This is a genomic window from Nocardia sp. CWNU-33, assembly GCF_046764895.1.
Classification (GTDB): Bacteria; Actinomycetota; Actinomycetes; order Mycobacteriales; family Mycobacteriaceae; genus Nocardia.
In genome coordinates this window covers 56,107-171,449 of the sequence record NZ_JBKOQN010000004.1, presented here as the reverse complement: position 1 = coordinate 171,449, position 115,343 = coordinate 56,107, and the positions used below count along the sequence as shown (strand labels likewise).

The following is a 115,343-nucleotide window of genomic DNA, read 5'->3' as shown; positions in this document are numbered from 1 at the left end:
TCGCATCGATGTCGAAAATCGACATCTGCCCGCGGACCACCCGCGCCCATCCCTCGTGACCCGCAGCATCGGATCGCCTTTCACGTGTCGCGGCGAAGTAGAGCATGTCGCTGTCCAAGACCGCGGGCCGCCACACACTGGCTGCCCGGATCGCCAGGTTGTAGGCATCGGTCAGACGCTCGATCCGTGCGGCGTCGATACCGAGGCTGCCCCCCAGGTGCCGTTCGATCAGGTCGGCGGCCTCCTCGGCAGTCGCATCGGGGCTCACGTAATCGACGCCCATGACCGGGCCGAGATTGCTGATCAGTTCTCCGGCCGTGACGGTGCGAAGCGTCGACTCGTCGACACCGCCCACCTCGGCGTCCAACAGTGCCAGTAGCGCAACCTGTTCACCGGCGGCGCGCATCTCGACGGCAATGGCATGGGCGATCGCACCACCCAGTGACCAGCCGAGGAGGTGATAGGGGCCGTGTGGCTGAACCGCGCGAATCTCGTCGAAGTAGCGTTCGGCCATTTCTTCGATCGATGTCGGACCGGGGACCTCACCGCCGATTTGTGGCGCCTGAATGCCGTAGATCGGTCGACCGTCGGAGAGGTACTGGTCGAATGTGCGGTAACACCACGACAGGCCCAAGGCCGGGTGGATACAGAACAGTGGTGCTCGCTCACCGCCGGTCCGGATCGGCAACAACACATCGAAGCCGACATCGGTCCGGTCGAGGGCGGGGCCGGAGCGCATTCCGGATTCGATCCGCTTTGCCAGGTCGGCCGGACAGCGATCCGACAACATCCAGCTGATCGGAACCTCGTAGTCGAGTTCCTTGCGCAACTCGCTCACCACTTGCACCGACTTCAGCGAGTTACCACCCAATGCGTAGAAGTCGTCATCGACGCCCACCCGATCCACACCGAGTACCGTTCCGAAGGCCCGGGCAACCTCCCATTCCAGCCACGACGAGGGCTCCCTGAACTCCCCTACCGCGAGCACCGGCTCCGGTAGCCGCGTGCGGTCCAGCTTGCCCGACGGGCTGAGGGGCACCGTGTCGAGCACCACCATCGTGGTGGGCACCATGTAGTCGGGCAGTTTCGTTGCCGCGTGCACCGAGACCGCTGCGGTGTCGACCGTGGCGCCCGCGGCAGGCACGAGGTAGCCGACGAGGTGGTCCACCGCACCGGTGGAGCGCACCACAGCGATCGCCCGGGCGACGCTGGGGTGCTCGGCAAGTACTGCCTCGATTTCACCGAGTTCGATGCGCAGGCCGCGCAGCTTCACCTGAAAATCGGTGCGGCCCATGTATTCCAATTCGCCGCTCCGGCGCCAGCGCACCAGGTCGCCGGTGCGGTACAGGCGCCGGCCGTCACCGTACGGGTCGGGCACGAACCGTTCCGCGGTGAGGCCCGGACGTGACTGATAGCCGCGCGCGAGCTGGTTGCCCGCCAAGTACAGCTCCCCCGCGACCCCGGGCGGTACCGGATGTAACCGCTTGTCGAGTACGTATGCCCGTGCGTTCCATACCGGTGTGCCCATCTGCATGCTCCCGCTGTCGGCGTCGGTCACCCGATGCGAGGTCGCGCACACGGTGAACTCGGTCGGCCCGTACATATTGTGCAACTCGACCCCGGGCACAATTCGCCGCGCGGCGTCCACCACCTCAGGGCCGAATGCCTCACCACCCACCAGGAGCGTCCGCACCGACTCCAGCGACCCCGCAGGCGTCGCGTCCGCAAATACCGCCAGCATCGACGGCACGAACGCGGTGATCGTGACCCGCTGGGTGGCAATGGTTTCGGCGAGATAAGCCGGGTCGGTATGCCCGTCGGCTCGCGCGATCACCAGCCGCGCCCCCACCGCCAGTGGCGCAAACAGCTCCCACACCGACATGTCGAACGTGGCCGGGGACTTCTGCAGTACGACGTCATTCGGCGTCAGTGCGGAGATTTCGTTGACCCACCGCACCTGGTTGACTACCGAAGAGTGCAATATCGCAACACCTTTCGGTCGCCCGGTGGACCCCGAAGTGAAGAGCAGGTATGCAACGTTGTGCGGTCGTAGCGGTGCGAGCCGATCGGCGTCGGTGACCGGCGCGTCATCGAATCCGGACAGCTCCAGCCCTTCGAGGGACGACAGCTCCAGCACCGGTGCGGCGATCGACAGCATGTACGCGATCCGGTCGGCCGGAAGGTCCGGATCGACCGGCACGTACCCGCCGCCCGCGGCCTGCACCGCGTACGTGGCGGTGACCTGGTCCAGTGAACGCCGCATCCGCAGCGCCACCAACGACTCCGGACCCACTCCGCGGGAGATCAACCACCGCGCCAACCGGTATACGCGAGACGCGAATTCCGCATAGGTCAGCGACTGTTCTCCGACTATTATCGCGGGCCGGTCCGCATGCGCCGCTACGGAGTGGGCGAAGACGGAGACCAGCGTCTCGTCGGGACGGAGCCGGCGATCGGTCGCATTCCACCGCGTCAGAACGGCTTCCCGTTCATCTGCGTCGAGCAGATCCACCTCGTGCACCGGCTGTGCCGAATCGGTCACCAGTGCGCCGAGCAACCGCAGCAGGCGATCGACGATCGTGGTCACCGTTGTCGCGTCGAAGAGGTCGCTCGCGTAGGTCACCGCGCCGCTGATGCCGGCCGCGGCACCGGTGGAGTCGTAGGAATCCGACACCGTGATCTGCAGATCGAACAGTGCGGTGTCGATGTCGGCCGTCACAGCCGACGCCGAGAGCCCCGGAAGTTCGAACTGGGCACTGCCGACGTTCTGGAATGCCAGCATCACCTGGAACAGTGGATGGTGGGCATGCGACCGCACCGGATTCAGCTCCTGCACCAGTCGCTCGAACGGAACATCGGCGTGCGCTAACGCGGCCAGATCGGTCCCGCGCACGTGCTCGAGCAGCTGTGTGAAGGTCATCCCCGGGGTCAACCGGGTCCGCAGCACCAGCGTGTTGACGAACATCCCGACCAGATCGTCGAGTTCGGGTTCGCCGCGTCCCGCATGCGGAGTGCCGATCGCGATATCGTCCGTATCGGCCAGCCGGGCCAGCGTAGCCGCCAGCGCAGCGTGCAAGACCATGAACAGCGTCGCGTTGTGTGCTCGCGCGACCTGCTGCAATCGCGCGTGCAGATCGGCACCGACGGTTATCGGTACGCTCGCGCCCGCGTGGGTCTGTACGGGCGGGCGCGTTCGGTCGGTCGGCAGCTCGAGCAAAACCGGAAGTTCCGCCAATTCGACTGTCCAGTAGTCGATCTGGGCGCGTAGCAGCGAGTCGGGATCGTCTTCGGTCCCCAGCACGGTCCGCTGCCAGATCGCGTAGTCGGCGTACTGCACCGGCAGCGGCGGGCGGCTCGGTATCTCCCCGACCAGGCGTGCCGTGTACGCGGTCATCATGTCCCGTGCCAGCGGGCCGAGCGACGACCCGTCGCAGGAGATGTGATGCACCACTACGGCCAGGATCCACTCGTTCGGCCCGAGCTCGAACAACCGGACCCGCACCGGCGCCTCGACCGTCAGATCGAACACCGTCGAGACGAACGCCGACAACGCTTCGGCCAGTTCATATTCCGTGACCGAGGTCACGGTCACCGGCGCGATCGCCTCGGCGGCGGGAAGGACAACCTGCGACAGCTCGCCCTCACCATACGGGTATACGGTCCGCAGTACCTCGTGCCGGTTCAGCACATCCTCGACGGCCGCGCGCAGCGCGTCGAGATTCAGCTGTCCAGACAGTCGTAGCACGATCGGAATGCCGTAGGCCGCCGAGCCGGGGTCGAGCCGGTTCAGGAACCACATTCGCTGCTGTGCGTACGACAGGGGAATTCGCTGCGGCCGTTGCTGTGCGGTCAGCGCCACCCGACCGGTGTCGACCCGCGATTCGGCGCGCGCGGCCAACCGCGCGACCGTCGGCGCCTCGAAAATCATCGACGCCGGGATGGTCGCGTCGAGGGCGGCACCGATCCGTGCGGCTAGGCGGGTGGCCACCAGGCTGTTGCCACCCAGTTCGAAGAAGTCGTCGTCGGCGCCTATCGGACCATCGATGCCGAGGACGTCGGCGAATACGCCGGCCACTATTTCCTGCACCGGTGACGCCGGGGCCCGGAATCGCTTGGCCTGGACGACGGGTGCGGGCAGGGTCGCGCGGTCGAGTTTTCCATTCGGCAACAGGGGGATCGCGTCCAGGATCATCACCGCGGCGGGTACCAGGTACGACGGCAACACCTCGGCCAACGACGCCCGCAACTGTTCACCCGACAAGCTCACCCCGGCTTCCGGCACCGCGTAGGACACCAACATCACCGCACCGGTGTCCTCCCGCCGCGCCACGGTGACCGCGTATGCGACATCCGCTCGCGCGCTCAACACCGCGTCGATCTCGCCGAGCTCGATACGGTAACCGCGGATCTTCACCTGGGAATCGTTGCGCCCCAGAAATTCCAGGGCACCGTCGGTATTCCAGCGCACCACATCACCCGTGCGATACATGCGACGTCCCGGTTCCCCGAACGGGTGCGCCACGAACCGCGCCGCATTCGTCGCCGCCCTGTTCAGGTACCCGCGCGCCAGCGCAGGACCCGCCAGATACAGCTCTCCGGCCACCCCTATCGGCACCGGCTGCAACCGGGCATCCAAAACCAGCGTCTGTATTCCCGGCAGCGGGGTACCGATCGTCGGCCGGTCGGCCGGTCGCAGCGCACCTGTCGCCGTGGCGGCGATCGTGGCCTCGGTCGGCCCGTACAGCACCTGGAACTTCCTGGCGCCCGCGGTGTCGGTGCCTGCCCATCGGCTCACCAGATCCGCCGGGACCTCCTCACCACCGGACATCACCACCCGCAAGTCGTCCAGCCCGGCCGGATCCACCGAGGCGAGCGCGGCCGGGGTCAGAAACGCGTGGGTGACCCGCTGTACGCGCAAGAGCTCGGCCAGCTCGCCACCGCCGTAGATCCCTGTCGGCGCCACGACCAGTACAGCGGCCCGGCTGACCGCGATCAGGATCTCCATCAGTGCGGCGTCGAACGACGGCGTCGCGAAGTGCAAGACCCTGGACGTGTGCCGAAGCTCGCGGTCGGCGCGCCACCCCGAGACGAAGTCTGCGATGCCGGAATGTGTCATGGCGACGCCCTTCGGCACCCCGGTCGTTCCGGAGGTGAAGATCACGTAGGCGACATCCGAGGCCCGCAGCGGCCGCGGTCGCTCGTCATCACCGATCGGGCCGCTCGCCGCCGCGTCGATCTGCGCGGCGACGGCCGGGTCGTCGAGCACGATCCAGTCCACCGAATCGGGCACCTTGGCACGCGCCGAGGACACCGTAATTCCCAGCGTCGCATCGGAATCCGAGACCATCTGCTCGATCCGGCTCGCGGGATAGCCTGGGTCCACCGGCACGTACGCCGCACCCGTCTTGACCACCGCCCACCACGCGACGACGGATTCCATCGACCGCGCTGCCGCCACCAGGACCGGATGCTCCGGTCCGGCGCCACGGCGGATCAGTACCCTCGCCAGCCGGCTGGACCGCTTGTCCAGCTGTGCATACGACAACGTGACATCCCCCGCGACAACAGCGATACCGTCGCCGTTGTCCCGCACGGCCGAGGCGAACACGTCCGGCAGCAATCCGGAGGGCTCCGGTGCCGCCACGGTATGCGCCCCCACCCGCGATGTGAGCGCCGAGCGCTCGTCGGCTTCCAGCCAGTCGATATCCCCGATCACTACGGCCGGATCGTCGGCGACGGCTTCCAGCACCCGCACCAACCGTCGGATGATCGCCGCCACGGTCGCCTCGTCGAACAGATCCCGCGCATAGGTCATCGTTCCCGAGATGCCCTGCACCACACCGGCATTGCCGAACGAATCGGACAGCGCCAGTTGCAAGTCGAACTGGGTCGCCCCGGTATCAACATCCGCTCGGGCGACCCGGACATCGGGCAGCGCGATATCGACCGTCGACACGTTCTGGAACGCCAGGGCCACCTGGAACAACGGATGCCGCGCCGCCGATCGTTCCGGGCTCAACGCCTCCACGACCCGCTCGAACGGCACGTCCGAGTGCTCGAACGCAAGCAGGTCCGTCTCGCGAGTGCGCATCAGCAACTCGGCGAACGGCTCGCCCATATCCACCCGGGTCCGCAATGCGAGGGTGTTCACGAACATCCCCACCAGATCGTCCAGAGCGGGCTCGCCGCGCCCCGCGACCGGGGTGCCGATCACTACATCATCGCTGCCACCGAGACGCCCCAATACCGTTGCCAGCGCCGCATGCATCACCATGAACAGCGACGACCCGCGCGACCGTGCCAGCGTGAGCAACCGCTCGTGCAGCCTCGCATCGATCTCCACCGGAACCCGGCTTCCCGACAGTGATGCGACGGTCGGGCGTGATCGGTCCGCGGGCAGTTCCAGCCGGTCCGGTGCGTCCGCGAGCGTCGAGCGCCAGAACTCCAGCTGCGTGGACATCAACGACGCCGGATCGTCCTCAGTCCCCAGCATCTGCCGTTGCCACCACGCGAAATCCGCGTACTGCACGGCCAGCGGCTCCCATTCCGGCGCGTGCCCTGCCAGTCGCGCGGTATACGCCGCCATCACGTCACGGGCCAGCGGCCCCATCGACTGACCATCGCCTGCGATGTGATGGACCACCAGCACCAGCAGGAATTCTCCTGTGTCACCGTCGAGCTCGAACAATCCCACTCGCATCGGCACTCCGGCCGTCACATCGAATCCGCGCCGCACGAACTCGCCCACCACATCGGGGACCGAATCCACCGGCACTCGCACCGGCTGCACTGGCACCGCGGGCTCGTCGAGAACGACCTGCCGCGGCTCACCGGAGACTTCCGGATATATCGTTCGCAGTACCTCGTGACGTGCCATCACATCCGCGAGCGCGGCCGCCAGCGCCGCGGTGTCCAGCTGTCCCGACAGCCGCAGCATCACCGGAATGTTGTATGCCGCCGAGTCCGGCTCGAACCGGTTCAGGAACCACATCCGCTGCTGTGCCAGCGACAGCGGCACGGGGTCGGGGTGCACTCCGGGCAGTAGGGGCAACCGGCCCCCACCGCTGAGTGTCCCTGCGAGCGCGGCCAATTCGCCGACGGTCGGCGCCTCGAATACCGATCGCACCGGCACGCGCACGTCCATGGCCGCACCTATGCGCGCCACCACAAGCGAGGCGCTCAGCGAATCGCCGCCCAGCGCGAAGAAGTCGTCGTCGACTCCCACCCGGTCCACGTCGAGTACCTGCTCGAATGTCCGCGCGACCAACTCTTCCAACCCCGGCGATGGCGCCCGGAATTCGCGGGCGACGGCAACGGGTTCGGGCAACCGCTCGCGATCCAGCTTCCCGTTGGCGGTCAGCGGCACCTCGTCCAGCACCACCACCGCGGATGGCACCATGTACCGGGGCAACGCCTCGGCCAGCGCCGCACGCAACTCCTCGCCCGATACCTCCGCCCCGGTCGCGGGCACGACATAGGACACCAGCAGCACCGGTCGCCCCTCATCGCTGCGCGGCACGGTGACGGCGTATGCCACATCCGCACGCGCACCCAGCACCGCGTCGATTTCCCCCAGCTCGATCCTGGTGCCACGCACCTTCACCTGAAAATCGTTGCGACCCAAGAACTCCATCTCACCATCGGCGGTGCGACGCACCACGTCACCGGTCGCGTACATGCGCTGACCCGACTCCCCGAACGGGCATGCGACGAACCGCGCCGCAGTCAACCCCATCCTGGCGATATACCCATTGGCCAGGCCGGGGCCGAACAGGTACAGCTCGCCCGCGACACCGGCCGGCACGGGCCGCAACCAGGTATCCAGGACCACGGCCGCGACCGGGCCGACCGGCCTGCCGATCGTGATCGTGACACCCGGTGCCAGAGCGTCGCCGGAGGTAGCCCAGATAGTGCATTCCGTCGGCCCGTAGACATTGACCATGGCGCGATGTGGCGCCCACCGATCGACCAGTTCCGGCCCGACCGGCTCACCGGCCGCTGCCAGCACGCGCAGCCCGTCGAGACCATCGCACGGGACTGTCGCCAGCGCCGAAGGGGTCACTATGGCATGCGAAATACCTTCTCGCCGAATCAGATTCGCCAGCTCGGGGCCGGCGTAGACATCGGCAGGCGAGACGACGAGCCGACCGCCCGAGCCGTGCGCCATCAACAGCTCGAACACCGAGGCGTCGAAACTGGGCGAGGCGACCTGCAGCACCACCGACGTCGGGTCGACGTCGAGTATTCGCCGCTGGGCCGCGACGATATCGGCCAAGCCGCGATGGCTGACGAGAACGCCCTTGGGCGTTCCGGTCGACCCGGAGGTGTAACTCACGTACGCGGTCTGATCCCGCCGAATCGGCCCGCCGCGTTCGGCATCGCTGATCGGCACGGCAGGAACCGAGTCCATGGCGCCGAGCGTCTGCTCCGCGTCGAGGATCAGCCAGTCGACGCCATCCGGAAGGTGCTTCCTGATGGACGTATCGGTAAGCCCGAGGATGGTTTTCGAGTCCGACAGCAGAAATGCGATGCGGTCCGATGGCAGGGCCGGATCAATCGGTAGGAAGGCGGCGCCCGTCTTGGACACGGCCCACAGTGCCACCGTCGCCGCAAGGGATCGCGGAAGCACAGAGGCGACGACCTGTCCTCGCCGGGCGCCGTGCCGCAGCAGGACCCGAGCCAGACGTGCGGAGCGCTCGTCGAGCTGCCGGTAGGTCATGGCGGCCGTACCACACCGCACGGCGATCGCGTCGAGTTCGGCGGCAGCGGAAGCGGAAGCGGCGAGTATGCGGTCCAACGTGTCCGGAATCGCAGCTTCCGCACCCGAAACCGGCCACGACGGCCCCGGTTCCGCGTCGAGCGGCAGCTCACCCAGCCGCACGTCCGCGTTCGCGGCGATCCGGCACAGCAACTCGACGAAGCGGTCGAGGATGCGGCGCGCCGACGCGGTATCGAATGCACGGTCGTGGAATCGGAGGATGATCCGCAGCCCCTGTGCCTCACCGTCCTCGGACTGCTTCGGTTCCACGACCAGGCTCAGCGGGTACGGCGTCGCGTCCACACCGCTGAGTTCGTCCACCCGCAGGCCCGCCGAATCGACGAGTTCCTGCAGCGCCGTCCGGTCGACCGGGAACGACTGGAAGGCGATCGCGGTGTCGAAGAGTTCGGGCAGTCCGACGCTGCGGTGAATCTCGGGCAGACCGATATGGTGATGCTCCAGCATGCGCGCGTGCCGCGCCTGAATGCCGGTCAGCAACTCGCGTACCGTCATTGTGGGTTCGAGCGGGACTCGCACCGGAACCGTAGTCAGGAACATGCCGAGCGTCTGATCGACCAGCGGCAACTCCGGCGGTCGGCCCGACACCGCGGCGCCGAAGATCACATCGGTCTCACCGGTCAGCACGCGCAGATTCAGGGCCCAGGCCGCGGTGACGGCCGTATTGACAGTGACACCCGCCTGCGCCGCCACTCGACGGAGTTCTCCGAAACGATCCGCCGTCAGCTCGGCCCCGACCTCGGCGGCGGATACCGGGCCCGCCGCGCCGATGTCGCGGGACACCCGGGTGGGTGCGCCGACATCCGAAAAGGCTTGCGCCCATGCCGCTTTGGATGCGGTGCTGTCCTGCCGACCCAGCCAGGACAGATAGTCGCGGTAGGAGGGCGCGGGTTCGGCGGAGTCGATATGCGCGGGAGATCCGTAGTAGTCGAGCAGTTCCCGCATCAGCAGCGGCATCGACCAGCCATCCAGGATCACATGGTGATTCGTGACGAGCAGCCGGAAAGACCCCGCATCGAGACGGATCAGCGTCAAGCGCAGCAGCGGAGGAGCCGACAGGTCGAATCCCGCCGCCGCGTCCGCCGCGGCAATGGATCGCGGGTCGGCGGGGGATTCCGCATCGCCGGCATCGGCGAGATCGATCTCCCGGAACGGGATTTCGGCATGGTCCAGCACGATCTGGCACGGCCCGGCTGCCGTCTCCACAAATGCGGCCCGCAGGATATCGTGCCGGTCGACCACGGCCTGAGCGGCACGTCGCAGGCGCGCACCGTCGACCGCGCCGGAAAGTCCGATCATCGTCTGGACGGTGTAGTTGTCCCCGGCATCCGGGTCGAACATCGAGTGGAAGTGCATCCCGGATTGCGTGGGCGACAACGGCCATACGTCCGACAGGCCGCGGTACTGCCGTTCGAGCCGATCGATGTCGGGTTGTGTGAGCGCGACGAGCGGAAACTCCGAAGCATGATCCGCCGTCGGGATTGTCACCGGAGCCGCTCCGCCGCCCGCCATCGCGGCGAGGGCGGCAACTGTCTTGCCTTCGAATACATCTCGCGGCGTGAACGTGAGCCCGGCGGATCTCGCCAGCGCCACCAGCCGCATCGAGACGATACTGTCCCCGCCGAGCGCGAAGAAGTTGCTATCGGCGGACACCGTATCGAGATGGAGCACATCGGCGAACAGTTGCGCCACGACCTGCTCAGTATGCGTCGACGGCGGCCTGCCGGCTGCGGTGTCGGAGTCGAAGGCGCGCTGCCGCAATGCTTTCCGATCGATCTTTCCCGTGGGGGTGCACGGCATCTCTTCGAGCTGCACGATCGCCGCAGGATTCATATAACGAGGTAGCCTGCCCGCGAGATCGTCGCCGAGTGCCGCCACATCCACGGCAGCGCCCGTCGCGGAGACGACATAGGACACCAGAACCGGTTCGCCGGCAGGCCCTTGCACCGCAACGGTGGCGACGCTCGCCATGTCCGGGTGCCGGGCCAGGTGGGCATCGATTTCCCCCGGCTCGATCCGCAGGCCGTGAATCTTGACCTGTTGATCGCTGCGGCCCAGATATTCCAGTGCCAACCCGGCGCTTCCGCGCACCCAGCGCACGGAATCACCGGTGCGGTAGATCCGCTGGCCGCGGGTGGATCGCGGATCGGCAACGAAGCGCGACGCGGTCACGCCCGGTCGATCGACGTACCCGCGGGCAAGTCCGGGCCCACCGATATAGAGTTCGCCCGCGACACCGACCGGCACCGGTCGCAGCCACGTGTCGAGAACCATCGCGGACGCGCCTCGGATCGGGCCACCGATCGTCACCGGCTCGCCGGGTACGAGGGCATCCGACCCCGTCGCCCAGATCGTGCACTCGGTCGGTCCGTAATGATTCATCAGCCGTCGCCCAGCGCCCCATCGGTTCACGGTGTCCGGCCCGGTCGCTTCACCGACGACCGCGAGCGATGCCAACGACGGCGTCCGGGACGGATCCATGGTGCCCAGCACGGACGGGGTGATGATCGCGTGCGAAACCTGCTGCGACCGAAGCAATTCCTCGAGGTCGGCCCCGCCGTACACCTCCGGTGGCGCCACCACGAGACAGGCGCCACTGCCGTGCGCCAACAGCAACTCCGACAAGCAGGCGTCGAATCCCGGCGACGCGACCTGCAACACCACCGAATCCGTACCCACACCGAAGGCGTCGACTTGCGCCGCGACAAGGTCGGCCAGACCTCGATGGCTGAGGTGGACCGCCTTCGGTTTGCCGGTCGATCCGGATGTATGGATCACGTATGCCGCATTGTCGGCCGACAGCCGGTCGGCCCCGGCCGGGACACCGGACGGACGAGGTAGATCCTCATGAACGTCCGAAGCCGAAGCGTCCAGAATCAACCAGTCGACAGTATCCGGAAGCTGCGGTGCCACAGCGCTGGTCGTCACGCCCAGACTGGTCCGTGAGTCGGACAACAACTCCTCGATCCGCGCGGCGGGATTGCCGGGATCCAACGGCAGGAAGGCGGCGCCTGTTTTCGCCACCGCCCAGATCGCAACGACCAGTTCGACCGAACGGGGAACGGCCAATGCGACGATCGACTCGGCGCGAGCACCATGGCCGACCAGCAGACGAGCGCACCCGTTCGCGCGACGCTCCAGCTCACGATAGGTCCACGTGGTGTCACCGCACCGGACAGCCACGGCATCCGGATACCTCCGCGCGGTCCCCCACAGGATGTCGCGCAGCACGAGCTCCGCGGCCGGCTCTTCGCTGCCGACCGAAAGCAGTTCCGCGCGTTCGGAATCCCAGCAGGAGGAGATCGCGGCGACCTTCTGAGCGGGATCGCTGACGATCTGCGTGAGAAGCAGTTCGAATCGTTCGAGCAGTGTGCGGGCATCGTGTGAATCGAATCGGTCGGTGGCGAATTTCAGCATCACCGAGTAGGTGCCGGGCTCGTCGGCGTCCAGTCGTCCGTCGCGACTCGACCGCGGCGGGCTCACTTGCAAACTCAGCGGATACGGCGTGGCATCGTGTGCGTCGATCTCGACGAGCCGCAATCCGGCGTCGGAGAGATTGCGTGCCAACAGTTCCCGGTCGAGCGGATAGGACTCGAGCACCGTCGCGGTGTCGAACATATCGGTGATACCAGTGGCCCGTTGCAGCTCCGCCAAGCCGATGTGCTGGTGATCCAGCATGGCGGCCTGCTCGGATTGCACGCGGACGAGCAGGTCGCCGACGGTTTCGTCGGGTTCGAGTCGGACTCGGACGGGCAGCGTGTTGACGAGGAGCCCGACCGTACGCTCGATATCCGGAATCTGCGGCGGGCGGTTCGACAACGTGTTGCCGAACACCACGTCCGACCGTCCGGTCAGGACGGCCACCAGCAATGCCCACGCCACCTGCAGGGCCGTGTTGGCAGTGACGCCGTGCGAGCGGCCCAGATCGAGAATCGCAGCGGTGGTCGCGGCGTCCAGGTTCAGGCCGACTTCGCCGGCGTGCATGGTGACGATCCGATCCGGCCCGCTCGTGACCCGCGTCGGACTGTCGATTCCAGCAAGCATCTCCCGCCACGCGGCGGTTGCGGCGTCGCGATCCTGAACCTGTAGCCACTGCAGATACTCTCGATACGAACGAGGGGGCGCGAGCTCGGCGGTATCGCCGTCGGATGTGTACAACGCGAGCAATTCGTGGATCAGCAGGGGCATCGACCAGCCGTCCAGCACGAGGTGGTGGTTGGTGACCAGCAACTGGAACATATCGACGCCGGTGCGCACGAGGTGGAAACGCACCAGCGGCGGGCGGGCCGGGTCGAACGGAGCCGCGGCCGCCGTCGCGAGTCGCCGAAGCGCTTCGGCCTGCCGGCCGGCATCGCTGATATCGGTGATACTCGACTCGGCCCAATCGACCTTGGTGTCGCGCAACACGATCTGACGTGGCCCATCGGCACTTTCGACGAACGCGGTCCGCAGACTGTCGTGCCGGTCGATGAGCACCTGCGCGGCCCGCCGCATCCGCTCCGCATCCACCTGCCCGGCAAACGTCAGCGCCGCCTGCACGATGTAGCCGTCGTCGCCGTCCCGGTCGTAGATCGTGTGGAACAGCAGCCCGGACTGCAGGGCGGTGAGTGGCCACACATCGGTCATCGACGGGTAGTCCCGCAGCCAGTTGTCGACATCGTCCTGCGATACCGCGGTAAGCGGGAAGTCGGAGGGGGTGAAGCCGGGTGTGGTGTCGGATCGGACATGATCGGCAAGTGCCCCCAGAGCTCGAGCCCACAGCCCGGCGAGCTCGTCGACGTCCTGACCTCCCAATACCTGCGAGGCGAACTCCCAGGTCGCGTCGAGTTCGAGCCCGTCGCGGCCTTCCTCGGCGATCGCATTGATATCGAGCACGGCGGACAGCGTCATCCCCGGATCGCTCGTCGCGGTCAGTGCGGTGAATTCGGTCGTCGGCGCCCAGGGCACCGAGCGTTCACCGACACCCACCCGCCCGAGATAGTTGAAACTGATCTGAGGTTCGGGCAGGTCTGCGAGCTCGGCGCTGCCCTGGGAATCGAGGTGACGCAGCATCTGATAGCCGATGCCGTTGCCGGGCACCGCGCGCAGCTGCTCCTTCACCTGCTTTATCGCCAGTCTCGCACTCAGGCCGCCGGCCAGCGCATCATCGAGGTCGATATTCTCCCCTCCGATCCGGACCGGGAAGCGTGTGGTGAACCAGCCCACGGTGGCGCCGAGATCGGCGCCGGGGACGGCCCGCTCCTCGCGGCCGTGCCCTTCCAGCGAGATCAACTCTCCGGCGGCCGCCGCCGAACCACGCCTGCGCCGCCACTCACCGAGTGCCAGTACCAGGGCCGCGAGCAACGGATCGTTGGCACTGCAGTGGAAGCGGTCCGGAATGGTGATGAGAACCGCCTCGGCAACCGCTGCCGGGATGCGCTGATGTACCCGGCCCGCCGTGGCCCCGACGTCTCGATCCGGGACAAGACGGCGCGACCCGATGAGCTGATCGCCTCGCTCGAGCATGTCTTTCCACAGGTCGAGCTCCGCCGACCGCCTGTCCGGCGCCTGCTCGACCAGCCCGTGCACCCACCGCCGGAACGAGGTGGTGACCGGGCCGAAATGCGGTTCGCCGCCGCCGGAAACCTGCGACCAGGCTTGCGCGAGGTCGGCGAGGATGATGCGCCACGACACCGCGTCGACGGCGAGATGGTGGATCACCAGCCACATCAGGTCGGGTCCCGAGCCGTTGCCATCCTGAATCCAGACGGCCTGAATGAGCACACCGTTACTCGGGTCCAATCGATCCGCGGCGTTGTGCAGGTGCCGGTCGACTTCGGCGGCGTCACGCCGATCGAGCCGAACATCGACGAGCGCGGCGTCCGGGTCGACCGCTTCCCGATCGAGTACTTCGACGTACCGATCAACCGAATCACCGCCGCGCAGTGCCGCGCGCAGCATATCGTGGCGGTCCAGCAGGGATCCCAGTACGCGCACAAGGCCCGCTCGATCAACCCCCTCGGGCAGCTGCACGAGCGCGGCCTGCGCAAATCGGTCGTAGTGACCCCGATCGAGCATTGCGCGCATAATCGGTGACAACGGCATCGGCCCTATGCCGCCACCGGGCAACTCGGCCAAACCGGGGGTATCGCCGGCTTCCGTCGCCGTGGCCGCCAGGCCCGCGACGGTCTTGTGCACGAACACATCCTGTGTGGAGAAACTCAGGCCCTCGGCCTTGGCCCGCGCCACCAACCGGATCGACAGAATGCTATCGCCGCCGAGGGCGAAGAAGCTGTCGTCCGCCCCGACTCGAGGCACGCCGAGCACCTCGGTGAACAGCCTTGCGACCGTCTTTTCCCGGGCTGTGGCCGGCGCCCGACCGACCGGCGCGGTCCCGAATTCGGGCTTCGGCAAAGCGCTGCGATCGAGCTTGCCGAAGGCGTTCACCGGGAGGCTGTCCATCCAGAGGATCACCGCCGGGGCCATATGCGGCGGCAGCGAATCGCGGGCGAAGCCTTGGAGTTCGAGCGGATCGATCCGACGGCCGTTGAGCGGGACGACATAGGACACCAGCACGGTCGTGCCGGTGTTGTTCTGCACCGGCACCGTGACGGAAAGGGCCACGTCCTCGTGTGTGGTGAGCACGGAGTCGATTTCACCCGGTTCGATCCGGTATCCGCGGATCTTGACCTGGAAGTCGCTGCGCCCCATCAACTCCAGCGTCAGATCGGCATTGTCGCCGGTCCAGCGCGCGATGTCGCCGGTGCGGTACATCCGATCGCCGGTGCCGCCGTACGGATCGGCGACGAACCGGGCGGCGGTTTCGACGCACAGATGGCTGTATCCACGGGCCAATCCCGGCCCGGCGAGATACAACTCGCCCGCGGCGCCTTTGGGCACCGGTTGGAGCGTTCGGTCCAGCACCATCGCCGAGACGCCACGGATGGGGCCACCGACCGTGTGGGCACGACCGGGTCTCAGCATGGCACCGACGGCGGTCACGGTGGTTTCGGTGGGACCGTATTCGTTGTACATGGACACCGACGGTGTCCACCGCTCGATGACGTGCGGTGGACATACGTCGCCACCGACCACGACCACCCGCAAGTCGGTCGTCGGAGGCGGGTCCACGGTTGCCAGCATCGTGGGCGTCAGCGTCAGGTGGGTCACGTGCTCGTCGGCCAGCAGTTGCGTGAGCGGCTCACCGCCGGTCACCTCAGGCGGCACGATCACCAGCGTGGATCCGTTCGCGAAGCAGGTCAGAAACTGTTCCAGGGAGGCGTCGAAACTGGGTGAGAGGGCATAGGACACGCGGGATGTTGTGTCGATGCCGTACGTGGTGGCGCGGTCGGCAACGAGATTCGCGAGGCCGGTGTGCGTGACCTGGACGCCTTTCGGCGCTCCGGTGGATCCGGAGGTATAGGTGATATAGGCGACGTTGGACGGCCGTAGTGGGCGGACACGGTCATCGTCGGAAATCGGCCCGCTCGCAGCGTCGCATTCCCCCAGCGTTGCGGGGTCGTCGAGAACCACGTGGGGCATCGCCAGCGGGAGCCGCCCGCGCAGGGCGTCGACGGTGATTGCCACAGCTGCGCCGCTGTCGGCGACCATATGTTCTATCCGCTTCGACGGGTACTCGGGGGCCAACTGGACAAACGCGGCCCCGCATTTCGCGACCGCCCAGGTCGCCACGACCGATTCGACCGAGCGTCGCAGCATGATCGCCACCGCCGTGTCCGGCCCACAACCCAGAGCTATCAGATGCCGGGCCAGCTGGGAGGATCTGGTGTCCAGCTCGCCATACGTCATTGTCTGCCCGGCCGAGGTGATTGCGCACGCACTACGATTCCGGCGCACGCTCTCGGTCAGAATCTCCGGAAGTAGCCGTGTTTCGACCCCGCTGGGCCCCCGGACAGGTAGCAGCGCAGACCGTTCCTGTGCTTCGAGCAGCGGCAGTCTGCTGACCGGACATCCCTCTCCCCCGGCGAGGAACTCGTGCAGAAACATGCAGAACCGCCGATGGTGAGCAGCGAGCTCGTCGGGGCTGTAGGCATTCGGGTTCCCTTGGAAGTCGATATGTGTACTGTCTCTGCCCGCGCCCGGGTAGATATTGACGAAAAGGTCGGCGGTAGGGCCTGAGGTGAGGACGTTCAGGCGGCCCGTCGTGTTGCCCAGCACAACCTCGTTCTCGATCATCATGAGGTTCACGGCCGGCCCGAAGGATGCCGCCTCGTCGCGGGCAATCCCCATATCGTGGAATATGTCCTCTTGGCGGTAGCGCTGCCGCCGAAGAGCACTCGTCAACTCGCTTTGCACAGCGGCGATCAGTTCACCGACGCTGCGGCCGGCGACCTGCACTCGCAGCGGGACCACATTTGCCACCATCCCTCCCGAACGGCGCAGCACGGCAGAGTGCCGACCCGAAACCGGCAGACTCAGCAATACTTCATCGCTTCCGGTCATCCGCGCGAGATAAGCGGCGAACGCCGCGACGATGACCGGAGCCACACTCGGGCCGTGCTCGAGCGCGACGCTTTCCAGAAGATGCGCGGTGGCCTCCGGCAGCTCTGTGCTGACCAGCGCCGGATGAATGGTGGGCTTGCCCACGCGACCGGCCAGGCTGACGACGGGAGGTGCGCCTGCCAGGTGCTCCAGCCAGTACTTGCGGTCGTTGTCGAAACGCGCCGAACCCCGGTACGCCAGATCCTGCTCGACGACGTCCCCCAGGTCCTGCGCCGCGCACGGTGCCGCTTCCTCGGACCTCACCCAAGCGTTGTACAACTCGGTTATCCGGTGCAGCATTGTTACCGCAGCAAATCCGTCGAGCGCGATATGGTGCGCGCGCTGGTACCACAGGAAATGGTCCTCGCCGACCTGGAACACAATGCTCGTCATGAGGTCGTCATTCAGCAAGTCCAACGGAGCTGAATAATCCTGAACCATAAGTCTGTGCGCAGTTGCCACCGGATCGGTGTGCCGGCGCAAGTCCACGACCGACACCTGACCTCCACTTTCGTGGACGAACTGACACGGCTCTCCGTCGACCTCGATCAGTCGCATATGTCCGGATCCGAACTCGCGACTGGCGGTTCTGCAGGCCTCGGCAAGCAGTTCCACGTCCAACTCGCCTACGATCTCGACGTATTGGGCCACAGATATCGGCGACGATTCCGCGAGATGCTGGGCAAACCAGATCCCCCGCTGCGCCGCAGTCAGTGGAAGAATGTCGAATGACGGCAGTCGCGTGTCTCCATTACCGTTGGAGCGCGCGCCGGACCCGTTACCAGAATCCGGGTTTCCGGAAGAGCGGAATGAGCTGATTTCCAACCATTTCGATAAGTCCGGGCTGTCACTCTTTTGGCCCATTTCGACCTCCGCTGACATCGTTGCATTCAGGATCTCAGTTATATTGCTGCAAAGTTGCCTGTACCGGCTTGTTGGAATTTTGCAATATGGTAACGATAACCGGATCGTGTGCTCAGGAAGGGATAGTCGTGGCGATCGGCACCCGATCTCGCCGACGATGCGCGGCGTTCTCGTCGGCCGGACGTTTCAGTCATTCGTCCATCGTCCGGTCGCCCGCAGCGCAGAGCCCAGGGACTGAAGCCACAAGTTTAGAGTACGATTCGACATCCGGCCGCAAATATGGTGCAGACACTTGTCGCGCCGTCAAAATGGCTCTATCGTGGTACGATCGGCCATGCGAGCCTGAGAGAGCAGTTCATACCGGTAGAGCAGCAAAGATACAGCTAACGTCCGCCATGATGGGCCGGATTAGGCTATCGACAGTTCCACCGCCCCACAATAGGCCTTGAAATCCCGAACAACTGCGCGACCTGTTTCGAATGCTTCAGCACCAGGTAGACATCGAATCCTGCGGGAGATCCAGGGGCTCCCCACTCGCCAGCGCGACTCCTCGATCAGATGGTTGCTTATGATTAACCGCGCTATGTTTTGGACCGCCTGCGGCACTCCGTAGACTGCGGGATTGCCGAGTCATTACGAGCCGCTGAATTTGCGCTGCGAAATCCCCGTTTACGCCCATGGACGAGCCGGGGACGGTCCGAATTGGGAATAGCTATCTGCAACGGTATTAATTCGCTCGCTCGACAGCGAGCTCGTTATCGAGGGTCTGATCGGCGACGCGCCGTTCCCGCGACAGGATCCGCCGCTCGCCTGCGTCATGCCCGTGCTCCAACGTGGACGTGACGAATTCGGATCCGTTACCGCCGACCTCGTGCCCGGCGCCCGCGATTCGCTCGGGCTGCGCCACTGGCAAGACCGCGCCACGGTGCACGGCGACAGGATTTCGTTCGAGCATCTACCGCCATCGCTGCCACGTCCGCTCCTTGGAGTTCGGCCTCATGTATCACTCGCCTGGCCCAAGGTCCCGAGGCCGCCACGCCCGAACCTCAGGCTGCCACCACACGCGCCATCGGACTGCCCCACACCCACCCCGGCCCCACCAGAAGTGGCGGCTGCCTCTCCCATGGAAATTGGCCGGTTTGCCGCCGATGCGTCCTGCGCTCTTCGACATTTCGGCTGCCTGCTGCTCACCACCGCGGCAGCAACCGTCGTGACACTGGTCATCGTGGCTCGCCGCGATATGCACGACTGGCGCCCTGGCCTTCGCCATCATCCCGGGGCTGGTTGCCGGCCGGAGAAATCTCGTGCCCCCAGTCGGATTCGAACCGACACTTTGCAGATTTTAAGTCTGCTGCCTCTGCCAATTGGGCTATAGGGGCGCCCGGTCAGCGTACCGACTCGTACTGCCGTACCGAAATACTCCTCGGACGGCTGTGCCTGCCACGCTAGGCCGGATGGGCATGCCTGGGCGACGAGTGGCGCATGATGGCGGAGTTCACGGCGTGTCGCCGCCCTCGTGTGCTGCTCGTCGAAGAATTCGCCGGTTCAGTCGGTGGCGTCTGCGGGCTGAGCTGTGCCGGGGGTAGTGCGCAGCACGGAGTGGCGGCGGCCGTAGGCGACGTAGACGAGCAGGCCCAGAGCCATCCAGACCACGAAGCGGAGCCAAGTTTCGACGGAGAGGTTGAGCATCAGCCACGCGCAGGCCAGGACCGCGAGGACGGGGATGAGCGGGACAAGGGGGACTCGGAAGCCACGCGGGAGGTCCGGACGGGTGCGGCGCAGGATGAGCACGCCGATGGCGACGAGCACGAAGGCGAACAAGGTGCCGATATTGACCATCTCTTCGAGGGTGCCGAAGTCGATGAAGCCGGCCAGGATCGCGCAAATGACGCCCACGATGACGGTCAGGCGCACCGGGGTGCCATGTTTACCGGTGTGGGCCAACCTGCGCGGCAACAGCCCGTCGCGGGACATGGCGAACAGGACTCGGGTCTGCCCGAGGTACATCACCATGACAACGGTGGTCAGACCGGCGAGCGCGCCGACGGAGATGATGTTCTTCACCCAGGTCGCGCCGTGGATCGCGAAGGCGGTGGCAAGCGTGGCATTGTCACCGGCGAGGGCGGTGTAAGGGACCATTCCGGTGAGCACGAGGGAGACCGCGACATAGAGCACCGTGACGATCAGCAGTGAACCGAGAATGCCCCGAGGCAAGGATTTTTGCGGGTTCTTCGTTTCCTCGGCGGTGGTCGCGACGACATCGAAGCCGATGAACGCGAAGAACACCAGACTGGCGGCCGCGAGCAAGCCGTACCAGCCGAAGGTGCTGTGGCCCGCGCCGGTGAGGAACGAGAACAGCGACTGGTGCAACCCCTCACCTTCCGCTCCCGGCTGCGACGGCGGAATGTAGGGCTTCAGATTCGAAGAGTCGAAATAGGTGGCACCAACGACCAGCACCAGCGCGACCACACACAATTTGATGGCCACCGCCACTGCGGAAACCCGGGATGAGACCTTCGTTCCGACCGCGAGCAACACCGCGAGAATCGCGATGAGAAGTACTGCGCCCCAATCGAAGGTGATAGGCCCGAGATGCACGACCGGCTGTCGAGACCCCATCACTTCGCCGAGGTATTGCGACCAGCCCTTGGCCACAACGGAAGTCGCGAGCGCGAACTCCAAAATCAAGTCCCAGCCGATGATCCAGGCGACCAGCTCACCAAAGGTTGCGTAGGAGAACGTGTATGCACTGCCGGCTACCGGCACGGTCGAGGCGAACTCTGCGTAACAGAGCGCCGTGAGCCCACAGGCGATCGCGGCGAAGACAAAAGCGAGCGAAACCGACGGCCCGGCAACATTTCCGGCGGTCCGCGCGGTGAGGGTGAAGATACCGGCACCGACGACGACGGCGACACCGAAGACCGTGAGGTCCCAGGCGGTCAGATCCTTGCGTAGCTTGGAGTCCGGCTCGTCGGTGTCTTGGATCGACTGCTCCACGGATTTGGTGCGGAACAGAGCGTTTCGACGATCGGGTCGCGAAGTCGTCACACGGTCTCCTTGTATCGTTGATCTCGAAGGGGTACTCGAGACCTCGCTGAATGCTAGTGAACGCCTTGCATGTGTCGGCTCACCAAGGGTGACAAGGCAACGACTACCAGCCCCGCCAGGATCGCGACCGCGCCGGTGATGCCGAAGTAGGCGAATTCGTGGTCGGCATCGTAGAAGCGGGCCAGCGTGCCCGACATCGAGGTGCCGAGGCCGACCGAGAAGAAGTACAGCGCCATCATCTGGGCGCGGAAGGCTTCGGGAGCCAACTGCGTGGTGACCGAAAGACCGATGGGCGAGAGCAGCAACTCCGAGACGGCGAACGCGGCCATGACAGCAAACACCGCCAGGGCGGGAACCGACTTGCCCTCGGCACTCGAGAACAGCACGAACAGCCAGAATGCCAAGCCCATTCCGATGACGCCCATGGCGAACTTGTGCGGGGTACTCGGCGCTCGGTTGCCGAGTTTGGTCCACATCAACGCGAAAAGCGGTGACAGCAGAATGATCCAGACCGGCTCCACCGAACCGATCCAGCTCGACGGTGCGGTCCAGCCGAAAATGCTCCAGTTCATTCGCTCATCGGAGTACACCGCGAGCACCGTGAAGATCTGCTGGAACAGCGACCAGAACACAGCGTTCGCAATGAACAGCGGAATGAACGCACGGACTCGGCTGCGCTCGACCGTGGACACCTTGGCGCTGGTCAGCATGACGACGAAATAGGCGATCGACGCGACGACGATGACGCCGGTGGTGACCTCCGAAAGGTTGTTCAGATTCACCAGCCCGGTTGCCAGCACTATCGCGACAACGATCGCGGCACCGACGAACAGTGCGGCGATCGGGCGGAGGGCACTGCGCGGCAACGGATTAGGCACCTGCCTGCCCGCAGAGCCGAGGTTGCGGCGGAACACCACGTACTGCGTCAGACCGACCGCCATGCCGACCGCGGCAGCGCCGAACCCATAATGAAACCCCCAGTGCCGTTGCAACAGACCGGTGAGCATCGGGCCGCTGAAGGCGCCGAGGTTGATACCAAGATAGAACAACGTAAAGCCGCCGTCGAAACGCGGATCGCCGGGTTTGTAGAGGGTGCCCAGCAGCGAGGACGCATTGGCCTTCAGCCCGCCGCTTCCGAACGCGACGAGTACGAGGCCGACACCGACACCGACCAGGCCCGGCAACACTCCGAGCGCGACATGTCCAGCCATCACCACTACGCCGCCGTAGAACACGGTGCGTTCCATACCGAGCAGCCGGTCGGCGATCCAGCCGCCGAGCACCGTGGATAGATACACCAGGCCGCCGTAGGCACCGACGATCCCGACGCCGGTGCTCTGCGACAACCCGAGACCGCCCTCGGTCGTCGAGTAGTACAGGTAGTAGCCGAGGATGGTGAGCATCCCGTAGAACGAGAATCGTTCCCATAGCTCGACACCAAAAAGATTGGTCAGTCCAATGGGATGACCGAACAGGGTCCGCCCCTCGACCGGTTGCTCAGTTATGGCTGCGTCGGACATGGTCCGACGATCCCACGCTGGGCGGGAAATATCCGAGATCCGCGAGATCCGTAAGAATGTTTCACTGATCAGGGTTGATGTTCAGGTGATATGGCCGACGATCTGAACAAAACCTCGTATGACCGGATTGTCGGAGCTCATCTGTGCGGGCTCGACACCGTGCGGCGATCGCAGATCGTGGCGAAGGACAGTCATCGATACCACCTGGCCGTCAGCTTGCTCCGCTTGTCGACTCATTAGGCTGGACATCACGGCGATCGGCACTGATCGCGCGTTTTCATCGGCAGCGTCGCCGTGGCGTCCCGGCGGCACACGGTCCAAGAAGGCGGGTACACCGATGATCGAAGCCGAAGTCACCGTGACTGTCGCCCCCGAGCGGGCGTTCGCGGCCCTCGCTGACGGCTGGCTGTATGCGAGCTGGGTAGTCGGCGCGTCGCATATTCGGGAAGTCGATCCCGGCTGGCCCGCAGTCGGCACCCGTATTCACTACAGCCTCGGACTTTGGCCGCTGACCGTGCAGGATGTCACCGAGGTGCGCGCGGTAGACGCACCTCGGATGCTCGACCTGGAGGCGCGGCTGTGGCCGGTAGGCTCGGCGCGCATCCGCTTGGACCTGGATGAGGTCGCGCCGGGTGTGACGCGCATCAGAATGACCGAACACGCCATGAGCGGCCCCGGTCAGCTGCTGCCGAACGCCGTGCAGGGCCTGCTGCTCAAACCGCGCAACCAGGAGTCACTGGGACGACTGTCCGATCTCATCATCGGCAAGTCCCGCGCAGCGACCTGACCGGACCTCAGACGATGGACAGCGCGATGCCGTCGAGGATGTCGTGCTCACTGACGATGAGTTCGGAAATGCCTGCACGCCGGGACAATTCGTCGGCGAGGACCTCGGTGATCACCGCGCCGCCGCCGATGACGTCGACGCGGCCGGGATGCATGGGGCCGAGGGCGGCGCGCTGGTCGTGATTCATGGCGATCAGGCTGTCGCAGACCGCGTGGATCTGATCCGCGTTCAGGCGGGTCAGATGAACTCGCTCGGAGTCGTATTCGGGGAGATCCAGGGCGACGGCGGCGATGGTGGTCATGGTGCCCGCGACGCCGACCCACGTGTGCGCGCTCTCGACGGGAACGCGCGCGAAGGCCTCGGCTAGTCGCTGCGCGGCGAATTCCCTTGCGGCGCTGACCTGGTCGTCCGTCGGCGGGTTGCCAGGCAGACAGCGCTCGGTGATCCGGACACACCCGATGTCGGCCGAAAATGCGGCCTGCACACCGTCACTGTCGCCGAGCACGAGCTCGGTCGAGCCGCCGCCCAGGTCGACGACCACGAAAGGGCCACGCTCACTGGACAATTCGCCGACCGCTCCGGTGAACGACAGCCGCGCCTCCTCGTCACCGGTGATCACCTCGGCCTCTGCGCCGGGCACCACGGTGCCGAGTTCGGCACGGGCCATGTCGAAGAAGTCCTCCCGGTTGGAGGCATCGCGTGTGGCAGAGGTGGCGACCATCCGCACGCGGCTGACGCCGGCCTCGCGCATCAATACCGCGTAGTCGGCCAGCGCGACCCTGGTTCGTTCGATGGCCTCGGGGGCCAGCGAGCCGGACGCGTCGACGCCCTGGCCGAGCCGGACGATGCGCATCTCACGATGCACGTCCGCGAGGCGACCGTCGCCGAGCACGTCGGCGATCAATAGTCGGATCGAATTGGTGCCGCAGTCGACGGCTGCTACTCGGTCACTCATGCTGTGCTCCGTCCACTTCCACCGCGAGGTCCACTCGCCGCGAGGTCCAATTCCGCGCCGATCAGCGCTCGTCCGCCTGCGCCTCGGTCCGTTGGTATGTCGGCCAGTCGGCGGGAATCGCCGTGCCACGCAGACCATTGTCGGCCGCGAGAGCCACCGCCTCATCGCCGAACGGATTGACCCCTGGCCCCTTCGCCAAGGCGTGCGCGATCAGCACATGCAGGCATTTGACCCGCTCCGGCATCCCGCCACCGGTGAAATCGGTGCCGAGGGACTCGATTTCGTTGCGCTCGGCCAGATAACTCTCGTGCGCGGCACGGTAGGCGGCGGCCAATTCCGGGTCGGCAGCGAGCCGGTCGGTCATCTCCCGCATCACACCCGCCGATTCCTGCCTGCTCGCCTCGGCGGTCAGCCTCGGGTCGGTCAGGTAATACAGCGTCGGGAAGGGCGTGCCGTCGGGCAACCGGGGCGCGGTCTTCACTACCGCGGGCAGTCCGTCCGGGGTGCGATAGGCGACGGCGAGCACACCGCGCGGTTCGCGGCCGAGCTGCTTGGCGATGATCTCGAGATCGCGGTCGGTCGGTTCGGTCACCTGGGTCCTTCCGGTTCTGGCGGGGGCGGCGTGGCAGCCGGCGGGCCGGGCGGTGTCGGCGCCACCGGATCGGCCGCGGGGGCCTGCGGTTGGGAGATGCTGCGCCACAGCTCGGTGTACCAGGGGTCGGGCGCCTTGGATTTGGGCGCCGCGGCAGGCTGGGCAGGTGCTTCGATACCCGGCACCTGCACGATGTAGGGCGTTTCACCGGGCATCACCAGCCGCAGCCGGTCCCTGGCCTCGGTCTTGACGTAGGCCGGATCCTGTTGCTGCGCACGGCGATCACGCAACCGGGCCAGATCGGCTTCCAGCTCGGTGCGTTGCTGCGCCAATTGCGCCGCCTCGGCCCGCTGCGTGAAATAGGTGCGCAGCGGCACCGCCAGAGTGAGTGCCAGTGCGCACACCACGATGGCGAGGACTACCGCCTTGCCGGTGGACAGCCCGAGGATGGTGCGCTCATGCCGGTCGTCGTGTGCACCGGCCCGCGCTTCGACCTTCTGTGGCGCTGCTTTATTGTCCGAGTCCGCCCGCTTGCGCGAAGTGCGCGCGGCGGCGGGTCGGGCAGTGGTGTCGGCAGGGCGCGGCCGGACGGCACGCGACGTGCGGCGGTTCCCGCGTCCGGCCGGACTGGTACCACGCGCACGTCGCTCCGTCATACTGCTCCCCTAGTGACTAGCCTTCGAACGCGAACCGCGGGAACGCGACGTCACCCGCATAGCGAGCCGAGTCCCCGAGCGCGTCTTCGATACGCAGCAGCTGGTTGTACTTCGCGACCCGCTCGCTACGCGCCGGTGCACCGGTCTTGATCTGGCCACTGCCGACCGCGACTGCAAGGTCGGCGATGGTGGTGTCCTCGGTCTCGCCGGACCGGTGGCTCATCATGGTCTTGTACCCATTGCGATGCGCCAACTCCACCGCGTCCAAAGTCTCGGTGAGCGTGCCGATCTGGTTGACCTTCACCAGCAGCGCATTGGCCGCGCCCTTGGCGATGCCCTCTTCCAGACGCTCCGGGTTGGTGACGAACAGGTCGTCGCCGACGATCTGGATCTTGTCGCCGATCTCGTCGGTGAGCGCGACCCAGCCGTCCCAGTCGTCCTCCGACAGCGGGTCCTCGATGGAGACCAGCGGGTAGGCGGTGAGCAGTTCCGCGTAGAACTGCGTCATCTCGGCGGCGGTGCGAACACTGCCCTCGAACTTGTAGCCGCTGCCCGAGGTGTAGAACTCGGTGGCCGCGACATCGAGCGCCAGCGCGACATCGGTGCCGAGCTTCAGGCCGGTCTTCGCGATGGCGACGCTGATCAGGTCGAGCGCTTCCTTGGTGCCCGCCACCGATGGCGCGAAGCCACCCTCGTCACCGAGGCCGGTCGACAGGCCCTTCGACTTCAGCACCGACTTGAGCGCGTGGTACACCTCGGTGCCCCAGCGCAGGGACTCCTTGAAGGTGGCCGCGCCGATCGGGGCGACCATGAATTCCTGCACGTCCACGCCGCTGTCGGCGTGCGCGCCACCGTTGAGGATGTTCATCATCGGCACCGGGAGCACGTGCGCGTTCGGGCCACCGAGGTAGCGGAACAGCTCCAGCCCCGAGGATTCGGCGGCGGCGCGGGCCACTGCGAGCGAGACGCCGAGCAGCGCGTTGGCACCGAGGCGCGACTTGTCGGGGGTGCCATCGAGGTCGAGCAGCACCTGGTCGACGGTGCGCTGCTCGACGGCGTCCAAGCCGATGACGGCAGGCGCGATCTCGTCGAGCACACCCTCGACGGCCTTCTGTACGCCCTTGCCGCCGTAGCGCTCGCCGCCGTCACGAAGCTCGACGGCCTCGTGCTCGCCGGTAGAGGCGCCCGAGGGCACTGCTGCCCGGGTCAGGGTGCCGTCGTCGAGGGCGATCTCGACCTCGACAGTGGGGTTGCCGCGAGAATCCAGGATCTCGCGCGCTCCGACCTGTTCGATGATGGCCACGAAAACGACACTCCTTCGGCTGCTGGCACGGTGGATAACACGGGAGAACCGTGCGCCTGCGAGCCTAACGCGCCGCACCCGCTCTGCCACATCGCCCCGGTCGGCGCGCCCTGGATCTGTGCACCCGATCCACCACACCACACCGATCGATACAGCCCGATCCATGCACCCGACCCACCACACACCGCCCGCCGAATTGCCCACCCGGGACCGCCCACGCTGCCGGACACAGCAGCGCCAGGTCTGCCACATCATGGCGGTCGACACGGTCGCACGTGCTGCGCCAGACGTCGGGATCTGCACCGAGTGTTGAGGCGGCCGGATCCCAGGCGAGGGCTTGGATGTAGCAGATGCGCCGGGTCCGAGTGCGGGTTATGCGCGGCGGCCGACGCTGTAGGCGGCGGCGCGGTCGCGAACTGTGAGGAGGTAGGTGTTGGACTGGTTATAGGTGAGCAGTGCGCTTTGCCAACCGCGCTCAGAGGTCAGGTCGCCACCGCTGGCGCAGAGGTAGCGGGCGGCAGTGAGGGCGGCATCGTCGATGTTCTGCGGGTCGATCACACCGTCGCCGTTGGCGTCGACGCCCCAGCGTTTCCAGGTTTCGGGGATGAATTGCAGTGGGCCGAGTGCTCGGTCGTAGACCGGGTCACCGTCGAGCTTGCCGCCGTCGGTGTCACGCACGAGCGCGACGCCGGGGGACCCGTCCAGCGGGATGCCGATGATCGACGGGCGTACGGAGCCGTCAGCGCCGACCCCCGCACCCCGGTGGGTGCCGTGCTTGCTTTCCACACTCGCGATGCCCGCGAGGGTCGTCCACGCGATGCCGCAGTCCGGCCGCGATCGCGTCAGCACCGCCGCCGCATACCCATACGCCTCCAAAGCGATCGACGGTATGCCGAGCCGGTCGGCCTGCTCGTCGGCCCAACCACGCAACTGCACTGCGGTCCGACCCGGCGCATCCAGATCGATCACGGGCAACGCAGTACCGGGCCCGGGCGGAATACCCTCGGGAATCGGGGGCAGATTGCGTTCACCTCCACAACCGGCAAGTACAACGGCCACCATCGCAACGGCCAGAACGCCGGTCATCCTCAGGAGCATCCCTACATCATCCAGATCCGCCGAACCATTCCCGCGAAACCGGAGCACGATCAGTAGAGGAGGAGTTCTCGGATGGCGTTGCGGGTCGAGGAATTCGAGGATTGTGGGGGTGTTGCCGGATTCGACGATTCTGCCGTGGTCGAGGACACGCAGTGGGTGACTGCCAGGGATGTCGTGGGATGAGTAGGGCGGTGTAGTCATCGGAGCGGATGACATAATCCCAGTGATGCATTCTCGCTATTTTTCGCGACTCGCTTAGGTAAGCCTTGCTTAAGGCGCCGAGAGGCGATAGCTTCGCACATCGAATCGTCCCAACCGGCTTTTCGACCCGATGCGAAGAAGGGAACCCCCGGTGAAAAGCGTTCTCGCCGAACGTAAGACGTTTCACCCGCAGGAGATCGAACAACGCGAGCTGCCCACCGCCGCCGGGCGTGCGGTCCGCGAGCTGGCGCAAGAGATATGCACCACACTGGACAGCCGCGCCGGTGGTGCTGCACACATGACGCACACGCTGACCGATCCCGAACTGCTCGCGCAGATCGACGGCCGCGTCAGCGAATTGCCTGCCGACGTGCGCACGGCGATGCGCCCACCCGGCACCACCGCGGGCGCGACCATCGTCAGCAGACTGCCGCTGACCGACCAAGAATTCGGCCCGACCCCGCCCAGCTGGCACGACGCGGCACAGTGGAGCGGCGAAGCAGCCCGTCGCGCAAGCTCTTTCCAGCTCGACATCGTCATGCTGCTGCTGGCCAGGAGCGCGGGCGAACCATTCGGCTGGCACGGTCAGCAGGGTGGTCGCCTTGTCAACAACATCGTCCCGTCGCCCGGCCACGAACACGAACAGTCGGGCGCGAGTAGCAAAACGCTACTCAGCCCACATACCGAAGATGCCTTCCACCCGCAGCGGGCCAACCTGCTGATGCTCGCATCCCTGCGCAATCCGGATCGGGTCGCCACCACCGTCTCCTCGGTGCGCCGCACCGAACTCACCGCGGCGCAACGCACTCTGCTCAGCACGCCCACGCTGCCGATCCTGCCCGACGTGTCCTACGGTTCCGGCCACGAGCGCTACCCGGCGACTCCGTTGCCCACTCTCTGGCACGCCGAATCCACCGGCAACACCACAGATCTGACGCTTCGATACGACCCGGCCTACACCCCGCTCGCCGATGCCGACGCCGAATTCCGCAGTGCCTACGCACACCTCACCGCAGAGCTGGAGCGCGTCTGCGTCACCGCGGCGCTCGCACCCGGTCAGCTGCTGCTGGTCGACAATGACGTCGCCGTGCACGGTCGGGTGCCGTTCACCGCGCGTTACGACGGCACCGATCGATGGCTCAAGCGGGTGAACGTCCGCCTGCCCGAACGACGTCGCCGCGCCGCCGAGGCCGACGAGAATGGCTATGGGCAACAGATCGTCGCCCCGTTCCGCTCGGCTCGCACTGCCCCGCTCGTGACCGGCGGAGCAGTACCGATTCGAGCGGGTGCCGGCCGCGGCCCCGCCTCGGCCGGAGCAGAGCGGGACACAGCCGATGATCGAGCAACCGTTGAACACTCGTGACCGGAGCACACCTCCCGGTGCCGCCCGGCCGGGCACCGAAACCGCGCCGAACCGCGGATTGCGCCAGATCCACGCGGCACCGATGCCCGCGCTCACCGACGAATGGGAGCGGCGGGCATACGACGATCCGAATCTGCTCGGTGATATCGCCTTCGCGGTCGGCGGGCCGTTCCATCTCATGTATCCCCAGCGGGTCGGGCGGAATATCGACCGATTCCATGCCGCGTTCGAGCAGGCGGGCGTCGACGGGGTCGTCTACTACGGAAAGAAGGCCAACAAGGCCGCCTGCGTCGCACGGGTCTGTGCGCAACAGGGTGCTGGTGTCGATGTCTCCAGCATCGGCGAGCTGACTTCCGCACTGGCACAGGGTGTTCGCGGGCACGAATTGATGGTGACCGGCCCGGCCAAATCCGATGACCTGCTGTGGCTCGCGGTCCGGCACGGCGCACTGATCGCGGTGGACAGTCTCGACGAACTCGACCGCCTCGCCACGCTCACCACCGTGGCCGCACCCGCCGAGGTAGTACTTCGCGTGCTGCCCGCCACATCGACGAGCAGATTCGGGATGACCGACGGCGAGCTGGGCGGGGCGCTGTCGCTCATCGGCTCCTCCGGCACCGTCGGCAACGAGTCGATCCGGTTGACGGGTTTCAGTTTCCACCTGTCGGGCTACGACGCCGTCGCGCGCGCGGAGCAGGCGCACGCGCTGATCGACCGGTGCCGGGACGCCCGGACGCTCGGACATCCGGTGACGACCATCTCCATCGGCGGCGGATTCGGCGTCGACTATGTCCCGGCGTCGGCATGGGCCGAGTTCACCGCTGCCGCCGACCCGCGGTGGTTCCATGCGGGCAAGTCCTTCGGTTCGTACTACCCCTACCACTTCCCCGCCCCTGGCCCGGCCATGCTGACCACCATCCTGGACCACCACGGCTTAGCAGGACGCCTGCGCGACAACGGCATCCGCCTCGCCGTCGAACCGGGCCGTGCCCTGCTCGACCACGCGGGCTGCACCGTCTTCCGGGTGCAGGGCAGCAAAACCCGCCACACGGACGGGCAGCCCTACCGCCTGCTCACCGTCGACGGGAGCAGTCTGAGCCTGTCCGAGCAATGGTTCGACAGCGAATACCTTCCGGACCCGATGCTGTGGCCGCCGCAACCCGGTGGCACACCCACACCAACCTGTGTCGGCGCGGCGACCTGCCTGGAATCCGACATGCTCAGCTGGCGGCGCATCCGACTGCCGCGGCCCGCGACGATCGGCGATCTGCTGATCTACCCGAATGCCGCTGGCTACCAAATGGATTCGAACGAGTCGGCTTTTCACGAACTACCCATACCGCCGAAGGCGGTGCTGCACGAAGCACCCGGCGGACGGTTGCGCTGGACGCTCGACGCCGGATAACCGGAACCCATTCACCCTGGCCCCGAACGATGGAGACACCCATGCCGCTCATCACGCGCGTGACGGATCTGATCGGTCGCACCCCTCTGTTCGAACTGGCGACCACTGCGACCGGCACCCGGCTGCTGCTCAAGCTCGAGCAGTTCAACCCGACAGGCGCGGCGAAGATCCGGATGGCGCGTGCGATGGTGCTCGATGCCGAGCGCAGAGGGTTGCTGGCCGGTGGCGGGCACATCATCGAATCCACATCCGGGAATACCGGACTCGGCCTTGCGGTAGTTGCTGCCGAACGTGGGTACCGCTTCACTGCCGTGGTCGATCATCACGCATGTAAGGACAAACTGCGCGCTATGCGGGCAATGGGAGCCGAATTGGTATTCGTCGCCGACGGGGACGACGACAACCTGGCCACCTCGGCACGAGAGGACCTCGCCGAGGCGATGGCCGCCGGACTTTCCGACGCGTATTTCACCGAACAGCACAACAACGACGCCAACGCGGTCGGCTACTACGCGGTGGCCGAGGAATTGCTGAAGGACGTGGCGCGGGTCGACATCCTGCTGTCTGCGGTGGGCACCGGCGGTTCGCTGTTCGGCACCGCGACCCGGCTGCGCCAGCTCGGCTGCACGCCGCGGGTGATCGGTGTCGAGCCGGTCGGTTCCATCGCCTTCGGCGGCCCCGGCGGGCCGTACTGGCAGTCGGGCACTGGCACGCCGCCCGGCGCGAGCATCGGCACCGCCGTCGACTACTCCCTGCTCGATGAGGGCGTGAAGGTGTCCGATACCGCGGCTTTCGCTACCGCCCGCGCGATCGCGGCCAAGCTCGGCCTGATGATCGGCGGCTCCGCGGGCGGCTCCGTGCACGCCGCGCTCACCAGGCTGGCGGAATTCCCGCCCGGCTCAACCGTGGTCACCATCGTCTGTGACGGTGGCGAAAAGTACCTGGACACCGTTTTCGACGACGACTGGATGAACGACCGCGACCTGCTCGACGCCGCCACCGAACGCGAGGTCTGGGAGATGCTGGACCGTTACTCCCCCACCGCCCGACGCGCCCAGCTCGTGGAGGCGCGATGAACGCTCTTTCCCTGCTGAGCGCGCCGCCGGCGGAGGCACCGCGCAGCCTGGCTGAATCGGGCCCGACTCCACCTGAATCGGGCCCAGCTCAGTCCGAACGGCCGGCCCAGCCTCAGCCGAGTCGGGCCCAGCCCTGCTGAATCAGATATGGACGCCGTAGTCGCGCGCGATTCCGGCGAGCCCGGACGCGTAACCCTGGCCGATGGCACGGAACTTCCACTCGTTGCCGTACCGGTACAGCTCACCGAACACCATCGCGGTCTCGGTGGAGGCGTCCTCGGTCAGGTCGTAGCGGGCCAGTTCGGCGCCGGTGTTCTGGTCCACGACCCGGATGAACGCATTGCGGATCTGCCCGAAGGACTGGCCACGCGCGTCGGCATCGTGGATCGAAACGGGGAAGAAGATGTTGGTGATGGTCGGCGGTGTCGCAACCAGGTCGACAACGATCGTCTCGTCGTCGCCCTCGCCCTCACCGGTGAGGTTGTCACCGGTGTGTTCGATGGTGCCCTCGGGCGAGCGGAGGTTGTTGTAGAAAATGAAATGCTGATCCGACAGCACTTTCAGGCTCGGCCCGGTGGCGAGCGCGCTCGCATCGAGGTCGTAGTCGGCCCCGGTGGTGGTGCGGACGTCCCAGCCGAGCCCGACCGTCACCTTGGTGAGGTTCGGTGCCTGCTTGGACAGCGAAACATTTCCGCCTTTGGCCAATGTGACGCTCATGATCCCCTTCCGCTCGGCGCGTTCGCGCCGCCTTTCTCCACAATTATGACTCGGTACCAGAAGTGCTGCGCGGGTTCAGTTCTGGTTTTCTGCCCAGGCACGCAACGTTGTCACGCGGCCTTCCAGCGCACGTAACTCGCTCGCGTCGAGCACCTTACGCTGGATGCCGTCGGCCACCTCGAATGCCGACTGCCGATGATCGTCGATCACCTCGACATCGATCCGAACCGCCACATAATCGGGCGCGCCGGGCAGGTCCTCAGGGATCACCTGCGCCTTGCCCCGCGCACACAATGCGACGTCGCCACCCCCGAGAATCAGCAGCGCGACATCGGCGCGCTCCCGCAGCCGGGCCAGCGAACCGCGATCGGATTTCAGGCTGAGCAGGATGCGCCGGTCACCGGCACGGACCGGCCAGGACACCGGAATCGCATGCGGCGCCGGGTCGGTGGTGACGAGTACCGCGATCGTTTCCTGCGGCCATTCGGGCAACACGTCCAGCACGGGGTGATCATCGGTCGAGTGGTCTTGACGTTGCGCAGGGCTCGCTCCGGCTGCCATCTTCGTCACCTCATGGATCGTCACGCGCGACGGGCTGTGCCGCGCTGATAGCAGTCTAAGGTGCTGTGCCCCTTGTCCGCTGGCCCTGCCACCTTTGTCCGAACTGCTTTCAGCCGACTATTAGGCCGAGGTCAGGACAGCCTTGGCTGAGTCGAGGAGTGCGCAGGCCCAGTCGCGTGCCATGTCCTTGACGCGAACTTCGGACGACGCGTCGTGGCGCGCATGCTCACCCACTTGGGTCGCGCCGCACCAACGGAACTTCTCCGCGATGATCTCGCCGCCGCGGTTGAACGTGTCACCGTAGACGGAATCACCCAGACCGAACACGGCGAAGCGCAGTCCCCTCAGATCGGGACTGCGCGCATCGAGGGCGTCGATGAGAGGTTCCGCTCCGGTCGGCAGATCGCCGTCACCGTAGGTGGAGCACACCAGGACGTGGAAAACCCGAACGTCGAGATCGTCGACATCGAAATCGAACATGTCGTACACCGAGGCATCGTGGGCGGCAGCCATGACGTCCGCGATGCTGTCGGCGGCGGTCTCCGCCGTACCCATCTCGGATCCGAACAGAATGACAACACGCACCGAGATTGCTCCTCTCCGTAGGATATAGTGAGGCTATCCTAACTAGACCGACCGGCTGTTAGGCGGCGCAATGGCATCGACAGGGCAGTGTGTTCGGATTGACGGCAGGTCGCCATGGATGCATCATTTTCTAGCAACGCCCTGTTCATCTGGGGCTTCTCCCTTGTTTTCGCCGGCCGATGATTGTCCGGCCAAGCGTGCTGTTCCCGTTCGCGCTCGCCTCGACTCACTGTGCGCACGCCACAGCACTTCCCACGACGCCATGGCGTCCCGCCGTAAGAGAGGTGAGAACGAATGGTTTACCGATCGTCTGGATATCGTGCCGTCAATACGTTTCTCCTCCGCTACGGCACTGTCCCCAATTTCTGACTGCGGCCGCATCGGACGCGGTACCCCTGTCGACGTTCCCGCGTCGGCGGGCCGACCGCTCGGGTGATGCACCCGGTTCGATGCGGCAGCCGGCGAAGTCCCGACGCGCGGCGTCTGCGGACCTTTCGATATGCGGACAGATGTGGAGACGGAAATGGTGGATATGGGGGCAGTGGATCCAAGGGCCGTGGAGATGGTGCTCCGGCCGACGGCCGGGAATCTGATCGTATCGACGACGCTGATCGACGACCTGGGTTATCTGCGAGCGGAACTCGCGGCAGCAGAGGTGCCGTTCCTGCTCGTGCGCGACTGCGGACATCGGCTCGTGCTCGCTGCCGACGCGGCACACCGAGCGATGCTGCAGCGTGTGATCGCGACCGCGATCACCTCGGGTTTCGCCTGCAAGGAAGTGCAGCACAACGTATTACGGCTCGGCCGCGACGCGGACCCGGCACACCACGTCGAGCTGGAGTTGTGGCAGTACCACGGCGACACTGTCGAATGCCCGCGACCGAACGCCTTGACGCGCATGGTTTTCGACCTCGCCGATGTCGAGCAGACCACGGTGCGCCTGTTCGAACGCGGCTGGCCGACGCTGGTGGACATGTTCGCACCGCAGCCGACCGATGTCGCCTTCGATATCGACATCGTCTTCTCCTGGGTGGACGGCTCCGACCCGGAGTTCCGCGCCCGCCGCGCAGGCATGCTCGCGCAGGTCGTCGTCGGTGAAGGCGACGACGCCGACGCGCGCATCCGGCAGATCGACGAACTGAAATACGCACTGCGGTCGGTGGATAAGAACGCGCCGTGGATCCGGCGCATCTTCATCGCGACCGATTCCGCGGTGCCGGACTGGCTCGGCGCGCACCCGAAGGTGACTGTCGTGCGTGCGGTCGACCACTTCAGCGACACCAGTGGGCTGCCGACCTTCAATTCCCATGCGGTGGAATGCCAGTTGCAGCACATCGAGGGGCTCAGCGAGCACTTCTTGTACTCCAACGACGACATGTTCTTCGCCCGGCCGGTGCGCCCTTCGATGTTCTTTACCCCGGCCGGGGTGAGCCGGTTCATCGAGGCCGGCACCAGGATCGGCCCCGGCCGAAACAACGAGCGCCGCAGCGGTTTCGAGAATGCGGCGCGGGTGAACCGCGAGTTGCTCGCCGCGCGGTTCGGCCATGTCATCACTCGGCATCTCGAGCACACGCCGGTGCCGTTGCGCCGCAGTGTGCTCCTCGAAATGGAGGATGAATTCTCGGGGGATTTCGCGCGGACCCGGACGAGCCGATTCCGGTCTGCTACCGATATTTCGGTGACCAACTCGCTTTATCACTACTACGCGTTGTTCTCCGGACGCGCAGTGCCGCAAGAGTCCGCGCGGATGCGCTACGTCGACACCACGAGCCGGACCGGGCTCACACTGCTCGACGGACTCGCCGCGCATCGCGATGTCGACTTCTTCTGCCTCAACGACGGGAGCTTCCCCGAGATTACCGAAGCCGAACGGGTCCGCGCGGTCTCGGAATTCCTGTCCGGCTATTTCCCCGACCGGGCGCCGTGGGAGCGCGTCAGTACACCGCCTCGTCATCAGATTTCGGAGTCTGCGTCTGGCGCCGCATAACCCGTGGAATGCGGGTGGCGGGCGGGATCACGATGCCCTCGTCCGCCAGCGTGCGCGCGGCTTCCTCGGGCGTCGACGGGGTCCCGACGGTAGGTCCTCGATCGATGGGGACAACCGAATGGACCACCGTGTCGGGGTAGACGTGGACATAGTTGAACGACTGCGCCCCGTCGCGACCACGCAACCCGCCCTCCGCGACCCCGAGATCCTGGCTATAGCAGGTCGCCGACGCCACCGATACCGGGATGCCCGCGAATGTCGCGCTCGTCGAAAAATGCAAATGCCCGGCCAGAATGGCGCGCACATCGCTGCCGTCGAGCACATCGGCGAGCCTGCGCTGATCACGCAGCTCCACGGTGACGGCCAGGTCGATGACGCATGGCACCGGCGGATGATGCATCGCCAGAATCGTGCCGAACGGGGCAGGCTCGGCGAGCACCGACCGCAACCAGGCCAGTTGGCCGTCGGTGATCTCGCCGTAGTGGTGGCCGGGCACCGACGTGTCGAGGGCGACGATGCGCAAACCGTCGACCATGTGCACTCGGTCGAGCGGCGCAGTGGACTCCCGCTCCCCGAGCAATCGTCGGCGCAGCGCTCCCCGATCGTCGTGATTGCCGGTCACCCAGACGATGGGCGCGTGCAATCGTCGCGCGAACGGCTCGACCAGCGCGCGCAACTTGTCGTAGGCGGCGGGCTCACCCTGGTCGGTGAGATCACCGGTGAACACGAGCGCGGTCGGCCGGATATGACTGGCAGCGGCCTGGTCGAGCAGCTGGCGTAACCGCTGTTCAGCGTCGACGGCACCGTACAGTTCGCCGTCGCCTGCGATCAGATGGGTATCGCTGAAATGGAACAACACGTGATTCGGCCGCGGGTGCTCCGCGACTCTGCTCATGGGCACCGGACCGAACGTCCTCCCCGGCGGTTTGCCCGCCATTGGCTTCGGGTTCCACCGCCAGGATAGCGAAGGCCCACTGACGGGTTTCCCGACGCACGGTGACGACATGCTTGCGGGGAGGTGTGGGTTCGGTGACAAAACTGCCGATCAGAAGCGACGTGCGCCGGCCTGGGGCATCGAGGTCATCGGAGAGGTCTCGACACCGCTGCCGTACGTCGAGGCGTGGATGACAGTCGTTTCGCCTGTGTACAGACCGGCGTGGCCGCCGGCGTAGCACGACAACGGGTCGCCTGGTTCCAGTTCATCGACCGATACCAGGGTGCCCGAACCGAGTTGTTCGTAGCTGGTGCGATGCACCTCTGTGCCCGCTCGGTCATAGAACCACGGCGCCAACCCCGAGCAGTCGAAGGTATCCGGGCCCGCGCCGCCGGCGTACTGCGACTCGAGCTCGGAGCGCCCGAGGTCGACGGCGGGCTCATCGATGGTTCGCGGCGCCGCGACCCGAGGGAGCACAGGGGGCCTGCTGCCGGGAACATCTGTCAGGAACGGGAATTCGACGCCCGGCACACCAGCGAGCAGGGACTGCACCGCGGCGGGAAGGCCGGACAGGAACGGGAGTCCAACTCCAGGAATCACACGGAGCCCGACTGCACGAATCACCCGGGGATCGTCGACACCGAGTGCACTTGGGGAAGTGAGTGACTCGAGTCCGGCGGCGTCGATGACACTCTGCGGCTCGGCCCCCGGAATAACGGTGAGCGGCGCGAATTCGAAGCCCGGAACCTCGGTGCGGCCCGGCAACTCGCCGCCGAGCGCATCCATCGGAATCGAGATGCCGTTCAGGGCTTCGATGGCGCCAGAGTCGGGAATCGGAATCGGTTGAGCCGCCGCGGGTGCGGCAGTCAACACCAGACAGCCGATACCCGCGGCGGCTGTGGCAACAGTCCAGCCGGCTGCCGCGTGCGAACGTTTTCGATGAACAGAAATCTTCATACGGTCCTCCGATGCTCACATCGAGGCCCAGATGGTCGAACACGGACTCCATCAAGGCCTCGAAAGGATTTCGAAACACATGTATAGAAAGTCCAGCGGATCCAAGTGAAATCTTGCGGCACAACTCGCCGATTGCGGTATCGACACACCGAATAACTATAACGAAACAATAACGAGCGTTAGAAAACGTGGTTATCTCACAACAAGTCCCGTTCACATAAAGGCCAAAATCACTAACTACCTGCGAGGTTACCGCGAATCGAAGACGGCGCAGCTCGGTCGGATTCGGTTCGACACATGAGTGAACCCACTGTATTTCACGCCGTCGACGACCGATCTCGTTGACCGTCAACCCGATCAGGCAGCCCTGCGGCCGAACCACAGGCTAATCCGCAGCGGACCAATGCTTCCGCCAGTCCGAGACCGATAGCGCAGCCCGTTCGCCACGGCTCGCTTCGGCGGCATCCTCGGCGGCGCGAATCTCGGCTGCGAACGCGAGAGTCGCCTTGCGGAGCCGTTCTTCGGCGCTACCGGGGCCGCCCAGCCGCACCGTGCGAAGGGCATCGGGAACGAGGTCGTCCGGTAGGCCGGCCTTGGCGCTGCGCTCGCAAATCTTTTCGGCGAGGGCGAGGGCGGGCTGCGCCATGGCGATGCCGTCCAGGCAGGAACGCCGGGACTTTTCGCTGGACTTGCGCTCTTCCCACGCTTTTTCCTGGGCCGCGACCTTCTCGGCGACCGTCGCACCGGGGTCGATGGGCGCATCGACGAGGTGCGGGCTGCGATTGACGAGCTTGGCGACCAACGCCGCCGCGACATCGTCGACCGTGAATTCCCCTGCAGCCTCGGCGATCCGGGAGTGGAACAGCACCTGCAGCAGCAGATCGCCGAGTTCCTCCTTGATGGTTTCGACGTCGTTGTGCTGGATGGCGTCGAGGAGTTCGTAGGTTTCCTCGAGCAGGTAGGGACGCAACGAGTCGTGGGTCTGGGTGACCTCCCACCCGCCGAAGTTCCAGAGCCGGTCCATCACCTCCACCGCCTCGGCCAATCCCTCGGCGAGCCTGGCCGTGTCGGAGGCGGTGCCCTCCGATGCCGAGGAGCCGGTCATCGCGACGCCGAAACCTCGGTGGCGACGGTGAGATCGACCGCGCCCTGTGCTTTTCCGTCCAACGCCAGCAGCAAGTCGGCGACGAACTGCAGCAGCACCACGTCACGGACCCGCTCGGCGCCGACACTGTCCTCGACCCTCGGCAGCGGCAGCTGGACCACGCCGCTAGCGGCCCGGTAGCCCGCGCTGGGGTAGATGCGCTTGAGTCGCATCTGCTTGGAGTCCGGCAGGCTCAGCGGCGCAACCTTGAGAGTGGTTCCGGTGACCGCGATTTCGGTGACGCCGTATTCGCGGGCCAGCAGGCGCAGCTTGGCCACCGAGATCAACCGGCCGACCTCGACCGGCAGCGGGCCGTAGCGGTCGACGAGTTCCTCCACCACCAGGGCCAGGGCCGGATCGTCCTGGGCAGCCGCGAGCTTGCGATAGGCCTCCAAGCGGAGGCGATCGCTGGCGATGTAGTCGGGCGGGATATGCGCGTCGACGGGGAGGTCGATGCGCACCTCCTTGATCTCCTCGGTGGTGATCGGCTTGCCGTCCGCGGCGGCGCGGTAGGCCTCCACGGCCTCGCCGACCAGGCGCACGTACAGATCGAAGCCGACGCCCGCGACATGACCGGACTGTTCGGCACCGAGCACGTTTCCTGCGCCACGGATTTCGAGGTCCTTCATGGCCACGGCCATGCCCGCGCCCAGATCGGAGTTCTGCGCGATGGTGGCGAGACGGTCGTAGGCCGTTTCGGTGAGCGGCTTCTCCGGCGGATACAGGAAGTAGGCATAGCCGCGCTCACGGCTGCGCCCGACCCGGCCGCGCAGCTGGTGCAACTGCGAAAGGCCGAGGGAGTCGCCGCGTTCCACGATCAGCGTGTTCGCATTGGAGATGTCGAGCCCCGTCTCGATGATCGTGGTGCAGACCAGCACGTCGAATTCCCGCTCCCAGAAACCCTGCACGGTCCCTTCCAGCGCGTCCTCGTTCATCTGACCGTGCGCGACCGCGACCCTGGCCTCCGGCACCAGATCGCGAATCCGCTTGGCGGCCTTGTCGATCGAGGACACCCGGTTGTGCACATAGAAGACCTGGCCGTCGCGCAGCAGCTCGCGGCGGATGGCGGCGGTGACCTGCTTGTCGTTGTACCCGCCGACATAGGTGAGCACCGGATGGCGCTCCTCGGGCGGAGTGAGGATGGTGGACATCTCGCGAATGCCGGCCAGGCTCATCTCCAGCGTGCGCGGAATCGGCGTCGCGGACATGGTCAGCACATCGACGTGGGTGCGCAGCGCTTTGATGTGCTCCTTGTGCTCGACACCGAAACGCTGTTCCTCGTCGACGACGACCAGGCCGAGGTCCTTCCAGCGCACGCCGGTCTGCAGTAATCGGTGCGTGCCGACCACAATGTCGACACTGCCGTCGGCCAGGCCCTCCAGCACCGCCCGCGACTCGGCCGGATCGGTGAAACGCGACAGCCCCTTCACCGTGACGGGGAAGCCGGCGACGCGTTCGGCGAAGGTCTGCAGATGTTGTTGTGCGAGCAGCGTTGTCGGGACCAGAACCGCGACCTGCTTACCGTCCTGAACTGCCTTGAACGCGGCGCGCACCGCGATCTCGGTCTTGCCATAGCCGACGTCGCCGCACACCACGCGGTCCATCGGGACCGGCTTCTCCATGTCGGCCTTCACCTCGGAGATGGCGGTCATCTGGTCGACGGTCTCGGTAAAGGCGAACGCGTCCTCCATCTCCTTCTGCCACGGACTGTCGGACGCGAACGCATGCCCGGGCGCGGCCTGTCGTGCCGCGTACAACTGCACCAGTTCACCGGCGATCTCGCGAACGGCCTTGCGCGCCTTGCGTTTCGTATTCGCCCAGTCGGAGCCGCCGAGCTTGGACAGGCTCGGCATCTCCCCACCGACGTAGCGGGAGAGCTGATCGAGGGATTCCATCGGCACGAACAGCCGGTCGCCCGGCTGGCCCCGCTTGCCGGGTGCGTATTCGATGACCAGGTACTCGCGGCGCGCTCCGCCGACGGTCCGCTCGATCATCTCTACGAACCGGCCGATGCCGTGCTGGTCGTGCACCACCATGTCGCCCGCGTTCAGCGCAAGCGGGTCGACCTGGTTGCGCCGCTTGGCGGGTAGTCGCTTGCCTTCGCCCGGTGCAGTGACCCGGTTGCCGGTGAGATCCGATTCGGCGACGACAACCAATCCGGCGTCGTCGAGCACCATCCCGTCGTGCAGCGAACCGCACAGCACCCCGACCACACCCGCGGTCGGTTCGGCACCCGCCGCCAGCGCCGCGGCGGGCACCTCGGCGTCGGCGAGTCGCTCCAGAATGCGTTGCGCCGTACCGTGTCCGGCGACGACAATCACGGCACGGCCACCCGTCGCCACGTGCGCACGCATCGACGCGAAGATCGTCGCGACCAGTTCGTCGGAACCGCGCGCCGCGGGACCGGCCAGCACCGGCAACACAACCTCGGCGGGATCGCCGGAGGTGAGCGGGCTCAGGCTCCACCAGGGCAGTCCCTGCGCGTTCGCGCTGTCGTGGATTTCCGGCAGCGCACGGTAGCCCGACGCGGCGAGATCGAGACCATGTGCGCCCAGCGGCGCGTCGCTGCCGAACGAGGCCGCGGTCCAGGAGGCTTCGAGAAATTCCTCGCCGGTGCGCACCAGATCGGCTGCGCGAGTGCGGATCTTCTCCGGATCACACAGCAGCAGATGGGTTCCGTCCGGCAGTACCTCGGTGAGCAGCCGCAGCTCACCGGGCTGCAGCACCGGAAGCAGTGCTTCCATGCCCTCGACCGGGATGCCCTCGGCCAGCTTCTCCAGCATCTCGACCAGCGCGGCATCGGCCGCGTTCTCGACGGCGACCTCGGCGGCGCGATCCCGGACCGCCGCGGTCAGCAGCAGTTCGCGACACGGCGGCGCGACGACGAGGTCTACATCGACGTCGAGCAGCGATCGCTGGTCGGCGACCGCGAACGGCCGCAGCTCGGTGATCTCGTCGCCCCAGAACTCCACGCGCACCGGGTGATCGGCGGTCGGCGGGAAGAGATCGAGGATGCCGCCACGCACCGCGAACTCGCCGCGCTTACCGACCATGTCGACTCTGGTGTAAGCGAATTCGACCAGGCGCGTGAGCAATTCGTCGAAATCCAGTTCGGCGCCGACGCGCAGCACCACCGGCTCGATATCGCCGAGCCCGGCAGCCATCGGCTGCATCAGCGATCGCACCGTGGTCACCACTACACGCAGCGGCTCCGGGAACGTCGGATCCTCCGGATGCGCCAGCCGTCGCAGCACCGAAAGCCTGCGCCCGACGGTGTCCGCCCCCGGCGAGAGCCGCTCGTGCGGCAGCGTCTCCCAGGAGGGGAACTGCGCAACGGCGGGGCCGAGAATCTCCTCGAGCTCGACAGTCAGGTCGTCGGCCTCACGACCGGTCGCGGTCACCACCACCAGCGGCTTGCGCGCCGCGATCGTCGCCGCCACGAACGGCCGCACCGCGGACGGCGCGACCAACTCGACCGGCGACTTCCCGACCAGGTCGGCGACGGTTCGCAGCGCGGCGTCGGCACCGGCCACCGCGGCCAGTCCCGCCAATGGTGGACGATGGGTGGACATGCGGGCTCCTGAGCTCAGGCGGGGTTTAGGACGGCCAACCGAGTCTAGCCACTCCCCCTGACAGGCAACCCGGCCCCACATGGGGACAGGATCTCGACCGAACATTCCATCCTGGCCGACCCGCACAGGTGAGTCCTACGGGCCCGTTCGCGGCCACGCGGCAAAATTACGGCACGTAGCGGCGGAGACGGCGAGCGGCGAACTCACGGAAGTACGACAATTTCTCCGGCGGCACGATCGACGGCAGCAGGAAGAACCACATGCGTTCCATCCGCGCGGCCATCTGATCCATCGAATCGGTGCCGACGGCGATGATGTGCACGCCCGCGGTCATCTCCTGCAGTAGCACCCCGATCACCTCGGGATCGAGCTCGGGCTCCAGATCGCCCTGGGTGATGGCGCGTTCGGAGAGCACGCGGTAGGTGTCGCCCCACGTCTTGGCGATGTTGTCGCCCTGGGCGCCGCGGTAGTCACCGATCTGGTGGGTCAGCTTGAGCATCGCGCCGACCATCGGGTCGTTCATCGATAGGTCCGCGACCACATAGGTGATCCCGATGCACGCTTCGAGCGCGGGCACCCGGGGATCGAAGAAACCCTGGCACGAACTGACCAGGCGCTCGTTGCCCTGGTCGACCACGGCGCGCGCTAGCTCTTCCTTCGAACCGAAGTGAAAGTACAAGGCGCCCTTGGTCACGTTCGACTGCGCGATGATCTCGCTCAGGCTCGCATTCGCATATCCCAAGCGCAGAAAGACATCGGCAGCGCCCGCAAGGACGGAATCGCGGGTGATCTCCGCGCGCGCTTGCCTAGCCATCAGATCCGCCTGTCATCCCTAAAACCAGCCATCCTGAAGTAGACCGACATCACGAACAAGACCGACTTACCGCCCGAACAGCACCCAGAGGATGCGTGAACCGTACCACCAGGTGGGCGCCCGCCAATCAATTCGAGCATTCGATCGGACCTCCGTCGCAATTTGCTGGTTACCAACCCGGTCTTGCACCGAACAATCCCGGTTACCCCAACCGTGTCAATCACCCTTGTCAGTGCGCCATTCCGAGCTCAACTGCGGATCGGCCTCCAGGTTGCTGAGCCCATTCCAGCAGAGGTTCACCAGATGTGCCGCGACAACCTCTTTCGACGGTTTGCGCTCATCCAGCCACCAGGTTGCCGCGGTGGAAACCATGCCGACCAATGCCTGCGCGTACATCGGCGCGAGACTGGTATCGAAGCCTCTGCGCTCGAAATCCCCGGCAAGGAGGTGGGATACCTGATTGACCGCTTCGTTGAGCAGACTCGAGTAACGCCCATCGGTGGTCGTCGCAGGCTGATCGCGGAGCAGGATTCGGAAGCCGTCGGTGCGCTCGTCGATATAGGTCAGCAGCGCGAGCGCGACCTGCTCGAGTCGGATCCGCGACCGGTTCTGGGTCAGCGAGGAGGTGATCATGTCGAGCAGCATCGACATCTCCCGGTCGACGACGACCGCGTACAGACCTTCCTTGCCGCCGAAGTGTTCGTACACCACGGGTTTGGAGACCTGGGCCCGCTGCGCGATCTCCTCGATCGAGGTCGCGTCGTACCCGCGTTCGGCGAACAGTGCGCGACCGATCTCGATCAACTGCTGCCGCCGCTGCGTGCCCGTCATCCGGGGCCGGGGCACGCGAGGCTCACCCGAAGACATCGCTCCCGCCTCCCTTGCGCACGACCATAAGTTGGCAACAACTGTTCCAGACAGCCCCACTGCACCACGAGTCACCCCGGGCAGCGCCGATCGATCGGCACTGCGCCGACGCCGAACCAAACATCCGACGACCGGCAAAAAGACGCCGGGAGACGGGGAGCATTCGCCCGAGAGCGCAACAGTATGCGAGGATCTTCATCGTGCTCGAGCACAGCGGCGGGTTCACCCATCCGCCGGTGTGATAATCCGCCGTAGTGTAATGGCAGCACCTCTGATTTTGGTTCAGATAGTTCAGGTTCGAGTCCTGGCGGCGGAGCTCACCGGCACGATGGCCTATCGTTGGCCCCGCACGTTGGCCAGCACGATGACAGGCAGCCGAGGGAGATCCATGCCACAGCAGACCGCCGTCGTCGTTCTCGCAGCTGGTGCCGGGACGCGGATGCGGTCGAAGACCCCTAAAGTGCTGCATTCGCTCGCCGGTCGAAGCATGCTCGCACACGCGCTGCATGCGGCTAACGAGATCGACCCCGCGTTTCTCATCACCGTGGTTGGACACGACCGCGAACAAGTCGGCGCCGCGGTCGGCGCCGTCGCCGCCGATCTCGGCCGCGAGATCATTACCGCAATCCAAGAACAACAGCTCGGCACCGGACACGCCGTGCAATGCGCGCTGCAGGCGCTGCCCGAAGATTTCACCGGCGACCTGCTCGTCACCTCAGCCGATGTGCCGCTGCTCGACGGGCACACCCTGTCCGCGCTGCTCGATGAGCACCGCAGCTATGCCGAACGCTCCGCGGTCACGGTGCTGACCTTCGTGCCCGACGACCCGAACGGCTACGGCCGCATCGTCCGCAATGCCAACGGTCAGGTCACCGAGATCGTCGAACATGCCGACGCCACACCGGAACAGAGCGCGATCAACGAGGTCAACTCCGGTGTGTACACCTTCGACGCCGCAGTGCTTCGCACCATGATCGGCCGACTGTCCACCGCCAACGCCCAGCATGAGCTGTACCTCACCGATGTGCTGCGATTGGCCCGCGAAGCCGGACATCCGGTGCACGGCGCCCGGCTCATCGACGCGGCGAAGGTCACCGGCGTCAACGATCGGGTGCAGCTGTCGGACGCCGCGCGCACGCTCAACCGCTACATCTTGGAGCGGCATATGCGGGCCGGGGTGACCATCGTCGATCCCGCGACCACCTGGGTCGACGCGAACGTGAAGATCGCGCGGGACGCGGTGATCCGGCCGGGGGTGCAGCTGCTCGGCGGCACCGACATCGGCGAGGACGCCGAGATCGGACCGGACACCACCTTGACCGATGTGGTCGTCGGCGTCGGCGCTCGCGTCGTGCGGACCCACGGCGACCAGGCCATGATCGGCCCGGGCGCGACTATCGGCCCCTTCAGTTACCTGCGACCCGGCACCGTGGTCGGGGAGTCCGGCAAGCTCGGCGCATTCGTCGAAACCAAGAACGCCACGATCGGCGCGCATTCGAAAGTACCGCACCTCACCTATGTCGGCGATGCCACCATCGGCGAACACAGCAACATCGGTGCGTCGAGCGTTTTCGTGAATTACGACGGAGTGAAGAAGCATCACACCACTGTCGGATCGCATGTGCGCACCGGGAGCGACACCATGTTCGTCGCACCGGTCACCGTGGGTGACGGCGCGTATACGGCGGCGGGTACTGTACTGCGCAGAAGCGTTCCACCGGGGGCTCTCGCGGTGTCAGGTGGACCACAGCGCAATATCGAAAACTGGGTCCAGCGGTACCGTCCCGGAACTGCTGCGGCGCACGCGGCGGCGGAAGCCATCGCGGCCAACGAGATGTCGAGTCAGGCAATCGAGCAAAAGGATGGCAAACAGCAGTGACCGCGTCATGGACCGACAATCAGAAGAACCTGATGCTCTTCTCTGGGCGCGCGCATCCTGAGCTGGCCGAGCAGGTCGCCAAAGAGCTCGACGTACACGTCACCCCACAGACCGCGCGCGACTTCGCCAACGGCGAGATCTTCGTCCGCTTCGAGGAGTCGGTCCGCGGATCCGATGCGTTTGTCCTGCAAAGCTTTCCGGCGCCGCTTAACCAGTGGCTCATGGAGCAGCTCATCATGATCGATGCGCTCAAGCGTGGTTCGGCCAAGCGGATCACCGCGGTGCTGCCGTTCTACCCGTACGCCCGCCAGGACAAGAAGCACCGCGGCCGTGAGCCCATCTCCGCCCGCCTGGTTGCCGACCTGCTGAAGACCGCAGGCGCCGACCGCATCATCACCGTCGACCTGCACACCGATCAGATCCAGGGCTTCTTCGACGGGCCCGTCGATCACATGCATGCGCAGCTGCAGCTCGCCGAGTACGTGCGCAACAACTACAGCCTCGAGCACATCACCGTGGTCTCCCCCGACTCCGGTCGCGTGCGCGTCGCCGAGAAGTGGGCCGACTCGCTCGGTGGCTCGCCGCTGGCGTTCATCCACAAGACCCGCGACCCGCTGGTGCCCAACCAGGTCAAGTCCAACCGGGTCGTCGGTGAGGTCGAGGGCCGCACCTGCATCCTGATCGACGACATGATCGACACCGGTGGCACCATCGCGGGCGCGGTCAAGGTCCTCAAGGAAGCCGGCGCGGGCGACGTCGTTATCGCCGCCACGCACGGCGTGCTGAGCGATCCTGCCGCCGAGCGCCTCGCGAACTGCGGTGCCAAAGAGGTCGTCGTCACCAACACGCTGCCGATCAGCGAGGACAAGAAGTTCCCGCAGCTGACCGTCCTCTCCATCGCGCCGCTGCTGGCCCGCACCATCCGTGAGGTCTTCGAAAACGGTTCCGTCACCGGCCTTTTCAACGGCAACGCCTGAGACATTGCCCCGGAAACGGCGGCCGGGACCACGGGTCCCGGCCGCCGTTTCGCGTCGGTGGTCCGCGGCTGCGATTACCGTTCGCCGTGTCGGGTCCCATTTGCAGGATGGGCGCCGGAGGATACTGGTCGTATGGACCGTGAATCGCTGGACACCGACATGGGGGACGACAAGCAGGCGAACGAGATCAGGGAGTACGAGCGCAATATCGAGGATCCACCCGCCGACCTGCTGATTTGTAACCATGAGAACGACGACGCCGGCCGCCTCGGCATCGCCGACGAGCTCGAGCAGGAGTGGACGCCAGACAGTCAGGCCACCGAGGACGCCGAAGCCGACGAACGTCCCGCGGAGGTCGCCGCCATGGTGATCATCGACGATTCCGAGGTATGACACCGTTGCCTGCCGAGTAAAAAGGCCCGACGCGTCCGGGGAATCGGAACGCGTGACCGTGCGAGGGCCGGCTCCACCGTGGTACCCCGCAGAGCGCGACCGGACACACACGAGGAGGGCGTCATGACTACTCCGCAGCATCCCGACAACAATGACAAGCCGGCCGCGCCGACCGGCAGCGCGCCCCGACCGCCCGAAGACGAAGCGCCCCCGGCGCAACCCGGCAGCGCGCCCCAGCCCACTGGCAGCGCGCCCCAGCCCACTGGCGATGCGCCACAGCCCACCGGCGATGCGCCACAGCCGCCGGATGCCGGATCACCGTCGCTCGCCAAAGAGCCTGAGCCGCTGCAACCTTCAGGCACGGAGTGGGCAACCCCCGCGGCCGGCGGGCCGGACAACTACCCGCAGACCGGAGCCCCGCAGGAATCGCGCTACGGCGGGTTCCCCGCCTACACCCAGCAGCCGTATCAGGAGTACGGTGCCGCGCCCCAACGATCCGGCGCTCAGATCTATTCGATCATCGCCTTCGTCTGCGCGGCGCTCTCGCTGCTGTTCTGCCCCATCCTGTTCGGCCCAGCGGGCATCATTCTCGGCGTCATCGGTCGCAACAAGGGCGAATCCCTCGGCAAGGTCGCCGTCATCGTCGCCGCGGTCGCCATGGTCATCGGAATCGTCGTGAGCTACATCGTGCTGGCCGGCGACGCACTCCCCGACCAGAGCTGACCGGGGAACCCACCGGGTAGATTTTTCTCCATGAGCGGATTCGGTGGGTTCCCCCTGGCGGGATTGGACTTCTACGAGGACCTCGCATCAGATACGCATTGTCCAAGAGCTGGTCATCGCACGCTAGGTTGATCTCATGAGCGGATTCACCGGCTTCCCGCTGGCGGCACTCGACCTGTATGAAGATCTCGAGGCCGACAATTCGAAGGCCTTCTGGAATGCGCACAAGGACGTCTACGAACAGTCGGTGAAAGCGCCGATGGTCGCACTCGCCGCGGAACTGGAGCCGGACTTCGGCACCGCGAAGATCTTCCGCCCGTACCGCGACGTCCGCTTCTCGAAGGACAAATCGCCGTACAAGACCGCGCAGGGCGCGGTGGCAGGCGTCGCACCGGGTACCGGGTGGTACGTGCAGATCAGCGCGGCCGGGTTGTTCATCGGCGGCGGCTTCTATTCGGGCTCCCCCGCCCAGGTCGCCCAACTGCGCGCCACCATCGCCGACGAGGTGCGCGGCGCCGAGCTGGAGGCCATCCTCGCGAAGCTGACCAAAGCGGGGTACACGATCGGCGGGGACAAGCTCAAAACCAAGCCGAAAGGCTACGAAGCGGACCATCCCCGCATCGATCTGCTGCGCCACAAATCCCTCACCTGCAGTAAAGAATTCGGCGCACCGCCATGGCTCGACAAGCCTAGGGCCGCGAAGGAGATTCGCGCCGCGTGGGAAGGGATGCGTCCCCTCATCGAATGGCTTGCGGCCGTCGTGGGATGAGCCCGGCTCAGTGCCGGGGCGGCAGCGGGATTCTCGCCAGGTCTTCCGCGACAACGATCGGGCCGGTGAAATGCCGTGCGGCTTCGGCGAAATGCTCGTCAAGATCCCGGTATCGCTGGGAGAAGTGCGTCAGCACGAGCGTGCGCACGCCCGCTGCCGCGGCCACCCTGGCCGCTTGTCCTGCGGTGAGGTGCCCGTACTCCTCGGCGAGGCCGGCATCGGCGTCCAGGAATGTCGCCTCGATCACCAGCATGTCCACCTCGGCGGCCAGCTCGTGGACGCCCGCGCAGAGCCGAGTGTCCATCACGAACGCAAAACTCTGCCCCCTCCGCGGCGCACTGACTTCGGCCAAAGTGATTGTGCGCCCGCCCCATTCGATCGAACCCTGTCGCTGCAACTGCCCGACGATCGGTCCGCGCAGCCCGATGGCACGGAGTCGATCCGGCAGCATACGGACACCGTCGGGTTCGGTGATCCGGTAGCCGAAGGCCTCGACCGGATGCGACAGCGGCACCGTGGCCAGGGTGAAAGGCGCGCCGGAGGCGGCCAACGAGCCCGGCCCGGTGATCGGATGCCTGCGCAGCTCGACCGTGTGATGGAAGGCGGTGGCATTACTGAGCCGATCGAGATACTGCTCGCCGGAGGCGGGGTAGTACACGTCGACCGGATGTGGGACTCGGTCCAGATTGATCCGCTGGATCACCCCGGGCAGGCCGAGGCAGTGGTCGCCGTGGAAGTGGGTCACCGCGATGCGGGTGATATCGGTGACCGAAACCCCCGCGTACGCCATCTGCCGCTGCGTGCCCTCGCCGGGATCGAAGAGCAGGCCCTCCTTGCCCCATCTGAGCAGGTACCCGTTGTGGTTGCGCTGTTTGGTCGGCACCTGGCTCGCGGTGCCGAGGACGACGAGTTCGCGTGGTGACATGGGTGCTCAGAGCGCTGCGACGGCGGCCACGAAACGGTCCAGCTCCTCGAAGCTGACGAAGCAGTGCGGGGAGGCACGGACCACCGACGCCAGACCACGCGCGGTCATATCCAACAGCGTAGAGGAGGCGTGACTGACCGTCACCGTAATTTCTTGTGCCGCAAGATGATCGCGGACCTCGACGGAGTCGATACCGTCGACGGTGAAGGAGACGATGCCGTTGTGCCTGATGCCGATGTCACGGACGGTGACGCCGTCGATCTCCGGCAGCGACTTGCGCAAGTACGCCGCGCGGGCCGCGATGGCGGCGTAGACGTCGTCGGGGCCGAGGTCGAGCAGGTACTGCACGGCGGCGCCCAAGCCGAGGCGGGCCGCGACATCGCATTCCCAGAATTCGAATCGCCTCGCATCGGGGGCGAGGGTGTAGGTGTCGGGCGCCGTCCACCCTGCGCTGTGCAGGTCGAGACGTTGGGGCACCATCGACGTGGCCAATTCCGGGCGCAGGTATAGAAATCCGGTGCCGCGCGGTCCGCGCAGCCACTTGCGGCCGGTCACCGAGAGCGCGTCGACGCCGAGTTCGACCACATCGATCGGGAGCTGCCCTGCGGACTGGCAGGCATCCAGCAACACCAAGGCGCCGACCGTATGCGCGATCCTGGTGGCCTCGGCGGCCGGGTTGACCAGTCCGCCGTTGGTCGGCACGTGCAACAGCGAGACCAGCTTGACGCGCTCGTCCATCATGGCCGCGAGGGCGTCGAGATCGAGCTGGCCACTGCTGTCGCTGGGGATGTGCTGCACGGTTGCCCCGGTCGCCTCCGCGCGCTGTAATGCCGCGATGGCGTTGCTCGCGTAGTCGGCGCCGGAGATCAGGATGCGATCGCCGGGCGAGAGCGGCACCGAGTAGAAGAAATCAGCCCAGGAGCGGGTGGCGCTGTCGCTGAGCGCGATGCTGACCGGGTCGGCGTTGATGAGCCTGCCGATCACGGTTTTCACGCCGGCGAGATCGTCGAGACGTTCGTTTGCTGCACGGTAGCCACCGATCTCGGCTTCGCGACGCAGGTGATCGACGACGGTGTCGGTGACAGTCCGCGGTGGCAGTGACGATCCCGCGCTGTCGAGGAAAACCAACCCGGTTCCCGAACTCGACGAGATGCCTGGAGTGTCGTCCCGTACGCGATGGTCGTCCAGCATGCCGACGACCATATCCGGTCAGGAGTTCGAAATCTTGTCGCTTTTTTGTCGGTCTCGCTCGCTACCCTGGTTTGAGCCGGCGTACGCGGAATGCAACAGGCTGTCGCAGCGATACACCAGCTAAGGCGGACACGAACCCGCCGACCAGGGCGCTCGGACGGACCTACCCGTCCGGCCGCCGACGGACTCATCAGCGGAGGTTGGCATGGCGGTCACGCTGGAACATCCGGAATCGGTCAGCGCCATCCAGGACGGGGATCTGTCCTCGCGGGTCGCGGCCGAGGCCTATGTGGGGGGCGTCTGTTTCAAATTGGGACCACCGACGCTGATCGGCGCCGAACTCGAGTGGCTCACTGTGCAGGGTGAGTGTTCGACGTCAGGCCGATCGGCCGCTCCCCGCCCGCAACTGGCTGCACTCGCAGCTGCTCTCGGACCCTATGCACCGAGGTCCATCGCCCCCGATTCACCGGCGCTCTCACTGCCGGGGGGCAGCCGGGTCACCATCGAACCCGGCGGTCAGATCGAACTCTCCAGCGCCCCGTTCGCCGCTGCCGCGCAGCTGTGCGAGGGATTGCGCATCGACTCCCGGATGTTGCGGGATCTTCTCGAATCACGATCCATCCGCACTGTCTCCGGCGCCGCCGACGCAGACCGCCGCCCCAAACGGGTGTTGCAGCTGCCGCGCTATCGCGCCATGGAGCAGTCCTTCGGCGGTATCGGCCCCTTCGGCAAACTCATGATGTGCAATACCGCCGCCACCCAGGTCAGCGTCGATGCGGGCGCCGATCGCACGGAGGTCACGGCCCGCTGGACGGCGCTGTACACGATCGGTCCCGCACTGCTTGCCGCATTCGCCTGTTCGCCCGCACTGCGTGGTGCGCCAGTGGGCGATTGGGCCTCGCAGCGGATGCGCACCTGGTTGCGACTCGACCACGCGCGCACCCGCCCACCGGTGGAGGCCTGGCCGGATCCGGTTGCCGACTACGGCAGGTGGGCGCTGGACGTGCCGCTGCTGTGCGTGCGCAGGCCGGACCCGGCGCACGATGGCGATGCCGCCGCGAAGGAAGCAGGCGACAACGGGCACGATCCCGGTTGGTCCGCACCGCCGGGGGCTTCGTTCGCCGATTGGCTTTCCGGCGCGCTGGACGACGAGGTGGGTCGCCGCCCTGATATCGGAGATCTCGACTACCACCTGACCACGCTGTTCCCGCCGGTACGCGCGGCGGGGCACCTCGAGGTCCGCTACCTCGACGCCCAGCCCGACGACGACTGGATGGTCCCGATCCATGTGGTCGACGCGCTCATGTCGACCCCTGCCGCGGTGGCCGAGGCGACCGCGGTGGCCGCGCCGCTCGCCGGACAGTGGCTGCACGCGGCGCGATGCGGCCTGGCCGACCCGCAGATCCGGTCGGTAGCTGTCGAGCTGTTGACCCTCGCCGAGGCTTATGCGGCCACACCGGACGCGGCCCGCGAGATCGCCGGAGCGCTCCGGCGATGTCGTGGTGGTCGGACTCCGACCGACGAGGCCGTCGCCGACGGCGCAGGAGGAGGGTCGTGATCACGGTTGCGCGCGTTGGAGTTTCCCACGCGGGCAACCGATTACCCGCCGACGTGCCGACGACACCAACGGCCGCGCGGGGAAAGGTCGCGCGCAGCGGCCGAATCAGCTCGTCGGCCGACCATGACCAACTGTGGAGAGCAGTCTCGTGACCATTCATCACCCGAGCACCGACAACACCGAGACCGAACGGCTCCGGGACCAGATCGCCGAAGTTCTGACCCGGGCGCGCGACCGCACCCTCACCCTCACCGACAGCCTCGACGAGACCGAGCTGATCGCCCAGCATTCCCGGCTGATGAGCCCGCTGGTGTGGGACCTCGCGCACATCGGCAACCAGGAGGAGCTGTGGCTGGTGCGCGATGTCGGCGGACGTGAGCCGGTGCGCGCCGACATCGATGAGCTCTACGACGCCTTCAAGCACGCGCGCGCCAACCGGCCCGAGCTGCCGCTGCTGGACCCGACACAGGCCAGAGGGTATGTCGGCACTGTGCGCGACAGGGTGTGGGAGGTGCTGGACCGCAGCGCATTACGCGGCAGGGAGCTCGTCGACGGCGGTTTTGCCTTCGGCATGATCGCCCAGCACGAGCAACAGCACGACGAGACCATGCTGGCCACCCATCAGCTGCGAACCGGGCCCGCCGTGTTGTCCGCGCCCGCAGCGCCGACGGTGACCACCCCGGTCAGCGGCGAAGTGATCATTCCCGCAGGGGAATTCACCATGGGTACTTCGACCGAGCCGTGGGCCCTGGACAACGAGCGCCCCGCGCACCGAGTGCAGGTGCCCGCCTTTGCCATCGACGCCGCGCCGGTGACCAACGCGCAGTACCTGGCCTTCGTCGGTGACGGCGGCTACGACCGACCCGAGCTCTGGTCGGAGCGCGGCTGGGCGCATCGTCAGCAGGCCGGGCTCGTCGCGCCGCAGTTCTGGGAGCGCGATCCGGCCGGGCAGTGGTGGCGCCGGGTTTTCGGCGTGCCGACACCGCTGCGTCTGCATCAGCCGGTGCTGCACGTGTGCTGGTTCGAGGCCGAGGCCTACGCCAACTGGGCGGGCAAGCGCCTGCCCACCGAAGCCGAATGGGAGAAGGCGGCCCGCGTCGATCCGGCCACCGGGGAGTCGCGCCGCTACCCGTGGGGTAATGCCGAACCCGATTCCAGCACCGCGAATCTCGGGCAGCGGCATCTGGAGCCCGCCGATGTCGGCGCGTACCCGGCGGGTGCGTCCCCGGCCGGCGTGCACCAACTCATCGGTGATGTCTGGGAGTGGACCGCTTCCGGCTTCGATCCGTACCCGGGCTTCCGTGCCTTTCCGTATGCGGAGTACTCGGATGTCTTCTTCGGTGGTGACTATCGAGTGCTGCGCGGCGGGTCGTTCGGCACCGATCCCGTTGCCTGCCGCAGCACTTTCCGTAACTGGGACCATCCGATCCGGCGGCAGATCTTCTCCGGCTTCCGGCTGGCCCGCGACCTTCGACAGGGTGAAGGCGAATGAGCACTACGGCAGCGGCAGGCCACGATCGCCACGGCGGCCGGGATGCAGTGCTCGGCATCGGCTTTCATCGTTGCTACCCGCGAGCCGCCGATGTGTAGGCAGCTCGGTTACCTCGGCCCGCAGGTGCGGGTGGGTGACATGCTCACGCTCGGAACACATTCACTGCGCACCCAGGCGTGGGCGCCGAAGGACATGCGTCGTGGCGGCACGATCAACGCCGACGGGTTCGGTGTCTCCTGGTGGCGCGACGGCGAAGACTCGGTGACGGTCAGCCGCTACCGCAATTCGGCGCCGATCTGGACCGACCCGGCCGTCGAAGAGGTGCTGCCGCAACTGGAATCGTGGGCGGTGCTTGCCGCGGTACGCTCGGCCACCGTCGGCATGCCGATCGAGCGGAGCGCCTGCGCGCCGTTCACCCACGGCCGCTGGGCATTCAGCCACAACGGCATGGTGCCGGATTGGCGGCGCACGCTCGCCGCGGTTGCCGCGGAATTCGACAGCACCGCAACCGAACTCGGCGCCGGGCTGTTCACGCCGACCCGGTTGCTCGAAGCGGAATCGGCCACCGATTCGGCAACGCTCTGGGTGATTCTGCGCGGCCTGCTCGCCACCGGCGCGCCCGACGGCGAGTGGGGGGCCGCGCCCGCCGCACTGAGGCTGCTGGTCTCCGCCGTGCTCGCCCACGCCCCGCAATCGCGGCTGAACTTCCTGCTCGGCGATGGCGCCCAACTGTGGGCGACCACCTGGCATCACTCGCTGTCGGCGCTGGTCACCGATGACTTCGCCATCCTCTCCTCCGAACCGTTCGATGACGACCCCCGCTGGCAGCCGATCCCCGATCGGAGCCTGGTCACCGCACGGCCCGGCGTGCTGTCGGTCGATCCGCTTCCCTCCGCACCCGCGTCACCCGAGAACGACGCGATACCGAAAGGCACTCCGCTATGACTGCACCGACGCTGGAGATCTACCTATCCGACGACGACCTCACCTCGGCGTTGCGGGCGGATGCCAGGCTCGGGCTCACCGCGGACCCGAAGTGGTTGCCACCCAAGTGGTTCTACGACGCCTGCGGCAGCGAACTGTTCGAGCAGATCACCGAACTGCCGGAGTACTACCCGACGCGCACCGAACGCGCATTGCTGCAACAGGTTGTCGGCGAGATCGCGCGCACCGCGCAGGCCGAGGTCCTCGTCGAGTTGGGCGCCGGTTCGGCAGCCAAAACTCGGCTGCTGCTCTCCGCGCTCACCAGCGAGGGGCCGCTGAAGACCTATGTCCCGCAGGATGTCTCGTCCTCGGCGCTGCGCGCGGCCGCCGACGAGATCGCGGCGGAATTCCCCGGTCTCGCCGTCCACGGCGTGGTCAGCGATTTCACCGACACCCTGCACAACCTGCCCGGCGGCGGCCGCCGCATGATCGCCTTCCTCGGTGGCACCATCGGCAATCTCGTCCCGGCCGAACGCGCCGAGTTCCTTGCGAGCATCCACGACGTGCTGGAACCCGGTGAACAACTGCTGCTCGGCGCCGGCCTGGTCATCGACCCCGCCGTCCTCGTCCCCGCCTACGACGATGCCGCAGGGGTCACTGCGGAGTTCAACCGAAATGTCCTGCATGTTCTCAACAACCGGCTCGACGCCGACTTCGAACCCGACAAGTTCGAGCACATTGCCCTCTGGGATGCCGAGAACGAATGGATCGAAATGCGCCTGGAGGCAGTCGAGGACATGACCGTCGGGGTCCGCGCTCTCGACCTGACCGTCGAATTCGCCCGCGGTGAGCAGCTACGCACCGAGATCTCCGCCAAGTTCCGTATCAATGGGCTCGACGCCGAACTGACGGCAGCAGGTTTCCGCACCGAACACGTCTGGACCGACCCGGACAACCGTTTCGCGCTGGTACTCGCAGCCAGAATATGACCGGTTGCCTCTCGTTCAGGCGACGTGCAATTCGATCACCCGGGCGACCAGTGCCCGCACATCGATAGCCGGACCGACCAGTCGAAGGCTGCGGTTGGCTTGCAGCGCCGCGATGCCGTGCAGATTGGTCCACAGCGCAATCGCCCGCTCCCCCGGCGGACCGGAGTCGGTGTCCGCCGGGGTCGCCTCGTGGACGAGCGCGGCGAACCGCCGGAACAGCGGCAGCGTCGTCGAGCGCAGGTTCTCGCCGGAGCCCTCGAGCAGATCGTGGCGGAACATCAGGGTGAACATCTCGGGCCGCAGTCCCGCGAACTCGACATATGCCGCGCCCATGCGCTCCAGGTGCTCGCGTGCCGTCGCCGCACCCGCCTCGACCACATCGAACCATTCGATGAGATCCGCGAAGCCACGGGCGGCGATGGCGGCCAGCAAGGCATTGTGGGTGGGGAAGTGCCTGCGCGGCGCACCGTGTGACACCCCTGCCGCCCTGGTGATCGCGCGCAGCCCGAGCCGGCCCGCGCCGACTTCCTCCAACAGCTCGACACCGGCACCGACCAGCCGTTCCCGCAGTGACTCGTTTCCGACCATGGCGACATTGTCGCAGCGTCGAGTAGACACTGTCTACTCCGTGCTGTAGACAGTGTCTACAAACAACTTTCTCGGAGGCTCTTTTGTGGTACCGGCTGTTCAAGTACGTGTTGCTAGGCCCGCTGTTGCGGTTACTCGGCAGACCCGAAGTGGAAGGGTTGCAGCATGTTCCGAAAGAGGGACCGGTCATCATCGCGGCCAACCACCTGGCCGTGATCGACTCGCTATACCTGGCGCTGGTCATACCGCGGCGAGTCACCTTCCTGGCCAAGCAGGAGTACTTCACCGGCACCGGGGTGAAGGGACGCTTCCAGCGCTGGTTCTTTACCGCGTCAGGCCAGGTGCCGGTGGACCGGACCGGCGGCACCGCGGCCGCGGACGCTCTCGCCGCCGCCACGAAGATCCTGCGGTCGGGCGGCGTCTGGGCGATCCACCCCGAAGGCACCCGCTCCCCCGACGGCCGGATCTACCGCGGCCGAACAGGTGCGCTGCGCGTCGCCATGGCGACGGGCGCTCCGGTGATCCCGGTGGTGTTGTCCGGCACCGACAAGGTGAACCCGCGCGGCAGCCGGTTCTGGCGCTTCGCCAAGGTCCGCATCGATGTGGGCGCACCGCGCTACTACCCGCCGATCGTGCTGCACACCGAGGTGCCCATCGAGCGCGTTCGTGCCGCAACCGATCTGTTGATGCGGGAGCTCGCCGCGCGGTCGGGCCGCCACTACGTCGACCGCTACGCGGCCACCTTCGGCAGCAGGCAGTAGCCGGAATTACCAGAACAGATCGGCCGGCGAATCGAAAAGAGGGTTAACGCCGGGCCGAAATGGCGGGATAGTGGAGACAGGCCGGAAAACGGCTGCAGTGTGCTCGGGCGAGGCGGATCCGGCCACTGCGTTCGTGATGAGGGAGTTGGACGTTGAGCAGGTTCACCGACGAGATGTACGCGACGGCCAACACCTCCACCCACGGGCTTGTCACCGGAGAACCCGACGCCCCGCGACGCCAGACCTGGGGCGAAATCCATCAGATCGCACGCCGCATGGCGGGTGCACTTGCCGAAGCCGGGATCGGACATAGCGACGCCGTCGGCGTGCTCGCCGGCCTGCCAGTCGATATCGCACCCGCATGCCAGGCCATCTGGATGCGGGGCGCGTCGATCACCATGTTGCATCAGCCGACCCCGCGCACCGATCTGATGATGTGGGCTCGTGACACCGAGACCGTGCTCACCATGATCGAGGCGCGGGCCGTGGTGCTCGGCGCTCCCTTCGAGGCCGCGGAGCCGCTGCTGCGCGAGCGCGGCATCACGGTGGTGCGCATCGATCAGCTGCACAACGGCAAGGACACCGATCCGGTGCCCACCACCGAATCCGATATCGCGTTGCAGCAGTTGACTTCCGGGTCGACCGGATCGCCCAAAGCGGTGCAGATCACGCACGGAAACTTCTTCGTCAACGCGTACGCCATGTTCGATCGGGTGAAGTTCCAGCTCGACGACGATGTGATGATCAGCTGGCTGCCCCTGTTCCACGATATGGGCATGGTCGGATTCCTCAGCGTCCCGATGCAATTCGGCGCCGAGGTGGTGTGCGTGACGCCGCTGGACTTCCTGATGCGGCCCCTGCTGTGGGCGGAGCTGATCGACAAATACCGCGGCACCGTCACGGCGGCACCGAATTTCGCGTACTCCCTGCTGGCTCGCCGGCTGAAGCAGGCGGAGGCGGGATCACTCGATCTCAGCAGCGTCCGCTACATGTGGAACGGTGCGGAGCCGGTCGATCCCGACACCATGGACGCGCTTGCCGCGGCCGGACAACGCTTCGGGCTCAACCCGATGGCACTGACCCCCGTCTACGGCATGGCCGAAACCACCCTGGCCGTCTCGGTCCCGGACCCGGGCCACGGCCAGGTGCTCGACATTGTCGACGCCGACCTGCTCGAGGCGCTCGGTAAGGCGGTGCCGGTGCACGACGACCATACGCACCAGGGCAATGTCCGCAGACTGCCGACGCTGGGCTACCTGGTCGACAACCTGGAGGGCCGGGTAGTCGACGCCGAACGCCAGCCGCTGCCGACCCGATCGGTAGGCGTCATCGAATTGCGCGGCCCGGCGGTTACTGCCGGCTATATCACCGTCAACGGCTTCCGCTCCGCACAGGACGACGAGGGCTGGCTCGACACCGGCGACATCGGCTACTTCACCGAAGAGGGCCTTGTCGTGGTCTGTGGCCGCATCAAGGACGTCATCATCATGGGCGGTCGCAATATTTACCCCACCGACATCGAGCGCGCTGCGATGCACGTCACCGGCGTCCGGCCGGGCAATGCGGTCGCCGTCCGTCTCGACGCCGGTGAGAAACGCGAAAGCTTCGCGGTGGTGGTGGAGAGCAACGACCACCAGAACGCCGACGAGGTCAAACGCATCGAACACGAGATCGTGCATGCGGTCTTCACCGAGGTCGGCGTCCGCCCTCGCACCGTCACGGTGCTCGGTCCGGGTGCGCTTCCCAAGACCTCCTCGGGCAAACTCCGCCGCTCCGCCACCGCCATCCACCTGCACTGAACATCAGCATGCACGGCGCAGCGATAAATGCCTGCCACGGCCGTCGTCTCGGCACCGCCCCCACCGAGGTCCTCGCCTTCGGCAAGGGCGAGGACGACCCCCTGACGCGCTATCGCTTTCCCCGCTGATCTGGCGACATGCCTTGTACCCGTAGAGAATTGGTGCCGCGAGCGGGCGTTCAGTGCAGCTGGTTCTGTGCCGTCTCCAGCCCGACGCGCAGCAGTAGCTCGACCGCGTCGGCGGTCTGCTCGACGATCACCGGAACTTCCTTGCGCTCAGGGGCCGAGAACGGCTTGAGCACATAATCCGCAGGATCCTGACGACCGGGCGGACGGCCGATGCCGAACCGAACCCGCAGGTAGTCCTTCGTGGTCAGGGCGCTGGACACGGAGCGAAGACCATTGTGGCCGCCCTCGCCGCCACCGCGCTTGAGTCGCACGGCGCCGAAGGGGAGATCGAGTTCGTCGTGGATGACGATCACCTCGGTGAGCGGCACGGAGAAGAAGCGGGCCAGTGCGGCGACCGGGCGACCGGACAAGTTCATGAACGATCGAGGTTTGGCGATCAGCACCTGACGACCGTCGAGGCGGGCCTGCAGTAGATCCGCGCCCGACTTCTTGTGCACGGCAAAACGGCCGCCGACGCGCTCCGCGAGCACGTCGGCGACCATGAAGCCGACATTGTGCCGGGTGCGCTCGTATTCGGGACCTGGATTACCCAGTCCGACTACGAGCGCGGGCCCGGTCGTGGATTCGGTCATGAAGTAACCGACCCGTTGGAGTTCTTACTCGGCGCTCTCGGCAGCACCCTCGGCGGCAGCCGCAGCGGCCTCCTCGGTCTCCTGCGCGGAGGCCGGGGCGGCGATGATGTTGACGATCAGGGCTTCCGGATCGCCGGCCAGGGTGACGCCGCTCGGCAGCTCGATGCCACCGGCGGTGATCTGGGTGCCCGCCTCGATGCCTTCGATCGACACCTCGATGGACTCGGGGAGCTTGGTGGCGTCGGCCTCGATGGAGAGGGTGGTGCTCTCCTGGGTGATCAGGGTGGCCGAGGCGGCCTCGCCGGTCAGCACGATCTGCACATCGGCGGTGACACGCTCACCGCGCTTGATGATCAGCAGGTCGGCGTGCTCGATGTAACGGCGAATCGGGTGCACGACAACGGATTTGGTCAGCGCGAGCTGCTTCTTGCCGTCGATGACGAGGTTCAGCAGCGCGTTGGTGCCGTGCTCACGCAGGATGGCGGCGAAGTCGCGTGCGTTGAGGGAAAGGTGCTGCGGTTCGGCGGCGTGGCCGTACAGCACGGCGGGGACGTTGCCGGAACGACGGGTGCGGCGGGCGGCGCCCTTGCCGAACTCCGTACGAACGGCGGCTTCGAGAACGTTGGCGTCGGACATGACTGGATCTACTCCCTACGGCTCTTCCGGGCTTGGTCAACAGTGCTCACCAGGGACTGTTTCCGCCCTGGCTCTAAGTTGGTCAACTCGTCGGGCGAAGACCGAACGAGGACGGCCGGAAGCCGAGCCGCGTCGATCACGGTGAGCGCAAAGGTCTGCGGTCACCCTCGCCGAGACAACCCGAACACCATAGCGCAATGGTCATGCGCGAGGTGAATCGGGTGGTTACTGCGCGTCGAGCAATGGTCATACCGGTCGCGTACGCTGGAGCGGTTGCCGATCGGACGTTTGCGAAAGGTTGTTGAAGTTGACCGCCTCCACTGAGGGTGTCGTCGCGCCCACGCCGCGCGGGCTGCCCGCCGAGGTTGCCCGGCGCCGCACCTTCGCGGTGATCTCCCACCCCGACGCGGGCAAGTCGACGCTCACCGAGGCGCTCGCACTGCACGCCAAGATGATCTCCGAAGCGGGCGCGATCCACGGCAAGGCCGGACGCCGCTCGACGGTCTCGGACTGGATGGAGATGGAGAAGGCCCGTGGCATCTCGGTCTCCTCGACCGCGCTGCAGTTCAATTACCGCGCCGCGGGCTCCGATGTCGACAACGTGATCAACCTGGTCGACACCCCCGGTCACTCGGACTTCTCGGAGGACACCTACCGGGTACTCACCGCCGTCGACGCCGCGGTCATGCTCATCGACGCCGCGAAAGGCCTGGAACCACAGACACTGAAGCTCTTCCAGGTGTGCCGCCACCGCGGTATCCCGGTGATCACCGTCATCAACAAGTGGGACCGGCCGGGCCAGGCACCGCTGGAACTGCTCGACGAGATCCACGAACGAATCGGCCTCACGCCTACCCCGCTGTTCCTGCCCGTCGGCATCGCAGGTGACTTCCGCGGCCTGCTGCGCCGCGGTCCCGACGGCGCCGCGGTCGAATATATCCACTTCACCCGCACCGCCGGCGGCGCGACCATCGCGCCGGAGGAATCGCTGACACCGGAATCCGCCGAAGCGCGCGAGGGCGAAGCCTGGACCACGGCCGCCGAGGAGAGCGAATTGCTCTCGGCCACCGGACAGGACCACGATCAGGAACTGTTCCTCGCCGGTCAGACCTCACCGGTCATCTACGCCTCGGCGATGTTGAACTTCGGTGTCCGGCAGCTGCTGGAGGCACTGGTGGCGCTCGCGCCCGCGCCCGGCTCGCGTCCCGATGTGGCGGGTACGGCGCGCACCACCACCGACCCGTTCAGTGCTGTGGTGTTCAAGGTGCAGGCGGGCATGGACGCGGCGCACCGCGACCGGCTGGCGTTCATGCGGATCGTCTCGGGCGAGTTCGAGCGCGGCATGGTGGTCACGCATGCACAGACCGGCAGGCCCTTCGCGACGAAGTACGCGTTGACCGTGTTCGGCCGCGAGCGTTCCACCGTCGACACCGCCTACCCCGGCGACGTGGTCGGCTTGGTCAACGCGACCGCGCTGGCGCCGGGACACACGTTGTTCGTGGACAAGAAAGTGGAGTTCCCGCCGATCCCGTCGTTCGCGCCGGAGCACTTCGCGGTGCTGCGCGCGGAGAGCGCGGGCAAGTACAAGCAGTTCCGCAAGGCCATCGACCAGCTCGACTCCGAGGGCGTGGTGCAGGTACTGCGCAACGACATCCGCGGCGACGCTTCCCCCGTGCTCGCGGCCGTCGGTCCGATGCAGTTCGAGGTGGTCACCGCCAGGATGATGGCAGAATTCAATGTGGAGACCAGGATGGAAAACCTGGCCTACACCTTGGCGCGGCGCACCGACGCCGAGTCGGCGCCCGAGCTGAGCCGTCAGCGCGGGGTGGAGGTCTTCACCCGCAGCGACGGCGCGCTACTTGCGTTGTTCAGCGATAAGTGGCGGCTGCAGTACATCGAGAAGGAACACCCGAGCCTCACGCTGGAACCGCTGGTCGCCGCCGCCGACTGAGTCACCCGGCGTCCGGCTCCCGCCGCAACGGGGTGGTTGGTTCTCGTTCGACCGAGGCGAAGCTGCCGTCTTCCTGGGCGATGAGGCCCCAGCGGCTGGAGGTCAGGCGCAGGCTCGGGAGGTCGCTCAGCGAGAGGACCACCTCATAGGTGCGCTCGTAGCCGGTGTGCGAAATGCGCCAGTTGCCATCGCCGCAGCGCACGTAACTGTCGGTGTAGAACGCCGCGCCGCGCAGCAGCATATTGTGCGCCGGGATGAGCACGGTGTCGGCGAGATACCAAGTACCGGTGGCGGCGTCACCGTCGACGTCGATCTCCGGATGATCGCATCTGTGCTCGGTGATGACGTGCGGACCGAGGGTGTTGCGCATAAAGGCAAGGAACGCATCGCGGGACTCGAACTGCAGGTATTCGCTGTAGGTCGCCGTTGCCTCCGGCACCATGGTGTCGGCGAATTCTTCCCACGATTTGGTGTCGAGGGCGCGCAGGTATCGGAACTTCAACCGGCCGATGGCGGACACAGCATCCTGATCCATACCTCAAACAATCCCATTCGAAGCGGCCGTACTGCGGGATTTGCGAGATTTGTATCAGATTGCTATGACGGGGCCGCCCGATTCGGAAAGCCGGGGGTGTCGAAGATCAACTTCCGATCGTGAAGCAGGTGCGGCAGAAGTCCTCGCCGAACTCGGTCAGACGCAGACTTTTGCGCACGATCTTCGGTGCCCTGCCCGCCTTTTTCAGCGCCGCCTCGACCTCGGGCTGCACTTCCAGCACCATGTAGCGGCTGAGCACCACCGGATCGTCCGAGGTCAGCGTCAGCCCGAGCCGGTTGAGGTTGATCAGATAGGTGCGCGACCGATCGGGGTAGCGGACGCCGGCCTGCTCCGGCACCGAGGTCAGATCACCGGTCACCAGCTCCGAGCCGATGCCCAGCGGCCGATTGGTCCGCACATCGACCGAGGGCTGCGGACCGTTCAACGCCATGAAGCGCAGAATGCGCGCCTCGTCCGGAGCCAGCTCGTCGAGAATGCGGTCGTAGGCCGGATGGACGTCCTCGGAGAAGTAGACATCCGCCGAGCGGGCCAGCAGCGCGTCACCGCGGCGGCGCAGGTCCTCGATGGAGGCCGAATGCAGCGGCGCGCCGAGGCCGATCGCCTGCTGTGCGGCCGGGCCATTGGAAGTCGGCACATAGCTGACGATTTCGCGCACCGAGCCCTCGGTGACACCGAGCGCGCTGCGGGCGATAGACCGCAGTGCATTGCCGGTCCGCTCGGCGATATCGGCCGAGGACTCTCCCTCCAGCGCGGCCTGCGTTATCTCCTTGGTCACCTCGTAGGAGGTGTTCACCGCCCACTGACTACCACGCACCACAGTGCCCGCCGCCAGCCCTGCCGCCCGGAACACACCGCGGATCAGCCGTGCCTCATTGCTGATCTGCCGCTGTTCGACATCCGAGCTGCGCTCGACCGCGCGGGAACCGGCCTGGGCCACGTCCTGTCCGGTCCTGTCGTCTGCCACGTCCTACTCCGATGTATTGCCTAGTGAACGAATACGCCCACAGATTATTGCCCGACAGCGTTCCAGGTATGCCCAACTCGCCAGCCGTGTGGCTTCCGCTCACAACTCCTGCCGTTCACGACCGGCCCCGCGCCGACGCAAACCCCAAGCACCCGTACCTGTGGTGAGTGGGATGTGGTTGGTCGTCATTGTCTCCGCTCCGGATGGGCAGTACGACATTCTGGACATGCACTGTGACTGATGTCTCAGACAATCCGGCGTGGCCCGCCACACTCGATGTTGGCCGCATTCCGTACTTCACAGTAGGGTCCAGTCGCCGACAGGGTGCTACTTTGAGTTCCCGGTGAAGCGGCGATCACCGGTTTATCGGCAGGAGGGTGTCGTGTTAGAGAGTGTGTTCCACCCAACCATTGCGCTGGAACTGATTACGATTCCGCTCTTCACCGGCATCATCGGCTACATCACCAACTGGACCGGTGTCCTGATGCTGTTCCGCCCTATCGCCTTTCACGGCATTCGGTTACCCGGACTGCGTGCGTTATACCCGTACCTGCCCAAGCGAATTCAGGTACTGCCGTTGCTGAGCTACGACGGCCGAATCGGCTGGCAGGGCATCGTGCCGTCGCGTGCGGACAAGATGGCGAGCATTGCCGTCGACAAAGGGCTCGCGAAACTGGGCAGCGTCGCCGACTTCTATCGAGAGATTGAACCGGATGCCCTCGCCGAACATTTGACTACTATCGCGGAAACGCAAATCCACGACATCGTCGAGGAAATCTTGCGCCGCGAACATCCCCAGTTCTGGTACAACCTGCCGACCCAGGTACGCGACATGGTGCACGACCGGGTCCGTCAGCAACTGCCCGAAATCCTGCGCAACCTCACCGACGAACTCGGCGCGAATATCGATCAGCTGCTCGATGTGAAACAGATGGTCATCCGCTACTTCCAGGCCCGGCCGCAGCTGCTCAATCAGCTGTTCCAGGTGCTCGGCGCCAAAGAGTTGCGGTTCATGATCAACTTCGGCTTCTACTTCGGCGCGCCGATGGGCGCCGTGCTCGTCGCGATCCTGCACGTGACCGGATGGTCCACGCTCGCGGTGCTGCCGATCGGCGGCGTCGTCATCGGCTGGGTGGTCAACTGGGTCGGCATCAATATGATCTTCGCGCCCGCCTACCCGAAGTGGTGGTGCCCGTGGCGGCAAGGCCTGCTGATCAAGCGGCAGTCCGAAATCACCGCGGGCTACGCGGAATTGGTCTCCAGCCAGGTCATGACCGTTGCCAATATCGGCGACGAACTCCTCAACGGTCCGCGCTCGGACCGCACGATGCAGATGCTGGAGGACACCCTGCGCCCGGCCGCCGACCGGGCGCTCGGACCGGCGAAGTCGGCGGTCAAGTTCGTGCTCGGCAGCCGCGAGTACAACGCGCTGCAGTCGACGCTCACCGCAGAGGCCATGAACATCGCCCCGATCGCGTTCGCCGATCCGGAGTTCAACGTCCGGCAGGGCAAGCAGATCAACGAGTACATCGCCAAGCAAATGTCCGCCCTATCGCCCACCGATCTGGTCGACATGCTGCGATCGGCGATCAAACAGGACGAATGGCTGCTTTTCCTCCATGGCGGTGTGCTCGGCCTGTTTGCCGGATACGCTCATATCCTGATCTTCGGGACAGGAGTGGCAACAGCATGGTGGTGAGGGAACCCGGTGACGACGGCGACGATATGCAGGCCGTCGAGCCTCTAGAGCCGGCCGCGCCGTCGAAGGAGATCGCGCGACGGCCCGTCACCGAAATCCAGTTTGCGGACGAATCACCAACGCGCGGAAGACAATCCGGCGTGCGCAAGACCGTGCGTGCGGCGACCGGCGTTGCGCGGGTCGCGGTGACCGCAGCCACCGAGGTCGCCGCGTGGAGCTTCGACACCGCACTCGGCGTCGGCGCGACGGTCGTGCGCGGCAGCGTCGCCGGTGTGCCACCACGGGAGGTCCTCGCGGAGGCAGAGGCCGAAGTGCGCGACGCGGTGCGCCGGGCGCTGCGCCTGCCCGCCACGCCGGAGCCGCCCGACCCCGCCGCGCTGCCCACCTTGCGCGAACAGGGCGCCGCGCTGCTGCGATTGTCGGCGAGCACGCAGGGGGAGCACAGCGACAGCCACCCGGCCTTCGCCAGGATGCTGGCGGACCTGACCCCCGACGAGGCACGCATCCTGCGTTTCCTGCACCTCGACGGGCCGCAGCCCTCGATCGATATCCGCACCGGCCGCCCGCGTGGCCTCGGCGCCGAACGAATCATGTCCGGACTCAACCTGATCGGCGAACACGCGGGACTGCGCTTCCCGAACCGCATTCAGCAATACCTGCCCAACCTGCGCAGGCTCGGCCTGATCGAGTTCGTCAAGGAACCGGTCGGCAACGCGAATCGCTACCAGCTCCTCGAAGCACAGTCCCCCGTGCGCGAGGTGCTCAAACGGTCCGGATTCGGCACCAAGGTGCACTACCGCAGCATCGCACTCACCGGCTTCGGCGCCGACTTCGTACAAACCTGCCTACCGGTCGTCGTCCAGGACGGCCGCGCCGCAGGCACCAGCTGACCCACGATCAGACGCCTTCGGCCAGTTCCATCCAACGCTCTTCGGCGGCTTCCTTTTCCGTGACCACCTGCTTGAGCTCCGCGCCGAGCGCGAGCAGCTTGTCCGGCTCCGTCGCGGCCTCTGCCAACGCGGCGTGTAGTCGCTGCTCGCGTTCGTCGAACTTCTCGATGGCCCGTTCGAGCTTGGAGAGTTCCTTGCGTGCGGCGCGCTGAGCCGCGGCGTCGGTCACAGGTGCGGACTTCACCTCGGCGGCGCCCGCGCGAATCGCGACATCGCCCTGCGCGGCGCGCTTCTTCAGGTACTCATCGATGCCGCCGGGCAGGTTGGTGAGTTTGCCGTCGCCGAACAACGCCCAGGTGGAGTCGCAGATGCGCTCGATCAGGTAGCGGTCGTGGCTGATGACGACCAGGGTGCCCGCCCAGTTGTCGAGCAGGTCCTCCAGCTGCTGCAGGGTGTCGATGTCCAGGTCGTTGGTCGGCTCGTCGAGCAGCAGCACGTTGGGCTCGGCCATCAGGATGCGGGTCAGCTGCAGCCTGCGCCGCTCACCACCGGACAGATCCCCGACCGGCGTGCGCTGGCGAGCCGGGGTGAAGCCGAGCCGTTCGGCCAGCTGGCCCGCGGAGATCTCCTTGTCGCCGAGCATGATTCGCTGCGCGACCTGTTGCACGGCTTCCAGCACGCGCATATCGGTCGGCAGATCGTCGAGTTCCTGACGCAGCCAGCCGATCTGCACCGTCTGGCCCTGAATGCGCTTGCCCGCGGCCGGTTCCGTGTCCCCGGCCAGGGTGCGCAGCAGGGTCGTCTTGCCGGATCCGTTCACGCCGACCAGGCCGACCCGCTCCCCCGGCGCGAGACGCCAGGTCAAGTCGCGCACCAACTCCCGGCCGTCCGGGGTGGCGAGAGTGGTGTCCTCCAGCTCGATAACGACCCGTCCGAGACGTTTTCTGGCGAACGCGGCCAGCGAGACGCTGTCGCGCGGCGGCGGCACATCGGCGATCAGCGCCTCGGCCGCCTCCACCCGGTAGCGCGGTTTGGAGGTGCGTGCCTTCGCGCCGCGCCGCAGCCAGGCCAACTCCTTGCGGGCCAGATTGCTGCGTCGCGCTTCGGAGGCGTCGGCCTGCCGTGCACGTTCGGCGCGGGCGAAGATCCAGTCGCCGTAACCGCCCTCATAGCTTTCCACCTTGCCGCCGACGACCTCCCAGGTATTGGTGGCGACGGTGTCGAGGAACCAGCGATCGTGGGTCACGACCACCAGTGCACTGCGGCGGTTGAGCAGATGTTCGGCCAGCCACTGCACACCCTCGACGTCGAGGTGGTTGGTCGGCTCGTCGAGCACGAGCAGATCGAGATCGCGGACCAGCGCGGCGGCCAGGGCAACTCGACGGCGCTCGCCACCGGATAGGTTGTCGATCGAGGTCTCCAGGCCGAGCCCAGCGATCCCGATGCCCTCCATCACCGAGCGGATGCGCGGATTGGCAGCCCATTCGTGTTCGGCGACATCGTCGGTCATCGCGTCGTCGGCCAGCCCGGCCAGCACCACGGAACCGACCGTCGCACCAGGTGGCAGCACCCCGCGCTGGGTCACGACCGCGATTCGCAGACCGCCGACTCGGCTCACCCGGCCACTGTCGGGTGGCTCGAGGCCGGTCAGCACCTCCAACAGGGTGGTCTTGCCGCCGCCGTTGAGGCCGACGACACCGATCCGCTCGCCCGCGTGCACGCCGAGCGACACGGTGTCCAGGAGCGGGGTGATCCCGAAGCTCTTGGAGACCTGTTCGAGGTTGATCAGGTTGGACATAGATCCTTCCGAGTCATGCGCGGGCGGAGTGCTCGCCCCGGAGCAAGCGTACTGTTCCGGCTCTTCGCCTACTCAGGCCATACGAGTGGGCGGGCGAAAAGCGCTGCTCTCTATACGACACTCGCCCGGTACCAGTCGGCAGTCACCGATGCGACGATCCGGTCATGGCCATGACCGCCTTCCAGCCGACGCCGCGCACGGGTTGCGGAACGAACGGCGTTCGTTTACAGTAATCACAACGAACAACGTTCGTTACGAACAATGTTAATCCGAATGGCGCTCTCGAAGTAAAGCCGCAGAATGGGAGCCCCACCTCAGCCCGAGGTGCGAGGGGCGGCACTGTTCAACTACCCCTTACGTGGAGGTTCTCATGCATATCGGTCTCGGCCTGCCCATTTCCGATCCCGCCGCCCTGCTCGACTGGGCCCGCCGCGCCGACGCGGGCCCCTTCTCCACCCTCGGCCTGCTCGACCGGCTCGTGTACGACAACCCGGAACCCCTTGTCGCACTCGGCATGCTCGCAGGCGCGACCAGCCGCATCAAAGTGCAGACCGAGGTGCTCATCGCACCGCTGCGCGAGCCGACGCTGCTCGCCAAACAAGCCGCCACTCTCGACCGCATGTCCGGCGGCCGCCTTGTCCTCGGTCTCGGCGTCGGTGGTCGCGAAGACGATCACATCGCCTCTTGCACCGACATCCGCACCCGCGGCCGCCGCCTGGACGAGCAGATGGAGATCATGCGTCGCCTGTGGTCCGGCCAGGCCTACGGCACCGACTGCGGCCCGGTCGGTCCCACGCCGCTGCGCCCCGAAGGCCCCGAGGTGCTCTTCGGCGGTTTCCAGCCCGCCGCCATCGACCGCGTCGGCCGCTGGGGCGGCGGCTTCCTCGCCGCCGCGGCACCGTCCTGGGCCGGTGGCCTCTTCGATACCGCCCGCCGTTCGTGGACCGAGCACGGCCGCGCCGGTGAGCCCCGCATCGTCGCCCAGGTCAATGTCGCGCTCGGCGCGCCCGACCTGGTCGAGGAAGCCAAGGCTGCCATGGGCGCCTACTACGAATTCAGTGGCCGCGCCGACTACATGGTCGCCGGAATGCTCACCACGCCCGACGAAATCCGCGCCGCCATCAAGCAATTCGACGATCTCGGCGCCGACGAAGTGATGCTCTACTGCTACGGCGGCGACGCCGACCAGGTCGACCGCCTCGCCGACGTCATCGGCTAGTCGCGAGTCGTCAGCGCTTGCCCTGGCCCTCGCCGCTCAATATGCGAGCGCCGGGGACCGGGCCGCTCGCGGTGCGAACACTGCGACAGACACCGGCGCCCGCGAGTTCGGCGGCGACCGCCACGGCGGATTCCGCACTGTCGCAAAGGAAGGCACAGGTGGGGCCGGAGCCGGAGACCAGACCGGCCAGCGCGCCCGCGGTGACACCCGCACGCAGGGTGCGACGCAGCTCCGGTTTCAGCGAAAGCGCCGCGGCTTGCATGTCGTTACCGAGTAGTGGCGCGAGCTGGTTCGGGTCGCCGGAGGCCAACGCCTGCATCAGCTCTTGCGGCTCGCCGAGGCGAGGCGGGACGCCGTGCGCACGCAGGCGATCGAGTTCGCCGAATACCGCGGGGGTGGACAGCCCGCCCTTGGCCAGTGCGAGCACCCAGTGAAAGGTACTGCGGGACAACACCGGAAGCAGCCGCTCGCCGCGGCCGGTGCCCAGCGCGGTGCCACCGTGCAGCGCGAAGGGGACATCACTACCCAGTTCGGCTGCGACCGCGGATAATTCGTCGCGAGTCAGTCCGAGGTCCCATAGCTCGTTCAAGCCGACCAACGCAGCCGCGGCATCCGCGCTACCACCCGCCATACCGCCCGCCACCGGAATGCCTTTGCTGATGGCGATTTCCACCAGTGGGGCCCGGCCGGCCAGGTGCGCGAGCCGGACGGCCGCCTTCCACACCAGGTTGGTGCGGTCGGTCGGCACGTCCGCCGCGCCCTCGCCGGCGACCCGCACCATGAGCGAGGCCGACGGCGAGATCTCGAGATCGTCGCTCAGCGATAGCGCCTGGAACACCGTGGTCAGATCGTGATAGCCGTCCGCGCGCAGGTCGCCGACGCCGAGATGGAGATTCACCTTGGACGGGGCGCGCACGACGACTGGGCTGGGCACAACTGACAACACGGTGGTCAAGCTTAGTGGGCACAGCCGGACAACGTCCGTCCCAAACCTGCGACGGACCGAGCAAAAGCAAGCCACCCGCGCAAGCCCTGGACCGAGCGAAGGCACGGCACCCCCACAAGCCCCGGACCGAGCGAAGGCACGGCACCCCCACAAGCCCCGGACCGAGCGCAGGCACGGCACCCCCACAAGCCCCGGACCGAGCGAAGGCACGGCACCCCCACAAGCCCCGGACCAAGCGGAGGCGAGGTAGCCGCTCATGCGCCGGACCGAGCGGAGGCGAGGTAGCCGCTCATGCGCCGGACCGAGCGGAGGCGAGGTAGCCGCTCATGCGCCGGACCGAGCGGAGGCGAGGTAGCCGCTCGTGCGCCGGACCGAGCGGAGGCGAGGTAGCCGCTCGTGCGCCGGACCGAGCGGAGGCGAGGTAGCCGCTCGTGCGCCGGACCGAGCGGAGGCGAGGTAGCCGCCTATCGGCTGCCTACGACAGGTGCGCGGCTCGCGATGAGCCATGCACCGGATGTGTGCCATTCGGTTACAGGAGGGCGCCTCCGGTGGCATCGATCCATTGACCGGTGACCCAGCGCGAGTCGTCCGAGGCGAGGAACGCCACCACATCCGCGATATCGGCGGGCTGCCCGACGCGCTCGAGCGGAGAGTAGGCGGCCACCATCGCCTCGGCCTGGTCGTTGCGCAACCAGGCCGCATTCATATCGGTGTCGATTATGCCGGGCGCAACTGCGTTCACCGTGATGCCGCGGGCGCCGAGTTGCTTGGCCAGGTTGGCGGTGAAGACGTCGATCGCACCCTTGCTCATCGTGTAAGCGATCAGCTGGGGCATCGCGAAGCCGTGGGTGAGCCCGGTAGAGATATTGATGACGCGGCCGCCGTCGCGCAGTCGCTCGAGGCCGTGCTTCGTGACGAAGAACGGCGCTTTGGCGTTGACCGCGAACACGCGGTCGAAGGCGGCTTCGTCGGTGTCGCCGATGGGCGTGCGGACATCGCCGACACCCGCATTGTTGACAATGATGTCCACGCCGTCGGCGTGCGCGTCGAACGCCGCCCACAGTGCCGCGGCGTCGCCGGGCACACCGAGCTCGGCCCGGATCGCGAACGCGGAGCCGCCCGCCGCTTCGATCGCCGCAACGGTCTCCTTCGCCGCATCTTCGTTCCCGTTGTAGTGCACGGCAACCCGCGCACCGTCCCGTCCCAGCCGTTCGGCGATGGCGCGGCCGATGCCTCGGCTGCCGCCGGTGACCAGTGCCGTCTTGCCTGTGAGTGCACCCATGAGGCGAGTTCCTTTCTCTAGCGATCGCTACAGAAAGGACGTTAGCACATTTTCTAGCGATCGCTATAGAATGATTTCCATGAGCGCACCCACCCGGGGCCGACCCCGTTCCTTCGATCGCGATGCGGCACTGGAGCAGGCGTTGCGACTGTTCTGGGCGCGTGGATACGAAGCAACCTCGATCGGCGACCTGACCGCCGCGATGGGCATCGGAGCGCCGAGTCTGTACGCCGCCTTCGGCGACAAGGCCAAGCTGTTCAACGAGGTGGTGGCAACCTTCGGCACGCGCTACGGCGGATTCGTCGCGCGCGCACTCGCCGAAGAACCGACGGCCGAGGCGACGGTGCGGCGCATCCTGCGCGAGGCGGCGACGGAGTACACCCAGCCCGACTGCCCGCACGGCTGCCTGGTGATGAGCGCCGGACTGAACACCACCAGCACCGAGATCGCCGCCCTGCTGCGCGGCATGCGCAACCGGAACATCGAGGTCTTCACCGCCCGCATCCAGGCGGATATCGACGCGGGAATCCTGCCTGCGGACATCGACGCGGCCATGCTCGCCCGCTACATCGGCACAGTCATGCAGGGCATGTCCCAGGCCGCGCGCGATGGAGCCGCGTCGGCCCAGCTCCAGCAAGTCGCCGAATGGGCCATGCACGGCTGGCCGGGCGCCGCTCCAGCGAACACCAACAGGTCGGCATCGACCGCACGGCGATAGCCGAGCCCCGTGCTCGAACTCCGGCGTTCACCAACACGACGCCACAGCCACAGGAACTATGAGCACGACGCAAACGACTACCCGACGACGCGGCGGCGCGGCCGATCGATCAACACTTGCGCGCAATACCCATGGGGGGTATGTTAATTCGTGTCGGGGATACCCCGGGTCCGTATGATCAACCACGAACGAAGGAGTCGGACATGGCCACCACCACTTACACCGTTACGGGGATGACCTGCGGGCACTGCGTCAGCTCGGTCCGCGAGGAGATCGGCAAGATCGACGGCGTGACCGGTGTCGATGTGGACCTCGCCACCGGCGCGGTCAAGGTCGACAGCACCACCCCGGTCACCGATGCCGATATCGTCGCCGCCGTGGACGAGGCAGGCTACGAGGTCGCCGTCTGATGCAGGACCGGCTGAAGTTCGCCGCGGTCGGCGGCGGGCTCGTCGCGCTGTTGGGCATCGCGCTCGGCATCGGCGCGCTGGTGGGCGGTCCGGCCGAGCAGGCGCCGGACCACAGCGCGATGCCGCACACCGGCCAAGATGCGGCCACCGGGCTGTCGAATGCACAATCCGGCTATGCGATATCCGATGTGACCGCTCCGGCGGAACCGAACCAGGCCGGTTCACTGCAGTTCCGGATCACCGGGCCCGACGGGGCTCCGGTGACCCGATTCACCACCCAACACGACAAGAAGCTGCATCTGATCGTCGTCCGATCCGACACCACCGGGTATCGGCACCTGCATCCGACCATGGACGACGCGGGCACCTGGTCGATCGAGTGGAGTTGGGCGGCCCCGGGCACGTATCGCATATTTGCCGACTTCGTCCCGGAAACCAGCGGCGCCGGGCCGGGTGATCTGGTGCTCAGCCGCACCGTCACCGTCTCGGGAGCGGCCGTGCCGCAACCACTTCCCCCACCGACACGGCGCGCAACGGTGGACGGATATCAGGTGACGTTGGCAGGCGATCTCGGTACCGCGGGCAGCGAATTACGCTTCACCATCGCGCGCGACGGCCTTCCGGTGTCCGATCTGGAGCCGTATCTCGGCGCATACGCACACCTGGTCGCCTTACGCGCCGGCGACCTTGCCTACCTGCATGTGCACCCACAGGGCGAGGTCGGCCGCACCCCTGCGGGTCCCGAGGTGTCCTTCCATGCGCAGGCCCCGAGCGCGGGCGCGTATCGGCTGTATCTGGACTTCGCACACGGCCGATCCGTCCACACCGCGGAGTTCACCGTCGAGGTCGAATCATCCACAGTGCCATCCACATCCGGTAGTCACTCGCATCCGGGTGGCGATCGCTGATGGCCACGCCCGCCGACCAGCGCTCGATCGAGCTGGAGATCGGCGGGATGACCTGCGCATCCTGTGCCGCGCGGATCGAGAAACGGCTCGGAAAAATCGAGGGCGTCACGGCCACCGTCAATTTCGCGACGGAAAAGGCAAAAGTTAGTTATCCACAATCCGTTTCGCCGGAACAGCTGGTCGAGCAGGTACACGCCGCGGGATATACCGCGCACGTTCCCGCGCCGCCCACAACAGAAACCGACCGGTCCGATGAAAGATCCACCGCACTCGATCGACTTCGACAACGACTGCTGATCAGCACCGGGCTTGCGCTGCCGGTGGTCGCGATGGCGATGATCCCCGCGCTGCAATTCGATAACTGGCAATGGCTTTCGCTCGCGCTCGCAGGGCCAGTGGTGTTCTGGGGCGGCGCCGATTTCCATCGGGCCGCGCTGAGCAATGCCAGGCACGGCGCCGCGACCATGGACACCCTGATCTCGGTCGGCACCCTGGCCGCCTTCGGCTGGTCGGTGTACGCGCTGTTCTTCGGTCACGCCGGAATGCCCGGCATGAAGCACTCGTTCAGCCTGGGCATCGAGCGGGCCGATGCGGCGTCCAACGTGTACTTCGAGGTTGCCGCCGGGGTGATCGTCTTCATCCTGGCCGGGCGATATCTGGAAACCCGAGCCAAGGATCGGGCAGGCTCTGCGCTGCGAGCGCTGCTCGAGCTCGGGGCAAAGGACGTTTCCGTGCTGCGCGGCGGCGTCGAAATCCGGGTTTCGGTTGCGGAATTGCGCGTGGACGAGCTGTTTCTCGTCCGCCCCGGCGAGAAGGTCGCCACGGACGGTGTGGTGGTCGAAGGCAATTCGGCCCTCGATCTGAGCCTCCTGACCGGAGAATCACTGCCCGTCGACGTCGGTCCGGGCGATGTCGTGATCGGCGCGACGGTGAACGCGGGCGGGCTACTGACCGTGTGCGCCACCCGAATCGGTGCCGATACCCAACTGGCACAGATGGTCGCACTGGTCGAAGAGGCGCAGAACAGCAAGGCGCCGGTGCAACGACTTGCCGATCGAGTCGCGAGCATTTTCGTCCCGATCGTCTTCGTCATTTCGGCGCTCACGCTGGCAGTGTGGCTGGTCACCGGGGCATCGACAGCAGTGGCGTGCGGCGCGGCCGTGGCGGTACTGATCATCGCCTGCCCCTGCGCGCTCGGCCTGGCCACGCCCACCGCACTCCTCGTCGGCACCGGGCGCGGCGCTCAACTCGGCATCCTGATCAAGGGCCCGCAGGTACTGGAATCGACCCGACGGATCGACACGGTCGTGCTCGACAAGACCGGCACGGTGACCACCGGACGAATGACGTTGGCGGACATCGTCACCACGAACGGCACCGGCGCTGCGGGCATGATCACCTTCGGAGACGAGATCCCGCCCGCGGGCGACCCGCTTGCCGGCCGTGGCGTGTCCGCAGACGAGCTGCTGACCATCGCCGCGGCAGTGGAGTACGGGTCCGAGCATCCGGTAGCGCAGGCGGTCGTCGCCGCCGCGGCCGAACGCAGACTGGTGGTACCCCCCGTGCAGCAGTTCAGCAACCATGGCGGCAAGGGTGTGCAGGGCGTCGTCGACGGTCGTGCGGTGATTGTCGGCCGCAGCGCCCTGCTGGAAGAGTGGTCGATCGCACTGCCCACACCGCTGGCGGCGGCCAAAGCCGCGGCCGAAAGCGCAGGCAATACCGCGATCGCTGTCGCATGGGACGGCGCGGCGCGTGGCGTGCTCGTGGTCACCGATGCGATCAAACCGACCAGCGCCGAGGCTATTACCGAACTCCGCCGCCTCGGAATGACCCCCGTGCTGCTGACCGGTGACAACGCCGCCGCCGCAGGTACCGTCGCCGACCGGGTCGGCATCGACGAGGTGATCGCCGAAGCACTGCCGATCGAGAAGCTGGAAGCAATACGGCGACTACAGAATTCGGGCAGAGTCGTGGCAATGGTCGGCGACGGAGTCAACGATGCCGCCGCGCTCACCGCAGCCGACCTCGGCTTGGCCATGGGCACCGGCACCGACCTCGCCATCGAAGCAGGCGATATCACCCTCGTCCGAGGTGACCTCCGCACCGTCGGTGCGGCCATCCGCCTCTCCCGCGCCACCCTGCGCACCATCAAGGGAAACCTGTTCTGGGCCTTCGGATACAACGTTGCCGCAATCCCCCTCGCCGCGGCCGGGCTCCTCAACCCCATGCTCGCAGGCGCCGCCATGGCCCTGTCCAGCGTCTTCGTCGTCAGCAACAGCCTGCGCCTGCGCTCCTTCCGCTGACCCCGTCGACCAACGCACCGCAACTGGCTTCAAATTCCACGCCGCTCTAATCGAACGCCGAGCAATGCCACAATTCATCGAGGTGAGTCGAATGGCGCCTATCCGTACTGTGCGCAACCGCCATTCGACTCCGCGCAGCTATCGGTGTCGGCGGGATCGGAGCCTACGCCTGATTCGCGAGGCGGACGAAGGCCGCGGTGTCCAGGGTTTCGCCGCGCGCTGTGGGGTCGATACCTGCGGCGACGAGGCGGCGTTCGGCCTCGGCGGGTGATCCCGCCCAGCCGGCAAGTGCCGCGCGAAGTGTCTTGCGGCGCTGGGCGAACGCCGCGTCGATCACGGTGAACACGCGACGGCGGTGTGCTTCGTCCATCGGCCACGGCGCTTCGCGGTAGCGCTCGACCCGCACCAGACCCGAATCGACGCGCGGCACCGGCCAGAAGACCTGGGTGCCGACCGCGCCCGCGCGGCGCACGGCGCCGAAGAAGCCTGCCTTGACGCTCGGCACCCCGTAGGTGCGGTTGCCTGGTTCGGCGGCAAGCCGATCGGCCACCTCGGCCTGCACCATCACCAATGACGTGGTGATGCTCGGCAATTCGGCGAGCAAATGCAGCAGCACGGGCACAGCCACGTTGTACGGCAGGTTCGCGACCAGGGCGGTCGGCACCGCGGGCAGGTCCTGCGCGGTGATTCGTAGTGCGTCGGCCGCGACAACCTGCAAGTGTCCGGCCAACTCCGGGGCCCGATCCGCCACGGTCACCGGCAGGTGCTCGGCGAGCACCGGATCGATCTCGACCGCTACCACCGATGCCACCACGTCCAGCAACGCCAACGTCAGCGACCCGAGACCGGGCCCGACCTCGAGCACCGTGTCCCCGCGCCCGACGCCCGCCGCCGCGACGATGCGCCGCACCGTGTTCGCGTCGTGCACGAAGTTCTGCCCGAGCTGCTTGGTCGGCCGCACACCGAGCCGCTCGGCCAGCGCCCGCACCTCGGCGGGCCCGAGCAGGGCAGCGCTCCCACGAGCGGAAATATCGGGTTCGGACACTGGAAGAACCTACCAACTCCGGCGCCGAGCCGACCTCTTGCCTCGACGCAACCGGTCCAGCAACAACGCGCTACCCGCACATCAGCGCACCACCGACACAACAGCGCACCACCCGGAAATTGGAGCACTGCATCCGAGGCGGCACCGGGAAATGGAACACCACACCCGAGGCAGCACCCCGAAACATCGAACACCACACCCGAAGCAGCACCCGGCCACAGCGCCCTGCACACGCATCAGTCTGCGATGCAGGGGTCCGCGGCGTCCGGAGAACCTGCCGAAGGCAGTCGGCCCGATCAGCAGTCCTCGCCACGGACCGGTGACATCAGGGCTGGGACGGCACCGCGAAGATGCGCGCGAGGAATTCGTCGAGCGCCGTCGACATCTGCTGGTTGAGCTGAGTATGTTTTCTGGTACCGACCACGGCCTGGAAGTCGACGCGATTGGCTACGAACTGGGCGACGAGCGCGGCGTGCAGTGGGGAGGGGACGACGGTGTCGGTCGCATTGAGCAGCAACAGGATCGGCGCGTCGTAGCCGCTGGTCGGCACGGTCATGTAAGCGTCGAGAGCGGCGCGCATCCGCGCGTCCGACAGCGGACGGGCCAGCAGGTCGCCGACGCCGAGACCCCGCACGCGCTCGATGATTTTGCCGGAGCATTCGGTACCGATGCCATCGAGGACGGACCGGCCGAGTGGGGTCAGGTATCCGTTGACATCGATATCGGGACGCGCCGCGCGTAGCCCGGCCAGGATGCTCACATAGAAGCTCATCCAGTCTTCGGTGTGCGGAATCGCCGGGATGGCGGGCCCGGTCAGCAGGAGCAACTTTTCGACGTCGGACTCGGGGTCGATCGCGATGGCGCCGCGGAAGTCGAGGTCAGGGGCGTAGCTCGCCTGAAGGTGTCCGGTGCCGAGCGCGGCCTGCCCGCCCTGGGAGGCGCCGATCACACCCCACGTCCGAGACAGTTCGGGCCGCGCCACGCGCGCCGCGCGAACCAGGTCGATGGTGGCGGTCGCCTCGGTGCCGATTTCCAGGTACGGGTGCGGCCCGGTGTCGAACCGCCCGAGTCCGAGATAGTCGGGCGCCACCACGGCGAACCCCTTCTCGACCGTGCGCCGCATCATCTCGTCTTGTTTGGTGCGGCCGCGCCGGAACGGACTTCCGACGGGGTCGGCCTGACCGCCGCAGCCCGCACCGAGCCCTGAAGTGCCATGGTCGAAGGCCATCACCGGCCATCCTCCCGCGGGCGGCGCACCCGCGGGAACGAAGAGTGCTCCGCTGGCCGGCCGCGGCGCGCCGTCGGAACCGCGCATCCAGTACTCGATCACCGACCCGCCGGACATTCCGTGCCAACCATCCGCCTGCGCGACCGCGGAAATCAACACGCCCGGTTTCGACGCGCCCACCGGCGCACTCGTCACCCCTAGCGCAACTCCAGCAGCGGCCACCGCGGCAATCACGGTCCGCGCGAACGTCCGCGGCAATCGCATCGAACAACTCATCTCGCCAACCCCAACCACCCCAAACTTGGACGAGTGTACAGTTCGGCGCCCCACCGCCAAGGTCTCTGCGGCGAATACTGAGCAATCCCATAAAGATACAGAGATCCTGTAGAAATCCGCGCACGCAACGCTTACTCGGCGAGCCCTTTCCGGCGACCGGGCAACTGATTTCGCAAGCACAGAGGCAATTCACCGGGGCACCCAGGAAAACTCGACCTGGCACCCAACACAGGAGCAGACCGCAACCTCGCAGCACCCAACTCGTGTGGCCCGAATACGCGCAGCGGCGAATCAGCCCCCGATACCGAGGCGGCTGGTGCATGCGGGCCAAGCACCCCAACCCTGACGACCACGCGTGACTTCAGCGATAGCGATCTGCTCTTCCCGGGTCGCCATATCGGCCCGTGGCGCATACTTCAAGCCGCCCTGCCGTTCCCAGGTGCCTTGATCGAACTGAATGCCACCGAAATAACCGTTGCCGGTATCGATCGCCCAATTACCGGTCGATTCACAACGGGCAAGTGCGTCCCAGATCGCACCATCGCGCACCGGCGGCACCTCGGTGCCCGGTTTGGCGCCCTTGCGAACAGTCTTGGGCTGCGCGGTTACCGTGATATTCGAGGCGATCGGCTGCCTGCTCTCTTCCTTACCGTTCACCATGGTGACCGCGAAGGTGACATCCTGCACCCCTGGCGCACCCGGCGTCTCCACCACGGTGCGGCTCATGTTCATCGTCGGGTCTTCGATCACGTTCTCCGGCGGATCCAACGGCAGTGTCTCCGTGCGGTTTTCGATCCGCTTGCGAGTCACCACGATGTGCAGGCCATCGGTCAGCGCTGTGTTCGCGGCAGGCTCGACGGAGTCCTGCTGGATCAGCGGAATGCCTGCCGCAGTGAGGAATTCACCGACCGTCGGTGCGGCGAGCCGAACATCGACCGGCTGCCCGAAGCCGTCGAGCAGCGACACCGAGCGTGGGCTGAACACATTCACCGCCGCACCCTCCAGCGGCAGTTTTTCCTTGCGCGCCGGGGAAACGAAGGTGTCAGCGGGTAGGCGCAGCTGCTCGACGACATCGCCCGCCGTCAATCCGGTGGACCACACCTTTTGTGGTTTGCCGTCCACCGACAGCGTGATTTCCCGCGCCCGGTTCAACATGATCGTCGCGCCGTCGGCAATGGTCGCGGCCCGCGAAGGCTGGACGAGGTCCCGATCGTTCACATCTAATCCGGCAGCCTTCAACACGCCGCCGACATTGCGCGACATGGTGTCCTGCGTCGACATTTCACCGTCGACGACCACCGTCACCGTCTTGCGGTTCACGATCGCCATCGCGGCGCCGACGATCAGCGTCACGAGCAGCGCCGCGACCGCCGCGTACAGCATCGGCGAGCGCGACTGGTTGATCCTCGTGAATGGAGACATGGTCACAGTACGATAACGAAGGGGTCAGAGGTCGACAACCGGGGAATGCGTAGCAGGGGGTTCAGTGATCACGAATTGATATCACCACCGCAGGTAGATCACAAAACGCACCAATAATAGTGACCTAGGACACAACAAAGAGATCAGGGGTCTTAACGCGACCGTGGCTCAGATGCCGTAGATACGACGCGCGTTAGCGGTGGTGATCTCGGCGAACTCCCCCGCATCCTGCTCACGCAGCTCCGCGAGCGCCCGCACCGTGTACGGCAGGCAATACGGTTCGTTCGGCGCACCACGGAACGGATGCGGAGTCAGATATGGCGCGTCGGTCTCCACCAGAATCTGACCATCGGGCACCACCTTGGCGGCTTCCCGCAATTCGTGCGCGTTCTTGAAGCTCACGGTGCCGGAAAAGCTGAGGATGTAGCCCTCGGCGACGCAGGCCAGCGCCATATTGGTGTCGGAGGAGAAGCAATGGAAGATCACCGTCTCCGGCGCGCCCTCGTCGAGCAATACCGTCAGTAGGTCGTGGTCGGCCTCGCGGTTGTGGATCATCAACGGCTTACCCACGCGCTTCGCCAGATCGATATGCCAGCGGAAGCCTTCGATCTGCGTCTCGATATCGGCGCACCCGTCGAGCTTGCCCGGCCAGTAATAATCGAGTCCGGTCTCGCCGATCGCGACAACCCGCCGATCGGCGGCCAGTCGCTCCAACTCGGCTTTCGCCGCATCGTCGAGCGCATTCGCCCGCGTCGGATGTAATGCGACGGCGGCGTACACACGTGCATCCCAATTCGCGGCCTGCACGGCCCACTGCGCGGCGGCAAGATCGTCGGCGACCGTGACCACCTGTCCGACGCCGACCGACGCCGCGCGATCCACGATGACGGCCGTCGATTCGGCATCGGTCGCGCCGCAGGCATCGAGGTGGGTGTGCGCATCCACCAGGGGGGCAAGGGGTTCCGGCAGCGCGGGCGCCGAGCGCTTGTCGCTCATCGGCGCGTCTCGACAGACCGGAGCACGGTGCCACGAGAAACGGCGCGTCCGGACAAGAGCGCCGCCGCATCGCGTCCGGGGATATTCGCGTGAGGGTTGGAAACCACGCGCATTACAGTAGACATCACCATGAGCGCAGCCGAACGCCCCGCCTTCTATGTCACAACGGCCATCGCGTACCCGAACGGTGCGCCGCATATCGGGCACGCCTACGAGTACATCTCGGCGGACGCCATTGCCCGCTTCAAGCGGCTCGACGGGTACGACGTGTTCTTCATGACCGGCACCGACGAGCACGGTCAGAAGGTGCAGCAGACCGCGCTCGCCGAGGGCATCCCGGTGGAGGAGCTCGCGTCGCGCAACTCCGACGTGTTCGAAGCGATGGACAAGACGCTCGACATCTCCTTGGACCGGTTCATCCGCACCACCGATGCGGATCATCAGGTCGCCAGCATCGCGCTGTGGGAGCGGATGCTCGCCAACGGCGACATCTATCTCGGCACCTACTCCGGCTGGTACTCGGTACGCGACGAGGCGTTCTACACCGACGAAGAGACCACGCTGCTGGAGGACGGCACGCGGATCTCCACCGAGTCGAAGACGCCGGTCGAGTGGACCGAGGAATCGAACTACTTCTTCCGGCTGTCGGACTACCAGGACAAGCTGCTCGCGCTCTACGAGGAGCATCCCGAATTCATCGCGCCCGCGACCCGGCGCAACGAGATCGTCAGCTACGTGAAGGCCGGCCTGAAGGATCTGTCCATCTCTCGGACCACCTTCGACTGGGGCGTTCCGGTGCCCGGGCATCCCGATCACGTGATGTATGTGTGGGTGGACGCGCTGACCAACTACATCACCGGCGTCGGCTTCCCGGACACGGAATCCGCCACGTTCCAGCAGTTCTGGCCCGCCGACGTGCACATCATCGGCAAGGACATCTCCCGCTTCCACACGGTGTACTGGCCCGCGTTCCTGATGTCGGCAGGCGTCGCACTGCCGAAACGCGTTTTCGTGCACGGGTTCCTGTACAACAAGGGCGAGAAGATGTCCAAGTCGGTCGGCAATGTCGTCGACCCGCTCGCCTTGGTCGACGCCTTCGGGCTCGACGCCGTGCGTTTCTTCCTGCTGCGTGAAATCTCCTACGGCCAGGACGGCAGCTACAGCCACGAGGCGATCGTCGGCCGGATGAACAGCGACCTCGCCAATGAATTCGGCAACCTGGTGCAGCGCAGCCTGAAGATGGTGGCGAGGGACTGCAACAGCGCGGTGCCGACCCCGGGTGAGTTCACCGACGAGGACCGCGCCCTGCTCGATAGGGCCAATGGCCTGCTCGACCGCTGCCGCATCGAATTCGATTCCCAGCAAATGCATTTGGCGCTGGAAGCGATCTGGCTGACCCTCGGCGAGGCCAATAAGTACTTCTCCGCCCAGGCGCCGTGGACGCTGGCAAAGTCCGGCACCGAGGAGGACCTCGCCCGCGAGGCTACAGTGCTGTACGTGACGCTCGAGGTGCTGCGCATTGTCGCCATCCTGGTGCAGCCGGTGATGCCCGGTTCGGCGGGCAAGATCCTCGACCTGCTCGCACAGCAGAACCGCACCTTCGCCGACATCGCGACGCCGATCGAGGCCGGCGTCCCGCTGCCCGCGCCGGAGGCGGTCTATCCACGCTATGTGGAGCCGAAAACCGAGGCGTAGCAAACAAGTAAGTATGTGCCGGAGCCCCCGGCCTTCAAGAGAAGGTCGGGGGCTCTTGCGTATTCGAGGTCAGCTGGTCCAGCGCTGCCGAAAAACCGGTCGCGCACGGTGGCCGGGGCGGGTCGAGTACGCCATGACCGAAGGCGGCGACTTTCCCGATGCCTTCGCCGACCGGGACGCGGCCGACAGCCTACTTCCAGCGGTCGAGTAGCCGGTTCGCCTCGGCGGCGAGCGCGAACTGCAGGTAGGGCCCGAAGCTTATTCGGGCGACACCCTGGTCGGCGAGCACCGCCTTGTCGGATTCGCCGGGCACCGCGACCATGCTGACCGGGAGCGGCAGTTCGCTCGTCAGGCGGCGCACGTCTGCGTCGGAGTGGCGGCCAACGGGGAACAGCACGTCGGCGCCCGCCGCGGCGGCCAGCTGCAGTCGTGCGATGGCGCGGTCGAGGCGATCGGATTCGTCGCCGTCCTCGCGCAGGAACATGTCGGTGCGGGCGTTGACGACCACATGCACCCCTGCCGCGTCGGCGTACTGACGCAGACCGTGCACGAAGGCCGCGTGCTCTTCGGCGCCGCGCAGCCGACCGCCCTCGCTGTGCACGGTGTCCTCGATATTGAGGCCGATCGCGCCCGCCTCCAACAGCCCCTCGATGAGCTGGGCGGGCTCGAGCCCGTAGCCGGATTCGATATCGACCGACACCGGAACCTCGACGACCTCGGTGATCTGACGGACCCGGGTCAGCAGCTCCGCGAAGGTCATCCCCTCATTGTCGCTGCGGCCGACCGAGTCCGCGACCGGGTGGCTGCCGAGGGTCAGTGCCGAGAAACCCGCGGCCACCGCGAGGTTTGCCGACCACGCGTCCCACACCGTCGGAAAGACGGCGGGATCGCCGGGGCGATGCAGCTCGAGAAATGCCTTGGCCTTGCCTTCCAGTGAGGTCATGCGATCGATTGTGTCAGCCCGCAGCGAAAACCTCATCGAGTGTCACCCGAGAGAACGCGGCGAGCCGCCTCGGATGGCAGAGTCTGTAACGGGAAAAGTACGGCTACGCAAGATGATTGGAGCAAGATGAAGGTCGGCATCGTCGGTGCGGGACACATCGGCGGCGGGATCGCCCGCCAACTGGCCGGAGCCGGGCATGAGCTCATGCTCGCCTTCAGCCGCGACCAGGAGACGCTGAGGGCTCTCGCCGCCTCGATCGGGCCGACCGTCACGGTCGGCACGCCCGCGGAAGCTGTCGCATTCGGCGAGGTGGTGGTGATCTCGGTGCCGTGGCCGGTGCTGCCCGAAGCCTTGCCACAGCTGGGTTCGCTGGCAGGCAAGATCGTCATCGACACCACCAACCAGTTCGGCGCGCCACAGCCACCGGAAGGGCGCACCGCCGCCCAATTCAACGCCGAGCGGATGGCGGGCGCGCGCTACACCAAGTCGTTCAACACCCTCACCGCCGCATTCCAGGCTCAGACGGCGACCAGGACCGGCGACGACCGTATCGTGCAATGGCTTTGCGGCGACGACGCCGAGGCCAAGAGCATCGTCGCCGGGTTGATCACCGACGCGGGCTTCATCCCGATCGACCTCGGCGGCACCGCTGACGCGGCCGTGATGGAAGCCCCGCGCCGCGCCGGCGCGGTCTACGGGGAGGAATACCGCGCAGCCGACGCAATGGCCGTCGTAGACGCAGTCGCCGAGGGCAAACCCATCCCCGCCACCCCCAGCTACCAGTAACCCCGCCCTCCCCTGCGGCAACGGCGTCAGTGAAATGGTGGTTTCGGGCTCGGCTCGGGCCGCCATTTCACTGCGCTCGATGTCGCACCCGACTCGGCCGCACTACTCTGCGTCGTCGCGGCGGGCAGCGAGGACAGCGTCGTAGAGCTCGTTGCGGGAGGCGCCGTTTGCGGTGGCTACTCGGGCACAGGCGTCCTTGAGGCGGAGTCCTTCGGCGGTGAGGGCTTCGACCTCCTCGACCAGATCCGCGGGATCGGCGGATTTGGGTTGCGCACCGGCGACGACCACGGTGATCTCACCGCGCGCGCCGTCGACGGCCCAGGCCGCTACCTCGGCGAGCGTGCCGCGCACCACCTCTTCATAGGTCTTGGTCAGTTCGCGGCAGACCGCGACTCGACGGTCCGGTCCGAGCACCTCGACCGCATCGGCGAGGGAATCGGCCAGCCGGTGCGGCGCTTCGAAGTAGACGCAGGTTCGTGGCTCGGTGATCAAGGTGCGCAACCACTCTCGACGCTGGCCGGACTTTCGTGGCGCAAAACCGTCGAAGCAGAACCGCTCCACCGGCAAGCCGGACAATGCGAGCGCGGTCGTCACCGCGGACGGGCCGGGCAGGCAGGTCACCGGAAGGTTGCGCTCCACGCACGCCGCGACCAGGCGATAGCCGGGGTCGCTGACCGACGGCATACCCGCGTCGGTCACCAGCAGCACCGTCAGCCCGTCCTCGATATCGCCGAGCAATGCCGGGATCTTCGCGGTCTCGACATGGTCGTCGAACCTGACCACCCGTCCGCTGATCTCCACCCCGAGCGCCTTCGCCAGCGCTCGCGTCCGCCGAGTGTCCTCGGCGGCGACGATATCGGCGGACCCGAGCGCGTCGCGCAGTCGCTGCGACGCATCACCGATGTCACCCATCGGCGTCGCACCGAGCACCAGCCTGCCCGCCGCGTTCGCGCCGGTTGCCGCCTCGTCCGTCACCGCACTCCTACCTCGGCCACACATCGGCCTCGTCCAGACAATTGCCCCGGTAGCAGCGTATCGACCGGGGGCCGTCGATCCCGACCACGCCCACCGAAGGCCGGCCATCCGCTGCCGATCCGGAGCATCGAACCGATCGAGACACCCCCGTCGGCAGTCGTACGCACTGTGATTCGCGCGGCGGCATGCTCACCGATGCGCGTCCCCTCCGGGTGCACAGCATACGATCGGGGCGTGACCCAGGTGACCGACCAGCGCGCGACCGCACCAGGGGCCGTACCCTCCTGGTCGAGCCCCGCGCCTCTGCGGCCGTCGCCCGATTTCGGGCCGCTCGACACCGTGCGGGGGTGGGCGGTCACCGTGTTCCTGACCGCGATCGCGGCGGTGACCCGGTTCACCAACCTGGATTACCCGACCGACGCGCACACTCCGGTCTTCGACGAGAAGCACTACGCCCCGCAGGGCTGGCAGATGCTCACCGGCGGCTGGGTCGAGGACAATCCCGGCTACGGGCTGGTGGTGCACCCCCCGGTCGGCAAACAGCTGATCGCGATCGGCGAGTGGATGTTCGGCTACAACGGCTGGGGCTGGCGCTTCACCGCCGCGCTCGCGGGCACCCTGCTGGTTCTGCTGGTCATCCGCATCACGCGGCGGATGACACGATCCACACTGATCGGCGCGATCGCGGGCATCTTGCTGATCGCGGACGGGGTCACCTTCGTCTCCTCGCGCATCGGCATGCTCGACATCTTCATGGCGTTATTCGTCACCGCTGCCTTCGGCTGTCTCATCGTCGACCGCGACGAAGTCAGAGCGCGGATCGCGCGCGTCGACGCCGAGGGCCGCATCGACGCGAGTCCATGGGGTCCGCGCCTCGGGGTGCGCTGGTGGCGATTCGGTGCGGGGGTGATGCTCGGGCTCGCCTGCGCAACCAAGTGGTCCGGCATCTATTTCGTAGTTGCCTTCGGCCTGCTCAGTGTCTGCTTCGACCTGACAGCGCGGCGGGCATACGGTGTGCGCAGCCCCTGGTTCGGCACTGCGCTCCGGGATGTCGGGCCCGCGCTGTACGCGCTGGTGCTCATCCCGCTCGGCCTCTATCTCGCCTCCTACTGGGCGTGGTTCGCCAGCGAGGACGGCGTGTACCGGTATGCGGTCGGCAATCAGGTCGGACGCGGCGGGGCCTTTTCGTGGCTGCCCGATGCGCTGCGCTCGCTGTGGTTCTACAGCGGGGAGACCCTCCGTTTCCACGACGGCCTCACCAACTCGGCCGGTAACCATCACCCCTGGGAGTCCAAGCCGTGGACCTGGCCGATGGGGTTGCGGCCGATGCTCTACTACTACGCCGACAACGGGGTCACCGGCTGCGGCCAAACCCAGTGTGTGAAGGCCGTGATGCTGATCGGCACGCCCGCCATCTGGTGGATCGCGTTCCCGATGCTCGCCTGGGCACTGTGGCGCACGATGGTCCGCCGCGACTGGCGCTACGCCGCGGTGCTCGTCGGCTACGGCGCCGCCCTGCTGCCCTGGTTCTTCACCCTCGATCGGCAGATGTACTACTTCTACGCCGTCGCCCTCGCCCCGTTCCTGGCGATGGGCGTGGCGCTGGTGCTCGGCGACATCCTCGGTCCCGCACGCAGCAGTCCGTTCCGCCGCAGTCCCGCGGGCACCTTCCTGCCCGCGGCACCCAGCGAGCGGCACAGTCTCGGCCTGTTGGCGGTCTGTATCTACCTCGGCTTGGTCATCGCCAACTTCGTCTGGCTCTGGCCGATCCTCACCGGCATGGCGATCACACCCGGCAACTGGCACGCTCATCTCTGGCTGCCCAGCTGGCGTTAGGGCTGCACTCGGCCGACCACGGACCTAACTTTCCAGCGCGGATGTCACGTAGCGCAGGGCAGTTTCGTTGTCCAGACCGAGTCGGCGAATCGCGTTGACGTAGTCGGTGGCGGCCCGGCCCGCCGCATCCTTGGTCGGATCACCGGAGGAGGCGATGAACGAGCCTTGCCTGCCCCGGGTTTCGACGACACCGTCGGCCTCGAGTTCGCGATAGGCGCGAGCGACGGTGTTCGGCGCGAGACCGAGTTCCGCCGCCAGTGCACGAACCGTCGGTATCTTCGTGCCCGCGGTCAGCTCACCCGACCGCACCTGCGCGATGATGCCCATCCGTAGCTGCTCGTAGGGCGGCGCGGGCGAATCATGGGTGATGGTGATGTTGAACATGGCTCGCTCACACGTCATCTCGGGACAGTGGACAGGATAAGCAGCGTGGGCCGCCGCGCCCGGAACCCAGTTCGGAACCCGGGATTCGGAGTACCTCGATGCCCGCGTCGGTCAGCCGGGAGTTGGTCATCTCATTGCGTTCGTAGGCGACGACCACGCCTGGGGCGAGCGCCAGGGTGTTGTTGCCGTCGTCCCACTGCTCACGCTCGGCGGTGACGCCGTCGAGCCCGGTGTCGATGACCCGCATCTTGCTGATGCCCATCGCCTCGGCGGCCGCGGGCAGGAACGGGTCGGGACCGCGCATGCTCACCCCACCACCGTCCCGAACGCCGTAGCCGTCTTCACGGTGAATCGTGAATGCGCACAGCGAGTCCCGCACGGCGGGGTACATCACGATGGCGTCGGTGTCGACCATCGTGCACACCGTGTCCAGGTGCATGGTCGCGCGATTCTGTGCGATCGGCACCACCAGCACGGTGTGCGCGAGACCGTCGTCGAACAGACTGCGCGCCAGTGCTTCCGCCCCGGCGGGTGAGGTCCGCTCGCCGACGCCGACCGCTACGACACCAGGTCCGAGCAGCAGCACGTCGCCGCCCTCGATGGGTGCGGTATGCGATTCGTAGGCGCGGCGCACCCCGAGGAAGCGGGGATGGAAGGCGTAGATGAGGTCGGTGAGCGAGGTCTCGCGTATCCGGGCGGGCAGGGCGAGTGCGGTGATGGCGACGCGCGGCCCGACCCAGAACGAGGAGTCCCTGGTGAACAGCAGATTCGGTAGCGGATCGATGACGAAATCGCCGCCGTGGTGCATCCGGCGCACCAGCGAGGGCGTGTTGGGGCCGAACGGCAGTTCATCGAAGGTCATGCCTGCCATCAGAATGTCGGCCAGTTCGCGCGCAGGCACGCCGCGCAGGTAGGCGGCCAGTTCGTCGGCGAGCCCGTGCCCGAGCCTGCGCGCATCCACGGCCCCCGAGATGCCCTGGATTCGGGCGGCGCCGCTGACGTCGAGGGTGTCGGCGAGCAGGTCGGCGAGCAGCAGCACCTCGACGCCGCGCTCGCGCAGCACGCCGGAGAAGGTGTCGTGTTCCTGCTGGGCCCGCTCCACCCACGGGATGCCGTCGAAGAGCAGTTGATCGTTGTTGCGCGGGGTCAGCCTGCGCAATTCGTCACCGGGCCGGTGCAGCAGCACCGTGCGCAGTGTGCCGACTTCGGACGTGACGGCAAGGCGTCTGCCGGGGTTGCCGGCGACCCCGCGCCCGTTCCCGTCCGGCTCGCCTGCGTGCCCACCCTGCACAGCCTCTGCTCCCATGATCCGACCGTAGTTCGCCGAGGGCTCGAGAGCACGCAATTGGGGTGTGTTCGATTCCTACCCCAGCACACCCTAACCTGAAGTATTGTTTAGGTGGATGGAGGAGTGTTGATGTCGACAACCGATTGGCGAGCAAAGGAACTGACCCCCGGGCAGCTGTCCGAGCGTAGCGGAGTAGCGGTGTCCGCGTTGCACTTCTATGAACGCGAGGGTCTCATCTCGAGCCGTCGTACCAGCGGAAATCAGCGCAGGTACGCGCGCGAGACGCTGCGACGCGTCGCCTTCATCCGTATTTCGCAGCGCGTCGGCATCCCGCTCAGCGACATCCGCGCCGCGCTGGACAAACTACCGGAAGGCCGCACCCCCACCCGGCGTGACTGGGAGACCCTGTCCACCACCTGGCGGACCGACCTCGACGACCGCATCACTCAGCTGACCCGGCTGCGCGACAACCTCACCGGCTGCATCGGCTGCGGGTGCCTGTCGCTCGGCAGCTGCAGGCTGGTCAACGAGCACGATCGGCTCGGCGAGCAGGGACCCGGTGCCCGAGTGCTCGACGTGCAGCTCAACTGCCCGTCGAAGCCAGCAGCCTGCTGAAGCGAGCGCTGACCCTGCGGATGACGAATTCGTAGGGGTAGGCGAATTTCCGCGACCACCAATACCCGAACCGGATATCGAACGAGGTGTAGACCAGGAACCTGTTGCGTTCGATGCCGCGAAGGATCTGCGACGCAACATGTTCCGGCTCCACCGCATGCTTGGTGAACGCGCCGGCCAGCCGACGCACCCGCGGGTCGTCCTTGTCGATGCCGACCAGATCGAAGGACTGCACCAGCGGCGTGTTCACCGCGCCGGGCACCACCAGATGCACCGAAATACCGTGGCGCTCCAAATCGAATCGCAACACCTCGGAGACGCCGCGGATGCCGTACTTGCCCGCGCTGTAGGCGGCATGCCACGGCAGCGCGAGCAGACCCGCCGCCGAGGACACGTTCACCAGCGCCCCGCCCCGGCCCGCCCGCACCATCGGCGGCACGAAGTTCTCGATCACGTGGATCGGGCCCATCAGGTTGACGTCCACCATCTTTCGCCAATGCCGGTGTTCGAGGTTCTCGACGGTGCCCCAGGTCGAGGTGCCGGCAATGTTCATCACGACATCGAGGGTGCCGAACTCCACGTGCACATCCTTCGCGAACTCGGTGACCGCGTCGTAGTCGGTGATGTCCAACGCCCGTGCCAGGAGCACGACACCGCCCGCCGCCCCGATGGCCGACACCGTCTCGTCGAGTCCTTCGGCATTGATATCCGTCAGCACCACCTCGGCGCCGTCCGCCGCGGCAGCGAGCGCACTCGCCCTGCCTATGCCGCTGGCGGCGCCCGTCACCAACACCCTGGCGCCCTGCATCGTCCTACGGCCTGCGCGTCCGCGACCAACCATTCGCACCGGTGAACCCCATCTCCCATAGCCCCGAATCAGTCCTCGCAGGGTACTGTGCGCCGCCTATCGGTCCGCAAGATCATCGGCAATCGCGCCGCAGGCGAAGGCAATCATCGGCCGAGGACCGCGAGCATGCCCGCGACCGCCCGCGGCCAGGTGAATTGCTCGGCCCGGCTGCGCGCGGCCTTCCTGCGTCCCGCGGTCGGCAGTGCCAGCACATCGGTGACCGCTCGGGCGAAATCCGAAGGATGATCGGCGGCCACCGCGCCACACTCCGCGGTGACGATATCGGCCAGCGCGGACGATCGGCTGGCGACGACCGGCGTCCCGGCCGCGAGCGCCTCCAACGCGGCGAGGCCGAAAGTCTCGTGCGGGCCGGGCGCCAGCGAAACGTCCGCGGTGGCCAGCAGTTTCGCCACCATCGACCGATCCGAGATGAACCCGGTGAAATGCACCGCCGGTAACCCGCCCGGCAGCACAGGCAGCGCCTTGGCGCGGCGCTCCAGCGCCTCGCGTCGCGGGCCCTCGCCCGCGACGACCAGCCGCACCTCCAGGCCCGCCTTCCGCAGCGCACCCACCGCCTCGATGCTGCGGTCGACCCGCTTCTCCACCGAGAGCCTGCCGCAGTGCACCAGCAGCGGATGCCCCGGTACGCCGAGATCGGCCCGCAGCGCATGATCACGCCGACGCGGACTGAACAGCTCCAGATCGACACCGAGCGGTACCAGTTCGACATTCGATGCACCGACGCGCAGAAACTCCGCGCGCGCGAACTCCGTGGTGCACACCACGATGTCGTAGTCCGCGGCGGTCCGCCGGTTGGCCACGTCGGCCCAGCGGCGGGCAGCGGGACCCGGCATGACCTGGCCGAGCAACCGATCCAACCGTTCGTGCGAGATCATCACGCTCGCCACCTCGCGCCGCCGCGCCCATCGACCGAATCCGCGCAACGTCAGCCGATCGGACACCTCCAGCACGTCCGGACGTAAGCCGGCCAGCACGTCGGCCACCCGCCGCGGATCTGCCGCCCGGTAGCCGCCGGTCCATGGAATGCCCAAGGCGGGCAAGGTAATCCGCACCGCACCGGTCGGCAGTAGTTCTTCGGCGCGGCGCGGCCCCGGCACGATCAGCACCACCTCGTGTCCTGCTGCCACATAGCCCTCACCGAGGTGATGCAGTGCGGTGCGCAGCCCACCGGACCGCGGGCCGTAGAAGTTCGCCAGCTGCACGATGCGCACTCCGCCGATCGTGCAGCGGATCGGGACCGATGCGCCCAACGGCGCATGAACAGCCGTGAACGAACCGCATAACGGCACAGCCGGACGGATTTCCGTCGCTAGTCGCGCTGGCCGAGCGACGGCGACCCAACCACAGTTGCACCGGACCTCGCGAAGGCAAGGCAGCCGCTTACGGCACTGCCGGACTGAGTCCATCTCTAGTCGCGCTGGCCGAGCGAAGGCGACGCAGCCGCCGTTGCGCCGGGCCGAGTGAAGGCGGCAGCCGTGTGACCAGCTGATTCGCGCAGTGGGTCAGTACTTCGCCGTGCCACGGCCCGCGCGCGGCAAATCGAGGTCCAAGGGGATTCGGCCCATCGCGAGATGTGGCTCGACCTCGTCTGCGGGCATCGGCCGGGCGATCAGAAAGCCTTGCGCCCGATAGCAACCCAAACCGACCAGGGTGCGCGCCGCCACCGGCGTCTCCACGCCCTCCCCGACGACACCGAGGCCGAAGGATCCGGCCAGGCCGATGATGGACTTCACGATCGCGAGGTCGTCGGTGCTCGCGCCGAGGCGCTGCACGAAGCCGCGGTCGATCTTCACCGCGTCGACCGGCAGCGCTTTGAGGTGCGATAAGGAGCTGTAGCCGGTGCCGAAGTCGTCGATGGCGATCTGCACGCCCATCCGCTTGAGTCCACGCAGTGTGACCTGTGTGCGGGCCAGATCCTGTACCACCACATGCTCGGTGATCTCCAGGCACACCGAACTGCCGTCGATGCCGAACAGCCGCAGGATGTCCTCGATGCGCTCCACGAAGTCGAGGCTGACCAGCTGAACCGGCGACACATTGATCCGCATCACCACATTCGCGGCCAGGCCGCGCCGCCGCCATTCCGCGAACTGGGCGCACGCCGACCTGATCACCCAGCGGCCGAGTTCGCCCGCCAGATTGGTTGCCTCCGCGACGCTGACGAACGCACCGGGCGGCAACAGGCCCCGCGTCGGGTGCAGCCAGCGAACCAAAGCCTCCAACGCGACGATCCGTCCGGTGCGCAGGTCGACCTCGGGCTGATAGTGCAGCAGCAGCGAGCCGTCGGACACCGCGCCGCGCAGGTTGAGTTCGACATCGTCCTGCAGTTCGAACTGGGCGCGCATAGCATCGGTGAACACCGCGACGCCATTGCCGCCACCCGACTTGGCCGACAGCAGCGCATGATCGGCCCGGCGCAGGACATCGGCGACTGTGGTCTCCCCCGGGATGCCCACCGCGACACCGACACTCGCACCGCGGCTGACCGACTCGCCGCCGACGGTGACCCGCCGCCCGATGAGCTGCTGGATTCTGGTCGCCTCCAGCTCGGCCGCCACCGCGTCCATCGGTTTGGCAGGCACGATCACGAACTCGTCGCCGCCGAGCCGGGCGATCATGTCGTTCGAGTCCAGGTTCTCACGCAGTCGCGAGGACAGCGTGCGGATGAAATTGTCACCAGCCGTGTGGCCGAGGAAATCGTTGAGCGCCTTGAGTCGATCGAGGTCGAGGAAGAACGCGGCCACCGGGCCGGAACTGCCCGCGTGTAATCGTTCCTCCATGTGCTCGAGCAGCGCACGGCGGTTGGCAAGTCCGGTGAGATCGTCGTGCAGTGCGATGTAGCGCAGCCGCTCCTCGGCGACCACTCGCGCTTGCAGCTGCGCGAACAGCGCGGCAATCGCCTTGAGCACGTTGAGTTCTCTGGTGCTCCAGTCCCGATCGCCCTGTTTGATGAAGCCGAGCACGCCGGTCGATTCACCACGCGAAAGCAGCGGGACAGCGGCCATGGCGACCTCCGGGATCCCCGAGGAACGACGGATCGTCTCTTGATAGTCGGCGGATTCCACGGTCGGGCGCACCACGATCGGCTCGGTGGCGTGTTCGAGCTCGCGGAACACCGAATCCGCGCTCTCGAAGAACACGACCTTCAGCGGATCGGGATCCGGGATGTCACCGCGATGCGGCCACTCCGCGATGAGCACGGTGGCTCTTCGCTCTCGATCGGTGTGTCGCAAATAGCTGAAATCGACGTCGAAGTGCTCGACCAATCTGGCCAGCACCCGCTCACTCGCCGCCACCATCGTCGTGGCGTCGACGCCCATCAACTCGGAGGCGACCTGGGTCACCAATGAGTCGAGCGTTCGCCGAGGCACCTTGTCTCCGATCGTGCTAGCTGCGGTTGCCCGCGCCCGGCACTGGAAGCCGCCTGCTGCGGACCGAGGCTGGCGCCGCATAGCTCAGGCGAAGCACCAATGCCATGATCTCATGCCCAGGCACTCCCAGCAGGTCCAGGAAACGGCCCTGAAGTGACGCTAGTGTATCCGCGAAATCCGTGGAAATCGCGATCAGCTCGTCGGGGTGCCGTGCATACAGGAACACCGGAGAGACCGGTTGCACCGCGAGTCCACGCCGTTGTGCCTCGAGCCAGACGCGCTGCATTCCCGCACCCGCACGGGCATAGTCGGTCAGTCCAGGCCCCGAGGCCCCCTTCTGGTGGTTGAACGTCACCGCGACGAGCGCCGAACTCGACAGCACCCGATCCGCGGTGTGCTCGCCGAGCGCGGCGCCGCCGGACCATTCGCGTAATCGGTCCATCACATCCGCGCGGCGCCCGATCTCGAGCTTCGCGTACTCGTCGGCGGCCAACTCCATACCGCAGACGTCGATTCCGGTGAGCAGATCGTCGCCGGGCCACCGCAGCTCGGCGAACATCTCCTGATGCAGCCGCGGCGTCAAATAACGGATTCGATCCGATTCGCCGAGCAATTCGGCCGCCGTCGCGAGGTCGGCCCGGTCGGTGATGCTGTGCAGCGTTACACCCTCGGTAGCGGCGGCCGCGGCGAGGCCGGCGAGCACACCGCCGGTCAACGGCGCACCCGTGCCGAGCCGCCGGTTGGTCTCGCGGGCCAGTGCGGCCTGATAGTCGCGGGCCAGCAACGCATCGGTGGCCGTACCGAGACGCAGCACCGCGGACAGCGCCGTGGTTTTGCTCTCGAGGAATTCGTGTTCGCCGAGCATGCCGTGTACGGCAGCCGCGGCGCGCGCATTGTGCAGCGCGGCACCGATCGCCACTGCGCTGCCCCGATAGCCGATATCGAGGGCCGCGGAGCGCGGACGGGCGAGATCTATCCGCAGGTCGGGCCCATCGATCCGCAGCGACCACGGCTGGGTGTTACCGCCGGAGGGTGCGCGCTGGGCACATTCGAGCACGCTCAGCAGCGCGGTCCCCGCCGGTGCCGGTTTGCCCGCAACCGCTTCCGGCTCGCACACCAGCTCACCCACCGGCTCCGGCTCGGCCAGCTCGTCGAGACCACGCTCCAGATCGATGCGCGTGCGCCCGGACGAAAGTTTCTGTCCGAGCCCGAGCCTGCGCACCGCCGCGGCCACGATGGCCGCGCCGAGCTGTACATCGCTGCCGAGCTGCGGCCATGTGGTGACCGATTCGTCGATCTCCACCAGACTGGCGGCCATCCGCGCCGACAGCTCTTTCGGATCGAGAATCCGCATGACGTGGGGCGCCTTGTCCCTGGTGGACAGCCCGCGCAGGTCGGCGCCCTCGGTGGTGCCGAGCAGTCCGTGGAACGGCGGGCGGCCCGGCTCCAGGTCGTAGCGTTCGACATCGAGCAGGCCACGATCGCTCGTGTCCATCAGCAGCGGGATGCGATGCCTGCGCGCGCCCTCACGGACGGCGAACTTGATGTCGAGCGAATCGCATTCCTCGATCACGATCGACAGTCCCGTCAGGAATTCGTCGACGGAGTCTTCGTCGATGCCCGCGGTGCGCACCTCGACCGGCAGATAGGGATCGAGCTCGGCGATCCGGCGCGCGGTCACGATCGACTTGTTCACCCCGATGTCGAAGATGCCGCCCGGCACCCGGTTCAGGTTGGACAGCTCGATATCGTCGAAATCGGCAAGGCGCAGCAGGCCACAGCTGCCCTCCATGGCCAGGGTGTAGGCAACCGCATGGCCGACACTCTGCCCGACGACGCCGATTGTCAAGCCCGCCAGGCGTTTCTGCTCGTCCCTGGTGAGCTTGTTGCGATTGCGGTCCAGCCGGATCGCCCGGTAGGTGCGCTCGCCGGGCAGTCCGACCAGGGTGCGCCGCCACGGGTAGTAGACCCACCGGTCCGGATCCGGATCGTCGAGGGTGGGCCGTGACCGCACCTTGGCCAGCTCGCCATGCAGCACATCCCGCAGGTCGATGATGCGGACCTGGGGTGACTTTCGCAGCTGTAGGAGGATCGGGGCGTCGTCCGGGGCGTTTTCATCGAGAATCAGCGGCCTATAGTCCGCGACCGGGCCGGGGTCACCGTTCATACCTGCGCCCGTCCTCCGATCCGTGGTCACCCGCACGGTGCCCACCGTGCGGCTGTGCATGCCAGGCTTCGAGCGCGGCCTGCTCGAGCGCTATCAATGAAGTCTGCAATTTTGTGGCAAATGACCGATATGCCTGGGTGTCCCACCACACGGGGACCGTGTGATAACGGTCGTCCGGATAGGGGACAGACGGTATCCGATCGGCCACTCGCCCACCACTGGAGCGATAGAGTTCCAGGCTGTGCGAGGCGGTGGTGACGAAACCGAAGCGCGCATCGAGCAGCCAGGTCGCATGCACAACACAGCGGGACAGCGCGGCAGTGAGCGCAGACCGGCGCGGCGCATTCCGCGCCACCCACACCGCTTTGACCTCGACGACACCCTCCGGTATCCGCTCGGCAATCATCGTGCGCAGCGCGTCTGCACCGGGTCGCCCGGCCCAGGCGCCGAGCGCGTGCACGTCCTCGACCGCCGAGTACGGCCCCTGCGCCCGCAGGCCCGCGACAACCTCGCCGGAAGGATCCACGGCGGTGCAGAACAATGTTGTCGTACAACCGTTTTCGACTTTGTCGTATTCGAGCGCGTGATCGACATCGTAATGCCGGTAAACCTGCAGCGCACCGCGCAAGTATCGACGCCAGAGCTCGGGATGCGCCTCCGGAGTGGTGACATGAAAGACATATCCGGAATGCATATCCCGAAAGCGCAACACCTCGGCATCGCGTGTGCCCCCTGGGCCGACTGCGATTACTTCGACAGTCATGGTGTTCCCTACTCCGTAGCCACCGCGCCCACGCGCGGTCAATCGAGCCGGTCCAGCTCTCACACCCGACAGCCCGCCGGTCGGGTGAGATTGCCTAGGGAAGTATCCGTCATCCGAAAGGAATTGACCAGACGACCGGTTAATCTTCCGAAAACTAATTTCGGCCCCCGAAATCACCGCAGGTCAGGCCGCACCTTTCGAACGAGGAACATAACGTGGAGACCAGTTGGTACCGAGATAGCTACCTTTCAGCAACTAGACCAGGATCGAGATGAACAGCTCCACAGACTCCGGTCCGTGCCAGATCTCGACCTCTTCGCGGTAGGCGCGAGTGATCTCCGCCGAGGCAGTCGCATCGTCGACCTGCGCCCACACGTCCTCGACCGGATCGTGGTAATCGCCATTCGGCACGAAGCGCGCGTAGACGCCCTTCGGCACCTTGACCAGCACATCACCGACCGGAACCACGTCGGGCGCCGGATATTCGAAGCAGACGACAGCGTTGAAGTTCCCCGCGGGATCCGGCACGTACACGGTGTACATCGGGTGATCGGACCGCTGCTGCTCGCCCGCGCGGTCACGCAGCCGGTCCTTGAGAAACTCGATCAGGTCGCTATTGCTCACCTTGAAGCTCGGCCGCACCCGCGGCACCACCAGGCCTGCGTAGATCGCCTCACCACGCACGACAATCGCATAGGTCATCGCGCATCTACCGCCAGGTAGAGGTCGATCTTGTAGGCGTGCGGGTAACACTCGAAGTCCCCGGTATAGGTGCGTTTGATGTAGTTGTGCTCCTCGGCATAGGCGATCTGCGTCCATAGGTCGGTCATCACCTGCGGGAAGTTACCGACCGAGGAGAACCGGGCATAGGTGCCGCGCGGCAGCCGCGCGACCAAGTGACCGCGGGTGACGTCCTCGAACGACGCGCATTCGTAGCCGACGATCTGGGTGTTGTACGTGCCGAGCTCACCGGTGTAATCGGTGTATGCGCTGGCCAGCGGGCCACCGAGCTCCTGATGTAGCACCGCGGCCCAGGCCGCCTCCAGATCGTGATCACGCAGTTCCCCGAGCGCACGTTTCGGGCTGCGCACTGGCAGCCCGGCAACCCACGTTTCGTCTCGCTCGACGATTTCAAACTGCATGGAAAGACTCTTTCGAGGTGAATCCGGGGGCGATGCCCGCATCCGGTCGGCCAGAAAGGCCATGCTATCAACCCGACCCTCGTGGTCACGATCACATGTCCGGGTCGTTATCCGCAGCTCACGGCCGTACCGACCTGGACACACGTCCTGGATGCAAACTTCTGGTTACGAGAGCTGACCCGCCGCTGATTGTGATTGGGTTTCCTTGTGTGCCACACCATCGCCGAGTTGGACACCGTCGTCGCGGACTGCCGCGCCTGCCCGCGGCTTGTCGCCTGGCGCGAAAGGGTGGCGCGGGAGAAACGCGCCGCCTTTCGCGAGGAAACCTATTGGGGCCGCCCCGTCCCAGGATTCGGCCCGCCCGATGCCCGGCTGCTGATCGTCGGCCTCGCCCCCGCCGCCCACGGCGGCAACCGGACCGGGCGCATGTTCACCGGCGACCGCAGCGGCGACGTCTTGTTCGCCGCTCTGCACGCGGTCGGCCTGGCCAACCAGCCCACTTCCATCCGACGCGACGACGGCCTGCGGCTGACCGGAGTCCGCCTCACCGCGCCCGTGCACTGCGCACCACCGGACAACAAGCCGACGCCGGACGAACGCGACCGGTGCAGTCACTGGCTGCGTACCGAATTGGCATTGCTCGCGCCGACGGTCCGGGCGATCGTCGTGCTCGGAGCGTTCGGCTGGCAGGCGCTGCTGCCCGTGCTCGCCGCGGCCGGGTGGATCGTTCCTCGGCCACGCCCCAAATTCGGCCACAACGCCCGCATCACGCTGGCACCATCCGACGACACTCGCGAACCGTTGCAGCTCTTCGGCTGCTACCACGTCAGCCAGCAGAACACCTTCACCGGGCGACTCACTCCCGCCATGCTCGAAGCAGTCCTCGCCGATGCCGCAACCGCGGCAGGCCTGCCTACAGCTGCCCGGCATTGATCGCGCCTCCTCCTACCGAGCCGAATGGCGGTCGTCCGGAGCCCACAGCGGGAAGTCGCTCAGGACAACGGCTTGCGCAACGTCAACCGAAGCGACAACCGGTGCACGCCGCTGGGCCGATTCACTTGCCTGCGTTGCCGAATGGGCAAGCCGACCAGCATGCGCGCCGACAGCAATGCCAGCCGCAGGTGCCCGGACACGGCCCGCTTGGAGAACGCCACCGACCACACCGTCTCGACAGTGTTCGGGGCAAGGGCGCGATTGCCGAATCGATCCGACAGCCAATCGATGATCACCGGCGCTCCGATGAACTGCAACGGGAGGTGGGTGCTGAGTCGGTCGCGCAGATACCGAACATGCACGCCCGCGGCAACATACCGGTCGACGTGCGCATCGACATCGGCTACCGCGATGACCTCGTCGTACACCCCTTGCAGTACCAGCAATGGCATCGCGGGCGTGCGATCGCCGGGCCGGATGTCGGCCAGGATACGTTGCAGCTCCGGCGCGTCCAGCAGGCCGGCCAGACCGCCGGTGCAATGGTCATCGAGATTGCGGCGCGCGAAGCGGTACAGCAGCGGGAACGTCGTCGTCGACTCGGCGGCCGCCATGAGCCGGAGATAGTCGGCATCCAGCCGGGAGCGCAGCAGCCGGTCCAATTCCGGGTAGGCCCGGCACAGTCCGGCGGTGAAGACCGCGGCAAACCCGGCGAAGAGTCCGCCGTTCATGCGCACGAACGCCGCCGCGGGATCACCGACCGGCGAACCGGCCACCGCGCCGACAATATCGAGCTCCGGTGCGTACTCGCCCGCAAGCTCCGCCGCCCATGCCGTGGCAAGGCCGCCACCCGAATAACCCCACAGCGCAACCGGAGTCGAGGTGCCGAGGCCGAGCGGTTCGAAGGCGAGGGCGGCCCGAATCCCGTCCAGCGCCCGGTACCCGGGCTCGCGAGCGGCACCGAACTGGCCACCGGTCCCCTCGTGGTCGGGCACCGACACCGCCCAGCCGCTGGCCAATGCGCCCGCGATGAGCGGAAGCTCGAGCTGTGGAATGGCACCGGCGGCCCGCGCACCGCGCCGGAGTGCATACGACGGAAGACATTTCGAGGCGACGGCATCGATCGCGCACTGGAAGGAGACCAGCGGGCGAGCTGCCGTAGGATCCGCACCCCACGGCAGCAGTACCGTCGTCACCGCCACCTCGGGTGTGTCATCCAGGTCGCAGGTCCGATACAGCAGCTGCCACGCCGAAATCTTCTGCGCCACTCGACCGAACAGCGCCAACTCGACTTCTCGTGCGCGGACGACGGCGCCCGGCCGCAGCTGCCCGATCATTGCCGGCGGCAGGTAGAACGGATCCTGCTCCGGCAACAACGGCGCAGTGGCGGACGGCGTGTGATCGGGGCGGGTCGCGAACGCGGTCGGGTCGGCGGCGACACTCATCAGGGTTGATCCTTTCGAACGGCACGGCACAACATGTGCCGCGACAGCCGGCGCAGGTCACCGATGAACGAGAGCGCCGCGCCGTCGATGCCGCCGGCTGCCCGTATTCGAGCCTACGAATGCCCGAGAAGGAAAAGAATTGGCAGCGGTCACAATTCGCGCGTCGCGGTTTCTCCTGTCGGTGCAGTGACAGCCTCGTCAGAGACCGCCGCCGCCGCCGAGCATCCAGGGGTTGAACGCGCACTCCAGATCGGGGTGCGCCGCGGGATCGAGTGCGTGCAGCGCAATGGACACCGACCGGGGCGAGTACATCATGGTGAGGTGATCGGACAGATCCTGTTCACACCCGGCCTGCAGCGTGAGGTTGTCCACCGTCGCGTCGGGCCCGGCCCACAGGAACGTCCAGTCGTAGGGATTGGTGACCTCGTCATAGCGAGAACCGACCACGGTGTAGTCGACGCCGGGAACGGTGTCGCCGTGGGCATTCAAGCGGGCATAGAACGGTGAACCGAAAGCCTGCTGAATATTGGAATGCCCGACGATCGGCTCGTAGAAGCCGAGAATATTGACACCGAGATTGTTGATCAGCCTGCCGAGCGTGGCGATGCCCATGAGCGAGGTGCCGTGGTGCGTGGCACCGTAGGTGACGAGTTTGCCCACTTTGCCCTGACCGCCATCGAACTTCAGATACTGATTCGCCACGGTCCCACCCTGCGAATGCCCGACGATGTCGACCTGCTCCGCGCCCGTCGCCGCCAATACACGATCGACGAATTCGCTCAGTTGCTGTGCCGAATCCTCCATCGGCCCAACCCCATAGCGGCCGGGCAGGATCGGGCCGAGCCCGCCGCCCTCCAGGAGAGTGGAACGCCCGAAATTGAAGGCGAACACACAGAATCCGGCGCGTGCCAGGCGCGGAGACATATAGGAGAAGGTGTCGTAGGCGTTGAGCCAAGTCCCGTGCAACAGCACCACCGGCCGGGGATGCTCGGCCGACGGGGTGCAGTTCCAGCGATTCGCGCCCGGCGGCGCCGAATCGGGATGCAGTAATCCGTAACCGAATGCGGCCAGATACGCCGACATCTCGGGTCCCTCACCGAGGACATCGGTGGCCCGGCTCGTCGCCGATCCCGAACCGCTGCCGGTATCGACGATCGCCTGCGGCTGCCTGCCGTCCGCGGCCGGGGTGAGCCCGGCGCTGATGAGCTCCGCGAGAGTCTGTTCCGTCGGCGCGGTCTGTCGGTCCGCGGTAGCCCCGCCGCCGCCGAGCGCCGTCGCGACGGTCACTGCCACGATCACTGCGGCACCGAAGACGGCCCGTCGAGCATTTTGCTTCATTGCAAACATTCCGTTCATTTCCCATCCAGCATCTCCGCGTTCGGGCTGCGGAGCCCGGCCACCAGGTGGCGACGGACCGCGATGCAACCATCGACGAGCGCGAAGACCTCACCGAACGGCGGTTCGAGCAACCGATCCCCATGACCACATACTGTTTCCTGCACCACATTCCGGCTTCGATGTGACTGCGGCCATATTTGTTTCCGCTGCCCAAATCTATGGCCGGCACACCCCCAGCGTCACTGCGCTGCCGAGAAAAGAAACCGCACGGAAACTTGTTGTGTGTGACAAAGTTTCCGTCGACAGGACCGAAGGCTTGCTGCGGTTACTGTCGTTGGAAACAATCGGCTCATGTCCGTCGCTCTCTCACCGGCAAACAGCGAAGCCTCATTGGTCGTTCGGTTGCTGACCAGATGGCCCCAGATCTCCGAGCGCATGCTCGCCGCTGGGCTGGGTGCGACCCCGCCCGCCGCCGATCTGCCCCCTGGGCATTTCACCGCCGAGGTGCTGCCCGCCATCTATGCCTGCGGCCGCGCGGTCCTGCAGGCCATCGGCGAACAGCGCACTTTCAGCAGGGCCGAGGTCGCGACCTTCGTCGCACCGGTGGTCGAGCGGCATGCGGAGGACCGGTTCCCGCTCGCGGTGCTGATCGAGGCCATCCACGGGTCGGCACAATCGGTGCTTGCCGAGGCCGCGGCACTGGCGACACCCGCCGAGACGGCGGATCTGGTGGTCGTCGGCAGCCGCCTGCTCGAGCTGCTGATGCACATCAACATCACCGTGGTCGAAACCTACTCCGAGGTCGAACAGTCGATCTACAACGCCGAGCGCGAGGCCCGTCGCGAATTGTGTTCGGCGCTGCTGCGTGGGCTGCCCGCCGAAGAGCTTGCGGCGCGGGCGGATACCGCGCTCACCGACGGCTACACCGTGCTGGCGATCCATATCCATCAGGACCATCGGCTGCCGCAGGACAGTCGCTCGAGCACCGTCGCGAATCTGCTGACCCGACGCCGGATCCGCGTCCTGCAACGCGCTTTGGACAGCCTCACCGGCACCACCGCGCTCGCCACCTTCGACGGCTCGAACGGCATCGCGTTGCTACCGAACGTCTCCGAGTCCGCCGAGCTCGATCACGAGCAATTCCACCGGCTCGCCATCGGATTGGCCGCACAGTTCGGCACCGGAGTCACCGTGGCCGAATGCCCTTCGGTCGCACGCAAATCCGTCCCGCAGGCCGCGCACGAGGCCACCGAGATCGCGGAACTCGCCCGCCTGCTCGGCAGGCCGACCGGCGTCTATCGGCTCGACGATCTGCTGCTCGAGTTCCAGCTCACCAGACCGGGACCGGCCCGCGCCAGGCTGGCCGAGCGCATTGCTCCGATCCTGCGGAGCCCGCATCTACTGGAGGCACTGGACGCGCATCTGCGCCACGGCTCCGAACGCAAGGTCGCCGCAGCCGAAATCCACGTGCACCCCAACACTTTCACCTACCGACTGCGACGCATCACCGAGCTCACCGGTCTGGATCCCACCGATCCGAACGACTCCCGCGTGCTCGCGGCGGCCCAGACGATCCACCGTCTGTTCCCGGCAGCCGAAATCGGTAGCCACTGAGACGGCGTCCCGCGCTCGGGCGGGGCATCGCCTGGCCGCTCAACAGTCGACGACCGCGACCGCGAGGCCGCCGAGCGAGGTCTCCTTGTATTTGTCCAGCATGTCCGCGCCCGTCGCGCGCATCGTCTGGATGACCTTGTCGAGTGACACGTGGTGCACGCCGTCGCCCCGAATCGCCATGCGGGCCGCGGTGATCGCCTTGACCGCCGCGACACCGTTGCGTTCGATGCACGGAATCTGCACGAGTCCGCCGATCGGATCGCAGGTGAGACCGAGGTTGTGTTCGATGCCGATCTCGGCGGCATTCTCGATCTGTTCGGGTGTGCCGCCGAGCACGGCCGTGAGTCCGGCTGCCGCCATCGCGCAGGCCGAGCCGACCTCGCCCTGGCACCCGACCTCCGCGCCGGAGATCGAGGCGTTCTCCTTGATCAGCTGCCCGATCGCACCCGCGGTCAACAGGAAATCGATCACGCTGTCGTCGTTCGGGCCGGTGACGAACTGCTGAACATAGTGCAGCACAGCGGGAATGATGCCCGCCGCGCCGTTCGTCGGCGCGGTGACGACCCGACCGCCCGCGGCGTTCTCCTCGTTGACGGCCATGGCGTACAGCGTGACCCACTCCATCGCTCGTAGCGGGTCGGTGTCGTCGGCTTCGAGGGTCAATCGTTCGTGCAGCGTTGCCGCACGCCGTCGAACGGCGAGTGCGCCCGGCAGCACACCCGCCGTCGACATCCCCCGCTGGACGCAGTCCTGCATGACCTTCCAGATCTCGAGCAGGTCGGTCCGGATCCGATCCTGACTGCGCCAGGTCATTTCGTTGGCCAGCATCAGCTCACTGATGGACAGCCCGGTAGCGGCGGTGCGGGCAAGCAGCTCCGCGGCCGAGGCGAACGGGTGCCCGACCGTGGTCCTCGTCTCGGCAGGCCGGTCGATCTCGGTTTCGTCCAGCACGAATCCGCCGCCGACGGAGTAGAAGCGACGCTCGACGAGCACCTGACCTTCGGCATCGACGGCGCGGAACATCATGCCGTTGCTGTGGAAGACCGGTCGGATTCGCCAGAGCAGTTCGATGTCCTCGTCGACGGCGAAGCCGATCGGATGCACCCCACCGAGCCGCAGCGCGCCGGTGTCGCGCGCCTCGGACGTGGTGGCGGCCACCACCTCCGGATCGACGGTCTCCGGCCGTTCGCCGGACAACCCGGCGACAATCGCCTCGATGCTGCCGTGCCCGCGCCCGGTCGCGCCGAGCGATCCGTAGAGCTCAACCCGAACACCGGCTGTATTGTGCAGCTGACCATCGGTTTTGAGCTGCTCGATGAACCGGGCGGCCGCGCGCATCGGCCCGACCGTGTGCGAGCTCGACGGCCCGATGCCGACCCGGAACAGGTCGAAAATGCTGACCGTCATGCCCGCCCACGCAGACCGGGATACAGCGGGAACCGATCGACCAGCGCACCGACCCGCTCGCCCAACTCCTCGACCGGCTGCGCCGCGCGCAGCGCCGCGGCAATGATGTCGGCGACCTCGGTGAATGCCGCGGTGTCGAAGCCACGTGCGGCCAGTGCCGGTGTGCCGATCCGCAAACCGGAGCTCACCATCGGCGGTCGCGGGTCGAACGGAACGGCGTTGCGGTTCACGGTGATTCCGATCTCGGCGAGCCGATCCTCCGCCTGCTGGCCGTCGAGCTCGGAGTCGCGTAGGTCGACGAGCACCAGGTGCACGTCGGTACCGCCGCTGACCACGCTGATCCCCGCCGCCCGGCAGTCCGCGGCGAGCAGTCGCTCGGCGAGGATCCGCGCACCCGCGAGCGTGCGTTGCTGGCGATCACGGAACGCCGCTTCACCCGCCATCTTGAAGGCAACGGCCTTGGCCGCTATCACATGCTCCAGCGGCCCGCCCTGCTGTCCGGGGAAGACCGCCGAAGCCAGCTTCTTGCCCAATTCCTCGACGGCGAGGATGAATCCACCGCGTGGCCCGCCGAGGGTCTTATGAGTGGTGGAGGTGACGATGTGCGCGTGCGGCACGGGCGAGGGATGCAGCCCCGCCGCGACCAGCCCGGCGAAGTGCGCCATATCCACCATCAGGTATGCACCGACTTCGTCTGCGATGCGCCGGAATTCGGCGAAGTCGAGGTGCCGCGGATAGGCCGACCAGCCTGCCACGATCAGCTTCGGCCGATGCTGCTGTGCAAGCCGTCGCACCTCGTCCATATCGACGAGATGGTCCTCGGCCCGAACATGGTAGGCCGCAACGTCATAGAGCCGACCGGAGAAATTGATCTTCATGCCATGGGTGAGGTGTCCACCATGATCCAGCGCAAGCCCGAGGATGCCGTCTCCGGGTCGCAACACCGCATGCATCGCCGCGGCGTTGGCCTGAGCTCCCGAGTGCGGCTGGACGTTGACGTATTCCGCGCCGAACAAAGCGCGCAACCGGTCGATCGCGAGTGATTCGATCTCATCGACATGCTCGCACCCGCCGTAATAGCGGCGGCCGGGATAGCCCTCGGCGTATTTGTTGGTGAGCACCGAACCCTGCGCCTGCATCACTGCCAGCGGCGCGTGGTTTTCGGAGGCGATCATTTCCAGACCGCGTTGCTGCCTGTCGATTTCACGGTCGATAAAATGTGCGACGAGCGGATCGAATTCGCGCAGCGACGCGTCGAGCTCGGTTCGGACGGCGGTGTTGCTGTTTCCAGCGACCTGCAAGCGGTCGCCAGCGGTGACAGGTTCGGCCATGAGGAGCCTTTCGTCGACGCATGCGCGTAGGTGGCTCCTCCCGCTCTGTCCAATGGCCTGAGAGTTTCACGCACTGTGTTGGGACACTGCGCGTTTGCCCCGTCGGCGAGTGCGTGCGCACTGCTTTCCAGAGTTGCCTGTGCGCAGCGGTACTGGGCCTGAGAGATTCCCGGGAGGATTTGCTCCTTCGGCTCCCCACGAAAACCCGTGGAGATCTCCCGCTACGCGTCGAACGGCGATTATTCGATTGCACATAGAGCAACTAGTTTCGTAATACGCAACTGGTGCTCCATACGCAACTAAGTATTGGGCCGCCCCCACCCCTTGTCAACAGGAGCACCGATACCGATCGCCCCTGCTCGCGATTCGCACGCGTACGACGACCGCAGCGGGCCCAGATCGCGAGAGAGGGTACGGATGTGGTCAGCCGAGGTACCCCAGACGGCGGCCGATGTCCGCGGCACTCGCGATGGTCAGCTCGGCGGCGCGGGCGAAACGGTCCGGACCAAGGCGGTAGGCGGGACCCGAAACACTCAGTGCCGCAACGATTGCACCGTTGCTGTCGTAAACGGGCGCGGCGACAGCGTTCAGCCCGATCTCCAGTTCCTCGCGCACGCTCGCCCAGCCATTGTTCCTGACCTCGACGAGCTCGGCGGCCAGGTCGGCGACCTTGGTGAGGGTGTTGTCGGTGAACGCCTCGAGCTTGGCGCCGACCCGCTTACGCATCTCGCTCGGCTCGAGACCCGCGAGCAGCACCTTGCCACTGGAGGTGGCGTGCGCCGGGCAGCTCTGCCCCACCCAGGACCGCAGCGCGATCGAGCCGGGTCCCATCGCCTCGACAATATTGATGATCCGATTGCCGTCCAGGACAGCAAGATTAGTCGTCTCACCCGAGGCGATCGCGAGCTCGTTGCACGCACCCTGGCTCTGCCCGACGAGGTCGACCTGCGCACTGGTGGATCCGGCGAGCCGGACGATGGAGAAGCCGAGCCGATACTTGCCGCGCTCCGAGAGCTGTTCGACGTATCCGCGCGATTCCAGCACGGCGACAAGCCGCGAGACGGTAGATTTGTGCACGCCGAGTTCCGCGGCGATCTCCGTGACGCCGGCCTGCCCCAGCTTGGCAATAATCTCCATGACCAGCAGCGCTCGGTCGACGGACTGCACCGCAGCCGTCCGCCCGTTGTCATCGCCGTCTCGAGTTGCCATCTCGAACGCCATTCTAAGTGGTCGTCGCTCCCAAGCTGCCGACACGTCGCTGCACCACGGCGATCTCCCGCAATGCATCGTTGAGCAGGCTGCGATTCAATGGCGAAAGTTCCGACATCGTGATGATGTCGCCGGGACTGTGCCCGGCGGAGAGCTGCTCGACCTGATGGACCATTCGCATGCGCTGCAGCATGACGAAAACCTCGGTGAGGATAGTGGCATCGCGCTCGCGCAGCGCCCCCGCGCTCGCGGCGGCCGCCAACCGCACCGGCGTCGACGCCGTGGTCACGCCCGCCACCAGGCCGCCCCATCGGGCGAGGTTGACGATCGGAGCCAGCGCGTGGCTCTTCAAATCGAATGTCCCGCCGCGCCGGGACAGCACATCCCGCAGCGAGCGCGCCCGCACTCGTCCCGACAATGCGTCGAGCAGCTGCAATCGCAGGGCGTTCGGGTGTTCGGCGCGCATGCTCCGGAAGGCCGCGGGCACCGTATGCAGCGCTTCCTCGCCCCATACGACGCGCCCGTCGATGAGCAGCGAGGACAGGATCAGGCCCCGGTCTTGCAACGGATCCTCGAGCCAGCCCGCGGCCGCCGATGCCCACTGCGAGCGGGAACGGGAAAACTTCGGCCTCGCGGCGATCGCGCCATTGCTGTCCGCAGGCAAGCCACAGGCATCGAGGATGGCGTGCACACGCGCGGCGACCGCGCGCAGTTCCACACTGGCCGAAGACAATTCGTCGGCCCACGACAGCGCGCTGTCGACATCCGACGACGGCATCGCCTCGCGGCGGGCGATACTGCCGAGGGTCAGCCAGGCGAATCCGCCGCCGGTGACTGATTGCAGGCCGCCGGAAAGAGTCGGCCCCGGCGCGTCGCCGATCTCGGCGAGTGCCAGCTCGAGCGCCTTGCGGACCACGGAATCGATGACGACCGACAAGATGCCGCTGGTTGCCGATGCCTTGGTGCCATTGCGAAACAGGTCGACCACGGTGCCGGTGATCTCGCGGGCGGCGCGCTGCAACTGCGTCGCGTCGGCGGCCGCGGCGATCGAACGGCGCAGCACGAAACTCTGCCGGGCCGAGGCCGCGAGCAGGTCGGCGTCCTCGAGCACGCCGAGCACCGCACCGCGCCGTGACAGCACCGGCATATGCCGCAGACCGCATTCGAGCATCTCCATCAACACGGTTTCGGCGGTCAGGTCGGCGGTCACCCGGCGAGCCGGAGCGCTCATCACCCGGGAGATCGGCACCTCGACCGACAACCCGGCCGCGACCACCCTGGTTCGCAGATCGCGATCGGTGAAGATGCCGAATTCGCCCTGCGGCAATCGGATCAGCACATAGGAGACACGCTGTTCGGTCATTCGCACGACGGCATCGCGCACACTGGTCTCCGGCGCGACGAAAACTGCCGCACCGGAGACGAGTTCGCCGACCGGTCGGCTGCCGAGCACCGGCGCCATCGGAGTTCGATCGCCGGACGCCGTCTTCCAGGCCGAGGAAGCGAGGAACGCCAAGCCGTCGGGTTGGGCGAACTGAGCCCGCACCAAGGCTCCGGGCAACCGAATCAGCAGGCTCGATTCGACCGCCCGCGCCACGAAGTCGGCGCTGCCGCCCGTCAGCAGCGGAACGTAGCCGAAGATTCCGCCGGGCTCGACGGCATCGATCGGTGCGCCGTCGCCGCTGCCCTGCAGGGTGACCCGGCCGGTCCACAGCATCCAGATGTCGTCGGGCACCTGGGCCGAATAGTCCATGATCACCGCGCCCGCAGCGAACGCGTGCAGCGAAGAAGCCGCCGCGAGCTGGTCCAGCTCGGGCGGCGTCATCGATTGGAACGGCGCGTGATCGGCGAGAAATGCCGCTAGCTCACCCTCCTTCGGCACCTCGCACTCAGGTTTTCCGTAGGAGGTCCGCGCATTTCTCTGCCATGGTCATGACAGTAATGTTGGGGTTCACCGCGGGCAATTTCGGCATCGCGGAGGCGTCGACGACCCGTAGTCGGGACACGCCCTTCACCCGCAGTTCCGGATCGAGCACCGCCATCGGATCGTCGGCTGCCCCCATCCGCGCGGTGGCCGCCGGGTGGTAGACGGTGTTGTGCGTGGCGCGGATGTAGTCGAGCAGTTCGTCGTCGGTCGTGGCGTCCGGGCCCGGTGCGAGTTCCCTGGCGATCCAGTTCCGCAGCGGTGTCTGCTCGGCGATCTTGCGGGCCAGCCGGACGCCGGCGAGCATGGTGCGTTCGTCGTGTCCTTCCGGATCGGTGAAGTACCTCGGGTCGACCTTGGGGCGGTCCCGGAAGTCGCGGCTGCGCAGCCGGACCGTGCCGCGGGAACGGCCCTGCGTGACATTGGGCGTCAAGCAGAAACCGTTGTCGGTGGTCGGGTAGCCCTTGCGCAGGGTGTTCATGTCGAACGGCACGCTGCCGTAGTGCATCATCACGTCCGGCAGCCGCAAGGTCTCGTTGGTGGTGGCGAACAGTCCGATCTCCCACCATTGCGTCGAAGTGGTGACCATCGGCCGCGCGGCCTCCCAGAACACCAGGCCTTCGACATGGTCGTCCAGGTTCGAACCGACGCCGGGAGCGTCGACCAGCACCGGAACACCGACCTCGCGCAGATGCTCGGCGGGCCCGATCCCGGACAGCATCAACAACTTCGGCGTATCGATGGCTCCAGCGGTGACAATCACCTCGCGCCGGGCCGACACCGTGTCGTACCCGGTGAGATCCGGGCGCTGATACCGCACACCGGTGGCGTTGCGGGCGTCGTCGAACAGGATCTCGCTGACCCAACACCCCGTGCGCACAAAGAGATTGGGCCGCGAGTCGAGCACCGGGTGTAGGTAGGCGTGCGAAGACGACATCCTGATGTTGTCCTCGTCGGAATTGATCTGGAACCAGCCCGCGCCATTGCGCACCGTGGTGCCGCGGTTGAATTCGACCGTCGGCAAGCCGACCAGCGCGGCGGCTTCGAGCACCGCCGCACCGCACGGGTCGACGGGCGGGACGTCGCGCAACCGGACCGGACCGCTGCGGCCGTGCTCCTCGCCCGGCGCGTCATTGTTCTCCACCCGCGCGACATAGGGCAGCACTTCGGCCGCGCTCCAGCCCTTCGCGCCCATCGCGGCCCATTCGTCCAGGCCCTCGGCCGGCGGCCAGAACGCGATACACGAATTGTGCGAGGAACATCCGCCGAGCACCTTCGCTCTTGCGTGGCGCAGAAAGCTGTTGCCACGCTCCTGCGGTTCGACCGGATAGTCCCAGTCGTACCCGGAATCGAGCAGATACATCCACTCCGAGAGCTCGAGGATATTCCGGTCGCCGACGTCGGAGGGTCCCGCCTCCAGCAGGCACACCGACACGTCCGGATCTTCGCTGAGCCGGGCGGCCAGTACACATCCCGCGGTGCCGCCGCCCGCGATCACATAGTCGAATACGTTGTCAGACATCGGAATCCGCCTTCGTCACCACTGCCGCATGGGAGGCAAGGGTCCCGATGCTCTTGCGGCCCTTCGCCCAGTACCAGAGCAGCCCGGCGCCGAGAATCGCACCGATGTAGACGAACGCGCCCCAGGTGTTGTACCAGGGTGTGCCGTACACCGCCTCGCGCGGCCAGGCCAGGTTCACCGCCATCCCGATGCCCCACACGACGGCGACGATATTGACGATCAGGCCCCATCGGCCCATCGAAAAGTAGCCGCCGGCCTGCAGATCCTTCGGCGGCCACTGCCCCTGCAGCCGCTTCTTCAGCATCGGTCCCGTCACCATCAGGTAGGCCAGGTAGATCATGATGATGGCGATCGAGGTCAGCACCGTGAAGATCTTCGGCTGGCCGATATTGATCACCAGGATCAGCGCGGCGAGCACGCCGATCAGCACGGCGGGCACCACCGGGGTCTGGGTCTTCGGGTGCACACGGGCGAGCTTCTCGCCGAAGGGCAGCGCGTTGTCGCGAGCCATGGCGAAGGTCAACCGGATAGCGGCGGTGTGCACGGCCAGCGAACACACCGTCACCGCGACCACGATGCAACACAGGAAGATGGTGCCGAGCGGGCCCCACATCACCTGTTCGACGATGTACTGCAGGCCGCCACTGGAGCTGCCGATCTGCGGGTCGTCGAGATCGGGAGCCGCCATCACCGCGAACACCAGGATCGCGCCGCCGATCACGAACGAGGCGAGAACGGCGCGCAGGATGGCCTTCGGCGCGGTGCGCCGCGGCTCCACCGTCTCCTCACCGAGCGAGCTCGCGGTGTCGAAGCCGTACATCACATAGCCGGAGGCGAGCGAGGCAATCAGGAACGCACCCAGGTAACCGCCCGACTCCCCGGCACCGTAGCCGTGCGTGGAGAAGAACACCTGTGGGCCACGAGTCCAGTTGGCCGCCAAGATGATGGCGATCAATACGGCCGCGATGAGTTCGATGAACACGCCCGCGCTGTTGATCATGGACATGAGCCGGACGCCGAGCGCGTTGACGGCGGTGGTGAACACGATCATTATCGTGCCGAGCACCACGGCATTGGTGGCGTAGTCGTATTGACCGCTGCCGTCACCGATCAGCTGGAAGCCGCTCCACAGTCGTGGCAAGTTCAACTGAAGGGCGAGCACCACCGCGGACAGTGTCACGATCGACGCGGTCAGCATCAGCCAACCCGAGGACCACCCGACGATTCTGCTGCCGAGCGCCTTGGACCAGTTGTACACCGAGCCCGCGACCGGATACTTCGCGGCCAGCTCCATGAAACACAGTGCGACGGCGAGCTGACCGACGAAAACCAAAGGCCACGACCATAGATAGGCGGGACCTGCGGTGCCGAATCCGAAATAGAACAGCTGGAATGTACCGGTGAGAATCGAAATGTAGCTGACGCCTGCCGCGAAGCTGGCGAATTTTCCGATACTCCGGTCGAGGGATTCCTTGTAGCCGAAATCCTCCATCCCATTGTCATCGGACACGCTGTGTTCCTTGACTACCATTGCTACCGTGCCTTTCGCGGTGCTGGCCGGTACGGGCTGTCCGGCCGAGATCGAAACTTGGATCAGACGCCCTTGAACCACTCCGCCGGCTTCGGTGCCGTGTTGTGCCAAATGTGTTTGATTTCCTGATATTCGGCCAATCCGGTCGGGCCGAGTTCGCGTCCGTTGCCGGACTTCTTGAACCCGCCCCATTCCGCGGCCGCGGTGTAATAGCCGAAGTCGTTGAGCCAGACCGTGCCGTGCCGCAGCGCGCGCACCATGCGCTCGCCGCGCGCCGGGTCGGCGGTGCGCACGCCGCCCGCGAGGCCGTACTCGGTGTCGTTGCCGAGCCGAATCGCCTCGGCCTCGGTGCTGAAGCGCTCGACGGTAAGGATCGGGCCGAACGTCTCCTCTTGGACGATCCGCATCGATCGGTCACAGTTGTCGAAGATGGTCGGCAGAAAGAAACTGCCTGCGGCCAGCGCCGGGTCGCTGGGCCGGACGCCGCCGGTCACCAGTTTCGCGCCCTCGGAAATGCCCAGCTCGACGTAGGCTTCCACCTTCGCTCGATGCTGTTCGGAGACCAGGGGGCCGGTCTCGCTGGCCGGATCGAGGCCGTTGCCGACCCGAATCCGCTCGGCCCTGCGGGCCAGTTCGGCGACGAAGTCGTCGGCGATGGATTCCTCGATGATGAGCCGCGTGCCCGCCGAGCAGACCTGGCCGGAATGCAGGAACACCCCGGTCAGTACCTGGTCGACCGAGCTCTCCCAGTCGGCGTCGGCGAACACGATGTGCGGGTTCTTGCCGCCGAGTTCCACCGCGACCTTCGTGACGTGTTGGGCGGCGACCTCGGAGATCGTCCGCCCCGTCGCGAGGCCACCGGTGAACGAGATGAAATCGACGTCCGCGTTGTCGGTCAGTGCCGCGCCGAGCACCGCGCCGCTGCCCTGCACCAGGTTCAGCACCCCCGGCGGCACGCCGGCCTCCTCGGCCAGGCGGGCGAAGGCGATGGTGCTGAGCGGGGTCACCTCGCTGGGTTTGGCGACCATTGTGCAGCCTGCGGCCAGCGCGGGCGCGATCTTCCACGACATCTGCAGCAGCGGATAGTTCCACGGCGCGATCAGCACACACACGCCGATCGGCTCGCGAACCACGCGGCTGATCACCGTCGGATCACCCACGTCGATCAGCCGGTCGGCCTGGATCTCGACCAGTCCCGCGTAATAGCGGAACACCGAAATCACATCGTCGATGTCGATCCGGCTTTCCACCAGCGTCTTGCCGGTGTCGACGGTCTCGAGGCGGGCCAGCTGCTCCTTATCGCGTTCGAGCAGATCCGCGATCCGCAGCAGCAGCGCCGCGCGTTCGGTGACCGGTGTGGCGACCCAGGCCCCGTCATCGAAGGCGGCGCGCGCAGCCGCCACCGCTCTGCGTGCGTCCTCGGGCGTGGCCTCGTCCACCTCGGCCACCACCGAGCCGTCGGCCGGGTTGACGATCTGCCTCGTGCCGCCATCGGAGGCACGCGTCCACGCGCCGTCGATGAGCAGGTCCGGTTCACCGTTCATGTCATGTCACCTCATATCGCCGATGCGGGCGAGCAACCACTCGTGGAATTCCGCAATGTGGTGCTCGGCGGGAACGAGTACCCCGCCGTCCCGGTAGGCACGCGAGGACATCGTGGGCTGGGTTCGCTCACACGCCGCGAAATCCTGTTCATTGACGCGATGGAACAGCTCGACCGAGCGCGACACATCACGACCTGCGGCAACGACGTCACCGGTGTAGAGCCAGTCGCATTCGACGAGGGTCCGGTCCGCGGCCAGCGGATACATCCTATGGAAGATGATGTGATCCGGGACCAAGTTGACGAAGACAGTCGGTCGAATCGTGATCGCGTAATACCTGCGGTCCTGCTCCGCACTGACCCCGGGCAGGCGGTCGAACCCGGCCGAACCGTCGACGGTGAACCCCTCGACCTCCGGACCGAACTCGGCGCCGTGGCCGACGAAGACCTGAGCGGCCAAGCCATCGGCGAACTCGGGCAGCACCTCGGTGAGCTCCGGGTGGATGGTCGCGCAGTGGTAGCACTCCATGAAGTTCTCGACGATGAGCTTCCAATTCGCGGCGACGTCGTAGACCACCCGGCGACCGACCTCCAGGGTGTCGATGTCGTAAGCGTCGATCGCGGTCGCAGTACCGAGCCGTTCGGTGACCGCACCGATCACGTCGGTCTCGAACGACGGCGGATCGTCGGCCAAACAGACCCAGGCATAACCGAGCCATTCCCGCAGCGCGACCGGCACCAGGCCGTAGGCGACCCGGTCGATGTCTTCGCCCGCGGCGTCCTTGAGTGCGGCCATATTGGGTGCGGCGACGAGCTTGCCGTCCAGCCCGTAGGTCCAGGCGTGGTACGGGCAGCGCAGGTTGCGGCGCACCTGCCCCTCGTCCTCGGTGCACAGCATCGCGCCGCGGTGGCGGCAGATATTGAGGAAGGCGCGCAGCGCACCGTCGCGGCCGCGCACCATCAGCACGCTCTCCCTGCCGACCTGGACTTTCTTGAATTGGCCTGGATCGGCAAGGTCGGCGGACCGGACCGCGCAGAACCACATCTTTTCGAAGAGGTGTTCCTGCTCGGCCGCGAAGATCGAATCATCGACGTACCACTTGCCGCCGAGGGTCGGGATCAGCGCCGGGGTCTGCACCGGCATATCCGCGGTAGGCCCACCCGTCTCCCGACCGCCGCCCTCCAAGGAATCGCTACGCGATGCTGTTGTCATAGGTCACCAACCTTTGCGGGTCGAAAAGTGTGATGGGGTGTGCGGTTTTCGCATCGATGGCCAGGTCGGCGAGGATCTCACCGACCACCGGGACGAACTTGAAGCCGTGGCCGGAGAAACCGCACGCGACGGTCACGCGCGCGGTGTCGGGATGGCGCGCGATCACGAAGTGCTGGTCGGGGGTGTTGGAGTACATGCAGGTCGCGGTGTGCACGCAGGGACCGTCCAGTGCGGGAATCAGGTCGGCGACACGGTCGCGCATCTC

The 115,343-nt window shown here is 66.5% G+C and carries 84 protein-coding genes, 2 tRNA genes and 1 riboswitch (2 of these 87 only partly in view); of the genes, 31 read left to right on the top strand and 55 right to left on the bottom strand.

The window, feature by feature from the left end:
• From ACLMAL_RS06665 to ACLMAL_RS06645, 5 genes are all read right to left on the bottom strand, one after another.
• A protein-coding gene (locus ACLMAL_RS06665) for an amino acid adenylation domain-containing protein (protein ID WP_411998269.1) crosses the window boundary here: on the bottom strand, nt 1–18,121 show its 5' portion. Its footprint begins 71 nt before the window's first position; only the first 18,121 of its 18,192 coding nucleotides appear in the window; the start codon lies at nt 18,119–18,121; the stop codon falls past the left edge of the window.
• A 727-nt stretch (nt 18,122–18,848) separates the two neighbouring features.
• Nucleotides 18,849–19,076: a hypothetical protein gene (locus tag ACLMAL_RS06660; protein WP_411998268.1), complete on the bottom strand. Its 228-nt coding sequence runs from the start codon at nt 19,074–19,076 to the stop codon at nt 18,849–18,851.
• A 350-nt stretch (nt 19,077–19,426) separates the two neighbouring features.
• A tRNA-Leu gene (locus ACLMAL_RS06655) sits at nt 19,427–19,500 on the bottom strand.
• Between the two features lie 166 nt (nt 19,501–19,666).
• Complete coding sequence (locus ACLMAL_RS06650) at nt 19,667–21,169, bottom strand: amino acid permease (RefSeq protein WP_411998267.1); 1,503 nt, start codon at nt 21,167–21,169, stop codon at nt 19,667–19,669.
• Between the two features lie 53 nt (nt 21,170–21,222).
• The gene (locus ACLMAL_RS06645) at nt 21,223–22,689 is read right to left on the bottom strand and encodes a peptide MFS transporter (protein WP_411998266.1); all 1,467 of its coding nucleotides are present in this window, start codon (nt 22,687–22,689) and stop codon (nt 21,223–21,225) included.
• Nucleotides 22,690–23,026: 337 nt separating this feature from the next.
• Here ACLMAL_RS06645 and ACLMAL_RS06640 point away from each other — a divergent pair, with 337 nt between their 5' ends.
• Nucleotides 23,027–23,476 carry an SRPBCC family protein gene (locus tag ACLMAL_RS06640; protein ID WP_411998265.1) on the top strand — a complete coding sequence of 150 codons (450 nt, stop codon included), beginning with the start codon at nt 23,027–23,029 and terminating at the stop codon, nt 23,474–23,476.
• 7 nt (nt 23,477–23,483) lie between these two features.
• On the opposite strand, the gene ACLMAL_RS06635 is transcribed toward ACLMAL_RS06640, so the two are convergent.
• From ACLMAL_RS06635 to ACLMAL_RS06615, 5 genes are all read right to left on the bottom strand, one after another.
• Complete coding sequence (locus ACLMAL_RS06635) at nt 23,484–24,431, bottom strand: exopolyphosphatase (RefSeq protein ID WP_411998264.1); 948 nt, start codon at nt 24,429–24,431, stop codon at nt 23,484–23,486.
• Nucleotides 24,432–24,492: 61 nt separating this feature from the next.
• On the bottom strand, nt 24,493–25,023 hold the full coding sequence (locus ACLMAL_RS06630) for a DUF501 domain-containing protein (RefSeq protein WP_328406057.1): 531 nt from the start codon (nt 25,021–25,023) through the stop codon (nt 24,493–24,495).
• Nucleotides 25,020–25,679 carry an FtsB family cell division protein gene (locus ACLMAL_RS06625; protein WP_411998263.1) on the bottom strand — a complete coding sequence of 220 codons (660 nt, stop codon included), beginning with the start codon at nt 25,677–25,679 and terminating at the stop codon, nt 25,020–25,022. The genes ACLMAL_RS06630 and ACLMAL_RS06625 overlap by 4 nt, the downstream gene beginning before the upstream one ends.
• Nucleotides 25,680–25,695: 16 nt before the next feature.
• Nucleotides 25,696–26,982: a phosphopyruvate hydratase gene (gene eno, locus ACLMAL_RS06620; protein WP_328406061.1), complete on the bottom strand. Its 1,287-nt coding sequence runs from the start codon at nt 26,980–26,982 to the stop codon at nt 25,696–25,698.
• 372 nt (nt 26,983–27,354) lie between these two features.
• Complete coding sequence (locus ACLMAL_RS06615) at nt 27,355–28,068, bottom strand: lytic transglycosylase domain-containing protein (protein ID WP_411998262.1); 714 nt, start codon at nt 28,066–28,068, stop codon at nt 27,355–27,357.
• 364 nt (nt 28,069–28,432) lie between these two features.
• Here ACLMAL_RS06615 and ACLMAL_RS06610 point away from each other — a divergent pair, with 364 nt between their 5' ends.
• The 3 genes from ACLMAL_RS06610 to ACLMAL_RS06600 are packed head-to-tail and all read left to right on the top strand — an operon-like array spanning nt 28,433 to nt 32,125.
• Nucleotides 28,433–29,644, top strand: a complete 1,212-nt coding sequence (locus ACLMAL_RS06610) for a TauD/TfdA family dioxygenase (protein ID WP_411998261.1) — start codon at nt 28,433–28,435, stop codon at nt 29,642–29,644.
• Nucleotides 29,616–31,049: a Y4yA family PLP-dependent enzyme gene (locus ACLMAL_RS06605; RefSeq protein ID WP_411998260.1), complete on the top strand. Its 1,434-nt coding sequence runs from the start codon at nt 29,616–29,618 to the stop codon at nt 31,047–31,049. Before ACLMAL_RS06610 ends, ACLMAL_RS06605 begins: the two co-directional genes overlap by 29 nt.
• A 41-nt stretch (nt 31,050–31,090) precedes the next feature.
• Entirely contained in the window at nt 31,091–32,125 is a 1,035-nt protein-coding gene (locus ACLMAL_RS06600) for a PLP-dependent cysteine synthase family protein (RefSeq protein WP_411998259.1), read from the top strand.
• A gap of 141 nt (nt 32,126–32,266) precedes the next feature.
• Here the strand turns inward: ACLMAL_RS06600 and ACLMAL_RS06595 are convergent, their stop codons facing one another.
• From ACLMAL_RS06595 to ACLMAL_RS06585, 3 genes are all read right to left on the bottom strand, one after another.
• Nucleotides 32,267–32,842: a TerD family protein gene (locus tag ACLMAL_RS06595; protein WP_411998258.1), complete on the bottom strand. Its 576-nt coding sequence runs from the start codon at nt 32,840–32,842 to the stop codon at nt 32,267–32,269.
• Nucleotides 32,843–32,917: 75 nt separating this feature from the next.
• Nucleotides 32,918–33,403 carry a hypothetical protein gene (locus ACLMAL_RS06590; RefSeq protein WP_411998257.1) on the bottom strand — a complete coding sequence of 162 codons (486 nt, stop codon included), beginning with the start codon at nt 33,401–33,403 and terminating at the stop codon, nt 32,918–32,920.
• 120 nt (nt 33,404–33,523) lie between these two features.
• Nucleotides 33,524–33,988, bottom strand: a complete 465-nt coding sequence (locus ACLMAL_RS06585) for a flavodoxin domain-containing protein (RefSeq protein WP_411998256.1) — start codon at nt 33,986–33,988, stop codon at nt 33,524–33,526.
• 562 nt (nt 33,989–34,550) lie between these two features.
• On the opposite strand from ACLMAL_RS06585, the gene ACLMAL_RS06580 reads away from it, so the two are divergent.
• Nucleotides 34,551–35,975: a stealth family protein gene (locus tag ACLMAL_RS06580; RefSeq protein WP_411998441.1), complete on the top strand. Its 1,425-nt coding sequence runs from the start codon at nt 34,551–34,553 to the stop codon at nt 35,973–35,975.
• Here ACLMAL_RS06580 and ACLMAL_RS06575 read toward each other — a convergent pair.
• From ACLMAL_RS06575 to ACLMAL_RS06550, 6 genes are all read right to left on the bottom strand, one after another.
• A complete protein-coding gene (locus ACLMAL_RS06575) occupies nt 35,923–36,870 on the bottom strand; it encodes a phosphodiesterase (protein WP_411998255.1) in 948 nt (315 codons plus the stop codon). The genes ACLMAL_RS06580 and ACLMAL_RS06575 overlap by 53 nt on opposite strands.
• Nucleotides 36,871–37,020: 150 nt before the next feature.
• Entirely contained in the window at nt 37,021–37,866 is an 846-nt protein-coding gene (locus ACLMAL_RS06570; RefSeq protein WP_411998254.1) for a C40 family peptidase, read from the bottom strand.
• A 385-nt stretch (nt 37,867–38,251) separates the two neighbouring features.
• Complete coding sequence (locus tag ACLMAL_RS06565; protein ID WP_411998253.1) at nt 38,252–38,971, bottom strand: MazG family protein; 720 nt, start codon at nt 38,969–38,971, stop codon at nt 38,252–38,254.
• Nucleotides 38,968–42,582 carry a transcription-repair coupling factor gene (mfd, locus tag ACLMAL_RS06560; protein WP_411998252.1) on the bottom strand — a complete coding sequence of 1,205 codons (3,615 nt, stop codon included), beginning with the start codon at nt 42,580–42,582 and terminating at the stop codon, nt 38,968–38,970. Before mfd ends, ACLMAL_RS06565 begins: the two co-directional genes overlap by 4 nt.
• 166 nt (nt 42,583–42,748) lie before the next feature.
• Nucleotides 42,749–43,396, bottom strand: coding sequence for a TetR/AcrR family transcriptional regulator (locus ACLMAL_RS06555; protein ID WP_328406083.1), 648 nt, complete (start codon nt 43,394–43,396; stop codon nt 42,749–42,751).
• A gap of 216 nt (nt 43,397–43,612) precedes the next feature.
• Complete coding sequence (locus ACLMAL_RS06550) at nt 43,613–44,227, bottom strand: TetR/AcrR family transcriptional regulator (RefSeq protein ID WP_328413402.1); 615 nt, start codon at nt 44,225–44,227, stop codon at nt 43,613–43,615.
• Between the two features lie 281 nt (nt 44,228–44,508).
• Here ACLMAL_RS06550 and ACLMAL_RS06545 point away from each other — a divergent pair.
• From ACLMAL_RS06545 to ACLMAL_RS06520, 6 genes are all read left to right on the top strand, one after another.
• Nucleotides 44,509–44,579, top strand: a tRNA-Gln gene (locus ACLMAL_RS06545).
• 72 nt (nt 44,580–44,651) lie between these two features.
• Nucleotides 44,652–46,142, top strand: a complete 1,491-nt coding sequence (glmU, locus tag ACLMAL_RS06540) for a bifunctional UDP-N-acetylglucosamine diphosphorylase/glucosamine-1-phosphate N-acetyltransferase GlmU (protein WP_411998251.1) — start codon at nt 44,652–44,654, stop codon at nt 46,140–46,142.
• Nucleotides 46,139–47,119 (top strand): ribose-phosphate diphosphokinase, encoded by a 981-nt coding sequence (locus ACLMAL_RS06535; protein WP_366526999.1) that lies wholly within the window; start codon nt 46,139–46,141, stop codon nt 47,117–47,119. Before glmU ends, ACLMAL_RS06535 begins: the two co-directional genes overlap by 4 nt.
• Nucleotides 47,120–47,251: 132 nt before the next feature.
• Complete coding sequence (locus ACLMAL_RS06530; protein ID WP_411998250.1) at nt 47,252–47,512, top strand: hypothetical protein; 261 nt, start codon at nt 47,252–47,254, stop codon at nt 47,510–47,512.
• Between the two features lie 123 nt (nt 47,513–47,635).
• A complete protein-coding gene (locus tag ACLMAL_RS06525) occupies nt 47,636–48,235 on the top strand; it encodes a hypothetical protein (RefSeq protein WP_411998249.1) in 600 nt (199 codons plus the stop codon).
• 136 nt (nt 48,236–48,371) lie between these two features.
• Nucleotides 48,372–49,004, top strand: a complete 633-nt coding sequence (locus tag ACLMAL_RS06520; protein WP_411998248.1) for a DUF2461 domain-containing protein — start codon at nt 48,372–48,374, stop codon at nt 49,002–49,004.
• A 7-nt stretch (nt 49,005–49,011) separates the two neighbouring features.
• Here the strand turns inward: ACLMAL_RS06520 and ACLMAL_RS06515 are convergent, their stop codons facing one another.
• Both ACLMAL_RS06515 and ACLMAL_RS06510 read right to left on the bottom strand, forming a co-directional pair.
• Nucleotides 49,012–49,929 (bottom strand): ribonuclease Z, encoded by a 918-nt coding sequence (locus ACLMAL_RS06515; protein WP_411998247.1) that lies wholly within the window; start codon nt 49,927–49,929, stop codon nt 49,012–49,014.
• 6 nt (nt 49,930–49,935) lie between these two features.
• The gene (locus ACLMAL_RS06510) at nt 49,936–51,120 is read right to left on the bottom strand and encodes an aminotransferase class V-fold PLP-dependent enzyme (RefSeq protein WP_411998246.1); all 1,185 of its coding nucleotides are present in this window, start codon (nt 51,118–51,120) and stop codon (nt 49,936–49,938) included.
• A gap of 205 nt (nt 51,121–51,325) precedes the next feature.
• On the opposite strand from ACLMAL_RS06510, the gene egtA reads away from it, so the two are divergent.
• The 4 genes from egtA (at nt 51,326) to egtD (ending at nt 56,083) form a co-directional block, all read left to right on the top strand.
• Complete coding sequence (gene egtA / locus ACLMAL_RS06505) at nt 51,326–52,678, top strand: ergothioneine biosynthesis glutamate--cysteine ligase EgtA (RefSeq protein ID WP_411998245.1); 1,353 nt, start codon at nt 51,326–51,328, stop codon at nt 52,676–52,678.
• A 148-nt stretch (nt 52,679–52,826) separates the two neighbouring features.
• Nucleotides 52,827–54,170: an ergothioneine biosynthesis protein EgtB gene (gene egtB / locus ACLMAL_RS06500; RefSeq protein WP_411998244.1), complete on the top strand. Its 1,344-nt coding sequence runs from the start codon at nt 52,827–52,829 to the stop codon at nt 54,168–54,170.
• 90 nt (nt 54,171–54,260) lie between these two features.
• Nucleotides 54,261–55,115, top strand: a complete 855-nt coding sequence (gene egtC / locus ACLMAL_RS06495) for an ergothioneine biosynthesis protein EgtC (protein WP_411998243.1) — start codon at nt 54,261–54,263, stop codon at nt 55,113–55,115.
• On the top strand, nt 55,112–56,083 hold the full coding sequence (egtD, locus tag ACLMAL_RS06490) for an L-histidine N(alpha)-methyltransferase (RefSeq protein WP_411998242.1): 972 nt from the start codon (nt 55,112–55,114) through the stop codon (nt 56,081–56,083). The genes egtC and egtD overlap by 4 nt, the downstream gene beginning before the upstream one ends.
• Before the next feature lie 15 nt (nt 56,084–56,098).
• Here the strand turns inward: egtD and ACLMAL_RS06485 are convergent, their stop codons facing one another.
• On the bottom strand, nt 56,099–56,671 hold the full coding sequence (locus ACLMAL_RS06485; RefSeq protein WP_328406107.1) for a TetR/AcrR family transcriptional regulator: 573 nt from the start codon (nt 56,669–56,671) through the stop codon (nt 56,099–56,101).
• Between the two features lie 83 nt (nt 56,672–56,754).
• Between ACLMAL_RS06485 and ACLMAL_RS06480 the strand changes: the two genes are divergently transcribed.
• Both ACLMAL_RS06480 and ACLMAL_RS06475 read left to right on the top strand, forming a co-directional pair.
• The gene (locus ACLMAL_RS06480; protein ID WP_411998241.1) at nt 56,755–57,432 is read left to right on the top strand and encodes a lysophospholipid acyltransferase family protein; all 678 of its coding nucleotides are present in this window, start codon (nt 56,755–56,757) and stop codon (nt 57,430–57,432) included.
• A 152-nt stretch (nt 57,433–57,584) separates the two neighbouring features.
• Complete coding sequence (locus tag ACLMAL_RS06475) at nt 57,585–59,231, top strand: fatty acyl-AMP ligase (protein WP_411998240.1); 1,647 nt, start codon at nt 57,585–57,587, stop codon at nt 59,229–59,231.
• A 178-nt stretch (nt 59,232–59,409) separates the two neighbouring features.
• Here the strand turns inward: ACLMAL_RS06475 and pth are convergent, their stop codons facing one another.
• Together pth and ACLMAL_RS06465 are read right to left on the bottom strand one after the other, a co-directional pair.
• Nucleotides 59,410–59,991 (bottom strand): aminoacyl-tRNA hydrolase, encoded by a 582-nt coding sequence (pth, locus tag ACLMAL_RS06470; protein ID WP_366526988.1) that lies wholly within the window; start codon nt 59,989–59,991, stop codon nt 59,410–59,412.
• Between the two features lie 24 nt (nt 59,992–60,015).
• Nucleotides 60,016–60,627: a 50S ribosomal protein L25/general stress protein Ctc gene (locus ACLMAL_RS06465; protein ID WP_411998239.1), complete on the bottom strand. Its 612-nt coding sequence runs from the start codon at nt 60,625–60,627 to the stop codon at nt 60,016–60,018.
• A 307-nt stretch (nt 60,628–60,934) separates the two neighbouring features.
• Between ACLMAL_RS06465 and ACLMAL_RS06460 the strand changes: the two genes are divergently transcribed.
• Complete coding sequence (locus ACLMAL_RS06460; RefSeq protein ID WP_411998238.1) at nt 60,935–62,578, top strand: peptide chain release factor 3; 1,644 nt, start codon at nt 60,935–60,937, stop codon at nt 62,576–62,578.
• Nucleotide 62,579: 1 nt separating this feature from the next.
• On the opposite strand, the gene ACLMAL_RS06455 is transcribed toward ACLMAL_RS06460, so the two are convergent.
• Together ACLMAL_RS06455 and ACLMAL_RS06450 are read right to left on the bottom strand one after the other, a co-directional pair.
• Nucleotides 62,580–63,113 (bottom strand): nuclear transport factor 2 family protein, encoded by a 534-nt coding sequence (locus tag ACLMAL_RS06455; RefSeq protein WP_411998237.1) that lies wholly within the window; start codon nt 63,111–63,113, stop codon nt 62,580–62,582.
• A 106-nt stretch (nt 63,114–63,219) separates the two neighbouring features.
• A complete protein-coding gene (locus tag ACLMAL_RS06450) occupies nt 63,220–64,098 on the bottom strand; it encodes an Abi-alpha family protein (RefSeq protein WP_411998236.1) in 879 nt (292 codons plus the stop codon).
• A 382-nt stretch (nt 64,099–64,480) separates the two neighbouring features.
• On the opposite strand from ACLMAL_RS06450, the gene ACLMAL_RS06445 reads away from it, so the two are divergent.
• Together ACLMAL_RS06445 and ACLMAL_RS06440 are read left to right on the top strand one after the other, a co-directional pair.
• Nucleotides 64,481–65,797 (top strand): hypothetical protein, encoded by a 1,317-nt coding sequence (locus ACLMAL_RS06445; RefSeq protein ID WP_411998235.1) that lies wholly within the window; start codon nt 64,481–64,483, stop codon nt 65,795–65,797.
• Nucleotides 65,788–66,687 carry an Abi-alpha family protein gene (locus ACLMAL_RS06440; protein ID WP_411998234.1) on the top strand — a complete coding sequence of 300 codons (900 nt, stop codon included), beginning with the start codon at nt 65,788–65,790 and terminating at the stop codon, nt 66,685–66,687. The genes ACLMAL_RS06445 and ACLMAL_RS06440 overlap by 10 nt, the downstream gene beginning before the upstream one ends.
• Before the next feature lie 7 nt (nt 66,688–66,694).
• Here ACLMAL_RS06440 and ACLMAL_RS06435 read toward each other — a convergent pair whose 3' ends face one another.
• The gene (locus tag ACLMAL_RS06435; protein ID WP_328406126.1) at nt 66,695–68,485 is read right to left on the bottom strand and encodes an ABC-F family ATP-binding cassette domain-containing protein; all 1,791 of its coding nucleotides are present in this window, start codon (nt 68,483–68,485) and stop codon (nt 66,695–66,697) included.
• Between the two features lie 370 nt (nt 68,486–68,855).
• On the opposite strand from ACLMAL_RS06435, the gene ACLMAL_RS06430 reads away from it, so the two are divergent.
• Nucleotides 68,856–69,704 carry an LLM class flavin-dependent oxidoreductase gene (locus ACLMAL_RS06430; RefSeq protein WP_411998233.1) on the top strand — a complete coding sequence of 283 codons (849 nt, stop codon included), beginning with the start codon at nt 68,856–68,858 and terminating at the stop codon, nt 69,702–69,704.
• A 10-nt stretch (nt 69,705–69,714) separates the two neighbouring features.
• Here the strand turns inward: ACLMAL_RS06430 and ACLMAL_RS06425 are convergent, their stop codons facing one another.
• Together ACLMAL_RS06425 and ACLMAL_RS06420 are read right to left on the bottom strand one after the other, a co-directional pair.
• Nucleotides 69,715–70,650, bottom strand: coding sequence for a 4-(cytidine 5'-diphospho)-2-C-methyl-D-erythritol kinase (locus ACLMAL_RS06425; protein WP_411998232.1), 936 nt, complete (start codon nt 70,648–70,650; stop codon nt 69,715–69,717).
• A 529-nt stretch (nt 70,651–71,179) separates the two neighbouring features.
• Complete coding sequence (locus ACLMAL_RS06420; RefSeq protein WP_411998231.1) at nt 71,180–71,932, bottom strand: SDR family oxidoreductase; 753 nt, start codon at nt 71,930–71,932, stop codon at nt 71,180–71,182.
• Nucleotides 71,933–72,011: 79 nt separating this feature from the next.
• Here ACLMAL_RS06420 and ACLMAL_RS06415 point away from each other — a divergent pair, with 79 nt between their 5' ends.
• From ACLMAL_RS06415 to ACLMAL_RS06400, 4 genes are all read left to right on the top strand, one after another.
• Nucleotides 72,012–72,650, top strand: coding sequence for a TetR/AcrR family transcriptional regulator (locus ACLMAL_RS06415; protein WP_411998230.1), 639 nt, complete (start codon nt 72,012–72,014; stop codon nt 72,648–72,650).
• 203 nt (nt 72,651–72,853) lie between these two features.
• Nucleotides 72,854–73,060 carry a heavy-metal-associated domain-containing protein gene (locus ACLMAL_RS06410; protein WP_411998229.1) on the top strand — a complete coding sequence of 69 codons (207 nt, stop codon included), beginning with the start codon at nt 72,854–72,856 and terminating at the stop codon, nt 73,058–73,060.
• Nucleotides 73,060–73,968: a hypothetical protein gene (locus ACLMAL_RS06405; protein WP_411998228.1), complete on the top strand. Its 909-nt coding sequence runs from the start codon at nt 73,060–73,062 to the stop codon at nt 73,966–73,968. The genes ACLMAL_RS06410 and ACLMAL_RS06405 overlap by 1 nt, the downstream gene beginning before the upstream one ends.
• Nucleotides 73,968–76,271 (top strand): heavy metal translocating P-type ATPase, encoded by a 2,304-nt coding sequence (locus tag ACLMAL_RS06400; protein WP_411998227.1) that lies wholly within the window; start codon nt 73,968–73,970, stop codon nt 76,269–76,271. The genes ACLMAL_RS06405 and ACLMAL_RS06400 overlap by 1 nt, the downstream gene beginning before the upstream one ends.
• A 163-nt stretch (nt 76,272–76,434) precedes the next feature.
• On the opposite strand, the gene rsmA is transcribed toward ACLMAL_RS06400, so the two are convergent.
• The 4 genes from rsmA to ACLMAL_RS06380 all read right to left on the bottom strand — a co-directional run bounded on the left by rsmA (nt 76,435) and on the right by ACLMAL_RS06380 (nt 81,238).
• Nucleotides 76,435–77,316: a 16S rRNA (adenine(1518)-N(6)/adenine(1519)-N(6))-dimethyltransferase RsmA gene (rsmA, locus tag ACLMAL_RS06395; protein WP_406233130.1), complete on the bottom strand. Its 882-nt coding sequence runs from the start codon at nt 77,314–77,316 to the stop codon at nt 76,435–76,437.
• 325 nt (nt 77,317–77,641) lie between these two features.
• Nucleotides 77,642–78,808, bottom strand: a complete 1,167-nt coding sequence (locus ACLMAL_RS06390; protein ID WP_411998226.1) for a lipase family protein — start codon at nt 78,806–78,808, stop codon at nt 77,642–77,644.
• Between the two features lie 303 nt (nt 78,809–79,111).
• Nucleotides 79,112–80,242: a transglycosylase family protein gene (locus ACLMAL_RS06385; RefSeq protein WP_411998225.1), complete on the bottom strand. Its 1,131-nt coding sequence runs from the start codon at nt 80,240–80,242 to the stop codon at nt 79,112–79,114.
• A 168-nt stretch (nt 80,243–80,410) separates the two neighbouring features.
• Nucleotides 80,411–81,238: a TatD family hydrolase gene (locus ACLMAL_RS06380; RefSeq protein WP_411998224.1), complete on the bottom strand. Its 828-nt coding sequence runs from the start codon at nt 81,236–81,238 to the stop codon at nt 80,411–80,413.
• A gap of 129 nt (nt 81,239–81,367) precedes the next feature.
• On the opposite strand from ACLMAL_RS06380, the gene metG reads away from it, so the two are divergent.
• Nucleotides 81,368–82,933: a methionine--tRNA ligase gene (metG, locus tag ACLMAL_RS06375; RefSeq protein ID WP_411998223.1), complete on the top strand. Its 1,566-nt coding sequence runs from the start codon at nt 81,368–81,370 to the stop codon at nt 82,931–82,933.
• Between the two features lie 190 nt (nt 82,934–83,123).
• On the opposite strand, the gene ACLMAL_RS06370 is transcribed toward metG, so the two are convergent.
• Nucleotides 83,124–83,876 (bottom strand): isocitrate lyase/phosphoenolpyruvate mutase family protein, encoded by a 753-nt coding sequence (locus ACLMAL_RS06370; protein WP_328406152.1) that lies wholly within the window; start codon nt 83,874–83,876, stop codon nt 83,124–83,126.
• A gap of 126 nt (nt 83,877–84,002) precedes the next feature.
• Between ACLMAL_RS06370 and ACLMAL_RS06365 the strand changes: the two genes are divergently transcribed.
• Nucleotides 84,003–84,662 (top strand): NADPH-dependent F420 reductase, encoded by a 660-nt coding sequence (locus ACLMAL_RS06365; RefSeq protein ID WP_411998222.1) that lies wholly within the window; start codon nt 84,003–84,005, stop codon nt 84,660–84,662.
• A gap of 102 nt (nt 84,663–84,764) precedes the next feature.
• On the opposite strand, the gene rsmI is transcribed toward ACLMAL_RS06365, so the two are convergent.
• Nucleotides 84,765–85,637 carry a 16S rRNA (cytidine(1402)-2'-O)-methyltransferase gene (gene rsmI, locus ACLMAL_RS06360; RefSeq protein WP_411998221.1) on the bottom strand — a complete coding sequence of 291 codons (873 nt, stop codon included), beginning with the start codon at nt 85,635–85,637 and terminating at the stop codon, nt 84,765–84,767.
• A 234-nt stretch (nt 85,638–85,871) separates the two neighbouring features.
• Here rsmI and ACLMAL_RS06355 point away from each other — a divergent pair, with 234 nt between their 5' ends.
• Nucleotides 85,872–87,473 carry a dolichyl-phosphate-mannose--protein mannosyltransferase gene (locus ACLMAL_RS06355; protein ID WP_411998220.1) on the top strand — a complete coding sequence of 534 codons (1,602 nt, stop codon included), beginning with the start codon at nt 85,872–85,874 and terminating at the stop codon, nt 87,471–87,473.
• A 24-nt stretch (nt 87,474–87,497) separates the two neighbouring features.
• On the opposite strand, the gene ACLMAL_RS06350 is transcribed toward ACLMAL_RS06355, so the two are convergent.
• Nucleotides 87,498–87,857, bottom strand: a complete 360-nt coding sequence (locus ACLMAL_RS06350; protein WP_411998440.1) for a GntR family transcriptional regulator — start codon at nt 87,855–87,857, stop codon at nt 87,498–87,500.
• A gap of 7 nt (nt 87,858–87,864) precedes the next feature.
• Nucleotides 87,865–89,163 carry an arginine deiminase gene (gene arcA, locus ACLMAL_RS06345; protein ID WP_411998219.1) on the bottom strand — a complete coding sequence of 433 codons (1,299 nt, stop codon included), beginning with the start codon at nt 89,161–89,163 and terminating at the stop codon, nt 87,865–87,867.
• A gap of 111 nt (nt 89,164–89,274) precedes the next feature.
• Between arcA and soxR the strand changes: the two genes are divergently transcribed.
• Nucleotides 89,275–89,760, top strand: a complete 486-nt coding sequence (gene soxR / locus ACLMAL_RS06340) for a redox-sensitive transcriptional activator SoxR (protein ID WP_328406160.1) — start codon at nt 89,275–89,277, stop codon at nt 89,758–89,760.
• Here soxR and ACLMAL_RS06335 read toward each other — a convergent pair.
• From ACLMAL_RS06335 to ACLMAL_RS06305, 7 genes are all read right to left on the bottom strand, one after another.
• Nucleotides 89,729–90,601, bottom strand: a complete 873-nt coding sequence (locus ACLMAL_RS06335) for an SDR family oxidoreductase (protein ID WP_328413410.1) — start codon at nt 90,599–90,601, stop codon at nt 89,729–89,731. The genes soxR and ACLMAL_RS06335 overlap by 32 nt on opposite strands.
• Nucleotides 90,602–90,711: 110 nt before the next feature.
• Nucleotides 90,712–91,839 (bottom strand): glycosyltransferase, encoded by a 1,128-nt coding sequence (locus ACLMAL_RS06330; protein ID WP_411998218.1) that lies wholly within the window; start codon nt 91,837–91,839, stop codon nt 90,712–90,714.
• A 291-nt stretch (nt 91,840–92,130) separates the two neighbouring features.
• A complete protein-coding gene (locus tag ACLMAL_RS06325) occupies nt 92,131–93,948 on the bottom strand; it encodes a putative bifunctional diguanylate cyclase/phosphodiesterase (protein WP_411998439.1) in 1,818 nt (605 codons plus the stop codon).
• Nucleotides 93,949–94,015: 67 nt separating this feature from the next.
• Nucleotides 94,016–96,166: an Rv1355c family protein gene (locus ACLMAL_RS06320; protein WP_411998217.1), complete on the bottom strand. Its 2,151-nt coding sequence runs from the start codon at nt 96,164–96,166 to the stop codon at nt 94,016–94,018.
• Nucleotides 96,156–96,929, bottom strand: coding sequence for a hypothetical protein (locus ACLMAL_RS06315; protein ID WP_411998216.1), 774 nt, complete (start codon nt 96,927–96,929; stop codon nt 96,156–96,158). The genes ACLMAL_RS06320 and ACLMAL_RS06315 overlap by 11 nt, the downstream gene beginning before the upstream one ends.
• Nucleotides 96,930–97,184: 255 nt before the next feature.
• Entirely contained in the window at nt 97,185–97,631 is a 447-nt protein-coding gene (locus ACLMAL_RS06310; RefSeq protein WP_406233156.1) for an effector binding domain-containing protein, read from the bottom strand.
• Entirely contained in the window at nt 97,628–98,071 is a 444-nt protein-coding gene (locus ACLMAL_RS06305) for a GyrI-like domain-containing protein (protein ID WP_328406170.1), read from the bottom strand. The genes ACLMAL_RS06310 and ACLMAL_RS06305 overlap by 4 nt, the downstream gene beginning before the upstream one ends.
• A 207-nt stretch (nt 98,072–98,278) precedes the next feature.
• Between ACLMAL_RS06305 and ACLMAL_RS06300 the strand changes: the two genes are divergently transcribed.
• Nucleotides 98,279–99,004, top strand: coding sequence for a uracil-DNA glycosylase (locus ACLMAL_RS06300; protein ID WP_411998215.1), 726 nt, complete (start codon nt 98,279–98,281; stop codon nt 99,002–99,004).
• Between the two features lie 59 nt (nt 99,005–99,063).
• Here ACLMAL_RS06300 and ACLMAL_RS06295 read toward each other — a convergent pair whose 3' ends face one another.
• Nucleotides 99,064–100,446 (bottom strand): lipase family protein, encoded by a 1,383-nt coding sequence (locus ACLMAL_RS06295; protein ID WP_411998214.1) that lies wholly within the window; start codon nt 100,444–100,446, stop codon nt 99,064–99,066.
• 198 nt (nt 100,447–100,644) lie between these two features.
• Nucleotides 100,645–101,784, bottom strand: coding sequence for an esterase/lipase family protein (locus tag ACLMAL_RS06290; protein ID WP_411998213.1), 1,140 nt, complete (start codon nt 101,782–101,784; stop codon nt 100,645–100,647).
• Nucleotides 101,785–102,135: 351 nt separating this feature from the next.
• Between ACLMAL_RS06290 and ACLMAL_RS06285 the strand changes: the two genes are divergently transcribed.
• Nucleotides 102,136–103,398 (top strand): PucR family transcriptional regulator, encoded by a 1,263-nt coding sequence (locus ACLMAL_RS06285; RefSeq protein ID WP_411998212.1) that lies wholly within the window; start codon nt 102,136–102,138, stop codon nt 103,396–103,398.
• A gap of 39 nt (nt 103,399–103,437) precedes the next feature.
• Here the strand turns inward: ACLMAL_RS06285 and ACLMAL_RS06280 are convergent, their stop codons facing one another.
• The 9 genes from ACLMAL_RS06280 to solA form a co-directional block, all read right to left on the bottom strand.
• On the bottom strand, nt 103,438–104,805 hold the full coding sequence (locus ACLMAL_RS06280; RefSeq protein ID WP_411998211.1) for an L-serine ammonia-lyase: 1,368 nt from the start codon (nt 104,803–104,805) through the stop codon (nt 103,438–103,440).
• Complete coding sequence (glyA, locus tag ACLMAL_RS06275) at nt 104,802–106,136, bottom strand: serine hydroxymethyltransferase (RefSeq protein ID WP_411998210.1); 1,335 nt, start codon at nt 106,134–106,136, stop codon at nt 104,802–104,804. The genes ACLMAL_RS06280 and glyA overlap by 4 nt, the downstream gene beginning before the upstream one ends.
• A gap of 35 nt (nt 106,137–106,171) precedes the next feature.
• Nucleotides 106,172–106,277, bottom strand: a riboswitch (glycine riboswitch).
• 282 nt (nt 106,278–106,559) lie between these two features.
• A complete protein-coding gene (locus ACLMAL_RS06270; protein ID WP_411998209.1) occupies nt 106,560–107,345 on the bottom strand; it encodes an IclR family transcriptional regulator in 786 nt (261 codons plus the stop codon).
• A gap of 13 nt (nt 107,346–107,358) precedes the next feature.
• Nucleotides 107,359–109,170, bottom strand: a complete 1,812-nt coding sequence (locus tag ACLMAL_RS06265; protein WP_411998438.1) for a putative nucleotidyltransferase substrate binding domain-containing protein — start codon at nt 109,168–109,170, stop codon at nt 107,359–107,361.
• A 64-nt stretch (nt 109,171–109,234) separates the two neighbouring features.
• Nucleotides 109,235–110,791 (bottom strand): GMC family oxidoreductase, encoded by a 1,557-nt coding sequence (locus ACLMAL_RS06260; protein WP_411998208.1) that lies wholly within the window; start codon nt 110,789–110,791, stop codon nt 109,235–109,237.
• A complete protein-coding gene (locus tag ACLMAL_RS06255) occupies nt 110,784–112,322 on the bottom strand; it encodes an APC family permease (protein WP_328406188.1) in 1,539 nt (512 codons plus the stop codon). Before ACLMAL_RS06255 ends, ACLMAL_RS06260 begins: the two co-directional genes overlap by 8 nt.
• 62 nt (nt 112,323–112,384) lie before the next feature.
• Nucleotides 112,385–113,866: an aldehyde dehydrogenase family protein gene (locus ACLMAL_RS06250; protein ID WP_411998207.1), complete on the bottom strand. Its 1,482-nt coding sequence runs from the start codon at nt 113,864–113,866 to the stop codon at nt 112,385–112,387.
• Between the two features lie 6 nt (nt 113,867–113,872).
• Nucleotides 113,873–115,009, bottom strand: coding sequence for an aromatic ring-hydroxylating oxygenase subunit alpha (locus tag ACLMAL_RS06245; protein WP_411998437.1), 1,137 nt, complete (start codon nt 115,007–115,009; stop codon nt 113,873–113,875).
• 49 nt (nt 115,010–115,058) lie between these two features.
• Nucleotides 115,059–115,343: the 3' end of an N-methyl-L-tryptophan oxidase gene (gene solA / locus ACLMAL_RS06240; protein ID WP_328406192.1), read on the bottom strand. It continues 879 nt past the right edge of the window; the window shows 285 of its 1,164 coding nt (coding positions 880–1,164); the start codon falls outside the window, past its right edge — the gene reads right to left on this strand; the stop codon is at nt 115,059–115,061.

Excerpts from the sequence above, each read along its gene's own strand:
- ACLMAL_RS06660 (WP_411998268.1), bottom strand. The coding sequence starts at position 19,076 with ATGCTCGAACGAAATCCTGTCGCCGTGCACCGTGGCGCGGTCTTGCCA.
- ACLMAL_RS06645 (WP_411998266.1), bottom strand. The coding sequence starts at position 22,689 with ATGTCCGACGCAGCCATAACTGAGCAACCGGTCGAGGGGCGGACCCTG.
- ACLMAL_RS06640 (WP_411998265.1), top strand. The coding sequence starts at position 23,027 with ATGATCGAAGCCGAAGTCACCGTGACTGTCGCCCCCGAGCGGGCGTTC.
- ACLMAL_RS06635 (WP_411998264.1), bottom strand. The coding sequence starts at position 24,431 with ATGAGTGACCGAGTAGCAGCCGTCGACTGCGGCACCAATTCGATCCGA.
- ACLMAL_RS06625 (WP_411998263.1), bottom strand. The coding sequence starts at position 25,679 with ATGACGGAGCGACGTGCGCGTGGTACCAGTCCGGCCGGACGCGGGAAC.
- ACLMAL_RS06615 (WP_411998262.1), bottom strand. The coding sequence starts at position 28,068 with ATGACCGGCGTTCTGGCCGTTGCGATGGTGGCCGTTGTACTTGCCGGT.
- ACLMAL_RS06605 (WP_411998260.1), top strand. The coding sequence starts at position 29,616 with ATGATCGAGCAACCGTTGAACACTCGTGACCGGAGCACACCTCCCGGT.
- ACLMAL_RS06600 (WP_411998259.1), top strand. The coding sequence starts at position 31,091 with ATGCCGCTCATCACGCGCGTGACGGATCTGATCGGTCGCACCCCTCTG.
- ACLMAL_RS06595 (WP_411998258.1), bottom strand. The coding sequence starts at position 32,842 with ATGAGCGTCACATTGGCCAAAGGCGGAAATGTTTCGCTGTCCAAGCAG.
- ACLMAL_RS06590 (WP_411998257.1), bottom strand. The coding sequence starts at position 33,403 with ATGGCAGCCGGAGCGAGCCCTGCGCAACGTCAAGACCACTCGACCGAT.
- ACLMAL_RS06580 (WP_411998441.1), top strand. The coding sequence starts at position 34,551 with ATGGTGCTCCGGCCGACGGCCGGGAATCTGATCGTATCGACGACGCTG.
- ACLMAL_RS06575 (WP_411998255.1), bottom strand. The coding sequence starts at position 36,870 with ATGAGCAGAGTCGCGGAGCACCCGCGGCCGAATCACGTGTTGTTCCAT.
- ACLMAL_RS06570 (WP_411998254.1), bottom strand. The coding sequence starts at position 37,866 with ATGAAGATTTCTGTTCATCGAAAACGTTCGCACGCGGCAGCCGGCTGG.
- ACLMAL_RS06565 (WP_411998253.1), bottom strand. The coding sequence starts at position 38,971 with ATGACCGGCTCCTCGGCATCGGAGGGCACCGCCTCCGACACGGCCAGG.
- mfd (WP_411998252.1), bottom strand. The coding sequence starts at position 42,582 with ATGTCCACCCATCGTCCACCATTGGCGGGACTGGCCGCGGTGGCCGGT.
- ACLMAL_RS06555 (WP_328406083.1), bottom strand. The coding sequence starts at position 43,396 with ATGGCTAGGCAAGCGCGCGCGGAGATCACCCGCGATTCCGTCCTTGCG.
- ACLMAL_RS06550 (WP_328413402.1), bottom strand. The coding sequence starts at position 44,227 with ATGACGGGCACGCAGCGGCGGCAGCAGTTGATCGAGATCGGTCGCGCA.
- glmU (WP_411998251.1), top strand. The coding sequence starts at position 44,652 with ATGCCACAGCAGACCGCCGTCGTCGTTCTCGCAGCTGGTGCCGGGACG.
- ACLMAL_RS06530 (WP_411998250.1), top strand. The coding sequence starts at position 47,252 with ATGGACCGTGAATCGCTGGACACCGACATGGGGGACGACAAGCAGGCG.
- ACLMAL_RS06525 (WP_411998249.1), top strand. The coding sequence starts at position 47,636 with ATGACTACTCCGCAGCATCCCGACAACAATGACAAGCCGGCCGCGCCG.
- ACLMAL_RS06520 (WP_411998248.1), top strand. The coding sequence starts at position 48,372 with ATGAGCGGATTCACCGGCTTCCCGCTGGCGGCACTCGACCTGTATGAA.
- ACLMAL_RS06515 (WP_411998247.1), bottom strand. The coding sequence starts at position 49,929 with ATGTCACCACGCGAACTCGTCGTCCTCGGCACCGCGAGCCAGGTGCCG.
- ACLMAL_RS06510 (WP_411998246.1), bottom strand. The coding sequence starts at position 51,120 with ATGCTGGACGACCATCGCGTACGGGACGACACTCCAGGCATCTCGTCG.
- egtA (WP_411998245.1), top strand. The coding sequence starts at position 51,326 with ATGGCGGTCACGCTGGAACATCCGGAATCGGTCAGCGCCATCCAGGAC.
- egtC (WP_411998243.1), top strand. The coding sequence starts at position 54,261 with ATGTGTAGGCAGCTCGGTTACCTCGGCCCGCAGGTGCGGGTGGGTGAC.
- egtD (WP_411998242.1), top strand. The coding sequence starts at position 55,112 with ATGACTGCACCGACGCTGGAGATCTACCTATCCGACGACGACCTCACC.
- ACLMAL_RS06485 (WP_328406107.1), bottom strand. The coding sequence starts at position 56,671 with ATGGTCGGAAACGAGTCACTGCGGGAACGGCTGGTCGGTGCCGGTGTC.
- pth (WP_366526988.1), bottom strand. The coding sequence starts at position 59,991 with ATGACCGAATCCACGACCGGGCCCGCGCTCGTAGTCGGACTGGGTAAT.
- ACLMAL_RS06465 (WP_411998239.1), bottom strand. The coding sequence starts at position 60,627 with ATGTCCGACGCCAACGTTCTCGAAGCCGCCGTTCGTACGGAGTTCGGC.
- ACLMAL_RS06455 (WP_411998237.1), bottom strand. The coding sequence starts at position 63,113 with ATGGATCAGGATGCTGTGTCCGCCATCGGCCGGTTGAAGTTCCGATAC.
- ACLMAL_RS06440 (WP_411998234.1), top strand. The coding sequence starts at position 65,788 with ATGGTGGTGAGGGAACCCGGTGACGACGGCGACGATATGCAGGCCGTC.
- ACLMAL_RS06435 (WP_328406126.1), bottom strand. The coding sequence starts at position 68,485 with ATGTCCAACCTGATCAACCTCGAACAGGTCTCCAAGAGCTTCGGGATC.
- ACLMAL_RS06430 (WP_411998233.1), top strand. The coding sequence starts at position 68,856 with ATGCATATCGGTCTCGGCCTGCCCATTTCCGATCCCGCCGCCCTGCTC.
- ACLMAL_RS06420 (WP_411998231.1), bottom strand. The coding sequence starts at position 71,932 with ATGGGTGCACTCACAGGCAAGACGGCACTGGTCACCGGCGGCAGCCGA.
- ACLMAL_RS06415 (WP_411998230.1), top strand. The coding sequence starts at position 72,012 with ATGAGCGCACCCACCCGGGGCCGACCCCGTTCCTTCGATCGCGATGCG.
- ACLMAL_RS06410 (WP_411998229.1), top strand. The coding sequence starts at position 72,854 with ATGGCCACCACCACTTACACCGTTACGGGGATGACCTGCGGGCACTGC.
- ACLMAL_RS06405 (WP_411998228.1), top strand. The coding sequence starts at position 73,060 with ATGCAGGACCGGCTGAAGTTCGCCGCGGTCGGCGGCGGGCTCGTCGCG.
- ACLMAL_RS06400 (WP_411998227.1), top strand. The coding sequence starts at position 73,968 with ATGGCCACGCCCGCCGACCAGCGCTCGATCGAGCTGGAGATCGGCGGG.
- ACLMAL_RS06390 (WP_411998226.1), bottom strand. The coding sequence starts at position 78,808 with ATGCGATTGCCGCGGACGTTCGCGCGGACCGTGATTGCCGCGGTGGCC.
- ACLMAL_RS06385 (WP_411998225.1), bottom strand. The coding sequence starts at position 80,242 with ATGTCTCCATTCACGAGGATCAACCAGTCGCGCTCGCCGATGCTGTAC.
- ACLMAL_RS06380 (WP_411998224.1), bottom strand. The coding sequence starts at position 81,238 with ATGAGCGACAAGCGCTCGGCGCCCGCGCTGCCGGAACCCCTTGCCCCC.
- metG (WP_411998223.1), top strand. The coding sequence starts at position 81,368 with ATGAGCGCAGCCGAACGCCCCGCCTTCTATGTCACAACGGCCATCGCG.
- ACLMAL_RS06370 (WP_328406152.1), bottom strand. The coding sequence starts at position 83,876 with ATGACCTCACTGGAAGGCAAGGCCAAGGCATTTCTCGAGCTGCATCGC.
- ACLMAL_RS06365 (WP_411998222.1), top strand. The coding sequence starts at position 84,003 with ATGAAGGTCGGCATCGTCGGTGCGGGACACATCGGCGGCGGGATCGCC.
- ACLMAL_RS06350 (WP_411998440.1), bottom strand. The coding sequence starts at position 87,857 with ATGTTCAACATCACCATCACCCATGATTCGCCCGCGCCGCCCTACGAG.
- arcA (WP_411998219.1), bottom strand. The coding sequence starts at position 89,163 with ATGGGAGCAGAGGCTGTGCAGGGTGGGCACGCAGGCGAGCCGGACGGG.
- soxR (WP_328406160.1), top strand. The coding sequence starts at position 89,275 with ATGTCGACAACCGATTGGCGAGCAAAGGAACTGACCCCCGGGCAGCTG.
- ACLMAL_RS06335 (WP_328413410.1), bottom strand. The coding sequence starts at position 90,601 with ATGGTTGGTCGCGGACGCGCAGGCCGTAGGACGATGCAGGGCGCCAGG.
- ACLMAL_RS06325 (WP_411998439.1), bottom strand. The coding sequence starts at position 93,948 with ATGGGCGTCGACGCCACGACGATGGTGGCGGCGAGTGAGCGGGTGCTG.
- ACLMAL_RS06320 (WP_411998217.1), bottom strand. The coding sequence starts at position 96,166 with ATGAACGGTGACCCCGGCCCGGTCGCGGACTATAGGCCGCTGATTCTC.
- ACLMAL_RS06315 (WP_411998216.1), bottom strand. The coding sequence starts at position 96,929 with ATGACTGTCGAAGTAATCGCAGTCGGCCCAGGGGGCACACGCGATGCC.
- ACLMAL_RS06310 (WP_406233156.1), bottom strand. The coding sequence starts at position 97,631 with ATGACCTATGCGATTGTCGTGCGTGGTGAGGCGATCTACGCAGGCCTG.
- ACLMAL_RS06305 (WP_328406170.1), bottom strand. The coding sequence starts at position 98,071 with ATGCAGTTTGAAATCGTCGAGCGAGACGAAACGTGGGTTGCCGGGCTG.
- ACLMAL_RS06295 (WP_411998214.1), bottom strand. The coding sequence starts at position 100,446 with ATGAGTGTCGCCGCCGACCCGACCGCGTTCGCGACCCGCCCCGATCAC.
- ACLMAL_RS06290 (WP_411998213.1), bottom strand. The coding sequence starts at position 101,784 with ATGAAGCAAAATGCTCGACGGGCCGTCTTCGGTGCCGCAGTGATCGTG.
- ACLMAL_RS06285 (WP_411998212.1), top strand. The coding sequence starts at position 102,136 with ATGTCCGTCGCTCTCTCACCGGCAAACAGCGAAGCCTCATTGGTCGTT.
- ACLMAL_RS06280 (WP_411998211.1), bottom strand. The coding sequence starts at position 104,805 with ATGACGGTCAGCATTTTCGACCTGTTCCGGGTCGGCATCGGGCCGTCG.
- glyA (WP_411998210.1), bottom strand. The coding sequence starts at position 106,136 with ATGGCCGAACCTGTCACCGCTGGCGACCGCTTGCAGGTCGCTGGAAAC.
- ACLMAL_RS06270 (WP_411998209.1), bottom strand. The coding sequence starts at position 107,345 with ATGGCAACTCGAGACGGCGATGACAACGGGCGGACGGCTGCGGTGCAG.
- ACLMAL_RS06265 (WP_411998438.1), bottom strand. The coding sequence starts at position 109,170 with ATGACGCCGCCCGAGCTGGACCAGCTCGCGGCGGCTTCTTCGCTGCAC.
- ACLMAL_RS06260 (WP_411998208.1), bottom strand. The coding sequence starts at position 110,791 with ATGTCTGACAACGTATTCGACTATGTGATCGCGGGCGGCGGCACCGCG.
- ACLMAL_RS06255 (WP_328406188.1), bottom strand. The coding sequence starts at position 112,322 with ATGGTAGTCAAGGAACACAGCGTGTCCGATGACAATGGGATGGAGGAT.
- ACLMAL_RS06250 (WP_411998207.1), bottom strand. The coding sequence starts at position 113,866 with ATGAACGGTGAACCGGACCTGCTCATCGACGGCGCGTGGACGCGTGCC.
- ACLMAL_RS06245 (WP_411998437.1), bottom strand. The coding sequence starts at position 115,009 with ATGCCGGTGCAGACCCCGGCGCTGATCCCGACCCTCGGCGGCAAGTGG.